Below are 114991 nucleotides of genomic sequence, written 5' to 3'. Positions count from 1 at the left end.
AACGGTATGGTCGTTGACCCGACGATCTGGCCCGTTTCATGGCCTTTTCCGGCGACGACGAGAACATCCCCAGGTCCGAGCTCGGCAACCGCCGTGCGGATCGCCTCGGCGCGGTCGCCGATCTCGCGCGCATTGGGGGCCGCAGCGAGGATGGCGGCACGGATCGCCGCGGGGTTCTCGGAGCGTGGATTGTCGTCGGTGACGATGACGACGTCCGCCTTCTCGCTGGCGATGGCACCCATCATCGGCCGCTTGCCCGGGTCGCGGTCGCCGCCCGCACCGACGACGACGAAGAGCCGCCCGGTGGCATAGGGCCGCAGCGCATCGAGCACATGGGCGAGCGCATCGGGCTTGTGCGCATAGTCGACGACGACGAGCGCGCCGTTGACCTCTGCCACCCGCTCAAGGCGCCCCTTGACGCCGGCAATGCCGGCAAGCCCGTGGATGATGTCCTCCATCGCGCAGCCGGCCGCGAGGGCGAGCCCGGCCGCGACGACGGCATTTGCCGCCTGGAAGTCGCCCGCGAGCGGCAGCAGCACCTCGTGGAAATGGCCTTCATGCGCCAGCTTGAGCCGCTGCGAGAAGCCCTCGCGCGCAACATCGGCGATAGCGATGTCGCGGCCGGCCCGGCCGACGCTGATGAGGTCGAGCCCCCGCGCCTCGGCAATCGTCTCGATCCGCGCGGCCTCCGGCGCGTCGGCATTGACCACGGCGATCGCCCCTTCGGGCAGGAGGCGCTCGAACAGCCGGAGCTTGGCCGTGAGATAGGCCTCGACGGTCGGGTGATAGTCGAGGTGGTCACGGCCGAGATTGGTGAAAGCGGCGGCCGCGAGGCGCACACCATCGAGCCGCCGCTGGTCGAGCCCGTGCGAGGACGCCTCCATGGCAAGGTGCGTCACCCCCTCGCCGGCGAGACGATCGAGCGTCCGGTGCAGGGCGATCGGATCCGGCGTGGTCAGGGAGCCGTAGTGGGCACCCGACGGCGCGACCACGCCGATGGTGCCGAGGCTCGCGGCCTCGTGGCCGCAGGCCGCGAAGAGCTGGCGCGTGAATTCGGCGACGGAGCTTTTGCCGCTCGTGCCCGTGACGGCGACGATCGTGGCTGGTTGGCGGGGAAAGACCCGTGCTGCGGCCAGCGCCAGCGCCCGGCGGGCGTCGATGACCGAGCCGAAAATCACCTCCCGCGGAAAGTCCTCTGGCCGACCTCCCTCCGCCACCACGGCGGCGGCGCCGCGCGCCAGCGCATCCGTTATATAGCGCCGGCCGTCCTCGCGCGCGCCCGCGAGCGCGACGAAGACGTCGCCCGGCTGCACCTTGCGGGAATCGAAGGCAAGGCCTCGCACGCGCACGGTTGCATGGAGCGTGCCGGCGAAGGCATCGGGCAGAATTTCGCCGAGTGCAAAGCCGTCCGTGCGGGCAGCGTCCGTCATTGGATACCCCAGGCACCAGCCTGCGCCATGGCCGGGAATGGCCGGTACGGCTTCTCGAACCGCGGCGGCAGGCCGAGCAGCGGCGCGACGCGCTCGATCACCTTGCCGGTCGTCACGCCTGCATTCCAGGCGGCGGTGGAATAGCCGTAGGTCTCCGGCAGGCCCTGCGGCTCGTCGTACAGCACCACGAAAAGATACTTCGGGTCGTCCGCCGGCGCGATGGCCATGAAGGTGGTGAAGTTCTTGTTGCGGTCGTAGCGGCCGTTGATGACCTTTTCGGCGGTGCCGGTCTTGCCGCCTACGTAGTAGCCGCGCACCGCCGCCTTGCGGGCGGAGCCGCGCTCGGCGTTGAGCCGCATGATATAGCGCATGGCCTCGCTGGTCTTGGGGCTCACCACCTGACGGGCGCCCGCGAGCGCCTCCTCTTCGTTACGCTTGAGGAAGGTCGGCGTGATGAAATAGCCGCCGTTGACCAGCGCCGCCGTGCCCGCCGCTGCCTGGATCGGCGCCACAGCAAGGCCGTGGCCGTAGGAAATGGTGATGGTGTTGAGCTCACCCCAGCGCGGGGGAAGGATCGGCTCCGCGCTCTCCGGCAGTTCCGTACGCAGGCGTTCGAGTTGGCCGAACTTCCTGAGCGTCGCCTTGTGGCCCTCGACGCCGACAGTCAGAGCCATCTTGGCCGTGCCGATGTTGGACGAGTGGATGAAGATCTCCGGCACGCTGAGGATTCGGTTCTGGCCGTGATAGTCGCGGATTGTGAAGCGGCCGTAGCGCATGACGCCGCGGGCGTCGAAGGTGGAGTTGATGTTGACCTTGCCGGAATCGAGCGCCATCGCCGTGGTGATGGCCTTAAAGGTCGAGCCCATCTCGTAGACGCCGACATTGATGCGGTTGATCCGGTCGGGATCGAGCGCCTCGACGGGATTGTTCGGGTCGAAATCCGGCAGGGAGGCGAGTGCGACGACCTCGCCCGTCTTGACATCGAGGATGAGCCCGGCAGTGGCCTTGGCCTTGAACTTCTCCATGCCCTTGACGAGTTCGTCTCGCAGCGCGTGCGTCGCCCGCAGGTCGATCGAGAGCTTGATGGGCTCGAGGTCGGTCGCCTGGGTCGCAAAGCCCGCTCCGGCCAGCGCCCGCAGGCCGAGGCCATCGATGTATTTCTCGATGCCGGCGATGCCCTCGTTGTCGACATTGGCGAAGCCGAGTACGTGCGCGGCGATCGGCCCGTTCGGATAGACGCGCTTGTTCTCGGTGAGGAAGCCGACACCGGGAATGCCGAGGCGGTGCACTTCGGCCTGCTGGCGCGGCGTGATCTCGCGCTTGACCCAGACGAAGCCGCGCCGTGTGCCGAGCTTCTCGCGCAGTTCCCGGGCGTTGAGGTCCGGCAGCACCGCCGTCAGCAGCTCTGTCGCCTCGTCCTTGTCAATGATGTTGCGCGGCTCGGCATAGACCGACACGGTTTTCACGTCGGTGGCGAGCAGGATGCCGTTGCGGTCGACGATGTCAGGCCGAACGATGGAAATTTCGGCCGAGGCGCGACGCAGGTCGCCCGGTGCATCCGGCGCCACCGCCAGCATGACGAGCCGGCCGGCGATGACGGCAAACAAGCCGGCGAAGGCGAGCGTCACGACGCCGACCCTCGCCTGCGACTTCTCCGCCCTGAGGCTGAAGACACCCGCGATAAAGCGGCGCAGGCGCGCCGCCCGTGTCTCGGTGGAGGAGCTCACGAGGGGCTTCTGATGCGGAGCGGTCGGATCCGTGTCGTGCATGGCATCCATCACCGGCTGGAGGTCGAAGGCGTGCGCGCGTCGGCATCGCCGGCGCCGGGGGTCGCGGTCGGCGCCGAGAGGCCGAGATCTTCGAGCTTGCGCCCGATGGCATCGACCTGCGCCTTGCGCTCCGGCACATCCTGCAGGCGCACGATTTGCTGCACCTGGAGTGGCTGCAGATCGAGATGACTGGCGGCAAGCGCCTGCACGCGGTCCGGCCGGCTAAGCAATTGCCATTCCGCGCGCATCACGGCAATCGCATCCTTTTCGCGCTGTACCTGAGCCTTGAGCTTGGCCACCTGCTCCGACAGGTAGATGGTGTCGTACTTGATCGAATAGGCGTAGCCCGCCGAGGCGACGAGCGCACCGATGGCGGCGATGTGCAGAAACCGGACAATCATCGCCCGCCCCTCCGTTTCGGTGCCGGCAGGCGCGCGAGCAGCGCAAGCGCCTCGTCCTCGCCCTGCGCCGGTGCTCCCGTCCGTTCCCCCGCGCGCAGCTTGGCCGAGCGGGCGCGCGGGTTCGCGGCCACCTCGGACGCCCCGGGCACGACGGCACCGCGCGCCACGAGCGTGAAGGACGGCTCCGGCCTGGCGAGCCCCGGCACGTGCCGCGAGCCGCCGCCGGCGCGGCCGCTGCGCCGCGCCAGGAACTGCTTGACGATGCGGTCTTCCAGCGAATGAAAGGTGACGACAACGAGCCGGCCGCCCGGTTTCAGGATGCGCTCGGCCGCGACGAGCGCGCGCACAAGTTCACCGAGTTCGTCGTTGACGGCGATCCTGAGCGCCTGGAAGGTCCGCATCGCCGGGTGCGGGCCATGGGGATCGGCCCTGACGACGCCGGCGACGAGTTCGGCGAGCCGGCGCGTTGTCTCGATGGGCGCGCCTGTGCGCGCCGCGACGATGGCCCGCGCCACGGCGCGGGAGCGCCGCTCCTCGCCGTAATGATAGATGATGTCGGCGAGCACCTGCTCGTCGGCCGTGTTGACGATGTCCGCCGCGCTCTCCCCGCTCTGCTCCATGCGCATGTCGAGAGGGCCGTCGAACCGGAAGGAGAAGCCCCGCCCGGCCTCGTCGAGCTGCATGGAGGAGACGCCGATGTCGAGGACAACGCCGTCGGCCGGCGCAAAGCCGGCGTTCTCGGCCAGCTTGTCGAGCTCGCCGAAACGGCCATGGGCGAGCACGAGCCGCCCGCCGCTGGCCGCCACGAGATCGGCCCCGCCGGCAATGGCGTCGGGATCACGGTCGATGCCGAGAACGCGAACGTCGGGTGCCGCCGCCAGAAGGGCGCGTGTATAGCCCCCCGCCCCGAAGGTGCCGTCGACATAGGCGCCGCCGCCGCGCGGCGAAAGATGCGCCAGCACCTCCCCCAGGAGCACGGGAACATGACGGGCCGGTCCGCCAGCGGCGTCGGCCGAGCCGTCGCCGCGGCCCGTCATCACTCCCGTGCTCCGGGAGGCATGCCGCCCGGCCTCGATGCGAGAGGCGTGGCCAACCCCCTCGCCGCGCCGAGCGACTTCTTGAGATCCCGGACCTTGGCGCGCGCCTCTTCGAGATGCGCACGGAAGCGCTCCGGCTCCCAAAGCTGAAACTTGTGCCCATGGCCCACGAAGGTGACCATATCGGCCAGACCCGCATGCTCCCGGAGCGTGTCGGTGAGGATCACGCGCCCCTCCGGATCGACCTTGAGCACCTCGCTGGTGCCCAAGAGTGCGGTCGAGAGATGGTCGCGCTCCTCCGAATAGGGCGAAAGCGTCGACAGAAGCCCGTCGATCTCCGCCAGCAATGCGTTGCCACCCGCATCGAGCGCCGGCGCATCGAGCGCCGGATGAACGTAGAGACCCTCGAAACCGTCCCGTGCCAGCACGGCCCGGAACGACGCGGGGATCGACACACGCCCCTTCGCGTCCACCCGGTTCGTGAAATTGGACACGAAGCGGTCCATGGCCCCCTGCCCTTGCGGCACCGTTCGCTTCCACCGGAGCTGCAGCCGCCCCGCCGCACTCCAACCCGCCGCCACCGCTGAATCCGATCGGCCGCGAGCCCCGCACCGCCCTGGCGCCGGCCCCGCGAAGCTCGAAACAGACGTCCAGCGACGGGATGATTTGGGATAGCATGGGAAATTATGGTCGTCAACGGAATCGGACGCCTCGACGGTAAGCGTCGAAGCAGCCACGATGACAGCGCGACATGGTTAACGAAGGGTTTCGGGCGCCCGGATGCCACCGCCTCAGCCCGCGAATTTTCGCAAACGGGGCAACGGCTTCCGCAAGATGAGGCACGCGACGGCAAAGCCGGCAGCCACGCCAGCGACAAGTGCAGATACGGCAAAGGGTCAGCAGCCGTTGCCCGGCGCCCATGCGCGCGGCGCGCCGTCGGACAGCCACGCGGCAACAGCCGGGATGTACTGCCGGCGCCATCCGATGCCGTTGATCGATTGAGAGGAAAGAAGTGCCAGTCGGCCTGTAAGCCGGGTTCTGTATGGCCCGGGTCGCCCCGGACGTGACGGCCATTCATCTGGGACGGTCGTTGCCGACCGCCTCGAGCAACCAACCCGGACGACCGGCCTGGAAACCGGCCCGGACGCTTGCGCGCCCCGTCGTCCCTATTCGGTTTTGCTCCCGGTGGGGTTTGCCGTGCCGCCGACGTTACCGCCGACGCGGTGCGCTCTTACCGCACCCTTTCACCCTTGCCCTTCTCCACCGGGGCTTCGAAGGGCGGTTTGCTTTCTGTGGCACTGTCCCTGGGGTCGCCCCCGCCGGACGTTATCCGGCACCGTGTTTCCTCGGAGCCCGGACTTTCCTCCGCACACGGGTCACCCCGCCTGCGGCGGCCGTCCGGCCGACTGGCGCACCCGGCATATGGGATGGCGCCCGCCGGGGTCAAGCGTCACGCGCAAGACACCCGGCGGAATACATCGCGAGAGCGCAGGACAGGCGAGCGATCAGGATTCCTGCGAGCCGAGGCTCGCGACGATCGTGCGCACCTTGGAGCAATAGGCGCGGTTCGCGCCATTCATGCGCTTGGCGTAATGGCCGCTCTGATAACGCATCACCGTGGCGCAGGTGTCGCCGCCCGACATCTGGTAGGCCTGGGCGAGATACTTCACCGCATAGCGCAGGTTGGTGTCCGGATCATAGAGCCCGGCCGCCGACCCGCCGTAGCCGAGGCCGCGGGCAGTCTGGTGCTTGATCTGCATCAGGCCGTAGGCGCCGCCGTTGTAGGCACGCGGATTGTAGCGGCTCTCGACCCGCACGACCGCATCGACGAGAGCGAAAGGCAGACCATGCGCCTTGGCGTGCTTGGCGATGAGGTCACGGTACCGCTCGCGGCTCGCATGGACATAGCCCAGCGCGCGCCCGTTCTTGACTACCTTGCCGCGCTCGGCCTCAACCGGCGCCTTGTCCCGCGCAGCTTCGGCCCGGGCGACCGCGGCCTCGTGCGAGCGCGCACGCGCCTTGACAGTCTTCCGGGCAGCTTCGCGCGAAGGCTCCGACGCAGTCTGCTCGATCTTCGTGATGTCCGTGCGCGGCTGGAACAGAACCTCGTACTGGTCGGACTGATCGGCCAGAGCCGGCGCGGCGGCAACGATGAGGATGGAAGAAACGCCGAAAACGGCGGAACGCAAACTCTTCAAAACGCGTACTCCTTGACCCTTACACACACAAAAGGACATCCCGTCCGGGGCAGGCACCCCGGCCACGCTTCACTCGGCACTGTTTCGGGATACGTCCGTTACCGGCTCGTCCTGCTGTTTCTCCTCAAGATCGAGCCGCCAACAGGGGTCGCACCCTGGCGCAATAGCGCCGCGCGGCAGTCGTCATCGACCGGGCGCGATGGCCGGCCTGATAACGCAGGATCGTGCCGCAGGTGTCCCCGCCCGCGAGGCGATAGGCCTCGGCGAGATAGCGAATTCCGAAGGTCAGATTGGTCTCGGGGTCGAACAGTCCCTCGCGGGCACCGCCGTAGCCATAGGCCCGCGCCGTAGCGAAACTGATCTGCGTGAGCCCCAGGTTGCTGCCGTTGCGCGCCTCGGGATTGTAGTTGCTCTCAAGCCGGACGACGGCATCGGCAAGATCGGCCGGGACACCTCGCTCGACCGCGTGGCGGGCGATCAGCGCGCGAATGCGGTCGCGGCCAGCCGGCGCTGGCAGGGCCCGCGCGACCTTGCGCCCGCCGACGCCCGTCGGACGCGGAACCGGCATGACAGACCCGGCAACGGCCTCACCCGCCGTCCCCGCTGCGTCACCTCCCGTTTGGGCACAGGCCGAGGCCGACATCGCCAGCGCGACGCAACAGACCGCCAGTCGTCCCACCATGATGGCCCCCATCCCTGAGGCAACAGCCATTGAATAGATGGACGACTTCACCCAAGAATGAGGCACATATCGGGCAATGTCAGGGAATTTGAATGTTAAAGTAAACCATATACACCATTCACGAGTCATGAATTGCTGAATACATGGATATGATATACTATTATTTGCTATAATAAGAAATTATCAACAGGAAATCATGCGCACACACGGCGAACAAAGAAACCGCCGCGTGGCGAGCAGAAATTGTCGTGGCAGCCTACCGCGCGTAAAATGGCATTCTTGGCTGCGCCGCCAGACGGCGAGCCCAGTGGAACAGGAGCAAAATCATGAAGCGTCATCTCAGGCAGGGTGCCGTACTTGGGCTGATGGCGCTCGGCCTCGCAGCCTGCAACACACCGGAGGAACGGGCGGTCGGCGGCGCGCTGATCGGCGGCGCGGCTGGTGCGGCCATTGGCGGCGTGGCGACCGGCGACGTCGGCGGAGCGCTCGTCGGCGGCGCTATCGGTGCCGCCGGAGGTGCCGTGGTCGGCGCAGCCACCGCTCCGCGCTGCGACTACTATTACTATCGCGGTCGCCGCTATCGCGAGTGCTACTGAAGGTCTGCGCGCGGCCCTGCCCGGCCGCGCGCACTTTCCCGTCGCTTCAGCGCCTTGCCAAGGCCCTCACGCCTCGCTAGCTCTCTCGTGCCTTTGCTGATGAGACCGGCGTCGAGCCATTGGGGCGCGAAACGGACGTGCGGGCGCGGCATCGGAGCGGCAAGAGCAGGGAAGCGGTCTCGACCCATGTGGGGCAAACTCGGCTGGGGCAAGCTCGGCGGCGCCAGCATCGGCCTGGCTATCGGCGGCCCCCTCGGCGCGCTGCTCGGCGCTCTTGCAGGCCATCTCCTCATCGACGACGCCAATGCGCTGTTCCGGCCGCCGCCGCGGCAGGTGGTGTTCACGACCGGACTCGTGGCGCTCGCCGCCAAGATGGCGAAGGCGGACGGCGTCGTCACGGGCGCCGAGATCCGCGCCTTTCACGCCATCATCGAAGCGCCGGCCGAGGAATTTGCCCAGATCGCCCGCCTCTTCAACCTCGCCAAGGCGACCACGGCCGGCTTCGAGGCCTATGCCCGCCAGTTGGCCACGCTGCTTGCCGACGAGCCGGCGCTGCTCGAAGACGTGCTCGACGGCCTCTTCCTCATCGCCGCCGCCGACGGCGCCCTGCACGATGACGAACTTGCCTATCTCGCGACCGTCGCCCGCATCTTCGGCCTGAGCGAAGCGGACTTCGCGCGCATCGAGGCCCGCCACGTGCACCGCACGGACGATCCCTATGTCATCCTCGGCGCGGACCGCGGCATGAGCGACGCGGAGCTGCGCCGTCTCTACCGCCGGCGCATCGCCGAGAGCCATCCCGACCGGGAGATCGCCCGCGGCCTGCCGCCCGAGGCCGTGCGCATCGCCACCGACCGCACCGCCGCCCTCAACGCCGCCTGGGACGAGATCGTGCGCCAGCGCCGGATAAACGAGAAAGAGTCCGCGAAGGTCACGTCATGAGCGAGCAGCCCAAACCCGACAGCCCCGTCGCCGCCAAGGTCTTCCCCTCCCCGAACCACGGCGAGCGCTTGGGCGCGGACGGCACGCCGCGCCGTCCCGACATGCTGGTACTACACTACACCGGCATGCCCGATGCGGGCGACGCGCTGCAGCGCCTGTGCAACCCCGCGGCCGAGGTCTCGGCGCATTATTTCGTCTTCGAGAACGGCCGCGTGCTGCAGCTCGTCCCGGAGGGACGCCGGGCCTGGCACGCGGGCAGGGCGTCATGGGCCGGCGAGCGCGACATCAACTCGGCCTCGATCGGTATCGAGATCGCCAATCCTGGCCACGAAGGCGGCCTGCCGCCCTACCCTGCGGCGCAAATCGCCGCCGTCATCGCACTGAGCCGCGACATCGTCTCCCGCTGGGCGATCCCGGCGGATCGCGTGCTCGGCCATTCCGACGTGGCGCCCGAGCGCAAGCTGGACCCCGGTGAACTTTTCCCCTGGGAGGAGCTCAATCGCGCTGGCATCGGCCATTTCGTGCGCCCGGCCCCGGTGCGCGGCGGGCGCTTCCTCAGCCCCGGCGAGAGCGGCCAGCCGGTCGAGGCGCTGCAGGCGATGCTCGCCATGTACGGCTACGACATTGCGCTCACCGGCCGCTACGACGAGGCGACCACCGCCGTCGTCGCCGCCTTCCAGCGCCATTTCCGCCCCGAGCGCATCGACGGCATCGCCGATGCGTCGACCATCACGACCCTGCGCGATCTCATCGCCAGCCGGCCGGCGGCAACCGTAATCGTGTGAGTGGGCATGCGAAATAGCTGCCGGTAGCACAAGACCCACACGGCGTTGGTGCTTCCAGGCTGCCCCTTTCCGTCGTCATGGCCGGGCTCGTCCCGGCCATCCACGCCTTTGAGGTTGCGCGACATGTCAAGGCGTGGATGCCCGCGACAAGCGCGGGCATGACGACGAGGAGCGATGCTTCTGGTCTGCTGATTACTCCGCCGCCTGGCGCGCGTAGGTCGCCGGGTCGTAGTTGAGGATAGGCGCGAGCCAGCGTTCCACCTCGGCGATCTCCATGCCCTTGCGCAGGGCATAATCCTCCACCTGGTCGCGCTCCACCTTGGCGACGCCGAAGTAGAAGGCATCCGGATGGGCGATGTAGAGTCCGGAAACGGATGAGCCCGGCCACATGGCGAAGCTCTCGGTCAGCTTCACGCCGATGCGTCGCTCCGCCTCGAGCAGGCGGAAAAGCGTGCCCTTTTCCGTGTGATCCGGCTGGGCCGGATAGCCCGGCGCCGGGCGGATACCTGCATATTCCTCCCGGATGAGGGCCTCGTTGTCGAGCGCCTCGTCCGGGGCATACGCCCAGAACTCCTTGCGCACACGCTGGTGCATGCGCTCGGCGAACGCCTCCGCGATGCGGTCGGCAAGCGCCTTGACCATGATGGAGGCATAATCATCGTTGGCCCGCTCGAAGCGCCGGGCGATGCGCTCTTCCTCGATTCCCGCCGTCACCACGAAGCCGCCGACATAGTCGGGCTTCACCCCTTCGGGTGCGACGAAATCGGCGAGCGCCACATTGGGCCGTCCGTCACGCCGCGCGAGCTGCTGGCGCAGCGTGAAGAAGGTGGCGAGCTTCTCCTGCCGGCTCTCGCCTGTATAGAGCGCGATGTCGTCGCCGATGGCATTCGCCGGCCAGAAGCCGATGACCGCCTTCGGGTTGAACCAGCGCTCCTCGACGATGCGCTTCAGCATTGCCTGCGCATCTTCGTAGAGCTGGCGCGCCGCCGCGCCCTGCTCCTCGTCCTCGAGGATCGCAGGGAAGCGGCCCTTCAGTTCCCAGGTCTGGAAGAAGGGCGTCCAGTCGATGCAGCGGACGAGTTCCCCGACGTCGTAGGAGCGGAACACGCGCGTGCCGAGGAAGGTCGGCTTCGGCGGCGCATAGCCCGCCCAGTCGATCTTGACCGCATTGGCGCGGGCCTTCTCCAGCGGCACCCGCTGCTTGTCGGCCTCGCTGCGCGCGTGGGCATTGGCGACCTTGGCATATTCGCCGCGCACCGTCTCGATATAGGGGCCGCGCTGCTCGGCGGACAGAAGGGCCGAGACGACGCCGACGGCGCGGCTCGCGTCGTTGACGTGCACCGCCTGCCCACGGGCATAGTTGGGGTGGATCTTCACCGCCGTGTGCACGCGGCTGGTCGTCGCGCCGCCGATGAGGAGCGGGATGTCGAAGCCCTCGCGCTCCATCTCCGAGGCGACGAAGCACATCTCGTCGAGCGACGGCGTGATGAGGCCGGAGAGGCCGATGATGTCGACCTTCTCCTTGCGCGCGGTGTCGAGGATCTTCTGGGCCGGCACCATGACGCCGAGGTCGATGACCTCGTAGTTGTTGCACTGCAGGACGACGCCGACGATGTTCTTGCCGATGTCGTGCACGTCGCCCTTCACCGTCGCCATCAGCACCTTGCCGGCGGCCGGCCGGTCGGTGATGCCCTCGGCCTCCTTCTCCTGTTCCATGTAGGGCATGAGATAGGCGACCGCCTGCTTCATGACGCGGGCGGACTTCACTACCTGCGGCAGGAACATCTTGCCCGCGCCGAAGAGGTCGCCGACGACGTTCATGCCGGCCATCAACGGGCCTTCGATGACGTGCAGCGGCCGCGCGGCGGCAAGGCGCGCCTCTTCGACATCCTCCTCGATATAGTCCGTGATACCGTTGACGAGCGCGTGCTCCAGCCGCTTGTCGACCGGCCAGGTACGCCAGGTGAGGTCCTGCTCCTTGGCCTGCTTGCCCTTGCCCTTGAAATTCTCGGCGAGCGCCAGCAGCCGTTCGGTCGCATCCTTGCGGCGATTGAGGACAACGTCCTCGCAGGCCTCGCGCAACTCCGGCTCGATCTCGTCATAGACGGCGAGCTGGCCGGCGTTGACGATGCCCATGTCCATCCCCGCCCCGATGGCGTGGTAGAGGAAGACGGCGTGCATCGCCTCGCGTACGGGCTCGTTGCCGCGAAAGGAGAAGGAGAGGTTCGAGACGCCGCCCGAGACATGCGCGTGCGGCAGGCTCTCACGGATGCGGCGCGTGGCGTTGATGAAATCGACGCCGTAATTGTCGTGCTCCTCAATGCCCGTCGCTACGGCGAAGATGTTGGGATCGAAGATGATATCCTCAGGCGGGAAGCCAACCGTCTCGGTCAGCAGCCGGTAGGCCCGTGTGCAGATCTCGACCTTGCGGTCTTCCGTGTCGGCCTGGCCCGTCTCGTCGAAGGCCATGACGACCACGGCTGCGCCGAAAGCCCGGCAGGTGCGCGCCTCGGCGAGAAACTTCTCCTCGCCCTCCTTGAGCGAGATGGAGTTGACGATAGCCTTGCCCTGCACGGATTTGAGGCCGGCCTCGATCACCTCGAACTTCGAGGAATCGATCATCACCGGCACCCGGGCGATGTCGGGCTCGGCGGCGATGAGGTTCAGGAACTCGACCATGGCCTTCCGGCTGTCGAGCAGGCCCTCGTCCATATTGACGTCGATGACCTGGGCGCCATTCGCCACCTGGTCGCGCGCGACGTCCAGCGCCGCGGCGTAGTCGCCGGCCGTGATCAGCTTGCGGAACCGAGCCGAGCCGGTGACGTTCGTGCGCTCGCCGACATTGACGAAGGGAATGTCGGGCGTGAGCACGAAGGGCTCGAGCCCGGCAAGACGCATGCGCGGCGCGATCTCGGGGATGGCACGCGGGGCCTTGCCGTCGACCGCCTCGGCGATCGCCCGGATATGCGCCGGCGTCGAGCCGCAGCAGCCGCCGACGAGGTTGACGAGGCCGGCCTCGGCGAATTCCGCGATCATCGCCGCCATCGCTTCCGGGCTCTCGTCGTAGAGGCCGAATTCGTTGGGCAGGCCGGCGTTCGGATAGGCGCAGACGAAGGTGTCCGCGACCTTGCCGATTTCCTGGATGTGGGCGCGCATCTCGCGCGCACCGAGGGCACAGTTGAGGCCGACCGAGAAGGGCTCGGCATGGCGCACCGAATGCCAGAAGGCCTCCGGCGTCTGGCCGGAGAGCGTGCGACCGGACAGGTCCGTGATCGTGCCCGAGACCATGACAGGCAGATCGACACCTTTCTCGGCGAAGACGCGTTTGGCTGCGACGATGGCCGCCTTGGCGTTGAGCGTGTCGAAGATGGTCTCGATGAGGATGATGTCCGAGCCGCCGTCGACGAGGCCCCGCATCTGTTCGGCATAGGCGTCGCACACCTCGTCGAAGGTGACGGCCCGGAAGCCGGGGTTGTTGACGTCGGGCGAAATGGAGAGCGTGCGGTTGGTCGGCCCGACAGCGCCGGCGACGAAGCGGCGCCGTCCGTCCTCCGCCTCGGCGATGCGGGCTGCCGAGCGGGCAAGGCGCGCGCCTTCGACGTTGAGTTCGTAGACGATCGCCTCCAGCGCGTAGTCCGCCTGGGCGATCGAGGTGCCCGAAAAGGTGTTCGTCTCGACGATATCGGCCCCGGCCCGAAAATAGGCGAGGTGCACGTCGCGTACCGCGTCCGGCTGGGTGAGGATGAGGAGGTCGTTGTTGCCCCGCAACTCCCGGTTGTGGCCGCGGAAACGGTCGCCGCGAAAGTCCTCCTCCGAGAACCTGTAGGCCTGCAGCTCGGTGCCCATGGCGCCGTCGAGCACGAGGATGCGCTGGCGCGCGGCTTCGGTGAGGGCCTTGCGCACCTCGGCGCCATCGGCGGGGCGAACGTCTGTCATGTCACAACGACCTTTGAATGGGTTACGCCACCGCCGCGGCTGCCACGGGCTCGGCCACCGCCGTCCCGGCCCTGAGGCCGAGCAGGTGGCAGATGGCATAAACGAGGTCGGCGCGGTTCATCGTGTAGAAGTGCAGGTCCGTCACGCCGCGGTCGACGAGGTCAATGACCTGCTCGGCCGCGACCGCCGCCGCGATGAGGCGCCGCGTCTCCACGTCCTGGTCGAGGCCGTCGAAGCGACCCGCGAGCCAGGCCGGGATGCTCGCCCCCGCGCGTGCGGCGAAATTGGCCGCCTGCTTGAAGTTCTGGACCGGCAGGATGCCGGGCACGATGGGGATGTCGATGCCGCGCGCCCGCACCTTCTCGAGGTAACGGAAATAGACGTCGTTATCGAAGAAGAACTGGGTGATGGCCCGCGTCGCGCCCGCATCCACCTTGCGCTTGAGAAGCTCGATATCGGCGTCGATGGAGACGCTCTCCGGGTGCTTTTCCGGATAGGCCGAGACCGACACCTCGAAATCGGCGACGGCGCGGATGCCCGCAACGAGCTCGGGCGAGCCGTCATAACCTCCGGGATGGGGTGTGTAGACGGCGCCGATGCCCTCGGCCGGGTCGCCGCGCAGGGCCACGATGTGGCGCACGCCCGCCGCCCAATAGGCGCGTACGACGTCGTCAACCTCCGCGCGCGTCGCCGAGACGCAGGTGAGATGCGCGGCCGGCGCGAGCGGCGTCTCCTCGACGATACGCTTCACCGTGGCATGCGTGCGCTCGCGTGTCGAGCCGCCTGCTCCGTAGGTGACGGAGACGAAATGGGGCCCGAGCGGCGCCAGTCGTTCGATGGAGGCCCACAGCGTCGCCTCCATCTCCGCCGTCTTCGGCGGGAAGAACTCGAAGGAGACGCGCACCGGGCACGCGCCGCGACGGCTGGGGCGGAAGGGAGCGTGCGACATCAGGCCACCTCTTTCTCGGGTGCTTGCAAGGGCCAGTCAGTGACGACGCGCCTGTCGCGCGCCAGCCACAGGCAGACGGTGAGCTTGTCGGTGTCGCTGCGCGGCGGCTTCAATTCGCGCGTTGCCACGAGATCGAGCCCCGCTTCCGCGAACCACTGGGCGATCTGCTCATGGGCAAAGCCGAGGCGGCGGTGGGCGTGCTCAGCGCGCAGAAACTCGAGCTCGTGTGGCGCGAAATCGACCACGAGCAGGCGCCCGCCCGGCGCCAGTACCGCGGCCGCCTCGCGGATGGCCCGCGCCGGATCGTCGAGGTAGTGCAACACCTGGTGCACGAGCACGAGGTCGAAGGCGTTGCGCTCCACCGGCAGGGCGTAGATGTCGCCCTGGCGCAGCTCGATGCCGGAGAGCCCGGCCCGCTCGATATTGGCCCGGGCCACCGACAGCATGGCATGGTTGGCATCGACGGCGACCGCCCGGCGGGCGAGCGGCGCGACGAGCTGCAGCATGCGCCCGGTGCCGGTGCCGAGATCGAGGAAGGCGTTGAGCGGCTTCTCCCCGATGGCCTCGCGCACCGCTTCCTCCACCGCCTCTTCCGAGACGTGCAGCGAGCGGATGCGGTCCCAGTCCGCGGCAAGACGCGCGAAGAAGGCCTGCGCGCTCTCAGCACGCGCCTTGCGCACGGCGGCGAGCCGCGCCCGATCGGCAGCGAGTTGCTGGTCGTCGTGGTCGAGGCTCTCCAGAACCGCCCGGATCGCCGCCGCGGCCCCGTTCCGGTGATCGAGGCGAAAGAACGCCCAGGCGCCCTCGCGATGGCGCTCGACGAGCCCCGCCTCGGTGAGCAGCTTCAGATGCCGCGAGATGCGCGGCTGCGACTGGCCGAGGATGTCGGTGAGATCGGACACGTTGAGCTCGCCGTCCGCCAGCAGCGCCAGGATGCGCAGCCGCGTCTCCTCCGCCGCGGCCTTGAGCCCGGCGAGCAATGTCGTGAATGGCAGTGACAGCGGCTGGCGCATCGCTCTCGTCCGGCAGATATAAACATATGTTTATATGAACCTGAGAGAGATGCAAGAATGAACGTCTTCGGTGCAGACAAAACGCATACGGGCGGCAAGCAAGGGCGGCCGCGATCCTCCCCCGCGCTGAGGGTGGCGGCGCCGCGAAGCGGTGACGGAGGGGGCCGTACGGCTGAGATTGCGAACACCGTTCCCGGCCCTCACCCCCACCCGTCTCGGTCCTGCGGACCGATCCACCCTCCCACGGACCTCGGGCTTGCCCGAGGTCCGCACTTATGCGCAAGTCGGGAACACCCGACTTGCGGAGGGGAGGGATCAATAGCGCTCTTTCACGTGCGATAGCCCTTCCCTCCCAGGATACGGTCATCAGCCCGGTTGCGCTTCAACGCCATCCCGGCCTCATCACACCGGCACCGGCGCCTTCATCCTCGCCGCCATCGCCCGCTCGTCCTGGGTTCGGCCGCCGTAGCCATAGGCGAAGCCGCAGGCCTCCATCACGTGAATGTAGCTCTCCTCGTGCAGCGGCCCGAGCAGGCGGCCCATGGCAGCGAAGGTCGCGGCAATGAATTCGGTCATCTCCGCGCGCGTGTTCGTGCCCTCCGTGATGCGGATGGACAGCCAGAAGCTCGCAAGCCCGCTCTCGGCGAGCGCATGGCCGCCGCAGAACCAGTCCTCCGCCGCGATTTCCTCCACTACCACCGCCGTGACGGTGGGAGACTTGCCCAGAACGTCGGCCGCAAGCGCGCTCGCCGTCCCTGCAATCTCGCGCCGCGCGACGTGGCGCCCCGGCGCAGCGGCAAACTTCACCTCGATGATCGGCATGGCCTTGTCTCCTGAAATTTCGGATGCAGCAGGCTACTGCGGCGGCATTGATTGAAGAATCGCATCATTAGCGATATCAATGATTTCGATCTGAAATGAATTGCGAGATCACCATGGCGTCTCTCGACATCGATGCCGTCGAAGCCTTCGTGCTCACGGCCGATCTGCGCAGCTTCACCCGCGCTGCCGAAGTGCTGGGCACCACGCAATCGGTCGTGAGCCTGAAGCTGCGCCGGCTGGAGGAACGTCTCGGCCGCCGCCTGCTGGAACGCACGCCCCGACTCGTCCGCCTCTCACCCGACGGCGCGGCCTTCCTGCAGCCGGCGCGCGACCTGCTCGCCGCCCACGAACGCGCCCTCGCCTGCGAGGCACCGCAGGAGCGGCGCCTCGTGCTCGGCATCAGCGACCATGTCGCCGGGCCGGACCTACCCCGCCTCCTCGCCCGCCTCGGCGCGAGCGACCCGGCTCTGCGCATCGAGATCCGCTCAGGCTTCTCGCGGCCGCTGCTTGAGGCCTTCGATAAGGGAGAGCTCGATGCCGCGATCGTGCGGCGCGAGGCGGACCGGCGCGATGGCGAGGCGCTTTTCACCGACGATTTCGGCTGGTTCGCCGCCGGAAGCCTTGCGAGCAACGCGCCGGTGGAGCCCCTGCCGCTCGCCTCGCTGGCGCCGCCCTGCGGCGTGCGGGGGCATGCGCTGCGCCTGCTGGACGCGGGCGGGATCGCCTGGACCGAGGCCTTCGTCGGCAGCGGCATCGCCGCCGTCACCGCGGCCGTCGAGGCCGGCCTTGCCGTCGCGCCGCTCGCCCGCCGCATCGCGCCGCCGGGCGCCGTCGATATCGGGCCGAACTGGGGCCTGCCGGCCTTTCCCTCCTCGCCCGTCATCCTGCACAGCCGGTCTAGCGATTCCCGCACGCGCACGGCCCTGCGCACCCTCGCCGCGGCCTTTCGCGCGCGCCGTTGACGGGATCAGAGCATCACCACCGGCGTCGCATGGTCGGCGATGGCGACGCGGCAATGGCCGCCGCAATGGGCGGCGACGAGGGCGCCGAAATCCGCGACCGCCGCCTCGAGGTCACCGACGCCGTTCGCCTGGATGGTGGCGACGGCGCGCGTGGTGGTTGGACCGATGCCGGTGCGCGCATCCTGCCGCCAGTTCCAGCGCCGGCACAGCACGTGGCGGGCATCGGCATAGACCACCTCGCCTGGCTTCGGCGGATCTTCCGGATTCTCATCGGGGGCGGCTGCCGATCCTCCGCCGGCCATGTCGCGAAAGCTGTCGCCCTCCCGAGCGTAGCGGAAGGCGAGCGGCGGGGCGAGCTTGTCGCGGTCGTCCGCCCCGCAACAGAAGACATGGGTCAGCGATACCGCGTTGTAGAGGTCGACGAAGCTGTTGACGGCGGGCAGTCGTTCGCCGGCGATGACGCGCTTGACGAGCCGCTCGACCGACGAGCGGTAGCTCGTCTTCTTGATGCCGAAGCCCTTGTAGGCCTCGCGCCAGGCGGCAATGCCCGGCACCTGCGACAGTTCTAGATGACCCCAGCGCTCCCGGCACGCCGCCTCGCGCTCGGCGATGAGCGCATCGAGCGCCTGCGGGCGCGCATCGGTGATCGCAAGATCGTCGACCGCCGCCACCGCCACGCGGAATCTCGGAAAATCCGCTGTGATGTCGGCGATCGACAGTTGCACGGTAGGCCTCGCTGCTCGTCGGGGGCCGCGAGCTTGCACCAATGGCCACAGCCGAAGCCATGCCGGTGGCGCATCGCGGGTCTGCGTGGAATCAGCGGAAGGGGGGCTCGTCGAAGCTGCGCAGCTTGCGTGAATGCAGCTGCGCCCGCTGGCTGCGCAGGAGGTCAAGCGCCTTAAGGCCGATCTCGAGATGCTCCCCTACCGCCCGCTCGTAGAAGGCGTTGGCGGCGCCGGGCAGCTTGATCTCGCCGTGCAGCGGCTTGTCGGAGACGCAGAGCAGGGTGCCGTAGGGGACGCGCAGGCGATAGCCCTGGGCGGCGATGGTGCCGCTCTCCATGTCCACCGCGATGGCGCGCGAGAGATTGATGACGCGCCGCTCCTGCGACCAGCGCAGTTCCCAGTTGCGGTCGTCGTTGGTGAGGACGGTGCCGGTGCGCAGGCGCCGCTTCAGCGCCTCGCCCTTGTCGCCGGTCACGATGGCCGCCGCCTCCTGCAGGGCGACCTGCACCTCGGCGAGCGCCGGGATCGGCACATGCGTCGGCACCGCTTCGTCGAGGATGCGGTCCTGCCTGAGATAGGCGTGGGCGAGCACGTAGTCGCCGATCATCTGCGACTGGCGCAGGCCGCCGCAATGGCCAATCATCAGCCAGCAGTGCGGGCGCAGCACGGCCAGATGATCGGTGATGTTCTTGGCATTGGCCGGTCCGACGCCGATGTTGACGAGGGTCACGCCATGGCCGTCGCGCGCCACGAGATGATAGGCCGGCATCTGGAAGCGGTGCCAGGCGACGCCGGTGACGCGCGCGATGGCCTCGTCCTCCGCGAGCCCGCGCGGGATGACGACATTGCCCGGCAGCACCAGCCGTTCGTAGCGGTCGTCGTCGTTGAGCCGCGCCAGCGCCCAGCGGACGAACTGGTCGACGTAGCGATGGTAGTTGGTGAGCAGCACCCAGGGCTGGATGAGGCGCCAGTCGGTCCCCGTGTAGTGCACGAGCCGCCTGAGCGAGAAATCGACGCGCACGGCATCGAAGAGGGCGAGCGGGCGCGCCCTGCCCTCCTCGACATCCCACAGCCCGTCGGCGATCTCGTCGCCGACCGCTGCCAGCATGGGCGTCGGGAAGAAGCGCGCGAGTTCGGCCGCGCTCACGCCGTGTCCTGCGAGTTCGTCCCCCCGGTCGACGATGTAGGGATAGGGAATGTCGAGCCCGCTGACACCCACCTCCACCCGAGCGTCGAAATCCTGCATGAGAAGGCCGAGTTGCTCGACGAGATAGGGCCGGAAGGCCTCGGGCTGGGTCACCGTCGTCGAATAGACCCCCGGGCCCTGGAACTTGGCATAGGCGCGGGCCGAGACCGGCATGACGCCGTCCGGGCGATAGGTCACGCGCACTTCCGGGTAGCGGAAGGTAGCGCGCTCGGCCGGTGTCGGCGGCTTGTGCTCCTTCAGATAGCGTTCGAGCGCGCCGCGCAGGGACTGGCAGGCCGCCCCGTGCAGTGCTGCGAGCCGATCGACCGCTTCGCTAGCGCTCGCAACCTGCTCGAACCCGCCTGCCTTCATCACGTTCACGCGCCGTCTCCCTTGGCCCCGGTCCGCACCAGTACCGTGGCGCCTCCTCATCAAGGTGGCGCTTGCGCACCCGCTCGTCCAGCCGGGCGACCGGATTTGCCCGAACCGGGCATCTTTTGCCGAGCTCGCTGCCGTGCTATTTGAGAGCATATCTGTAGCGGCGCGTCGCGCCGAGGGGGGCGTATCATCTTGCACAATGTGTTGCGACTGACGTCGGCAGCAGTGCGTCGTGCGCCTGCCCGTCTGGGGTGTATCCTTCTGGCCGCAGCCGGGTTTCTCCTGTCGCCGGCCGCGCCGCGGGCGCAGGACGATGTCCGGATCCCGGCCCATGCAACGGCAGCGGATGCAGGCACGGCCTGCGCTGCCCATCAGCCGATGCTGAAGATCAACGACACGCTGGAGCGCACGGCCGAGCGCATCGCGACCGGAGCGCCACTCACCATCCTCGCCATCGGCTCCTCGACCACGGCCGGGGTCGGCGCCTCGGCTCCGGGCGCCGGCTACCCGCTGCAACTCGAACGGCTCGTCGAAGCCGCCCTGCCAGGCATCGAGGTGCGCATGCACGTCTCCGGCGTGGGCGGCGAGACAGCGGCGCAGACGCTCGTTCGCCTCGAGCAGCAGCTCGCCATCGTGCAGCCCGACCTCGTGCTCTGGCAGGTCGGAACCAATGACGCCCTGGCCGACGTGCCCGAAGATGCCTTCCGTCAGCTTGTCGAGCATGGCGTCGCAAGCGTTCTCGCCACCGGTGCCGACCTCGTCCTGATCGACCAGCAGTTCTATCCCACCATCTCGCGACCCGCGCGCTACGAACGCTTCGTGTCCATCGTCGACGACGTGGGCACCCGCATGAAGGCCTGCGTCTTCTCCCGTTACGGCCTCATGAAGACCTGGGCTCTGCAAGCGCCCGGCGGCCTTCGTCCGATGCTGGCGGCAGACGGCTTCCATATGAGCGACCGCGGCTACGCCTGCCTTGCCAGCAGCCTCGCCCGTGAGATCATGGACGCGGCCCGCAGGCCGCACGTCGCGGCGGATGTCCGCATCCGGCCGGCCCTTGCCCCCCAGATCCTCCTGACCGCCGGTGGTGCGAGCGGTCTCTGAAGCATCCCGGAGCACCTTCGGAAACAAGTCGGCGCTCGAATTGTTAGCCGGTTATGATATATTCGATTCGTTCGGTTTCCGTTTCGCTTCCGCAGCAAACTTGCGGCAGGCGCGAGCATAGCAGCCGTAGCCGACATGACAGTCCGCACAAAGGGGCGTATGACTGTCATGGCGCCGCTATAAGCGCTGCTTGCTCCCGCCGCTTCGATCGAGCAGCGCCCCTTCGCGAAGGGGCGGAGTTTTCGTTTTGCGGAGTGGCACAAGCCGGGCAGGCCCGGTAAGACCAGCGAGGTTCACGACAAGAAGCGATGTATCAGGAGCCCATGGGCAAGTCCCGCCGCAAGCAGTTCGGAGCCATCCCGGTGCGTTTCACGCCGGAGGGCCAGCTCGAGATCATGCTGATCACTTCGCGCCAGACGCGCCGCTGGATCGTGCCCAAGGGCTGGCCGATGAAGGGGCTCGACGGCCACGACACGGCGGCGCGCGAGGCGTTCGAGGAAGCGGGTGTGGCCGGCTCCATCGCAGCCCAACCGATCGGCTCCTATGTCTATGCCAAGCGCTTGAAGCGCAACGCCACCGTCGATTGCGAGGTCGAACTCTTCCCGCTGACGGTCGAGAAGGAGCGCCGCCGCTGGCCCGAGATGGATGAGCGCGAGCGGCGCTGGTTCTCCCCCGACGAGGCGGCCCGGCTCGTCGACGAGGAAGATCTCGCCATCATCATCGAGAGATTGCCCGATACCCTGGCTCCCGGCCGGTCCGGCTGACGCTGACCTCGCTCAGCCGTAGCGGCTCATGGCGAGGTCCGCCGTCTCGATATCGGCCTTGCGGCCACTGATGATGTCGGCGATGACGCGGCCGGAGCCGCATGCCATCGTCCAGCCGAGCGTGCCGTGGCCGGTGTTGAGGTAGAGATTGGACAGACGCGTTGGCCCGATCACCGGCGTGCCGTCCGGCGTCATCGGCCTCAGTCCGCACCAGAAGCTCGCCTTCGTCAGATCGCCGCCGTCCGGAAAAAGGTCGCCGACGGAGTGATCGAGCGTTGCGCGCCGGGCCGGCCGCAACGTCATGTCGTAGCCGCAGACCTCCGCTGTGCCGCCGACACGGATGCGATCGCCGAGCCGGGTGATCGCCACCTTGTAGGTCTCGTCCATCACCGTCGACACCGGCGCGGCTGCCTCGTCGATGATGGGCGCGGTGATGGAATAGCCCTTCACCGGATAGACCGGTATGGACAGGCCGAGCGGCCGCAGCAGCAGCGGCGAAAAGCTGCCCAGCGCCAGGACATAGGCATCGGCGGTGAGAAAACCCGCATCGGTCGATGCGCCGGCGAGCCGCCCGCCCTCCACCGACAGGGCCTTGATGTTGACGCCCTGGCGGAAGACCACGCCCATATCCGCGCACAGGGCCGCCAGCTTCTGCGTGAACAGGTGGCAATCGCCCGTCTCGTCGTCGGGCAGACGGAAGCCGCCGACGAACTTCTCGCGCACCCGCGCAAGGGCCGGCTCGGCCCGGATGCAGCCTTCGACGTCCAACACCTCATGCGGGACGCCTGACTCGGCAAGGATGGCCGCATCCTTGGCCGTCGCCTCCAACTGCGCCGCCTCGCGGAAGAGCTGCAAGGTACCGCGGCTGCGCTCGTCATAGGAGATGCCCGTCTCGGCGCGCAGAGCCCGCAATAGGTCGCGGCTGTATTCGGCGAGTCGCACCATGCGGGCTTTATTGACGGCATAGCGTGCGCTCGTGCAGTTGGCGAGCATCTGCGCCATCCAGATCCACATCGCGGGATCGAGCCGCGGCCGCACAACGAGTGGTCCGTGCTTCATCAGGAGCCACTTCACCGCCTTGACCGGCACGCCGGGCCCGGCCCACGGCGCGGAATAGCCGGGCGAGACCTCGCCGGCATTGGCATAGCTCGTCTCGAGCGCAGGCGCCGGCTGCCGGTCGACGACCGTGACCTCATGCCCAGCCTTGGCGAGGTAATACGCGCTGGCGACGCCGATCACGCCGCTGCCGAGAACGAGCACCTTCACGACATTCCTCCGCTCACGAGCCCAGCGCCGCCGCGTCATCCGCCGGGCGTTGCCTCAGGCGCAGGATACACGCAATGATCACCTCATTTCCTTGCATGATGTCGAATTATATGCGAATAATGGCCTGATTATTGCAAATTATATTGAGGTTTTCGGAGAAAATTGCATGCGCGAACTTGATGCGACAGACCTGCGCATCGTGCGTCTCCTGCGCCAGGACGGCCGGATGAGCAACGCCAAGCTCGCCGCAGAGGTGGGCCTCTCGCAGTCAGCCTGCCTGCGGCGGCTGCATCACCTCGAGGAATCCGGCATCATCCGCGGCTACACGGCGATCGTCGACGAGGGGCCACGCAGCGACGCGACCGTGGTCATCGTGCAGATATCGCTGGAGCGCCAGACCGAGGAATTCCTGCGCCGTTTCGAGGCCGCAGTGCGCCGCTGCCCCGAGGTGCAGGAATGCTACCTGATGACGGGCCTCGCCGACTATCATCTGCGCGTCTCGGCAAAGGACGCCACCGATTACGAGCGCATTCACACGGACGTTCTGTCCCGCCTTCCCGGTGTCGCGCGCATCCAGTCGGCCTTCGCCATCCGCAGCGTCGTCCGCGCCGCCCGCCTTTAAGAGACGACCGCCTACAGCACGCGGGCGAGCTTCCAGGCCAGTTCGACCTGGCTGGAGGTGCCGGTCTTCTTGAACAGGTTGTGCAGATGCACCCGCGCCGTATTGGCCGTGATGCCCATCATCGCGGCGATCTCGTTCAGCCGCAGGCCCGAGCAGAAGAGCTCGGCAAAGCGCGATTCCTTGTCCGATAGGGAGAACAGGCAGGCGAGTTCCTCGTGGTTGGCGCGCAGCCGGCTCTTCAGGTCGATGATGAAGACATAGGCCGTGCCCATGCCGGTGCCCTCGCCACGCCCGCATGGCGCGATCTTGAGTGCGAAGCGGCACTCTCCGTCGGCATTGGGAACGGCGATGACGCGCGAAGGAGGCGTGGCGCCCGCAAGTGCGGCCTTCGCCATCTCGCCGACAGCGGCGGTGAGCGTGCGATCCACCACTGAGCGCAGGGCCCTGAGGCGGCCGCCGCGACCTTCGATGCCGCAACCGGCGACGATCGCCGCCCGCGCCCGCTGGTTGGCGAACAGGATGAATCCCTCCTCGTCGACCACCACATAACCCCAGGGCACGCACCGGTCCACGACCGAGGCGCTCATGAACGCTCCTGGCGGGCGTGGCGGTGTCACCTCCTGCCGGAGGGTATCCGCGATTCCCTGAAGAAGCGTCCCGAAGGCGCGACGCTCCTGCTCGAGGACGATGAAATCTTGCTGCGCCGGCAACAGGACCGAGGCCAGCGCGAACGCGGTCGGATCGGGAGCGATGCGCATGGTTCCCGTCAGCAGGCGTCCGTCGAGGAAACGCTCGAGGACGACCAGCGGCCCGTCTGAAGGCGCGGCCAGGAGGGAGGATTCACGAACGCCGACATCGCTCGTCACCGGCTGCAGGAGGGTCTGGCAATGGCTTGCGATGGCGCTCGCCTCGCGTCCTGCCACATGCAGCGGTGCTGCTGTCCGGCTCACCGCGTTGAGCTGCGCGGCGATGCTGCTCCGCGCGCCGGCGAGGCGGCAAAAGACGCCAACCATGCTGGTGATGATCTCGCGCCCGCGCTTCATGCCGCTCGCGGCGGATGGCTGTGGCAGTGCAGCGATACCTTCTGGCGCCCGCGCCGATCTTCGCTGCACTGTTTCCCGCCCTCCTCTGGAAGTTTGGCTTGAATGCATCGACGCCCTCGTTCTTGGTGTTTACTGACGATCACCTTCAACAGGACAAAAGCATCCCCCCACCGGCCGGAGAAGGACGACCAGTATCATTAAAAATACATTAAACAGAAAATTTTCGCAATATTTTTGATGAAAATTTTGCCTAATGCGAAACATTCATGCACTCGCCGATACCTGCGCGTGCAGGCCGCGGACGCCTCTTCACCTAGCGCTCCCTGAAGGCTCTCGCGAAACTGTCGGTCAGCGGCCGCAGCAGGTAGGCGAAGAAAGTCCGTTCGCCGGTCTTGATGAAGACTTCTGCAGGCATGCCTGGTGTCGGCCGGAACTTCGGCAGCTCGGACGCGGCCGCCTTGTCAAGGGAGATCCGGGCGATATAGGCGCTGCTGTGGGTCGTGCTGCGCTGCTCGTCTGGCAGCGCATCGGCGGAGACATAAATGACCTCGCCGGGGATCATCGGGGTGACACGCTGGTTGAGTGCCGTGAGGCGTACCAGCGCCTCCTGGCCGCTGTGCAGGCTGTCGATGTCCTGCGGGCGCACGCGCGCCTCGATGATCAGTTCGTCATTGACGGGCAGAAGCTCGAGGATGTCCTTGCCGGGGGCCACGACGCCACCGGCGGTGTGGAACATGAGCTTGACGACGATGCCCTTGACCGGCGCCTCGATTGTCACACGCTCGCTGACCCCTTCGGCCATCCGCATCCGCTCGCGCACATCGTCGAGCTCGCTCTGTGTGTTCCGCAGTTGCTCGGTCGCCGACTGGATGAGCTGGGAGCGCACATGCGCAATCTTCTGCTCCTCGCGGCTGATGCGCTCGCGCGCATCGCTGATGCCGGCGGTCAGCTGACCGATCTGCCCCTCGAGGCCCGCTTGGGCACGTTCGAGCGCCAGCACGTCCGGCTTGCGGACATAGCCTTTCTTCAGGAGCTCGCGCTTGCCCTCGAGCTCCTGCGCCACGAGGCCGAGTTGCACCTGGACGGCGCGGAGCTGTGCGCGCCCGCCGTTGATGCTTTCGCGCAGGGCGGCGATGCCCTGCTCGAGGATGGCCACCTCGCTCGTCACCCGCTCCCGCCGTGCCTTGAACTCGATCTTCTGCCCGTCGATGATCGCAGCGACTTCCGGGTCCGTGGCCCGGGCCAGCAGTTGGGGCTCGAACCGGACGTCCCCGGCCCCCGCCACCTCCGCCTCGAGGCGTGCCTGGATCGCGAGCAGGCGGTCGTGCCGCAGGGTGAGGCGCCGCAGGTTGGCCTTGGCATCGGTATCATCGAGCAGCACCAGCGGTTGCCCGGCTTCGACGATATCGCCCTCGCGCACCATGATCTTCGAGATGATGCCGCCCTCGAGATGCTGGATGATCTTGTTCTGTCCGGTGGCGACAAAAGTGCCGGAGGCGACCACTGCCCCGTCGATGGGGGCAACGCTCGCCCAGACGCCGAAGCCGAAGACTCCGAACACCAGGATCATTGAACCGAGCAGGAGCGGCCAGCGGGTGGCACGCGGCACCTCCTCGCACCATTCCTCGCCGGTGATGACCGCATGCGGCATCGCTCCCTCCCGAATGTCCCGGCCTATGCCTGCGTCTGGGCAGCAACGCCCGGCGCTGTTGCCGGTGCCGCAGCGAGCGCCTCGTCCTGCGTCTGCGCCATCAGGCGCGGCAGGATCTGGTCACGCTCGCCGAAGGCCGCCACCTGGCCCTCGCGCAGGATCAGGATCTTGTTGACGCTCTGCAGAACGGCCGGCCGCTGCGTGACGAGCACGATCGTGATGCCCTGGTGCCGGGCGCGCGCCAGAGCTGCGGCGAGGGCGCGTTCACCCATCGTGTCAAGGTTGGCGTTGGGCTCGTCGAGGACAATGAGCCGCGGATCGCCAAAGAAGGCGCGCGCGAGCGCGATCTGCTGCTTCTGTCCGCCGGAGAGCGGGCTGCCGTCCACGGCGATCTCCGTCTCGTAGCCGTCCTGAAATCCGGAAATCATCTCGTGCACGCCGGCAAGTGCAGCCGCCTTGGCGATCTCTTCGTCGGTCGCATCCTCCCGCATGCGGGCGATGTTGGCCTTGATCGTGCCCGGAAAGAGCTCGATGTCCTGCGGCAGGTAGCCGATACTCTCGCCAAGCTGACGACGGTCCCAGTTGCGCAGGTCCATGAAGTCGAGGCGCACGCTGCCGGCCGTCGGCGCGATGCAACCGACGAGCATGCGCGCCAGGGTCGACTTGCCGCCGCCCGAGGGCCCGATGATGGCGAGCGAATCCCCCGCCTCGAGCGTGAAGGAGACGCCGTTGAGCACCGTGCGCCTCGTGCCGGGCGGGATGTAGAGCAGCTTGTCCGCCTGCACCCGCCCTTCCGGCTTCGGCAGCAGCATGCGCTCGGTGTCGTTCGCCGGTGCGTCGAGCAGCGAGCGGACGCGGCGGTAGGCGGACTTGGCTTGCACGAAGCCGCGCCAGCCGTCGATGGCGCCCTCGATCGGCGCCAGCGCGCGGCTGGCAATGAGCGAGGCGGCGATCATCATGCCACCGGTCACGCTGCCCCGCACGGCGAGATAGGCGCCCCAGCCGAGAATGCCGATCTGCGTCACGAGGCGCACGTAGCGCGACACGCTGGCCAGATAGATGTTGCGATCATTGGCGTGGATCTGAGCCTTCATGGAAGCGGCGTTCTCCCGCCCCCACAGCAGGATGGCCTCCTCAAGCATGCCCATCGCGCCGATGACCTGCGCGTTGCGCGCCTGGGCCGAGGCCTGGATGTTGGCGCGCATGGCGAAATTGCCGGCAACGCCATAGTCCTTCGCCGTCATGCGTTCGTTCAGCACGGCGATGCCGAACAGCACGACGCCCGCTCCCGTCGCGATGACGCCGAGCGCCGGATGGATCAGGAAAACCGCCAGGAAATAGAGCGGCGCCATGGGCGCGTCGAACAGCACGAGCATCACCGGCCCGTTGATGAAGGAGCGAACCTGCTGCAGGTCACGCAGGGCCTGGATGTCTCGTGTCGCCCCGACATCCGCGGAACGAAGGGCGGCGGACATCACGGGGGCGCCGAGCAGACTCTCGAGCTGCACGGCGATGCGTGTCAGGACGAAGCGTCGCAGGGCATCGAGCACGACGAGCAGGGTCAGCGCGCCGATGGCGATGATCGACAGCATGACAAGCGTATCGATGCTGCGACTCGTCAGGACACGGTCCGAGAGCTGGAAGAGATAGAGCGGCACCGTCAGCATCAGAAGGTTGATGACGACGGAAAAGGCACCGACCTGCAGGATGCCGCGGCGGCAGGCGTGCAGGCCATTGCGGATGACGTCGGCCCGCGGCTGATAGGCGCGCCGGCTCGTTGCCTTGCCCGTGCCTGCTCCGCCTCCGCTGGCGCCGCTACGGCGCAGCGGTGCGATGACCTCGTCCTGTGTCTGCTGCCGCCCGGCAAGATCGACCGGCGATGGAGCCTCCTGGGAAGTGGCGCCGGTCCCGCCGGGCCGCCGCTCGCCGCAGCGGGCTTCAGCACTGCCCTTGCCGGACGTTGCGGCGGATGGTGGGCGCTCCGCGGTGAAGGCCGGCGGCCAGGTGGCGCGCGGCAGCCGCGGCGGCTCCCTGCCGTTCGTCTGACGGCTATCGCCCGGCTCCCGCACACGGCCGGCCGCGGCTCCGGAGGCAGTCATTTCGTCACGCGTCGGATCTCGCATCTGCCGCCTCCCGGCCTTCGTCCTGATGCCGTGGCCATTGCTGGTCAGCCCGTCAGCGTGTGCAGGGCATCGCCGCTCGATGCCGCTGGCGCCTGAGCCAGGACTTCCGCCAGTTCGTCGTGGGCTATCTGTTCGACGGCGCCGGCGACCTGGGTCACAACGTTGGTGTCCCCGTCGAAGAGGACGTTCTGCTGCACGATGACGTTGAACTCTGTGTAGTTACCGGCCACGACCTGGGCGCCAAAACCGCCGTTGTCGTCGATGATGACGGCGTGGTTGACGGTTGTGTTGCCGCCGGATCCCGCGAACTGGTCGAAATCGAAGGCGCCGAAGCCATCGCCCGAGAGGTTGTGCGCGCCGGTTGCCGTGGCATCGACGACATTGCTGTCGCTGTCGTCTATAATATTCACCTGCACGATCAGATTGATGTCGTGGTAGTCGCCGTCGACGAAGAGCACGTTGATCGGTTTGCCGTCGGCATCGACGAGTTGCATGACATAGGCGCCACCGGCGAACGGATTGGCCAGGAAGTCGAGCCAAGCCGCCGCGTCCCCGCACGCACCCTCTGCCTCCTGAAAGCCGAACATCGCCATGTTGATCTGGACGTTGCCGCCGCTCTGGGCGAACTGGCCGGAGATGGCGGCCGCGATTCCTTCGGGGCCAAGCAGGGCGATGAGGGCGTTGATATCGCCGTCGAACAGGATCGACGACTGGACGGCGATGAAATGCTCGCTGTAGAGCCCGCCGATCAGTTGCACGCCGCCGCCGCTGTTGGTGTCGATGATGGCGGCATCGTTGACCTGCAGGTTGCCACCGCTTGCCAGCACCTGCTGAGAGGACTGGCCCTCGCCAACGACCCCCTGCACGAAGGCCTGGTTGAGGTCGCGGTCGATGATCAGGTTGAACTGCAGGATGATGTTGTATTCGTAGTAATGGCCGCTGACGACGATGAGGTCATAGCCGTCGCTGCCGGAGACCAGCACGGCCTCGTTGCTCAGACTGTTGCCCCCGCTTGTCGTCTGCTGGGTCACCGAGCCCACACTGTCGGGCCCTGCCTCGGTCATGGACAGACGCGCCGCCTGCACGTTGAGGTCGCGGTCGGTCAGGCCGTTGATCTGCATGACAGCCGTCTGCGACAGCGCACCGCCCAGATGGCTGTCTACGGAGAAGCCGTGCAGCAGCTGCTGACTGCCCAGGCTATCGAACAAATGCTCTATCGGACCGGCGGTGTAAGGCGTCGACACGTTGCCGTTCGCTGCATTGTCGGCCGTGCCGGGCACGTCGATGACGACTTCGTTGATCTGGACGTTCTGGCCGCTTGCCACCGCCTGCCCCGCCTCCGCATCGGCAAGGTCGGGCAGGTCGGGCCGGGTGGCCAGGGGGGCGGGGTCGGCGTCGTCCACGGCCTCCATCGGGTCGGCGGGGCCGACAGTCCCGGACACCTTGTGTGGCGCGCCCGACGCCGTCGACAGCGCCAGCGACCCGGCGCCGTGCATCGGAGCGGCCGTTCCGCCGAAACCGGCATCATCGAGGTTGCCGGCCTGCGCTCCGGGATGCGTCGCGAGGCTGCCAGCCCCGACATGCGCATCGAGCCAGGAGCGGGGCAGGTCGACCGCGCCGGCGAGCAGATGAAGTCCACCCAGGAACGCAGGCTCGACCGGAAGGCTGCTCACCCTCGCGCCATCGATCTCGCCGATGCGGGCGGCGAAGACGGGGTCGGGGCCGAGTTGCACCACCTCCGGCTCCTCGCCGTCGGTGCGTACATAGGCGAGGGAGACGCTCGGCCGTTCCCCCTCATGCACGACAGGCACCCGAAGATAGTTCCACAGCAACTCGGTAATGCGATCGACCGGCATGGTCCCGTCCCCTCCGCTGGCGCCGGCAGTGCGGGCCCGGCTGGCCTGCCGGGTCCGCACCCCGTCCGCATCCGTCGGTTCGTCGGGCTATGCGTCGTCGATGGCGCTCGTGTTGCTCTGGCCGTTGCCGCCGCTGACGATATCCTGGTCAAAGCCGGCGAAGTTGAAGGCGAACGCCTGGGAGACGCTGGCAGCGTTGGTATTGCTGTCGTTGTCCATGAGGTAATTGGCCTGGCTGACGCTGTAACTGTCGTTGCTGTTGCCAAAGCCGCCAAAACCGCTGTCACCGATCCACGACGTATTGCTCTGGCCGTTGCCGCCGCTCGTGATGCTCTGGTCGATCGCGGCGACATTGCCGAAGCCGAGTTGTGCCACCACCCCGACATTCGTGTTGATGTCGTTGTCGAACATGATGTTCTGCTGGCCGACATCGAACTCGTCATTGTTGCTGCCGGCGCCGAAGCCGAGGCCAAAGTCGCTGATGTTGGAGGTGTTCGACTGTCCGTTGCCGCCGCTTACGATGCTCTGCCCCACGCCTGCGACATTCCCGAACCCGGCCTGCTGGATGGTGGTCAGGTTCATGTTCTGGTCGTTGTCGTAGAGACCGTTGAACTGGCTCACCTCATAGTGGTCATTGTCGCTGAAGGCCCCGAGACCGAGGCTGAAGTCGGAGATGTTGGAGGTGTTGGACTGGCCGTTGCCGCCACTGTCGATGCTTTGCCCCACTCCGGCGATGTTGAGGCCGCCGAACTGCGCGATACCGGCGCCGTTGGCGTTGGCGTCGTTGTCGTACATGTTGTTGGTCTGGCCGGTCCAGTAGCTGTCGTTGCCGTTGCCGAGGCCAAACGAGAAGCCCGTGTCGCCGATCCAGGTGCTGTTGCTCTGTCCGTTGCCGCCGCTCGTGATGCTCTGATCGACGCCTGCGAAATTCAGCCCGCCGATCTGCGTAATGTTGCCGACCTGCATGTTCTGGTCGTTATCGGCCATGCCATTGTACTGGTCCACCCGGTATTCGTCGTTGTTGTTGAACCAGCCGCCGGCGAAGCCGCTGTCCTGAATGGCGGACGTGTTGGACTGTCCGTTGCCGCCACTCGTCGTCTGTTGCGCCAGGCCGCCGAAGTTGAACAGCCCGGCTTGGTTGAGCGTGCCGACATTGGCGTTGGCGTCACTGTCGAGCATCTCGTTGTCCTGGTCGACGGAATAATAGTCATTTCCGTTGAACCAGCCGCCAGCGCCGCCGGCATCCGTGATCCAGGACGTGTTGCTCTGGCCGTTGCCGCCGCTGCTGATGCCCTGCACGGCACCGCCGAAATTGAAGAGGCCGACTTGGTTCGCCGTGCCGACATTCATGTTGAAGTCGGAATCGTTCAAGCCATTATTCTGGTCGACTTCGTAGGTGTCATTGTCGTTCAGGGGCATATCGTCTCTCCCTCGCAGAATAGAAACGCAGCACTTTTCTCTATGAATACGAGACAGGTTCGATTACACAGCGTCGACGAATGGCACCGAGGTTGTCGAAGCCCGAAGGTTTCAACCAAGCCATTGTGTCGCTTCTTCTTGACCCCGCGAGTATGTCATTCCGGGAGAGGAGGAGAAGCCTATCAACTAATGCGTTTCGATTAGCGCAGATGAAAGAAGCCCAATCGAGAGTTCACCGGCGCGGGTGCGAGAATGCGTTCCTCGAACGTCCGAGGCGGCACGACGTCCGCCCCTCCCGCAGGGAACGGCAGGCCGAGCGACAGAGCGGAAGTTGCTGATGGATCGCCGCTATCAGGCGCCGAAGGCCACCGCGCCCGCGGCCACGAAGCGTTCGCCCGCGCGGGCGATCTGCTCAAGCGTCATGCCCGGCTTGTAAAGGGCCGAGCCGATGCCGAAGCCGTCGGCGCCGGCCCGCGCGAATTCGGCCATGTTCTCCGGCGAGATGCCCCCGACGGGCAAGATCTTCAGATCCCGCGGCAGGACCGAGCGCAGCGCCTTGACCCCCGCCATGCCGACGACTTCCGCCGGGAATATCTTCACCGCCTCGGCGCCGGCCCGGCGTGCCGCAAAGATCTCCGACGGGGTCATGCAGCCCGGGAGCACGTCGAGCCCGCGCCCGAGCGCCATCGTCACCACCGCCTCGTCGAAATGGGGGCTGACGACGATGCGCCCGCCCGCGTCGGCCACCGCCTTCACCTCCGCAGTCGTCGTCACCGTACCGGCGCCGATCAGTACGCGCTCGCCGAAGGCCTGCGCGAGGCGCGCAATGCTGTCGAGGGGCTGAGGCGAGTTGAGAGGAACCTCGACGATGGAAAAGCCCGCATCGACCAGCACCTGGCCGACGGCAACGGCCTCGTCCGGCGCCACCCCGCGCAGGATGGCGATAAGCGGGCGGTTTGCCAGAGCTTCGACGAGACGCATCGCTTCCTCCCAGGGCCGGCTGCGGGGTCCGCCGCCTCATGCCGCTCCGTTTAGCGCAGACCGGCGCCGCGAGCCATGCCGATCAAGCTGATCATGCCGGCTCGCCATGCGCTGACATTTGCGCTTTCACGGATCTCCGGCCGGATCGGGCGCGTCGACGAGCCCGGGCTGCTGCTCGGCCTCATCCATGGGCTGGCGGGTGAAGCCGCGCACCGTCGGGCTCGTCTCCTCGGCATCGCGACGGATTTCGACCGGGCTCAGCACATAGGCCGTCAGCAGCTCGGCGATGGAGCGCAGCGCGTGCATGTGGATGCGCTCGTAGCCGTGCGAGGCGTCGATGCCGAAGGTGATGAGGGCTGCGCGCACATCATGCCCCGCGACCACCGCCGAGGCGGAATCCGACCTGTAAAAGCGGAAGATGTCCTTCTGATAGCGGATGTCGTTGTCACGGCACAGACGCACCAGCTTCTGCGTCAGGTGGAAGTCGAACGGCCCCGTCTGGTCCGCCATGGCGATGGTAACGCCGAACTCGTCCGAGTTCTGCCCCGGCCCCGTCGTCCCGTTGTCGATGGCGACGATCGATGCAACGTCGTTGGCGAGCGCCGCCGAGGCACCGACCCCTGTCTCCTCCGCGATGGTGAAGACGAAGTGCGTATCCACTTCCGGCTGCGCGCCTTCGGCCTTGAGGGCCTTGAGCGCAGCCAGAAGGATGGCGACGCCTCCCTTGTCGTCGAGGTGGCGCGAGACGATGAAGCCGTTGTGCAGGAACTCCGGCTGTGGGTCGATGGCGACCGTGTCGCCGACGTCGATGCCGAGATGGACAAGGTCGCGCGGGCTGCGGGCCAGCGCGTCGACGCGCAGTTCCACGTAGGGCCAGCCGGTGGGCTGGCTGTCGACCTCGTCGTTGAAGATATGGCCCGAGGCCTTGAGCGGCAGGATGGTGCCGCGATAGGCGCCCTTCTCGGCGAAGATCGTCGCGCGCGCGCCCTCGGCGAAACGGGCCGACCAGGTGCCGATCGGCACGAGCTCGAGCCGGCCGTTCTCCTTCAGCCGTTTCACCTGTGCGCCGAGCGTGTCGACATGGGCGATGAGGGCCCGCGCCGGCTTGCTCTCCCGTCCCGGCAGGACGGCGCGGATGGCACCGCGGCGCGTCAGCTCGTAGGACAGGCCGAGCCGTTCGATCTCGAGGCAGACCTCGCGCACGATCGTATCGGTGTAGCCCGTCGGGCTCGGGATGTTCAGGAGCCGTGCCAGCACGGCGGCGAGATAGGCCGTGTCGATGGTCAGGCGCTGCATCGGTCCCGCCCCTCGAGAAGCGCCGCCTGCCGCACCGCCGTCGGCACCGAGAGCGGGAACAGCAGGTCGACGAAACGTTCGGCCGTGGGCTGCGGCTCGTGGTTGGCGAGGCCGGGCCGCTCGTTCGCCTCGATGAAGGCATAGTCGGGCTCGCGCGGCGAGCGCACCATGAGGTCGATGCCGACGACGGGGATCTCGATGGCCCGCGCCGCCGCCACCGCCGCCGCAACGAGGCGCGGATGCACCTCGCCGGTCACGTCGTGGATGGTGCCGCCGGTGTGCAGGTTCGCGGTGCGCCGCACGGCGATCTCCTCGCCCTGGTCAGCGACATCGTCGAGACCGTAGCCGGCCGCCGCCACGCAGCGCTCCGTCTCGGCATCGAGCGGGATGGTGGATTCCCCGCCCGTCGCCGCCGCCCGCCGGCGGCTCTGGCGCTCGATCAACTCGCGGATGGTGGCGCGCCCGTCTCCCACGATCCGCGCCGGCCGCCGCACGGCGGCGGCGACGAGACGATAGTCGATGACGACGAGACGCAGGTCCTCGCCCGCGACGCGCTGCTCCACGAGCACGCGGTCGCAGTAGAGCTTGGCCGTCGCGATGGCCTCTTCGAGATGCTCCATCGTCGCCACACCGACGGCGATGCCCCGGCCCTGCTCGCCGCGCGCCGGCTTGACGACCAGCGAGCCATGCTCGGCGAGGAAGGCCTCCAGCGCCTCCCGGCCGTCGGCCTCGATCTGCGCCGGAACGGTGAGCCCCGCCCGCTCGACGACCCGGCGGGTAACGGCCTTGTCGTCGCAGATGGACATGGCGACGCCGGTCGTCAGCTCGGACAGGCTCTCGCGGCAATGCACCGTGCGCCCGCCGTAGGAGAGGCGGAAGAAGCCGCCCGGCGCATCCGTCACCTGCACGTCGATGCCGCGGCGGCGCGCCTCGTCGACGATGATGCGGGCGTAGGGGTTGAGCTCCGCCTCGGGCCCGGGGCCGACGAACAGCCGCTCGTTGATCTGGTTCTTGCGCTTCAGGGTGAAGAGCGGCACGCGATAGAAGCCAAGCTTCTCGTAGAGCGCGATGGCCTGCTCGTTGTCGTGCAGCACGGACAAGTCGGTGAAGGCGGCGCCGCGCGCCTTGAAATATTCGACGATGTGGCGCACCAGCGCCTCGCCGATGCCGGGCCGAGTCGCCTGGGGATCGACCGCGAGGCACCAGAGCGAGGAGCCGCGGGCCGGATCGCCGAAGGCCCGGCCGTGGTCGACGCCCATCACCGTGCCGATGACGTTGCCCGTAAGTTCGTCCTCGACGACGAAGCAGGTCACAGCACGGCTGTCGCGCTGCGACCAGAAGAAGTCGGGCCGCACGGGCACCATGCCGCGCGTCGCGTAAATGCGGTTGACCGCATCGGCATCGCCGGCTGAGGCGAGGCGCCGGATGAAGAAGCCGGCCGGGCGCCGGCGGGCCGTCTTGTAGGTCGCGAGGTCGAGCCGGTAGGTGTGCGAGGGATCGAGGAACATCTCCTGCGGCGCGAGCGACAGCACCACGTGCGGGTCGCGCACGTAGACGGCGATGTCGCGCCGCTCCGGCGCCTCGGCGCGCATCGTCTCGACGAGCGCCTCGGCGCTCTCGAAGGTCTGGCCGAAGAGGAGGCGCCCCCAGCCGCAGTCGACCGCGGCCCCTGTCTTCGTCTGTTGCGTATCGCTCTCGCGCCCCTCGCCGAAGGGCGGCACCATGGCCTGGTTGCGCATGCGCTCGAGGCGGTGGGCATAGGCGCCGCGCCCGCGCCGCGATGTCGAACCCGTCATGCCTGTCTCCCCGGTCAAAGCCCGTGCGTCTGCAGCCACATCTCGAGCAGGGCGACCTGCCACAGCTCGGAGCCCCGAAGGGGCGTGATGGCGCTCTTGGGGTCGGCGAACAGCCGCTCGAGATAGCGCTGGTCGAACAGGCCGCGCTCGCGCGCCTTCTGCGAGGTCAGCGCCGACTCGACCATCTCGAGCGTCGACCCTTCGATGTATTTGAGGGCCGGCACCGGAAAATAGCCCTTCTTGCGGTCGATGACCTCGTGCGGGATGACCTGCCGCGCCGCCTCCTTGAGGACGCCCTTGCCGCCCTGGCTGAGCTTGTGCTCGGACGGGATGCGCGCGGCGAGTTCCGCCAGCTCGTAGTCGAGGAAGGGCACCCGCGCCTCGAGACCCCACGCCATCGTCATGTTGTCGACGCGCTTCACCGGATCGTCCACCAGCATCACGGTGGAATCGAGCCTCAGCGCCTTGTCGACGGGATCGTCCGCGCCGGGCATGGCGAAGTGCTCTTCGACGAAAGCGCGTGCCTCGTCCCGCGTCAGGTGCCACTCGGGATTGAGATGCGTGCCGAGCCGCCCGTTGTCCCGGTCGAAGAAATGGCGGGCATAGTCGTCGACCGGCGCGTTGGAGCTGGCGAGCGGTGGATACCAGTGATAGCCGCCGAAGATCTCGTCCGCCCCCTGCCCCGACTGCACCACCTTGATGTGCTTCGCCACTTCCTGCGACAGGAGGAAGAAGCCGACATTGTCGTAGGACACCATCGGCTCGGACATGGCCTCGATGGTCGCCGGCAGCGCCTCCAGCATGCGCGTTGAGGGGATGAAGATCTTGTGGTGGTCGGTGTCGTAGTGCCGGGCGATGAGATCCGAATAGACGAACTCGTCGCCCTTCTCCCCGTTCGCCTCCTCGAAGCCGATGGAGAAGGTCATCAGCCCCTTCTGCCCCTCCTCGGCCAGAAGGCCGACGATGACGCTGGAATCGACGCCGCCCGAGAGCAGCACGCCTACCGGCACGTCTGCCACCATGCGCCGCCTCACGGCCTGCCGCAGGGAGGCGAGCACCATGTCGCGCCACTCCTCGGCCGAGCGCGCGACGTCCGCGGGCGTCCGCGTGAAATCGAGGCGCCAGAACTGCGTATCCTTCTGCGTGCCGTCCGGCTCGATCACCCGCACGGTCGCGGGCGGCAGCTTGCGCACGCCGTTGAGCATCGTGCGCGGCGCCGGCACCACGGCGTGGAACGTCATGTAATGCTGCAGCGCCACTCGGTCGATCGTCACGTCCACCTTGCCCGTCGCCACCAGCGCCGGCAGCGAGGAGGCGAACATCAGCGCGCCGTCCGCCTCGGCGAGATAGAGCGGCTTGATGCCGAAGCGATCGCGGGCCAGGACGACACGGCCGCTGTCGCGCTCGTGGATGGCGAAGGCGAACATGCCGTTGAAGCGCTTGACGCAATCGATGCCCCAGGCGTGATAGGCCTTGAGGATCACCTCGGTGTCGCCGTGCGAGAAGAAGCGGTAGCCGAGGCCGGCGAGTTCCTCGCGCAGTTCGGGGTAGTTGTAGATGCAGCCGTTGAAGGCAATCGTCAGGCCGAGGTCGGCGTCGACCATCGGCTGTTCGGCCTTGTTGGTGAGATCGATGATCTTGAGGCGCCGGTGGCCGAAGCCGACCGGGCCGCGCGCCACGACGCCGCCGGAATCGGGTCCGCGCGGTGTCATCACCCCCGTCATCCGCTCCAGCATGGCGATGTCCGCAGAGCGTCCGTCGAACCTCAGCTCACCACAAATTCCGCACATCGATCCGTCGATCTCCCCGATGACCGGCGCTTCAGGCCGGCGCCTCACGATAGATAATTTGATATCTAATCTTTACAAGGCGAATGTTTTGATGTCAAATCAATGGCGGAGCAAGCCATGAAAGTTGATGAACGTCAGACAGTCCCGGTGGGTTCCGGGCTGGGGGAAGCCGGATCGAGCGCCGGTGGTTCCATGCGCATCCTGCCGGCGCAGGACGACCTGCAGGCCCTGTTGAAGGCCATCCGCCGCATCGTGCATGTAATGGAGACGCGCTCGAAGGCGATCTCGCGCTCGGTGGGCCTCACCACGTCGCAGATCGTCATCCTGCAAGGTGTCGCCGACCTCGGCGAGGTGACGACGAACGCCCTCTCCCGCTATGCCGACCTGACGCCGGCAACCGTCGTCGTGACCCTGGAGAAGCTCGAGGGGCGCGGCCTCGTCGAGCGCTACCGCAACGTCGTCGACCGGCGCATCGTCCACACCCGGCTGACCCCGGCGGGGCGGGACGTGCTCGCGGCAGCCCCGTCCCTCCTGCCCGACGAGGCGGCGGCCATGCTCGCGGCCCTGCCCGCCGGTGAACGCGCCGGTCTCGTCAGCGCCGTGCGCAACCTCGCCGACATGATGGAGAAGACAGGGAGCGTGGTGCCCGCGCCCACCGGCTCATGAGCCCTTGGGCGCCCCCGGCGCGCTCACGCCCGGCGCCGGCGCAAGCGCCCTGAGCGCGTTCATGATGGCGGCTACGTCGATCACCTCCTGCAACAGCGCGCCCTGCACCGGCGCGAGGAAGCCGGCGGCGGCCGCGAGCATGCCGAGCCCTGACAGGCCGATGCCGACATAGACGCTCTGAAGCGCGATGCGCCGCGAGCGCTGCGCGATGACGAGGGCATCCGCCACCGGCGCAAGGCCTTCCACCAGCAGCACGACATTCGCCGCCTCGGCCGAGGCGCTCGCCCCACGGGCGCCGACCGCGATGCCGACATCCGCCTCCGCGAGGGCCGGCGCATCGTTGATGCCGTCGCCGATCATCATGACCGCGCCCGTGGCCCTGCGGCGCTCCTGCCGCACGATGCCGAGCTTGTCCTGCGGGGACAGGTCGCCGCGGGCCTCCGCCAACGGCAGGCCGGCGGCGATCTCGGCGACGATGTCGCTGCGGTCGCCGGAGGCGAGGACGAGCCGGGAGACGCCCTCCTGCTCCAGGCGCGCGAGCAGGCCCGCCGCATCCGGCCGCAGGAGATCGGCGAGCAGCAGCACCGCCGCGAGGCGCCCGTCCACCGCGACCGCGACCGCCGCCGTGCTGCCGTCCATGCCCTCGATCGGCGGCACGGCCCCGTCGAGATATTCGCCGACATAGGACAGGCTGCCGACGGCGACCGGCCGCCCCTCCACCCGGCCAGCGAGCCCCCGCCCGGCCGTCTCGCTCACCTCATGCGGCGCCGACAAGGCGAGGCCGCGCTCTCCCGCCGCCTCGATCAGCGCCTCCGCGACGACATGCGCGGAGGCCTGGTCAAGCGAGGCGGCGAGCCGCAGTGCCTCGTCGGCATCGACGTCATCATCCCCGTTCGCCCCGGCGAAGACCCGCACATCGACGAGGCGGGCGCGACCGAAGGTCAGGGTCCCCGTCTTGTCGAGCACGGCGGTGCGCGCCTGCGACAGGGCTTCCAGCGCCCCGCCGCCCTTGATCAGCACGCCGTGCCGCGCCGCCTGCGACAGGCCGGCGACCAGCGCGACGGGCACGGCGAGGATGAGCGGGCACGGCGTCGCCACGACGAGCACGGCGAGCGCCCGCACCGGGTCGCCGCTGACGAGCCAGGCGGCGCCGGCGAGCAGCACGGTCACGGCGAGGAAGGCGATGGCATAGCGGTCGGCGAGGCGCGCCATCGGCGCCTTGGCCTTCTGCGCCTCCTCGACGAGGCGGACGATGCCGGCATAGGTGCTCTCGGCCGCCGGCCTCAGCACGAGGAGATCGAAGGCAGCGCCGATGTTCGTCGTGCCGCTCAGCGCCTCCCGCCCCGGCAACAGCCGCACCGGAACGGATTCCCCCGTGATGGCGGACTGGTCGACCATCGCCGGCTCGTCGACGACGCGCCCGTCCACCGGCAGCACGTCGCCCTGGCGGATCAGGAGGCGCTCGCCGGGGTGGATGTCGGCGAGCGGCACCTCGGCGATGCGTCCCTCCCCGTCGTAGCGCAGGGCGCTGCGCGGCACGCGCGAGAGCAGCGCCCGCATCTCCCGCCGGGCCCGCCCCTCCGCGTAGAATTCGAGATACTGCCCGCCGGCATACATCAGCGCCACGACGGCGCCGGCGAGCGTCTCGCCGAGAACGAGCGCCCCCGACATGGACAAGGCGGCGACGATATCGAGCCCGACGTCGCCGCGGCGCAGGCTGGTGATGATCTCGACGACGAGCACCGCGAGCACCGGCGCCGTCGCCGCCGCCCAGACATAGGGCGCAGCCGCACCATGGCCGGCCATGCGCAGCGCGAACCCGCCGGCGAGCCCGAGCATGGCGAGGAGCACGAGGAACGGACGCAGTCTGGCAACGCTCTCGGACAAGGCGAAGGCCCGGCACTGCCGCACGGCGCGGCAGCACCACTATGCAGCGCGATGCATCAAGGACAAGCGCGGCAAACCGTCCGAACCGCAAGCTTTCTATCGGGAGACGAGCGGCGAAGAGCTGCCACGTATCACAGGCCTCCCTTCCGAACCCCTCTATCAACCGCTTGCTCACCTGGAAAGCAGATCGATGAGTTTACGGCCCAGATCACACCTTGTAGATTGCACATATGGCGCTCAAACGGATGGACAACGTAGGAATCGTCGTCGAAGACCTCGGCGGAGCGATCGATTTCTTTCGCGAGCTCGGTCTCGCGCTCGAAGGGCGGGCCACGATCGAAGGAGAATGGGCCGGACGTGTCACTGGGCTCGCCGGCCAGCGCGTCGAGATTGCCATGATGCGCACGCCGGACGGCCACAGCCGGCTCGAGCTATCCCGCTTCCTCTCGCCGCCTGTGGCCGCGGATCACCGGACCGCTCCGGTCAACGCTCTAGGCTATCTCCGCGTCATGTTCGCCGTGGACGATATCGACGAGACGCTTGAAAAGCTTCGCAACCGCGGCGCGCAGCTCGTCGGCGAAGTCGTCCAGTACAAGGACGCGTATCGGCTCTGCTACATCCGCGGGCCTGAAGGGCTTCTCATCGGACTCGCCCAGGAACTCAGTTGAGCGCGCCTGCAGTTCGCCGACCTGCGCTCCGTCTACCCCTCCAGCTCCTCGCGCAGCATCTCCAGCTCGAGCCAGCGCTCCTCCGCCGCCGACAGCTCGCCCTGCACCTCGGCGAGTTTCGCGCTCACCCGCGCGAAGCCGTCAGGATCGCGGGCATAGAGCGCCTCGTCGGAGAGCCTTGCGGCCAGTTCGGCGACCGTCTTTTCCAGTTCGGTGATGCGGGCGGGCAGCGTCTCGAGCGCGTGCTTGTCCTTGAAGCTCAGTTTTTTGCGGGGCGCCGGCCCGGCCGGCTTCTCGGCCGCCGGCTTCGGCGGCTTCTGGGCCTTCGCCTTCTCCACCGCGCGCGCGTCGACGCCGCTGCCGCGCTGGGCGACCATGTCGCTGTAGCCGCCGGCATATTCGACGAAGCGCCCCTGCCCCTCCGCCATCAGGACGGATGTCGCCGCCCGGTCGAGGAAATCGCGATCGTGGCTGACGAGGAGGACGGTGCCGGCATAGTCGGCCAGCATCTCCTGCAGCAGGTCGAGGGTTTCGAGGTCGAGGTCGTTGGTCGGCTCGTCGAGCACGAGGAGGTTCGAGGGGCTGGCAAGGGCCTTGGCAAGCAGCAGCCGCGCCCGCTCGCCGCCGGAGAGCACCTTGACCGGCGTGCGCGCCTGCTCCGGCGAGAAGAGGAAGTCCTTCATGTAGCTGACGACGTGCCGCGACTGCCCGTTGACGACGACGCTGTCGCCCGCTCCGTCGGTCAGCACCTCCGTCAGGCTCGCCTCCGGATCGAGGGCCGAGCGCGTCTGGTCGAGCCGCGCCATGGCGACGTTCGCCCCGAGCCGCACCGTGCCGGCATCGGGCGCGAGCCGGCCGGTCAGCATCTCGACGAGCGTCGTCTTGCCGGCGCCGTTCGCGCCGACGATGGCGACGCGCTCGCCGCGGAAGATGCGGATGGAAAAATCCTCCACGATGCGGCGCTCGCCATAGGCCTTGGCGATGTGCTTCGCCTCGATGACGAGGGTGCCCGACAGCTCCGCCTCGCTCACCGTCATGTCGACATTGCCGAGCACGCGGCGCTGCTCGCGCCGCTCCCTGCGCATCGCACCGAGTTCGCCGAGGCGCCGCTGGTTGCGCTTGCGCCGGGCGGTGACGCCGTAGCGCAGCCAGTCCAGCTCCATGGCGATCTTGCGGTCGAGCTTGTGGCGCTCGCGCTCCTCCTGCTCCAGCACCTCGTCACGCCAGGCTTCGAAGGCGGCGAAGCCCTTGTCGAGCCGACGGGTGATGCCGCGGTCGAGCCAGACGGTGGCGCGCGAGAGGCTTTCGAGGAAGCGCCGGTCGTGGCTGATGAGGACGAGCGCCGAGCGCATGTTCTTGAGCTCGCTCTCCAGCCATTCGATGGCCGGCAGGTCGAGGTGGTTGGTCGGCTCGTCGAGGAGGAGGATGTCCGGTTCCGGCGCGAGCACGCGCGCCAGCGCCGCCCGGCGCGCCTCCCCGCCCGAGAGGTTCGCGGGTGCCTCCTCACCGGTGAGGCCTAGCTGCTCGAGGAGATAGCGCGCGCGGTAGGGCTCGTCGCCCGGCGCGAGCCCCGCCTCCACATAGGCGAGCGTCGTCGCGAAGGCCGACAGGTCCGGCTCCTGCGGCAGGTAGCGGATCGTCGCCGTCGGCTGCGCGAAGCGCTCGCCCCGGTCCTCTTCGACCAGACCGGCGGCGATCTTGAGCAGGGTCGATTTGCCCGAGCCGTTGCGGCCGACGAGGCAGAGCCGCTCGCCCTCGCCGACGCTGAGCTCGGCGCCCGTCAGGAGCGGCGTGCCGCCGAAGGTCAGGTGGATGTCGGTCAGTTGCAGGAGCGGCGGGGCCATGGTGCTCAAATGCTTTCGGCGCGGGATGGTTCGGCCCGCCATCTAGCGCAGCCGGGCGCCGCTGCCAAATGCGGCCCTCAGCCGGCCCGCTCGCGGAAGAAGGCGTCGATCGTCACCGCCGCCGTGTCGAGATGGCCGAGGAGGACGGCCACGGCCCGCTCGGCATCGCGCTCGCGCGCCGCCGCCAGCATCGCCAGATGGTCCTCCTGGGCCGAGCTGCTGCCCGGTGAGCGCGAGCAGCCGCGTCCGCTGACCGTGCGGGTCGGCTCCGGCGAAGAATCGGTTAGACTCCGCCGAAGAGGCAGGACACGCACAGGAGGAAGACGCATGCGATCGACGCTGCTCGGGGCCGCACTCGCCGTGACGCTGGCCAGCCCCGCGGCCGCCTCGTTCCAGTCCTGCGTCGCCGGCCTCAAACAGGAGGCGGCACAGCAGGGCGTCAGCCGCGCCATCCTCGACCGCGCGCTCGACATCTCCGCCCCGGACGAGAAGGTGCTGCGCCTGTCAACCGTCCAGCCCGAGTTCAAGACGCCGATCTGGGACTATCTCGCCTTTCTCGTCGACGAGGAGCGTGTGACCCAGGGGCGCGCCATGATGCGCCGCTACGATAGCATCCTGCGCGCCGCCGAGCGCCAGTTCGGCGTTGACCGCTTCGTCATCGCGGCCGTCTGGGGGGTCGAGACAGACTTCGGCCAGGAAGCGGGCAGCTCTTTCCTGCCGCATGCGCTCGCGACGCTGACCTGTGCCAGCAACCGGCGCACGAGCTTCTGGAAGGGCGAGCTGATGGCGGCGCTCAAGCTCGTCCAGCGCGGCGACCTCTCGCTCGACAAGCTCTACGGATCGTGGGCCGGCGCCTTTGGCCAGACGCAGTTCATCCCCTCCACCTACCAGCGCCTCGCGGTCGATTTCGACGGCGACGGCCGCCGCGATCTCGTCAGCTCGGTCGCGGACGCGCTCGGCTCCACGGCCAACTATCTCAAGCGGGCGGGTTGGCGCCAGGGCGAGTCGTGGATGTTCGAGGTACGCGTGCCGGCCGGCTACAACGGTCCCACGGGCCGGCGCAACAAGGCGCCGCTGTCCACCTGGGCGCAGCGTGGCATCACCCGCGCCGACGGCTCGCCGCTCTCCGGCGGGGCGCAGGCCGGCCTGCTGCTGCCGGCGGGGCCGAACGGTCCCGGCTTCCTCGTCTTCCGCAACTTCGACGCCATCTATTCCTACAATCAGGCGGAATCCTACGCCCTCGCCATCTCCCACCTCGCCGATCGCATGGCCGGCTACCCGCCGCTGCGCACGCCCTGGCCGACGGACGATCCGGGCCTGTCACGGGCCCAGCGCCTGCAGCTGCAGAAGCTTCTCATCGCGCAAGGCTACGATATCGGCGAGGCGGACGGGAAGATCGGCCCGGCGACGCGCGAGGCGATCGCTGCCGCCGAACAGCGCCTCGGCATGCCGCCGACGGGCCGCGCCGGAAATAGGATCTACCGGGCTCTCGGCGGGCGCTAGAGACCGCCGTCCGCGCCGGCCTCTGGCGAGCGGCCGCATCGATGCCCACATCGGGAGAATGGAGAGCCTCGCCCCTTCGGACGATCGCGAGCCCCGCTTCCATGCCCCGCCCGTTCCGCTGACGGCCGATGGCCGCCCGCGCAGGGTCGGGGTGGAAGTGGAATTCATCGGGCTGCCGGTCCGCGCCGCCGTCGATGCGCTCGCCGCCGCATTCGGCGGCTTGGTGCGGGAGGAGGATGCCCACGCCTGGCATCTCGAGGCGAGCGCCATCGGCGACCTCACGGTCGAGCTCGATGTCCAGCATGTCCATCCGCATCGCGCGCAGCAGCACTCGCTGCCACGCCTTTCGCCGCCCGTTTCGGCGCGGCTCGGCGCAGCCCTCTCGCCCTTCGTGCCGCGCGAGCTCATCACCGCTCCCCTGCGACTCGACGCGCTGCACCTTGCCGATCGTGCCGTCGACGTCCTGCGGCGAGCCGGCGCTCGCGGACGCGGCATCACGCCCTTCGGCGCGCTCGGCCTGCACTTCAATATCGCCCTGCCGGCGCTTGGCCCGCACAGTCTGGTGCGGCTCCTCAAGGCCTTCCTCGTTCTCGAGCCGCAGCTGCGCGAAGAGATCTATTCCGACGTCGTCGCCCGCCTCTTCGCGCCGCCAGCCTATCCGCCGGCCTATGTGGAGAAGGTACTGGCGCCGGACTACTGGCCGGACGCGGAAACGCTGGCCGAGGACTACCTCGCCGACAATCCCACGCGCCGGCGCTCGCTTGACCTCCTGCCCCTCCTCCTGCACCGCGATCCGGAGGGCATCGCCCCTCGCCTGACGGACAAGGTGAGCAAGCGCGAGGTGCTGCACTACCGCCTGCCGCTCGCGTGGGTCGGCGAGCCAGGCTGGAGCATCGCAGCGGATTGGAAGCGCTGGGTCGGCGTGGAGAGGCTGGCCGCCGACCTCGCAAAGCTCGATGCCGCGTGCCGCAGAGCGCTGGCCGGCAGCCCCCTCCTTGCGACAGGCCCGTGAGCCTTAGGGCAGGTCGCCGCCGTCGATACCGATGACATGGCCGCTCACATAGGAGCTCTCATCGCTCGCCAGGAACAGCACCAGGGCGGCCACCTCCTCCGCCGTGCCGACGCGCCGCATGGGGTAGGGAGCGACCAGTTGCTCGGTCGTTACCTTCCAGTCGCGCCGCACCCGCTCCAGCATCGGGCTCTCGATCGGTCCCGGCGCAATGGCGTTGATGCGCATGTCGCGTCCATATTCCTGGGCAGCGGCGCGCGTCATGTGGATGACGGCGGCCTTGGATGCGCCGTAGGCAAGGATGTTGGGAAAGGCATGCCGCCCGCCGATGGAGGCCATGTTGATCATGGCCCCTTTCGCGCGCACGAGATGAGGCAGTTCGTATTTCATCGACAGGAAGACGCCGCGCAGGTTGGTGGCGATCTGGTCGTCGAAGCCGGCGATGTCGGTGTCGGCGATCGGGGCGGGCGGCAGGTCGATGCCCGCGTTATTGAAGGCAATGTCTAGACGACCGAAGCGCGCCACCGTGTCGGCGACGAACCGCTCCATCTGGCCGGCGTCGCGCACATCCGACCTCAGATAGACGACATCGCCGCCACTCGCGCGCACGCGCTGCTCGACCGCGCGGCCGAGGTCCTCCCGCCGGCCGTTGAAGGCGACCCTGGCGCCGGCTGCTGCCAGAGCACCCACGGTCACCGCCCCGATGCCGGAGGTGCCGCCGGTGACGATCGCCACCTTGCCCGCGAGCCGCCCGGCCACCTGCGCCGCCGCCGGTCCCGCGACAAATCCGCTGCCGCCGACGGCTCCGGCCGCCAGCATGCCGCCGAGCAGGCTCCGCCGTGGCAGCCCGCCTTCCTGTGATTGAATGTCCATGGGATGTTCCTCGCTTGAACACGGAGGAATCTACCGATGCGGATTAGCGCGAAAAATCCGGTTCAACTTTGTGAACCTTTAAGCAACGCTTTATAATTGGTCATGACCTCGTCGGATCCCTTCTCGGGCCTTGCCGCCTTCCTCGCCGTCGCCGAGGCTGGCGGCTTCACGGCTGCCGCCGCGAAGCTCGGCGTGTCGCCCGCAGCCGTGAGCCAGGCGGTGAAGGCCTTCGAGGCGCGGCTCGGCACACCACTCTTCCTGCGGACCACCCGGCGGGTGGGCCTGACCGAGACGGGCGCCGCCCTACTTGCCCGCGCCGGGCCGGCGGCGGCCGAGATCGCCCGGGCGATCGAAGCTGTTGGGGAGATGGGCGAGGAGCCGGCCGGCCTGCTGCGTCTCACCGTCCCCCGCATGGCCGTGCCGCTCGTCGTCGAGCCCGTCATCCCGGCCTTGCGGCGGGCCCATCCCAAGGTGTCCGTCGAGATCTCCGTCGAGGACGCGACGGTCGACCTGCCGGCCCACGGCTATGACGCCGGCATCCGCATCGGCGAATTCGTGGAACGCGACATGGTGGCGGTGCGCCTCACGCGCGACATCGCCTGGTCGGTGGTCGCAAGCCCGACCTATATCGCCGCCCGCGGCACACCAGAGTTGCCCGACGACCTGGCCGGGCACGAGGCCATCCGCTACCGGTTTCCGACATCGGGCGCCGTCTACCGCTGGGAATTCGAGCGCGAGGGCCGCTCAGTGACGATCGACCCGCCGGGCGGCCTCCTCGTCAACGATGGTGCCCTGCTCGTCGCCTTCGCCGCGGCCGGCCTCGGCCTCGCCTATGTCGCCGATATCGCCGCCGAGGCGGAGATCCGGACCGGCCGGCTGGTACCGGTGCTGCAGCCGTTCCTGCCCCGCAGCCCGGGCCTCTTCCTCTATTTCCCGCGCCGGGCCGGGACGCAACCGAAGCTGCGCGCCTTCATCGACGTCGCCCGCCGTGTGCTGCGGCCGGCCCAGCGGGCGGAAGGCGCGGCTGCGGCCCAACCTTGGTGTTGTCCCTCATCGCCGGCCTGCTATCGGTGACGGCCGCGGCGACGATCTTGATGTAGCTCACCACGGTGCCCGGGCTATCCCAGTGCTGGGCATCCTTCCGGCGCAACCATCCGGACGCGCGAACGGAAGGATCATCCGGGCTGTCCAGCTTGCCACGCCGGAGAGAAAAGGAATCACCTGTCGGTCCCGGTTCGGGACAGCCGCCACGGGGCGCGAGCGAATATCCTCGCCACCGTGCGTGGTGAAAGGGCCGAAGCCGGTCTTGTCCACCAAGTCCCATAGGCGCGCAACGTCGTCATCGGCCATCGTTCAACGCCTTCGTTCGAAGACCGCCGGACGAAGACGGCAGGCGCGAGTTCCCTCCGGCCAGATCAGGATCGTCGCGGAATCTCGAGGCCCCTTTGCACGGCCGGACGCGCCAGACCCCGCTCGAGCCAGGCCGGCACATGTTTCAGCCCGTCGAAGCCGACGAGGTCCCCCGCACCATAGAAGCCGATGAGGTTGCGCACCCAGCCGAGCATCGAGATATCGGCGATGGTGTAGTCCTCGCCCATGATCCAGGCGCGGCCCTCCAGCCTCGTCTCGAGCACGCCGAGCAAGCGCCGCGATTCATGGACATAGCGCTCCAGCGGCCGCTTGTCGGCGATCTCGCGGCCGGCGAACTTGTGGAAATAGCCGACCTGACCGAACGTCGGCCCGATGGCGGCCATCTGGAAGAAGACCCACTGGATTGTTTCCCAGCGTCGTGCGGGGTGCTGCGGCAGGAGCCGCCCGGTCTTCTCGGCGAGGTAGAGCAGGATAGCGCCGGATTCGAACAGGCCGAGCGGGGCGCCTCCGGGGCCGTCGGGATCGATGATCGCCGGGATCTTGCCGTTGGGATTGAGTGACAGGAATTCCGGCGTCCACGTCTCGTTGGCGCCGAGATCGATGGCGTGCGCCTCGTAGGGCAACCCGGTCTCCTCCAGCATGATCGATACCTTCACCCCGTTCGGCGTCGGCGCCGAATAGAGCTGCAGGCGCTCGGGATGGGCGGCGGGCCAGCGCTTCGTAATCGGGAAGGCGCGCAGATCCGGCATCGTGGGCTCCCTCAGGAACGGACATCACCCCGCAACCGTAGCCGATGGAGGAAGGCGCTCAAGCCCGGCTGCAGCCATGAACCGACGGCCTCCGCCGCATGCGTGCCGAGGAATTGCCGGCCGACACCGCAGGCGCTATCCGCAGATTCAGGACCCGCCACTGCATGAGTTGAGGACGAATCACGATGCCGCCGACGGCCTTTCCGCTGAGGCAGCCGCGCCCGTCGAACGGTGAAGGACGGCCCGGGGGGCAGCGCGCGTGACCGGCCCAGTCGCACTCGCCCTCGTGCCCGTCGCCCTCATGATCGCGCTCGGCTACGGGCTGCGCCGTTCCGGCTTCATCGCCGAGGCGTTCTGGCCACAGGCCGAGCGGCTGTGTTATTTCGTGCTGCTGCCGGCCCTGTTCCTCAACAGCCTCGCGACGGCGGACATTGACGCCCTGCCCGTGCAGGAGTTGGCGCTCGTGCTCGTCGGTGCCACCGTCACGGTGGCCCTCATCGTCGTCCTCGCCCGCCCGCTGTTCCGCACCGACGGCGCCGCCTTCACCTCGATCTTCCAAGGCAGCATCCGCTTCAACAACTACATCGGGGTGAGCCTCGCCGCCGGGGTCTTCGGTGCGCCGGGCATCGCACTGGCCGCCGTGTGCAACGCGGCCATCGTGCCCACGGTCAATCTGCTGTGCATCCTCGTCTTCGCGCGCTTCGGCACGGCGCGGGTCGCAGCCCTCGGTGTCCTGCGGCTGATTGTCACGAACCCGCTGGTCGTCGCCTGCCTCGGCGGCATTCTGCTGCAATGGCTCGGCATGCGTCCGCCGGCCGGGATTGAGCCTGCGCTGCGAGCCCTCGGCGCCGCCTCCATGCCGCTCGGCCTGCTGTGCGTCGGCGCGGCACTCGACTTCGGCGCCGCCCGCTCTTGGATCGGCCCGGTCATCGCCTCTTCCGTGGCGAAATTCCTTGTCATGCCAATGGTGACACTGCTGGCCGTGCGACTCACCGGCCTCGGCGCACCGGCTGCGACCATCGCGCTGATGTTCCAGGCGCTGCCGACCGCCTCCTCCTCCTACATCCTCGCCCGGCAGCTCGGCGGCGACGCGCCGCTGATGGCGGGGATCACGGCCACGCAGACCGTGCTCGCGGCCTGCACCATCCCCGCTGTACTCGCCCTGTCCGCACTTGTTCCCTGACCGGCGACAGCGCTTCCGATCACATTATGGAAGAGAACAATTTCAGAAGGGCGGCGGAGCCCTATATTATTCTCGGGTGAGTCGGCAATCGATCGCTCCGGAGGTGTGATGTGACAGCCCGAAGGTGACTGCTGGGGCGCCCGCCGGTGCCCATTCCCGAAGAGGGAACAGTGGGTGTGCAAAATCGTTCACCCCGGGAGCAGGAGCCGATGGCCATCCCGTCGCAACAGACCGGGCCTGCCGCGGGAGAGCACGATGCAAAGGAGAGAATCCGACGTCTTCGATCTCTTTTCGGAGATTTATAGAAGTACGGCGCAGGAGGAGATGAGTCTGCAGGACTATCTTCTTGCATGCCGCGACGACAAGAGCATGTATGCCACCGCTCAGGAGCGGATGGTCGATGCAATCGGAGAACCGACGCTCGTCGATACGAGTGCAGACGAACGCCTCGGTCGCATATTCTCCAACAGAACGATCAAGATTTATCCGACCTTCGCCGACTTCTACGGCATGGAAGACACGATCGAGCGGATCGTGGGCTACTTTCGCTATGCGGCCCAGGGTCTCGAGGAGCGCAAGCAGATCCTCTACCTGCTCGGCCCCGTCGGCGGCGGCAAGTCGTCGCTCGCCGAGCAGCTCAAGAAGCTGATGGAGCTGCGCCCCATCTACACCCTCGCTATCAACGGTACCGTGAGCCCGATCTTCGAGTCGCCGCTCGGCCTGTTTCACCCCGAGCGCATGGCCGACCTCCTCGAGGACAAGTATGGCATCGCCCGACGGCGCCTGACCGGCCTCATCTCGCCCTGGGCGGCGAAGCGCCTCGATGAGGTCGGGGGCGACATCTCCAAGTTCAGCGTCGTCAGGCTGATGCCCTCGCGCCTGCGACAGATCGCCATCGCCAAGACCGAGCCGGGGGACGAGAACAACCAGGACGTATCCTCGCTCGTCGGCAAGGTCGATATCCGCCAGCTCGAGAACTACAGCCAGTCGGATCCTGACGCCTATTCGTACAGCGGCGGCCTCAACCGCACGACGCAGGGGCTGCTCGAGTTCGTCGAGATGTTCAAGGCCCCCATCAAGGTGCTGCATCCGCTGCTGACGGCGACCCAGGAGGGCAACTACAACGGCACCGAGAACTTCGGCGCCTTCCCCTATCAGGGCATCGTGCTCGCCCATTCCAACGAATCCGAATGGCTGCAGTTCAAGAACAACAAGAACAACGAGGCCTTCCTCGACCGCATCCTCGTGGTCAAGGTGCCCTATTGCCTGCGCGTGACCGAGGAACGGCAGATCTATGAGAAGCTGCTGCGCGAAAGCGCTCTCGCCAAGGCTCCGTGCGCGCCGGAGGTGCTGGAGATCCTGAGCCGCTTCACCGTCTCGACCCGGCTCGCCGAGCACGAGAACTCGCCGCTCTATACCAAGATGCGGGTCTATGACGGCGAGAACCTGAAGGATATCGACCCCAAGGCGAAGCCCGTGCAGGAATACCGCGATGCGGCCGGCGTCGACGAGGGCATGACCGGGGTGAGCACGCGCTTCGCCTTCAAGGTCCTGTCGGAGACATTCAACTACGACACCAAGGAGGTCGCGGCCGACCCCGTCCATCTCATGTACATCCTGGAGCAGGCCATCAGGCGCGAGCAGTTCCCGAAGGAGACGGAGACCGCCTATCTCGACTTCATCAAGTCCGAGCTCGCCACGCGCTATGCCGAGTTCATCGGCCACGAGATCCAGAAGGCCTATCTCGAATCCTACAGCGAATATGGCCAGAACCTGTTCGACCGCTATATCGCCTATGCCGATGCCTGGCTGGAGAACCAGGACTTCAAGGATCCCGACACGGGCCAGATTCTCAACCGCGAGATCCTCGACAGCGAACTGTCGCAGATCGAGAAACCGGCGGGCATCGCCAATCCGAAGGACTTCCGCAACGAAGTGGTCAAGTTCACGCTGCGCGCCCGGGCGAGGAACCACGGCCGCAACCCCGCCTGGACCAGCTACGAGAAGCTGCGCGAGGTCATCGAAAAGCGCATGTTCGCCCAGGTTGAGGACCTGCTGCCTGTGATCAGCTTCGGCTCCAAGAAGGACAGCGCCACCGAGAAGCAGCACGACGAGTTCGTGCACCGCATGGTCGAGCGTGGCTATACCAGGCGGCAGGTCCGGCGCCTCGTCGACTGGTACATGCGTGTCAACAAGGCAGGGTGAGGCGCCAATGGGCGAGGTCAGCGGATGCCGAATTTCATCGATCGCCGCCTCAACCCGAAGGACAAGAGCCTCGGGAACCGGCGGCGCTTCCTGCGGCGTGCCCACGAAGAGCTGAAGCGGGTCGTCAAGGAACGGATCAGGGCGGGCAAGATCGCCGATGTCGATGCCGAGCAGGGCGTGCCGATGCCCGCGCGCGGCACGGATGAACCGACCTTCCAGCCCGCTCGTACCAGCGGGCAGCGACAATATATCCTGCCGGGAAACAAGGAGTTCACGCCAGGCGACCGGATTCCGAAGCCCGGCGGAGGGACAGGCGGTGCCGGCTCCCGGGCCGGCCGCGGCCAGGCGGAAGACGACTTCCAGTTCGTGCTCTCGCGCGAGGAGGTGCTCGACCTGTTCTTCGAGGACCTCGAGCTACCCGACATGATCAAGCTCTCCCTCAAGGAGACCGTGTCGTACAAGCCGCGCCGGGCGGGCTTCGCGACGAGCGGTGCGCCGACGAACATCAACGTCGGCCGCACCATGCGCAACAGCTACGGACGGCGCATTGCCCTGCACCGGCCGCGGCGCGCGGATGTCGAGGCACTTGCCAGGGAGATCGCGATGCTCGAGACCGCCGCTCCCGCCGCCGGCCGCGGCCAGCGGCTCGAGGAACTGCGCGCAGAGCTGGAGCGGCTGGAGCGTCGGCGCCGGCGCATTCCTTATGTCGATCCCGTCGACATTCGCTACAACCGCTTCGAGCCGCAGCCGCTGCCCAACGCCAATGCGGTGATGTTCTGTCTCATGGACGTGTCGAGTTCCATGGGCGAGCGGGAGAAGGACCTCGCCAAGCGCTTCTTCGTGCTCTTGCACCTCTTTCTCAAGCGCCGCTATGACCGCATCGACATCGTCTTCATCCGCCACACCGACGAGGCGCGGGAGGTGGACGAGGACACCTTCTTCTATTCCACCCAGAGCGGCGGCACGGTGGTCTCCACCGCCCTCGAGGAGATGCTACGCATCATCGAGGAGCGCTATCCGGCACGGGACTGGAACATCTATGCCGCGCAGGCATCGGATGGGGACAATATCGCCGGCGATTCCGAGCGCTGCGCGTCCCTGCTCAACGGGCCATTGATGCGCCTTTGCCAGTATTACGCCTATGTGGAGATCATCGACGAACGCGAGACCGAGATCTTTGGCGCGACCGACAACGGCACTTCGCTCTGGCGGGCCTACCGCACTGTAAACGAGGCATGGCCCAACTTCCAGATGACGCGGATCGCGCGGCCGGCCGACATCTACCCGGTCTTCCGCAAGCTCTTTGCCCGCCAGCCCACGACGCCGCAGCGCAAGTGAACGGGGATCGGGATGACGAAACGGCCAACCTCACCGCTCCTCTTTTCCGGCTCCGACTGGAACTTCGCCACCCTCTCGCGCACCTATGACGCCATCGAGGCGATCGCGCTCGAGGAACTCGGGCTCGACGTCTATCCCAATCAGATCGAGATCATCTCATCCGAGCAGATGCTCGACGCCTATTCCTCGGTCGGCATGCCGCTGATGTACCAGCACTGGTCCTTCGGCAAGCGCTTCGTCTTCGAGGACCATCTCTACCGCAAGGGCCTGCGCGGCCTCGCCTATGAACTCGTCATCAACTCCAATCCCTGCATCAGCTACCTGATGGAGGAGAACACCATGGCCATCCAGGCCCTGGTGACGGCGCATGCGGCCTTCGGGCACAACCACTTCTTCAAGAACAACTATCTCTTCCGGCAGTGGACCGACGCCAACGCCATCCTCGGCTACATGGAATTCGCCAAGAAATACGTCACGAAGTGCGAGGAGCGCCACGGCACCGCCGCCGTCGAGGAGATCCTCGATTCCGCCCACGCCATCATGGACCAGGGCGTCTTCCGCTATCGCCGCCCGCCGCGTCTTTCCTCGGAGAAGGAGCGCGAGCGCGCCCGCGAGCGGCTGGAATACGAGGAACAGACCTACAACGACCTGTGGCGGACATTGCCGTCGTCTGCCGACAGCATCGACGGAGAGAACCTCTCCAAGGCCGAGCGGGAGGCAGCCGAGCGCAAGAAAGCCCTCAATCTGCCGGAAGAGAACCTTCTCTATTTTCTCGAGAAGAACAGCCTCATACTGGAACCGTGGCAGCGGGAAATCCTCCGCATCGTGCGCGTCATTGCCCAGTATTTCTACCCCCAACGCCAGACCAAGGTGATGAATGAAGGCTGCGCCACCTTCGTTCATTACTTCATCATGAATCGCCTTTACGATCAGGGAAAGATCAACGAAGGCACCATGCTGGAGATACTGCAGAGCCATTCGAATGTCGTCTTCCAGCCTGACTTCGACGATCCGCGTTTTTCCGGCATCAATCCCTATGCCTTGGGCTTTGCCCTGATGCAGGACATCGAGCGCATCGCGACGGAGCCGACGGCGGAGGACCGCGACTGGTTTCCCGACCTTGCCGGCAGCGGCGACTGGCGCGCCACGCTGATCGACGCCTGGGCCAACCACCGGGATGAGTCCTTTGTCCTGCAATATCTGAGCCCGGCGCTGATCCGGAAGTTCCGGCTCTTCCTCCTGTCCGACAGGGCGGGCGACAATTTCTGCGAGGTGGCTTCCATCCACAACGAGCGCGGCTACGAAGCGATTCGCGCCGCACTTGCCCGCAACTACGAGACCGGTGCCAACCTGCCCGACATCCAGGTGGTCGACGTCGACCTGCTCGGCAACCGGCACCTGCGACTCGCCCATTACATCAAGAACGGCATCCTCCTGGAGGAGGAGAATCGCGACGCCACGCTGCGCCATGTGCGCCGCCTCTGGGGCTACGACGTCAGCCTTTGCGGCATCGATGCGTCGACCGGCGAGACCCGCTACGAGCGTTCGACGGCGCAATTGTCCCAGTAGGCAACCTCATTGTGCGAAGAGGTGTCGCGCCATGAAGTCGACGAAGACGCGCAATTTGGGCGACATGTAACGGCTTGACGGCCACAGCAGCCGGAAGGTTCCTTCATGTTCCGTGTGCTCCGCGAGCACCGCGCAGAGTCGCCCATCGGCGAGTTGTCGGCGAATGGCGAAATCCGGCAGGCAGGCAATGCCAAGCCCCGCCTCTGCCATTGCGATCAGCGGCTCGATGGTGTTGGCGACGGCCGCCACCGGGATATCCGGCTCGCCCGGTCCACGCCGGAGCGGCCAGGGTTCGAGCTTGCCGCTCGTCGCATAGCGATGGTGCAGACAGGCATGGCCGGCGAGATCCGCGGGCGTGCGCGGCGTGCTCCTTTGCGCCAGATAGCGGGGCGAGGCAACGAGCCCGAGCCGGAAGCTGCCCAGGACGCGCATCATCAGGCGGGAATCGCTCACCGCACCGGCCCGCACCACCACGTCGAAGCCCTCCTCCACCACATCGACCAGCCGGTCGGTGAAGTCGAGGTCGAGCGCGATGGCCGGATGGGCCTGCATGAAGGCCGTGAGCGTCGGCATCATCAGCATGCCGGCGAGGGGCAGGCTCACGCGCAGCTTCCCGCGCGGCGTGCCCTGCGTCTGCGCCAGCTCCAGCTCCGCCGCCTCGATCTCGCTGAAGATGCGGCGGCAGCGCTCGAGAAAGCGCGCCCCTTCCGCCGTCAGCGTGATCGCGCGCGTCGAGCGATGCATCAGACGCACGCCAACCCTCTCCTCAAGCCGCGCGATCGCCTTGCCGATGGCGGACGAAGACACGCCGAGTTGCCGGCCGGCGACCGTGAAGCTGCGCGCCTCGGCGGCACGCATGAAGGCGTTGAAGGCGTGCAGGCTGTCCACGGGCGATTCCCCTATTTCGGACATTTTAGTCCGAAATCTTCGTCACTGAAGCCTGATTATTCTATCCTGCGAGCGGCTCTATAGCGCTTGCGACCGGCCGAGTGCGACCTCGGTCGAGGCGAGCAAGGAGTCCATTCATGTCACAGACTGCAGCAGTACCGCAGAAACACGGCCGCTTCCCCTATTCGGCCATCGTCGACCGCCCGCCCCTGCGCTGGCCGCACGGCGCGCGGGTCGCTGTCTGGGTCATCCCGAACATCGAGCACTTCCTGTTTGATCGGCCGGGCGCGGCGATCGTGCCGGCCACGACCGCCTTCGTGCCGGACGTGCTCAACTATTCCTGGCGCGACTATGGCGTGCGCGTCGGCATCTGGCGACTGATGGAGGTCATGGAGCGGCACGGCATTCGCGGCACGGCCGCCCTCAACGCCGACGTCGTTCGGCACTACCCGCGCATACTGGAAGCCGGCAAGGCGCTCGGCTGGGAGTGGATGGGGCACGGCACCAACAACTCCACCATGATCAACGCCCAGTCCGAGGAGGAGGAGCGGCACCTCGTCACGACGGTGCTCGACACCATCACCGAGGCCACGGGCACGCGGCCACGCGGCTGGCTGAGCCCGGGCCTGAGCGAAACCCACCGCACGCTCGACCTCCTCGCCGAGGCGGGGGTCGGCTACGTCGCCAATTGGGTCAATGACGAGCAGCCCTATCCCATGCATGTCAGGAACGGCAGCATGCTGTCGCTTCCTTATTCCGCCGAGATCAATGACTACGCAGCCTTCATCGAGCGCGGTCAGACGGGCGAGGATTTCGCGCGGACCATTCGCGACCAGTTCGACGGGCTCTATGAGGATGGCGCGGTGACCGGGCGGGTGATGGCCATCGCGCTGCACCCGTTCCTGATCGGCCATCCGCACCGCATGCGGGCCTTCGACAGCGCCCTCGCCCACATCACCGCGCGACAGGAGGTGTGGCTCGCCACCGGCAGCGAGATCGCCGACTGGTACGTGCAGCACCGTCAGGCGCGTTAAGTCCCGCTGCCCCGCACGCGCCACAACGTGAGCGAAGACGCCGCCCGCAGCCGATACACGCAACAGTGGAAATTGCGCCCGATCCGGCCGATGATCGGGGGGCGGCGCCTGTGCAGTTGCGTCGTCCCGATAGGCGGTGTCGCGATCGGACCGGGCCGGCGGCCATGGGCCCCGCGCCCGCGACGGTCGTGTTCTGGTAGTCCCGGCGAGCACATAGGCTTTCATGATGGACGACTTTCCCCCTCTCAGCCTGCACGTCCCCGAACCGGCAGTGCGGCCGGGCGGCACGCCAGATTTTTCCAACGTGCCGATCCCCAAGGCCGGCTCGGTGCCGCGGCCGCCGGTGGACGTCGATCCGCGCGACATTCGCGATCTTGCCTTCTCGATCATCCGCGTCCTGAACCGGGAGGGCGAGGCGGTCGGCCCGTGGAGCGGCCTGCTCTCCGACGAGGCCCTGCTCGAAGGCCTGCGCCACATGATGACGCTGCGTGCCTTCGACGCCCGGATGCTGATGGCGCAGCGCCAGGGCAAGACCTCCTTCTACATGCAGCACATGGGCGAGGAGGCCGTGAGCTGCGCCTTTCGCAAGGCGCTCGAGCCCGGCGACATGAATTTCCCCACCTATCGGCAGGCCGGCCTCCTGATTGCGGGCGGCTATCCGATGGTCGACATGATGAACCAGATCTTTTCCAACGAGGCCGATCCGCTGAAGGGGCGGCAGCTTCCCATCATGTACTCATCGAAGGAGCACGGCTTCTTCTCGATTTCCGGCAATCTGGGGACGCAGTTCGTGCAGGCCGTCGGCTGGGCAATGGCGTCTGCGATCAGCAACGACACCCGGATCGCGGCGGGCTGGATCGGCGACGGGTCGACGGCCGAGAGCGATTTCCACGCCGCCCTCGTCTTCGCCTCGACCTACCGGGCGCCGGTCGTGCTCAACATCGTCAACAACCAGTGGGCGATCTCGACCTTCCAGGGCATCGCGCGCGGCGGGGCCGGCACATTCGCCGCTCGCGGACTCGGCTTCGGCATCCCGGCGCTACGGGTCGACGGCAACGACTATCTCGCCGTCTACGCCGTCGCCCGATGGGCGGCCGAACGGGCCCGGCGCAATCTCGGTCCTACGCTCGTCGAATACGTCACCTACCGCGTCGGCGCGCACTCGACTTCGGACGATCCTTCGGCCTACCGGCCCAAGGACGAATCGGAGGCATGGCCGCTCGGAGACCCCGTCATCCGGCTCAAGAACCATCTCGTCCGGCGCGGCGTCTGGAGCGAGGAGCGGCACAGGCAGGCGGAGGCCGAGGTCATGGACAGTGTCATCATGGCGCAGAAGGAGGCCGAGAAGCACGGCACGCTGCATTCGGGCGGCAAGCCGTCCGTACGCGACATGTTCGAGGGCGTCTATGCCGAGATGCCGCCCCATCTCAGGCGCCAGCGCCATCAGGCCGGAGTCTGAGCCATGCCGCGCATGACCATGATCGAGGCCATCCGCTCGGCCATCGACATATCCATGGAGCGGGACGGCAAGGTCGTCGTCTTCGGCGAGGATGTCGGCTATTTCGGCGGCGTCTTCCGCTGCACGGCCGGACTTCAGCAGAAATATGGCAAGACGCGCTGCTTCGATACACCGATCAGCGAGCTCGGTATCGTCGGCACCGCCATCGGCATGGCGGCCTACGGCCTCAGGCCCTGCGTGGAGGTGCAGTTTGCAGACTATGTCTATCCGGCCTACGACCAGATCGTCTCGGAAGCGGCCCGTATCCGCTACCGCTCGAACGGCCAGTTCACCTGTCCCATCGTCGTGCGCATGCCGTCGGGCGGCGGCATCTTCGGCGGCCAGACCCACAGCCAGAGCCCTGAAGCGCTCTTCACGCACGTCTGCGGCCTGAAGGTGGTGGTGCCCTCGAACCCGCGCGACGCCAAGGGGCTACTGATCTCCGCGATAGAGGACCCCGACCCGGTCATCTTCCTGGAGCCGAAGCGGCTCTACAATGGACCGTTCGACGGCCATCACGAACGGCCGGTGACGCCGTGGTCCGGGCATCCGCTCGGCGAAGTGGATGCTGGCCATTTCACCGTCCCGCTCGGCAAGGCCGAGGTGCGCCGGCAAGGCAGCAGCGTCACGGTCCTCGCCTATGGCACGATGGTCTATGTGGCGGAGGCCGCCGCGCAGGAGACCGGCATCGATGCCGAGATCATCGACTTGCGGACGCTGCTGCCGCTCGATCTCGACGCAATCATCGAGTCTGTCCGCAAGACCGGGCGTTGCGTGATCGTGCATGAGGCAACGCTGACCTCCGGCTTCGGTGCGGAGCTCGCTGCCCTCGTCCAGGAGCATTGCTTCTACCAACTCGAAGCGCCCGTCGGTCGGGTCACCGGCTGGGACACGCCCTACCCCCACGCCCAGGAGTGGGACTATTTCCCCGGCCCGGCCCGCGTTGGCGAGGCACTGGTGCGAGCGATGGAGGCCTGAATGGGCGAGCGCATCGTCAAGCTGCCCGACGTCGGCGAGGGGATCGCTGAGGCGGAACTCGTCGAATGGCATGTGAAGGTCGGCGACCTGGTGCGCGAGGACGCCGTTCTCGCCGCTGTGATGACCGACAAGGCGACGGTCGAGATTCCCTCCCCCGTCGAGGGTGAAGTCGCCTGGATCGGCGCGGAGATCGGCGAGAAGGTGGCCGTCGGCGCACCGCTCGTGCGGCTCCGGACCCCGGGTGAGGACGACACCGACGCACCGGCGACGGCGGCAACCGGCCAGAGTGCGCAACCGGCTGAGCCGGAACCGTCCCGGTCGCCCGTGCCCGGGACGGTGGCGGAAGAGGCGGAGCCGAAGGCTGCCCGGGCCCCCGCAGCGCGCGCCACGCCCGCGTTAGGAGTGGCCCCGAGGCCATCGGGCGCGAAGCCGATCGCCTCGCCTGCCGTCCGCGGCCGTGCGCGGGAGGCGGGTATCGACCTGCGCCAGGTGCCGGGAACGGGCCCCGCCGGCCGCATCACGCACGAGGACCTCGACGCCTTCCTGAGGGAGGGGCCTGTCGGAACCCCGCGTTCAAGGCTCGCGCCGGACAATTCGGTCGAGGAGATCAAGGTCATCGGCCTGCGCCGGCGCATCGCGGAGCGGATGGAGCTCGCGCATGCCCGCATCGTGCCGATCACCTATGTGGAAGAGGTAGACGTCACCGCGCTCGAGGAGTTGCGGACCAAGCTCAACGCCGAGAAACGCGGCGACCGCCCGCGTCTGACGCTCCTGCCCTTCCTCATGCGCGCCATGGTCACGGCCATCCGCGAGCAGCCGATGATCAACGCTCACTACGAGGACGAGGCCGGGCTTCTCCGCCGCTTCGGCGGAATCCATATCGGCATCGCGACGCAGACCGATGCCGGCCTCCTCGTCCCCGTCGTCAGGCACGTGGAAGCCCGCGACATCTGGGACTGCGCAGCCGCGCTGAACCGCCTCGCGGAGGCCGCGCGCACGGGCACGGCGACGCGCGAGGAGCTCACCGGCTCGACGATCACCATTACCTCCCTCGGCGCCCTCGGCGGCATCGCCACGACGCCGGTGATCAACCGGCCGGAAGTCGCCATCATCGGGGTCAACAGGATGGCGGTCCGGCCGCTCTGGGACGGCAAGGAATTTGTTCCGCGCAAGGTCATGAACCTGTCGTCATCGTTCGACCATCGCATCATCGACGGCTGGAATGCCGCCGTCTTCGTGCAGCGCATCAAGGCGCTCCTTGAGACGCCTGCCCTGATCTTCGTGGAAGGCTGAGGAAGACGATGAACGAGATCGTTTGCTCGCTGCTCGTGATCGGCGCCGGCCCCGGCGGCTATGTCTGTGCGATCCGCGCCGGCCAGCTCGGCATCGATACGGTGATCGTCGAGAGCGGCAAGCTCGGCGGCACCTGCCTCAATGTCGGCTGCATTCCCTCCAAGGCGCTGATCCACGCGGCGGAAGAATTCGAGAAGGCCGTCCATTGGTCGGGCGCCTCGGCCCCGCTCGGCATATCCGTCTCTGCGCCAACCCTCGACCTGAAGAAGACGATCGCCTGGAAGGACCACGTCGTCGGCCGCCTCAACAACGGTGTCGCGAATCTCCTCAAGAAGGCTGGCGTGAAGTCCGTCCACGGCCGGGCCCGCTTCCGCGACGGCAAGACGGTCGCCGTTGAGACCGAGACGGGGGTGCAGGTCATCCGCGCGCAGGCGATCGTCATCGCCACGGGCTCCGAACCGGTTGCGCTGCCGAACCTGCCCTTCGGCGGAACGGTGGTCTCGTCCACCGAAGCGCTGGCCCTGACGAAGCTGCCAGAGACACTCGTCGTTGTCGGCGGCGGCTATATCGGCCTCGAACTGGGCATGGCCTTCGCCAAGCTCGGCACCGCCGTCACCGTGGTGGAAGCCGAATCCCGGATCCTGCCGCTTTATGACGCGGAGCTGACGCGGCCGGTCGTCAAGCGGCTGAAGGAGATCGGCGTCTCGGTGCTGACCGGCACCAAAGCGCGCGGCCTGTCGGGCAAGGGCGATGCGCTCATCGTCGAGACCGCAAGCGGCGAGAAGCGCGTCCCGGCCGAAAAGGTGCTGGTAGCGGTCGGCCGCCGCCCGGTCACCGACGGCTGGGGCCTCGAGGAGATCGATCTCGACATGGCCGGCCGCTTCCTGCGCATCGACGATCAATGCCGCACCTCGATGCGCGGCATCTATGCGATCGGCGACGTGACCGGCGAGCCCATGCTCGCGCATCGCGCCATGGCGCAGGGCGAGATGGTCGCCGAGATCGTCGCCGGCAGGCGCCGCAGCTGGGATGTCCGCGCCATCCCCGCCATCTGCTTCACCGATCCCGAGATCGTCGCGGTCGGGCTGTCACCGGAAGAGGCGCGCGCCGGAGGCCGCGAGATCAAGATCGGCCAGTTTCCCTTCAGCGCCAACGGGCGCGCCATGACGCGCCTCGGCGAGGACGGCTTCGTGCGCATCGTCGCGCGCGCCGACAACCACCTGGTGCTCGGCATCCAGGCGGTCGGCCAAGGGGTATCCGAACTCTCGACGGCCTTCGGCCTCGCCATCGAGATGGGCGCGCGGCTCGAGGACGTGGCCGCCACGATCCACGCCCACCCGACGCAGGGCGAGGCCTTCCAGGAAGCGGCCCTCAAGGCGCTCGGCCATGCGTTGCACATCTAGCCGGCCACCTTGCCGCCGCTGGCGTCTCAATGAGCAGGATCAGCCAGTATCTTGGGCACTCGAACACAACCGTCACTGAGCGCGTCTACACGAGGTTTGCCCCGGATCACTTGCGCGAGGAAGCCGGCATCCTCGACTTCACGCGCGTCCGCAGCGCAGGCCGATAGGTTCGATGAACCTTAGAGCAATCCGTTTTTGGGAAAGAAAATTCCGTTATTCCAAGACGTTAATTGGTGGGCCAGGCAGGACTCGAACCTGCAACCAGACCGTTATGAGCGGCCGGCTCTAACCATTGAGCTACTGGCCCGTCAAGGACGTGGCGCCGCCGGCACGGTGTGCGGCACAAAGACATTCCGCAGCGCCGAGCTTCCATGGCACAGGCGGCGGACGCTGACAATACCGTCCGCCGCTGCATGCATGCCATGGCCCGCCAGCTTCATTCGGCGATGCGCAACGCACCGATGTTGCGTGCGATCTCTTCGAAGACGGCGATGATCTCGTCGGGCGTGGCCGCGATATAGGCGAGCCGGTGGCTCGAATCCGTCGGGTCGACGGATGCGCAACTGGTCAAGAGCGAAAGGCCCGCCTTGCTGATGGGCGCATCGGGCGTGGAGAAGGCCACCGTATAGACGATGATGCCCTTCTCCTTGGCATTGGAGCAGGCCTCCAGCGTCTTGCCGTCCATCACCGTGGTGGCCTTGGCAGCAGTGGTCACCCCGCTCGCCAACCGGTTGTTCGTGTAATAGCCGAAGGGCGAGTAGATCGACCTGTTCAGCGTATTGCTCGCCGAGTTCCAAACATTGTCGCCGTCCGTCATCAGGATGATGATCTTGCGGTTGTTCTCCGTGCCATAGGCGCGGCCGTCGGCGAAGGGCGTGTTCGGCGAGATGGTGCGCCAGCCCCACATGAAGCCCTCGAACAGATTGGTATTGCCCGAGGCATTCATGCCATCGATGGCGCTGCGGATCGTCTGCGCGGTGCCGGTGAGGCGCGTCAGCTCGCGCGCGTCACAGCTCGCGTTGGGGCCGCGCGAGTTGCTGCGCTTCGACGAATTTCCACCGATCCTGTATTTGCACACGCGCTGCTGTGCATCGACCTCGGAGCTGGGCGACGACGGCTGACAGGCACTGTTGCTGTCATCGATGTAGCTGTTGGTAAAGCGCCCGCTGTAGATGGTGCTGGTTTGGTCCTTGGTCCCAGGTTCGTCCGGTGCGAACTGCGGCACGAAATAGCTGTTGCCGTCGCTCTGGCTGACCGGCGTGTCCTTGACCCCATGTTCACCGGGTCGTGTTTCGACACATCCAGCCCAATCGACGCCGAGTTCCTTGAAGAGCGCAAAGCGTGTCGCGGGGTTCCAGGCGCCCGACCTCGTGTCGAGCTTGATGTTCTCCCAATGGATCGACGACTTCGCCCCCAGATCCAGCCAGGAGGCCGAGGCCGACGGATTGGTCTTGTTGTAATACTGTGCCCCAACCTTGACCGATAGCGTGAAGGGCACCACCGACATCTTCGTGCGTTCGGCAATGGCCGGGCTGGCGTACATCGTATCGACCAGCTTCTTCGCCGCGTCCTTCGTCGCCGCCATCTTGGTGCGCCCTCCGACATAGGCCCCCATGGAGCCCGAGTTGTCCATGACGAGAGCGATCTCGAAGGTATCGTTGGAAATGACGGTACGGGTATAGGCGCTGATCGGGATGGGGTCCTTGCTGAGCCGCCCGATGTTCATGATGATCGGCGGGTAGGCTGCCGAGGTGTAGAGCTTCATCTCCGTCTGGGCGTTGCTGATCCATATGTCGTCGATACGCGCGGCCGAGCCGCCCATCTTGGCGAGATCCGGTCCCATCATCGCGGCGAAATAGGTTTGCGCAATCGCGAGCAGTTCCGCCTTCGATTTCTGTGAGGCGAGCGGGGCAATGGCCACGATCGTCGCGTCAGTGGCGCGCTGCAGCTTGGTGCGCAAGGTGGCGGCGCGCGAGTAGTCGACCGCGACGCCTATGGAAAAGACAAGCGGCAACAGGGCGAGCGCGAACCAGATGGCGATGTTGCCGCCCTGATCGGCCGAGAACCGGAACAGCAGGTTGGACTTGGACGTCATCCGCGAACCTCGATGGCAACAGGATGACAATGCCACAGAGCCGTAAAGTGCTGGTTTCGCCCGATCCGCGCGTTTCACCGAGCGGCTTAACCGGACGGTAGCGATATTGGCGCCTTTCGGCTCTGCAGGGGATGCGCGGCAGCCGAGCGTCCAGGCCGGTTGACAGGGCGCGAGCCATGCCGGCTTCTCGCGATCTGCATGAGGAAGGACCCACCATGAACGCGCACGGCGCGCCCGCACGGACAACCCGAACGGCGACACTGACCCTGCGCGGGGTCGTCGATGGCGCGCGCGAGATCGCGCCAGTCGCCATCTTCGTCATTCCCTTCGGCATCGCCTTCGGCGCCGCAGCCATCGAGAAGGGGCTATCAGCGCCCCTGTCCGTCCTCATGAGCACTTTCGTCTTCGCCGGCGCCTCACAGTTCGCAGCGCTCGACCTGTGGGCCTCGCCGATGCCCTATCTGATGCTGGCGCTGACGGTCTTCGCGGTGAATGCCCGCCACATCCTGCTCGGCGCGGCACTCGCCCCCTGGCTGCTGCACCTGCCGATGGCCAAGCGCTATGCGGTCCTCAGCGTGCTGAGCGATCCCAACTGGGCGCAGGCCACCCGTGCCCTGCAGCGGGGCGAAACCGACGCGGGGCTCGTTCTCGGCAGCGGGCTGCTCATGTGGATCGCCTGGATCATCGCCACCGCGATCGGCGCCGTGCTCGGCTCGAATCTAGGCGATCTCACCCGTTTCGGCTTCGATGTCCTGATGATCGCGTTCTTCGCCGCGGCCGTCGTCGGCCAGTGGCGCGGCCTGCCGGACCTGGTGCCGTGGCTGGTTGCGGCAACCGTTGCCCTCGCCGGCGCTTGGATACTTCCCTTCGGCTGGCACGTCGTCGCAGGGGCGCTCGCCGGTGGCATCACGGGAGCGCTCAGGCATGGTTGACGAGACGACCGCCCTTCTCGCCATCGCGCTCATGGCCACGGTCACGTTCCTGACCCGGATCGGCGGCGTCGTCATCATGAGCTTCGTGCCGATCACGCCGCGCATCGAGGCCTTCCTACGGCATCTGGCCGTGTCGGTCATCGTGGCGCTGGTGGTGCCTGCCGCCGTCAAGGGCGGACCGACGGCAATGCTGGCGGTGGCGACGGCGGGGCTCGTGATGGTGCTGACGCGCAGCGCCGTCGGCGCCATGCTGGCAGGGGTCGCCTGCGCCGCCCTGCTGAGGGCGCTGCCGATCTGACCTCTCAGGGCCGGTAGACCTCGACCGCGTCACTCAGGCCGTCGAGTTCATATTGGCCAAGCCGGCGTGGATCGGCCCAAAGGCGTTCGACGAAGGCGCGTGTCATCAGCAGGGGCTCGCCGAGCTGGCGGTTGAGCTTGGCGACCCGGCTCGTCACGTTGACGTCCCGCCCCACAACCGTGAAATCGAGCCGGTCGCCTGAGCCGACATTGCCATAGGCTGCCTCGCCATGGTGAAGGGCGATGCCGGCGGCGAGCTGGATGCGCAGTTCGCCCGCCTCATTGGCCGCGGCAAGACGGGCGAGCCCCGACTGGGCGGCATCGAGCGCCGACTGGGCAGCCGCGCCCGTATCGTCCCCCCGGTCGCGGAAGATGGCGAGAAGCCCGTCGCCCATGTATTTCAACACCTCCCCACCCTCGCTCTCGATGGGCGGCACGAGGCAGTCGAAGTAGCCGTTGAGCAGGTCGACCGTCTCCTCCGGCGCGAGATTCGAGGTCAGGCGCGTATAACCGCGCATGTCGGCGAACAGGATCGCCGAGCGGATGCGCGTCACCTCGCCACGCCGCACATCGCCGGACAGCACACGCTTATGCGGCTCATCGCCGATATAGGTGCGCAGCACGTGGCCAAGTGTGATGTAGCCGGCGGTGATCTCCATCACCGCGCCGATGGCCGGCATGACGGCCTCGATCAGCGCCCGGTGCTCAGGCGAGAAGCCTTCGGGGGACTTGGTGGCGAAGGCGATGCCGTTCGCATCGCCGTTGGCGAAGAACACCGGGAAGCACAGATAGTGCGTGTAGCCGGCCTCCTTCAGCTCCGGCACGATGCCGTAGCAGTCGTCCGCGGTCTTCGGCAGCCACAACTGCAACGGCCGGCGAGTCTGGTGCACGGCATGGAAGGGGCTGCGCCGATAGCCGTCGTGCGATTCAACCCGGTATGGGAACGCCTGCAGGGTGACGCCCGCCCCCTTGATCCAGGTGCGCGAAATGGCGGCGTGCAGCGAGTGCAGGGTCTTGATGGTGAGCGACACGCGGTCGATGGGCAGACCCGCGGCCAGCATGCGCTCGCACATGCCGGCGACGATGGCGACGGAATCGCGCATCTGCCGGGCCTCGCTCAAGAGCCAGTCACGCAGCGCGATGCTCGCCCTCAGACCGTCGGGCGACAATTGGCCGGCGAGCATGTAGGTACTGTCGCACTGCGGGCAGTCGAAGAGAGATTGCCCCTTCGGTCGGACGGCGATCTCCGCCTTCTCCATGGCGATCGGCACGCCCGCGCCGACCGGTGCCGCCACCTTTCCCGGCACGGCATCGACCATGGGGGAATCGGGCGCATCGACATGGGACGCCGCGAGAGGTGGGCGGGAGGTGATCTCTTCCGTGGTCATGGCTTCGTATATTGGGATCGGCGGGCGCTCGCGCCAAGGGGGCACGGCATCGAATTCCTCCCTTGCCGCAGTTTGTGCTTGGCAAGCGACGGCTCTGCGGCTAGCAACACGCCGCACCGCACAATAACGCGGCGCCGTAAGCGTCCGACGTCAGGCAACGCATCACATGAGCCGCCGCAGGCGGGGTGATGCGTTCGCAGACCCCTGATCGCCTCCGGTGGCAACCGGATTTCAGACCATGACCGAAACCACGCAACCGCGGCGCGTCAGGCTGCCCGCCCGTTACGCCGGAATCGTGATGCCTTTCGTGCTCTCGATCATCATGACCTTTATCGTCTCGGGCATCTCGACCCTGATGAACGTCGGGCTGCGACCGGAATTCCTTTCACTCTGGCCCGCCGCCTGGGGCCTGTCCTGGCTCGTCGCGTTCCCGACGCTGCTCCTCGTGACGCCGGTCGCACGCCGCATCGTGGGGCTTCTCGTCCATCCGCCGTCAGCCCCCTGACGCGGAAATGCCCGGCCCGCCTCCTCCGCGGAAGAAGCGCCGGACATTCCGCCGTCGCAGGTCAAAAGAAAAGGGCGGCCTTTCGGCCGCCCTTCTTCCCCGTCCGGGACGATCAGTTGTCGAGGAAGCTGCGCAGCTTGCGCGAGCGGCTCGGGTGCTTGAGCTTGCGCAGCGCCTTGGCCTCGATCTGGCGGATACGCTCGCGCGTCACCGAGAACTGCTGGCCGACCTCCTCGAGGGTGTGATCGGTGTTCATGCCGATGCCGAAGCGCATCCGGAGCACGCGCTCCTCGCGCGGCGTGAGCGAAGCGAGCACGCGCGTCGTGGTCTCGCGCAGGTTGGACTGGATCGCCGCATCGATGGGCAGGACGGCGTTCTTGTCCTCGATGAAGTCGCCGAGGTGGCTGTCCTCCTCGTCGCCGATGGGCGTCTCGAGCGACACCGGCTCCTTGGCGATCTTCAGCACCTTGCGCACCTTCTCGAGCGGCATGGCGAGCTTCTCGGCCAGTTCCTCCGGCGTCGGCTCGCGGCCGATCTCGTGCAGCATCTGCCGGCTGGTGCGGACGATCTTGTTGATGGTCTCGATCATGTGCACCGGGATCCGGATGGTGCGCGCCTGGTCCGCGATGGAGCGCGTGATGGCCTGGCGGATCCACCAGGTGGCGTAGGTCGAGAACTTGTAGCCGCGCCGGTACTCGAACTTGTCGACCGCCTTCATGAGGCCGATGTTGCCCTCCTGGATGAGGTCCAGGAACTGCAGGCCGCGGTTCGTGTACTTCTTGGCGATGGAGATGACGAGCCTGAGGTTCGCCTCGATCATCTCCTTCTTCGCCTGGCGCGCCTCGCGCTCGCCCTTCTGCACCATGGCGACAATCTTGCGGAACTCGAGGATCTCGAGCCCCGTCTCGGAGGCGAGCGTCTGGATCTCCTGGCGCAGGTCCTTGATACGGTCCTTCTCGTTGGCGACGAAGTCGCGCCAGCCGCGCGTGCCGAGCTTGGAGACGCGCAGCACCCATTTGGGGTCGAGCTCGGCGCCCTGGTGCTGGCGCAGGAAGTCCTCGCGCGCCACGCCATAGCTTTCGGCAAGGCGCATCAGCCGGCCCTCGAGGCCGATCAGCCGCTTGTTGATGTCGTAGAGCTGCTCGACCAGCGCATCGATGCGGTTCTGGTTGAGCGACAGCGACTTCACGTCGACGATGATGTCGTCCTTGAGCTTCTTGTACTTGCGCTCCTGGGAAGGCGACAGCTTCAGGTTCTGCAGACGATTCTCGATGTCCTGGTCCTGCAGGCGGCGCAGCTTCTTGTAGTTCTCGGCGATGTTGTCGAAGATCTCGAGGACGCGGGGCTTCAGTTCCGCCTCCATGGCCGACAGGGAGACGTTGTTCTCCATGTCGTCCTCGTCCATCTCGCCTTCCGCCTCGGCGATGGCGCTCTCGTCCTCGCCGGCCGCTTCGTCGCTGTCCTCGCCGTCCTCGGCGACGCGCGGGGCGCCCTTGCCTTCGGGATCGGCATAGGTCGCCTCGAGGTCGATGATGTCGCGCAGGAGGACGCGGCCTTCGACGAGTTCGTCGCGCCAGATGATGATGGCCTGGAAGGTGAGCGGGCTCTCGCACAGGCCGGCGATCATGGCCTCGCGGCCGGCCTCGATGCGCTTGGCGATGGCGATCTCGCCTTCGCGCGAGAGAAGCTCGACGGAGCCCATCTCGCGCAGATACATGCGCACGGGATCGTCGGTTCGCTCGGCGGGCTCGCTCTTCGTCTCGACCTTGGCCGGCAGGGCCGAGCGCGTCGCGTCGACGAGGTCGCCACCGTCGACCTCCTCTTCCTCGTTCTCGCCGCCCTCGGCGTTGGCGTCGTCCGCCTCTTCCGACTCGATGACGTTGATACCCATCTCGTTGAGCTGGGCGAGCACGTCCTCGATCTGCTCGGAGGAGAACTCCTCCGAGGGCAGGACCTCGTTCAACTCGTCATAGGTGACGTAGCCGCGCTTCTTGGCGAGCTTGATCATCCGCTTGACAGCGGCGTCGGTCAGGTCGAGCAGCGGGCTGTCGGTTTGCGTTTCCGCCGTTTCCTGCGTCTCGTCCCGTTCCGTCGTTTTCGTCGCCATATCTGACTGCTCCACTCGCCCCGGTCCATCGCGCCCGGCAGGCTCTCCAGCTGCAACAGACGAAAAGGCAGCGCCGGCACGGGCCGGGCCACCCGATCACTCATCTGCCGATCAAGCCAAAGATCGTTTGCCTAACCGTTAACCATCTCCCGGCTTCACCTGTCGACCACAACTTTCGTGGCCGGTGCATCTTGCCTGCGGCCCGCATCATGAGGTACGTCCCGGTACGAGGTTTCCCGCCTGCGTCCGGACCGCCTCCACCTCCGCCTCGGCACCGTCGAGCGATGTTATCTGCGCCTGCAGGTCGCACAACAGCACGAGGTTGGCCTCGCTGTCGTCCTGCGCCAATGCGCGCTCGGCCGCCTTCAACTCGCTATGTAGCGAGCGGCGGCGCCTTTGCAAGATGATGGCCTGACGCAGGGCATTCTCCACATCCGACAAATCGGCGCCAGATTCAAGTACCCACGCGTCACCGGGCCGCACCGCACGGCGGAACTGCTCGACAACGGGACCGAGCCCTGCCCGCTCCAACCGTCCGACGATGGCCGCGCCGTCGCTCGTTCCCTCGGCCGCCGCATCGACGAGCGCCGCCCTGAAGCGCGCCGCCTGGGCATCCGAAAAGTCGAGCGTCGCAATGGCCTCGCAGTGCTCCTCGAGCAGGCGCGGATGCACGAGGAGCGTCATGAGGATCAAGGCCTCACGCGGCGAAACCGCGGGTGCGCTGGCGGCGAACAGCGGATGCCGGGCGAGCAATGGGCTCGCCTTCGGCACGGACGCAACGGCGCCGCGCTGGCCCGCACCGCCGCGCCAGTGGCCGGGCGCGCGGCCGTAGCCGCGCTGCCCCCCGCCGTCACGGCCGCGCCAGGAACCGCCGCGACCGCCTGCTGCTGCCGGCATCGCGCCGGCGGGCGCCATCTCGCCGAGCCGCGCCATCAAATCTGCGCGATAATGCCGGCGCAACACTTCGTCCCGAACCCGGCCAAGCACCTCGCCGATGCGCCGCTCCAGCGCCGCCCGCCGCTCGGGCGTATCGAGCGGCCCGGCCTCCAGTTCGCGCGCCCACAGCATGTCGGACAAGGGCCGCGCCTGCGCCAGCACCGCCTCCATCGCCGCCGGCCCGCGGCTGCGCACGAGGTCGTCCGGATCCTGTCCCTCCGGCAAGAGGGCGAAGCGCAGCGACTTGCCCGGTTGCAGGGCCGGCAGCGCCACGTCGATGGCGCGGAAGGCGGCGCGCTGGCCGGCCTTGTCGCCGTCGAAGCACAGGATCGGCTCATCGGCCATGCGCCACAGGAGGGTGAGTTGCTCCTCCGTCAGCGCCGTGCCGAGCGGTGCGACGGCGTGGTGAATGCCTGCGGCGCTCAACGCGATGACGTCGACATAGCCCTCGACGGCGATGACCCCGCCCCTGTCGTGCGCCGCCTTGCGGGCCTGATGGTGGTTGTAGAGGAGCCGCCCCTTGTGGAAGAGCGGGGTTTCGGGCGAATTGAGGTATTTCGCCGGCACGTCGGCGCTCATCGCCCGCCCGCCGAAGGCGATCACCCGCCCGCGCACGTCCGCGATGGGAAACATCACCCGGTCGCGGAAGCGGTCGTAGGGGACGGCGACGTCCTCGCCCGTCACCAGCAGCCCCGCTTCGACCATCATCTCCGACGGCACGCCCTTGGCCGCGAGATGGTCGCGCAGCGCGAAGCGGTCGGCCGGCGCATAGCCGATGCGGAAGCGCCGCTGGATGTCGGGCCCGAGGCCGCGGCCGGCGAGATAGTCCCGCGCCTTCGCCCCCTCGCGCGCGGCGAGCGCCGCCTCGAAGAAAGACGCGGCGAGCTCGAGCACGTCGTGCAGGCTCTTGCGCTTCTCCTCCTCGGCGGCCGCCTCGCGCGAGACCTTCGGCAGCGTCACGCCCGCCTCGGCCGCGAGCCGCTCCACCGCCTCGGGGAAGGAGAGCCCGTCGACCTCCATGAGAAAGGTGAAGATGTCGCCGTGCTTGCCGGAGGAGAAGCAGTGATAGAAGCCCTTCTGGTCGTTGACGTAGAAGGAAGGCGTCTTCTCGGCGTTGAAGGGCGACAGGCCCTTCCACTCGCGCCCCGCCTTGATCAGGCGCACGCGCTTGCCCACCACCGCCGTCACCGGCAGCCGCGCCCTGATCTCCTCGAGGATGGAAGGCGGAAAACGCATCGTCCTGCCTTTGCTCTAACGCATCCTAGCCGAAAGCGCACCGCGTGCGTGTCACCCCGGCGCAAAGCAGTTGGCGGACGAGCTTATCAACGCAATCCACAGGCTTCTCCGAATCCGGGCCCGGGTTCAACCGGCTCGCCAGAGTATCACGCAGCGGCGCCCGCCCGGGCGGGGATCGTTTGACATGCCCCGTCAACCACTCGACAATTGGTCATGGCCGAGGGATCGGACAACATCATCCTGCGCTACCTGAAGCGCATCGACGAGAAGGTCGATGCGCTACGCGAGGACAATCGCGAGATCAAGCAGCGCCCCGGCCTTCTCGAGCAACGATACGGGCTGCTCGAGCAGCAATACGCCTCGTTGTCATCCCGCATCGACCGTATCGAGGCCCGCCTCGACCGTATCGAGAAGAGGCTCGATCTCGTCGAGGTCTGACGGCTCACCCCGCGAGCTTGGCCTTCACCATCGCGCTCGCCTTGGCGAAATCCATGCGCCCGGCATATTTCGCCTTCAGGGCGCCGATGACCTTGCCCATGTCCTTGATGCCGGCGGCCCCGGTCTCGGCGATGGCGGCGTCGATCGCCGCGCCGACCTCGGCCTCGTCCATCAGCTGGGGCAGGAAGGAGGCGATGACGGCGATCTCGCCCCGCTCCTGCTCGGCGAGTTCCGGCCGGCCGCCCTTCTCGTAGATCTCGGCCGATTCCTGGCGCTGCTTGATCATCTTCTGCAGCATGGCGAGGATCTCCTCCTCGCTCGCCTCGCCGCGGCCGGCGCCGCGGGCCTCGATGTCCTTGTCCTTGAGGGCGGCCTGGATGAGCCGCACGGTCGCGAGCCGCGGCTTGTCGCCCGCCCGCATGGCTTCCTTCATGGCTTCGGTGAAGCGTGCGCGCATGACGATCCTCTCGTTGTTATGGCTTCCATCACGACAAGTACATTGACGCCGGCGCCCGCGCTTCTTAGGTTCCGCCGCCAGTGGCGCGGACGGCCGCAAGCGGCCGGCCCGGTTTTTCATGGCCGGACGTGATGGCGTCGGCCGAGGGCTTAAACTGATCATGGCGATGCTGCAAGACGACGCAATGGCGGGCGGTTGGCAAGAGCCGCGCGCAACCGCTGTCCTCGTCCTGGCGGACGGCACCGTGCTCGAGGGCTTCGGCCTCGGCGCAACAGGCGAATCGACCGGCGAGGTCTGCTTCAACACGGCGATGACGGGCTACGAGGAAATCCTCACGGACCCCTCCTACGCCGGGCAGATCATCACCTTCACCTTTCCCCACATCGGCAATGTCGGCGTCAACGACGAGGACATCGAGACGGTCAACATGGCCGCCTCGGCCGAGGTGCGCGGCATCATCGTCCACGCCAACGTGACGGAGCCCTCGAACTGGCGCGCAACGCGCCACCTCGACGCCTGGCTCAAGGCCCGCGGCATCGTCGGCCTGTCCGGCATCGACACCCGCGCGCTCACCGCTCTCATCCGCGAGAAGGGCATGCCCAATGCCGTCATCGCGCATGATCCTGCCGGAGATTTCGACATCGAGCGCCTGAAGAAGCGTGCAGCCGAGGTACCATCGATGGACGGGCTTGACCTCGTGCCCCTCGTCGGCACCACGCAGCGCTACGAATGGGACGAAACGACGTGGGTGCTCGGCCAAGGCTATGGCCGACGCGAAGGCGAGGCCAGGCGCCATGTCGTTGCGGTGGATTACGGTGTCAAGCGCAACATCCTGCGCCTGCTCGCGGCCCGCGGCTGCAAGGTCACCGTCGTGCCGGCGACTGCGACCGCCGAGGACGTTCTCGCCCTCTCACCTGATGGCGTCTTCCTCTCCAACGGCCCGGGCGACCCCGCCGCGACCGGCGAGTACGCCGTGCCGCTAATCCGCACGCTGCTTGACAGGAAGGTGCCGACCTTCGGCATCTGCCTCGGCCACCAGATGCTCGGCCTCGCCGTGGGGGCGAAGACGGCCAAGATGCACCAGGGCCACCACGGCGCAAACCATCCGGTCAAGGACCACATGACCGGCAAGGTCGAGATCGTGTCCATGAACCACGGCTTCGCCATCGACCGCGACAGCCTGCCGGAGAATGTCGAGGAGACGCATGTCTCGCTCTTCGACGGCTCCAATTGCGGCATCGCGCTGAAGGACCGCCCCGCCTTCTCCGTCCAGCACCACCCGGAAGCCTCGCCCGGCCCGCAGGACAGCCATTATCTCTTCGACCGCTTCGTGGAGATGATGGACAGGCACAAGCCCGCCACCGAGCGGGCCTGAGGGAACCGGCGCCGGCGGTGCCGAACGGGCTCTTGCCGGACCGGCTGCGATCCGCGAGCCTTGTCGGCGCCACCGCTGCGCCGGCCATATGAGCGCGCGGCTCGGGCGCGTTCGCGCGCAGGGCGCACAACCCTTTCCACGTCGACGATTCTCGTCTAAGAGGGCCGGAACGTGGACGGAGCAAGCTCCCCGCCACGCACTCACGGGGACGCGCTCCGGCTCTCAGAAGGCCGATGGCGCGGCCTTTTTTTATGTGCCCGGCCGATCCCGTGCCGGGCGCCCCAGGTCACGACGAAGACGCGAGCGACACGCATGCCCAAACGCACCGACATCGCCTCGATCCTCATCATCGGCGCCGGGCCGATCGTCATCGGACAGGCGTGCGAGTTCGACTATTCGGGCACCCAGGCCTGCAAGGCGCTGAAGGCGGAAGGCTACCGCATCATCCTCGTCAATTCGAACCCGGCGACGATCATGACCGATCCCGATCTCGCCGACGCGACCTATGTCGAGCCGATCACGCCCGAGATCGTGGCGAAGATCATCGAGAAGGAGCGCCCCGACGCCCTGCTGCCGACCATGGGCGGCCAGACGGCGCTCAACTGCGCCCTGTCGCTCAAGAAGATGGGCGTGCTCGAGAAATTCGGCGTCGAGATGATCGGCGCCACCGCCGAGGCGATCGACAAGGCTGAGGACCGCGAGCTCTTCCGCGAGGCGATGACCAAGATCGGCCTCGACACGCCGAAGTCGCACCACATCGACAATCTCGCCGACGCCTTGAAGGCCCTCGACGACATCGGCCTGCCGGCCATCATCCGCCCCTCCTTCACGCTCGGCGGCACTGGCGGCGGCATCGCCTACAACAAGGAAGAGTTCATCGACATCGTCGAGCGCGGCATCGACGCCTCCCCGACCAACGAGGTGCTGATCGAGGAGAGCGTGCTCGGCTGGAAGGAGTACGAGATGGAGGTCGTCCGCGACAAGGCGGACAACTGCATCATCGTCTGCTCCATCGAGAACATCGACCCGATGGGCGTGCATACGGGCGATTCCATCACCGTGGCACCGGCGCTGACGCTGACGGACAAGGAATACCAGATCATGCGCGACGCCTCGCTCGCCGTGCTGCGCGAGATCGGCGTCGAGACCGGCGGCTCCAACGTCCAGTTCGCCGTCAATCCGGCGAACGGGCGCATGATCGTGATCGAGATGAACCCGCGCGTCTCGCGCTCGTCGGCCCTGGCGTCAAAGGCGACCGGCTTCCCCATCGCCAAGGTCGCGGCCAGGCTCGCGGTCGGCTACACGCTCGACGAGATCGCCAACGACATCACCGGCGGGGCGACGCCCGCCTCCTTCGAGCCGACGATCGACTACGTCGTCACCAAAATCCCGCGCTTCGCCTTCGAGAAGTTCCCCGGCGCCGCGCCGGTGCTGACGACGGCCATGAAGTCGGTCGGCGAGGCGATGGCCATCGGCCGCACTTTCCAGGAGAGCCTGCAGAAGGCCCTGCGCTCGCTGGAGACGGGCCTCACCGGCCTCGACGAGATCGAGATCCCCGGCCTCGGCCAGGGCGACGACAAGAATGCCATCAAGGCCGCCCTCGGCACGCCGACGCCGGAGCGCCTCCTCAACGTCGCCCAGGCCTTGCGGCTCGGCGTCGATGCTGACCAGATCCACGAGACCTGCAAGATCGACCCCTGGTTCATCGCGCAGATGCAAGGCATCGTCGAGACGGAGGCCAAGGTCCGCAAATACGGCCTGCCGGCGACGCCCGGCGCCTTCAGGCAGCTGAAGGCCATGGGCTTCTCGGATGCGCGCCTCGCCGTCCTCGCCGGCAAGAGCGAGGAGGAAGTCAAGGCCCTGCGCCGCTCGCTCGGCGTGCGCCCGGTCTTCAAGCGCATCGACACCTGCGCAGCCGAATTCGCATCCCCAACCGCCTACATGTACTCGACCTATGCGGCCCCCTTCGCCGGCACCCTTGCAGACGAGGCGCGGCCTTCGGACGCGAAGAAGGTCGTCATCCTCGGCGGCGGGCCAAACCGCATCGGCCAGGGCATCGAGTTCGACTACTGCTGCTGCCATGCCTGCTTCGCTCTCGACGAGGCGGGCTACGAGACCATCATGGTCAACTGCAACCCGGAGACGGTCTCGACCGACTACGACACCTCAGACCGGCTCTATTTCGAGCCGCTGACGGCGGAGGACGTCATCGAGATCATCGACACCGAGCGGCAGAATGGCACACTGCACGGCGTCATCGTGCAGTTCGGCGGGCAGACGCCCCTGAAGCTGGCCCGCGCGCTGGAGGAGCACAAGGTGCCGATCCTCGGCACCTCGCCCGATGCCATCGACCTTGCCGAGGACCGTGACCGCTTCAAGCGCCTGCTCGACCGGCTCGGCCTCAAGCAGCCGAAGAATGGCATCGCCTATTCCGTCGAGCAGGCCCGGCTCGTCGCCGCCGAGGTCGGCCTGCCGCTCGTCGTGCGCCCGTCCTACGTCCTCGGCGGCCGTGCGATGGCCATCATCCGCGACGAGGACACCTTCGGCGACTACCTGCTCGGCACGCTGCCGGCCTTGGTGCCGCACGACATCAAGGCGCGCTATCCCAACGACAAGACCGGCCAGATCAACACCCTGCTGGGCAAGAACCCTCTGCTCTTCGACCGCTACCTGTCGGACGCCATCGAGGTGGACGTCGACTGCCTCTGCGACGGCAAGGACGTCTTCATCGCCGGCATCATGGAGCACATCGAGGAAGCCGGCATCCACTCCGGCGACTCGGCCTGCTCGCTGCCGCCCCGCTCGCTCTCGCCCGAGACGCTGGAGGAACTGGAGCGCCAGACGAAGGCCCTCGCCCTCGCCTTGGACGTCGGCGGCCTCATGAACGTGCAGTACGCCATCAAGAACGGCGACATCTACGTGCTCGAAGTCAATCCGCGCGCCTCGCGCACGGTGCCCTTCGTCGCCAAGGTCATCGGCGAGCCCATCGCCAAGATCGCTGCCCGCATCATGGCCGGCGAGAAGCTGGCCGCTTTCGGCCTGAAACCCAAGGAGCTGGCACATATCGGCGTGAAGGAGGCCGTATTCCCATTCGCCCGCTTCCCCGGCGTCGATGTGCTGCTCGGCCCGGAGATGCGCTCGACCGGCGAGGTCATGGGCCTCGACACCTCCTTCGGGGTTGCCTTCGCCAAGAGCCAGCTCGGCGGCGGCACCAAGGTGCCGAAGAACGGCACAGTCTTCGTCTCCGTCCGCGACGCCGACAAGGACCGGATCCTGCCGGTGGTCAAGACGCTCGCCGAGCTCGGCTTTGCCGTGGTGGCGACGAGCGGCACCCAGCGCTTCCTCGCCGAGAAGGGCGTTGCAGCCGAGCGGATCAACAAGGTCCTGGAAGGCCGGCCGAATGTCGTCGATGCCATCAAGAACGGCTCGATCCACCTCGTCTTCAACACGACGGAAGGCGCTCAGGCCCTGCACGACTCGCGCGAGCTGCGCCGCGCGGCCCTCTTGCATAAGGTGCCCTATTACACCACTCTTGCCGGTGCGGCCGCCGCCGCCGAAGGTATCAGGGCCTATCTCGCCGGCGACCTCGAGGTGCGAGCGTTGCAGGAGTACTGGCCGGCCGGCTCGAAGAGCGCCTAGGCGAGACGCAGGCCGCAACACGTCGAGTTTCATCACGCGTCACGGGGTACGATTGCGGCCCCGGACGGCGTCTTTGTTGTGAGAGAACGTACGCGATGGAAAAGATCCCGATGACCGCCTCAGGCTATGCGGCCCTCGAAGCGGAGCTCAAGCGCCGCCAGCAGGAGGAGCGTCCGCGCATCATCCAGGCGATCGCCGAGGCGCGTGCGCTCGGCGACCTCTCGGAGAACGCGGAATATCACGCCGCCAAGGAAGCGCAGAGCCTCAACGAGGGCCGCATCCAGGAGCTCGAGAGCCTCCTGTCGCGCGCCGACGTCATCGACCTCAGCAAGCTCAACGGCAAGACAGTGAAGTTCGGCGCCACCGTGACCCTCGTCGACGAGGACACGGAGGAGGAGAAGGTCTACCAGATCGTCGGCGAGCCCGAGGCAGACGTCCATTCCGGCCGCGTCTCGATCACCTCCCCCGTGGCCCGCGCCCTCATCGGCAAATCCATCGGCGACAGCGTCGAGGTGGTGACCCCAGGCGGCGGCAAGTCGTACGAGATCATCAACGTCCGCTTCGGCTGATCCGCATTCGGAGGCCTTCCATGGCAACGGTGTCGCGTCGTCACCTGCTCGGCATGGCCGCGCTCGCCGGAACGCTGGCGCTCGGCGCCTGCGTTGCGCCGGCAACGACGCCGCTGCCGGCGGGCGAGGCCGGAGCGCTGCGCCTCTCGGCCATCTCGGTCGACATCTCGGCGCTGGTCGCCCAGGGCCAGGGCCCCTTCGCGACGCTCGTCGGCGACAGCCTGTCGGATGCGCTCACGAACGCCTTCGCCGACCGGCTCGCGCCGCGCGACCGCACGGCACCGCGCCTCGTCGTGCGCCTGAAGAGCCTCACCTTGTCGGCCTGGTCAGGAGGCTCCTCGATCCGCATCGACGGCAGGGATTTCGCCGAGGGCGGCTCCGACAGCGACTATCTCGACGGCGAGGCGCTCATCGTCGGCCGCCGCGGCGAGATCGAGGCGCGCTACCCGATCCTCTTCGCCCTGCCGTCGAGCTATTCCGGCCCGTGGTATCTCGCCGACAACGAACAGCGCCGCGCCGCCACCATAGCCCAGCTCTACGCCGACTGGGTCAAGCGCAAGATCGTCGGACGGTAGGCCCGGGCGCCTCTCTGGCACACCGCGACATCGCGCCGGTCGAGCCGATCCAAATAGCGCCCGCAGCGCTCGTTCGATCCTCACCGTCGTCATGCCCGCGCTTGTCGCGGGCATCCACGCCTTAGAAAATTCCTGCAAAGTCAGAAGGCGTGGATGGCCGGGACAAGCCCGGCCAAGACGGCGGGGGATGCCGGGCCAGCGATCCCGATGCCGACTGATCGATAACCCGACCCTCCAGCCCGCCGATCCGCCCCTACCCCACCCTCGATCCGTCCGCCATGGGTACAATCGGCTCGTCCTTGACGAGGTCGAGCGTCAGCGCCGTGCGCACGTTGCGCACGTTCGGCATTGCTGTCAGTTCCAGCACGAAGGACTGGAAGGAGCGCAGGTCTGGCGCCACGCATTTGAGGAGGAAGTCCGTCTCGCCCGACAGGGTCCAGCATTCGCGCACCAGCGGCATCTGGCGGATGCGCGCGGCGAAGGCCTCGAGGTCCGCCTCGGCCTGGCTCGCGAGATTGACCATGGCAAAGCAGGTGACATCATAGCCCAGGCGCCGCTGGTCGAGGATCGCCCGGTAGCCCCGGATGATGCCTGCTTCCTCGAGCGCCCGCACGCGGCGCAGGCAGGGAGGCGCGGAAAGTCCGGCGCGGCGCGCCAGTTCCACATTGGTGATACGGCCGTCTGCCTGGAGCTCCTTCAGGATCTTCCAGTCCGTCGCGTCGAGTTCCACGCGCAAGCGCGATTATCCTTCTCGCAGGTGCCGGACGATTGCGTCATGCGACGTGGCACGGGCACGGTGATCGCCTGATTTAGTATGATTCGGGCGCCAAATTCGCAAGAGAGTCTCACGATGTTGCACGCCGATAGCGCCTGGATTCTCACCGACGGCAAGGCGGGCGACGAAACCCAGTGCCTCGGCCTCGCGGCCGCGCTCGGCATCGAGCCGCAGTTGCGTCGCATCGCCCCCCGGCCGCCCTGGTCGTGGCTGATGCCTTGGGGGCCCATCGATCCGCGCGAGGCGTCCGGGCAGCCCGCGAGCCCCATCGCACCGCCCTTTCCCGACCTTGTCATCGCCTCCGGCCGCCGCGCCGTGCCTTATCTGCGCCACGTCAAGCACGCTTCCGGCGGACGCACCTTCACCGTCTTCCTGAAGGATCCCCGCACCGGAACCTCCGCCGCCGATTTCATCTGGGTCGGCGAGCACGACCGCCTGCGCGGCGAGAACGTCATGGCAACGCTGACGCCGCCGCATCGCATCTCGGCTGCGCGGATCGCCGCCGCCAGGGCTGCGCCGCCGGCCATCCTCGCTGCCCTTCCCCTGCCCCGCGCAGCCGTCCTCGTTGGGGGCGACAGCCGGCACCACACCTTCACGCCTGCCGACATCGCCGGCTTCGTCACAAATCTCAAGTCACTGCGGGCGAGTGGCGTCTCGCTGATGATCACGGCCTCGCGGCGCACGCCGCCGGCGCTGCGCACCGCGCTCGCTGATCTCGCCGAGGAGGAGAATGTCTATCTGTGGGACGGCCGTGGCGACAATCCCTATGTCGCCATGCTCGCCCTCGCGGACGCCGTGGTCGTCACGGCCGATTCGACCAACATGGCCGGCGAAGCGGCGGTCACGGGCCGGCCGGTGCTCGTCTTCGAGCCGAGCGGCGGCCATCCGCGCCTCAAAGCGTTGCTGGAAGGTCTCAGGGGCGCAGGAATTGTGCACGCCTTTCGGGGGAGACTTGAAGGAAGCGCATACCAGCCCTTAGATTCAACGCCGAGCATTGCAGAGGCTGTCGCCCGGGCCTACGAGGCCCATCGTAGGCGCTTCCTCTCTTCACCCCGCGACGCTCCTGTCGCAGACGCCTGAAAGGGCGAACAGTCGATCGGTCCGCCATGACGCACACGCATGCTAAGGTCCTCATCCTGGGCTCCGGCCCGGCCGGCTATACCGCTGCCATCTATGCCGCCCGCGCCATGCTGGAGCCGGTGCTCGTCACCGGGCTGCAGCAGGGCGGCCAGCTCACCATCACGACCGACGTCGAGAACTATCCCGGCTTTGCCGATGTCATTCAGGGGCCCTGGCTGATGGAGCAGATGCGCCTGCAGGCCGAACATGTCGGCACGCGCATCGTGAGCGACTATATTTGCGCCGTAGACCTGTCGCAGCGGCCTTTCCGTCTCACCGGCGACGGCGGGGACACCTACAGCTGCGATGCGCTGATCATCGCCACCGGTGCGCAGGCCAAGTGGCTCGGCCTGCCGTCGGAGGAGGCCTTCCAGGGTTTCGGCGTGTCGGCCTGTGCCACCTGCGACGGCTTCTTCTTCCGTGGCAAGGAGGTCGTCGTCGTCGGCGGCGGCAACACGGCCGTGGAGGAGGCGCTTTACCTTGCCAACATCGCCGCCAAGGTCACGCTGGTACACCGCCGCGACGAGTTGCGCGCCGAGCGCATCCTGCAGGATCGCCTGTTCCAGCATCCGAAGATCGAAGTGGTTTGGGACACAGCGCTCGAGGAGATCTGCGGCGAGGGTACGCCTCCCTCGGTAACGCACGTGCGCCTCAGGAATCTCAAGACCGGCGCTGTCAGCCAGCGCCGCACGGACGGCGTCTTCATCGCCATCGGCCACAAGCCGGCGAGCGAGCTCTTCATCGGGCAACTCGACATGAGCCCGAGCGGCTACATCCGGACCGAGCCGGGCACGACGCGTACGAACGTCGAGGGTGTCTTCGCCGCTGGCGATGTCACCGACGATGTCTATCGGCAGGCGGTCACGGCCGCCGGCCTTGGCTGCATGGCCGCACTCGATGCCGAGCGCTGGCTCGCTGCCCGCGAGGCCACCCTCGAGGCGGCCGAATAACCAACGAGGAAACGCGACGGCGGCCCCCCGGGTGCTGCCGGCACAACAGGCGGAAGGCCAGCGGGGGCGGCCGTGGATTGGGACAAGATCAGGATTTTCTACACTGTCGCGGAGGCAGGCAGCTTCACGCGTGCCGGCGATGATCTCGGGCTCAGCCAGTCGGCCGTCAGCCGGCAGGTGAGCGCGCTCGAGCGCGAGTTGAAGGCCCCGCTCTTCCACCGCCATGCCAGAGGCCTCATCCTGACCGAGCAGGGAGAACTGCTCTTCCGCGCCGCGCGCGACATGACCATGCGGCTCGATGCGACACGGGCTCGCCTTGCCGAGTCGCGCGAGCGCCCGTCGGGCACCCTGCGCGTGACGACGACGCTCGGCCTCGGCACCAACTGGCTGACGCCTCGCATCGGCGAGTTCTTGGATCACTACCCGGACGTGCGGGTGGAGCTCATCCTGTCGGACGAGGAACTCGATCTTTCGATGCGCCAGGCCGACGTCGCCATCCGCCTGCGCCAGCCCGTGCAAGGCGACCTCATCCAGCGCCGCCTGTTCACGGTGCACTTCCACGTCTATGCATCCACCGAATATCTCAAGCGCTTCGGCCAGCCTGAGAAGCTGGTGGACCTCGACAACCACCGCATCCTGTCCTTCGGCGGCTCGATGCCGCATTACCTTCTGGCCGTGCACTGGCTGGCGACAGCGGGCCGTGATCCGAAGGATCCGCGCCCCTACCATCTCGTTGTCAACAATATCACGGCGCTGAAGAAGGCTGTCGAGCGGGGCGCCGGCATCGCAGTACTGCCCGATTACATCGTCGAACCTGGCCTCGGGCTCGTGCAGATTCTGACCGATGTCGAAATGCCTTCGCTGGAGAGCTATCTCGTCTATCCGGAAGAGATGAAGAACGTTGCGCGGGTGCAGGTCTTCCGCGATTTCCTGATCGGCAAGGCGCAGCGCTGGACCTACTGAACCGCTGAATCGGTGCGGGATATATTCAGGCTTTTGAAGCGGAATTATGACATATGACCTGCATAAACATGCGGCATCTGCATAGCTGACATGCCCCATGTTGCATTGCAAAAAGGCAGGAAAAGGCCGATATCAATCGTGGCTGAAGGCGATGGGCTCCGCACCTCCTCCCGGCGTAGAGCCCATTTCGGCCGTTCCCCTCTGGAAGTGTTCCGACCTTGGTCGGACATGACTTAGGCCGGGTTCCCTCAGGAACCCGGCCTTTTTTCTTGGCATTTGCCGCGAGCGACTCGTGCGCCGTGCCCCTGGACGATGCCGACGCTGGATGCATGGCTGACATGTCCCCGCCTGCGTTGCGGAAGCGCTGCCGAAGGACCATATCACTCATGGCTGAAGGCGATGGGCTCCGCACCTCCTCCCGGCGTAGAGCCCATTTCGGCCGTTCCCCTCTGGAAGTGTTCCGGCTTCGGTCGGACATGACTTCAGGCCGGGTTCCCTCAGGAACCCGGCCTTTTTCTTGTGCACCTCAAATCTTGCACAATCTTTGACGGCAAAGGGCGCAAGCGCATTGCATCTCCTGCGCGGGGACGCTCGCAATGCTGCAGGAGCGGATCCCGGTCCACCTAGAGGAAGAGTTTTTCGCCCACGAGGCCGCTATAGAGCCCGGCCACGAACGCGCCATAGCCGTTGTAGATCTGCGTGGGGAACATCTCGCCCGTACCGATCATCTCCTCTGCGGCCTGGCTCCAGCGCGGATGCGGCACCGCGGGATTCACATTCGCCCAGAAGCCGTATTCGGAGGGCTGCAGCGCCTCCCAGAAGCTCGTCGGCCGCGTCTCGGAGAAGGAAATGCGGTTGATCGATTTGATGGACTTGAAGCCGTATTTCCACGGCACGGCGAGGCGCAGCGGCGCGCCCATCACTTTCGGCAGTGGCTTGCCGTAGGCGCCAGTGACGAGGAAGGCGAGTTCGTTCGTCGCCTCGGCGATGGTCAGGCCCTCGGTATAGGGCCACGGATACCACGTTTGGCGCTGCCCGGGGGCGATCTTCGGGTCGTGGAAGGTCTGCATGACGACGTATTTCGCCGAACCGAGCGGGCGCGCGCGCTTCACGAAGGCGCTGAAGGCAAAACCCGTCCACGGCACAGCCATGGCCCAGGCCTCCACGCAGCGGTGCCGATAGAGCCGCTCCTCCAGCGGCATGGTCTTGAGGAGTTCGTCCAGGCCGATCTCGAAAGGCCGCTCGACGAGCCCGTCGACCTTGATGGTCCATGGATCGCTCACGAGCGCCTCGGCCCCGGCGGCGACGCGCTTGTGGGAGCCGAACTCGTAGAAATTGTTGTAAGCGGTGTTGATCTCCTCCGGAGTCACGCTTCGGTCGAGCACGAAACGCTCGTTGCGCGGCGCGGGATAGAGCCCGGCGGCCGCCTCTTGGGCCCGAGCCGTGCGACCGGCGCCCAGCATGACAAGGCCCGCAGCGCCGGCCAGGAAGGATCGGCGGTCGAAGAAGATGGCTTCCGATGTGGCCACCGATTCCGGCAGGCGCCAGCCGGGTTGTGTCCTGATCAGCATGGATGCGCTCCCGAGGCGGATCCGCCCGTCGTGAAAAGGGGTAGAGCCGTGCGCGGCCGGCGACAATTCACGCCTTCGGGAGCGCGCGCCGGATCAGGGGTGTCCGCCGGCCTGCGCCTCGTCCCTGAGGGCCCGGCGCAACACCTTGCCAACATTTGTCTTCGGCAGGCTGTCGCGGAAAACGATGCGGCGCGGCACCTTGTAGGAGGTGAGGTTCTCGCGCGCGAAGGCACGCAATTCCTCCTCCGTCAGGCTCTCGTCCCGCTTGACGATATAGGCGAGCACCGCCTCGCCCGAGTGCTCGTCCGGCTGCCCGACAACTGCCGCCTCCAGTACCTTCGGATGGCGGACGAGGACATCCTCGACCTCGTTGGGATAGACGTTGAAGCCGGAGACCAGCACCATGTCCTTCATGCGGTCGACAATGCGGAAGGACCCCTCCTCCGCCTCGACGGCGAGGTCTCCGGTGCGGAAATAGCCGTCGGCGGTCATCACCTTCGCCGTCTCGTCGGGGCGCTGCCAGTATCCTGCCATCACCTGCGGGCCGCGCACGCACAATTCCCCGACTTCGCCGAAGGGAACATCAGTATTGTCGAGGCTGCGGATGGCGACATCCGTCGACGGCAGCGGAAAGCCGATGGTACCGGTGAACTCCTCGATATCGAGCCGGTTCGCTGAGACGACCGGCGACGTCTCGGACAGGCCGTAGCCCTCGATGATTGGCTTGCCGCTGATGTCCTTCCAGCGCTTGGCCACCGCTGCCTGGGTCGCCATGCCGCCCGCGATGCACAATTGCACGGGCGAGAAGTCGACCTCCCCGATACCGGAATGATGGGCAAGCGCGTTGTAGAGCGTGTTGACGCCGCTGATCATGGTGAAGGGCCGCGATTTCAGCGTCTTCACGAAGCCGGCGATGTCGCGCGGATTGGCGATGAGCAAGCCGCAGGCCCCGATGCGCATCATCATCATGCAGCACACGGTGAGGGAGAAGATGTGATAGAGCGGCAGCGCCGTCACCATGATGTGGCGGCTTCCGTCGGTCTTCACCCAGCCCTCGAGCCAGGCCTTCATCTGCGCGACATTGGCCGTGATGTTGCCGTGGGTGAGCACGGCGCCCTTGGCGACTCCGGTCGTCCCGCCCGTGTATTGCAGGAAGGCCACGTCCTGCGGCGTCAGGGCAACCGGATCGGGCGCCCGCCGCCGCCCCTCGGCAAGGACCGCCGCGAAACGGACGGCGCCCGGAATGCTGAAGGGCTTCACTGCCTTCTTCACGTGCCGGGAGACGAGATTGACGATGGCGCCCTTGAGGCCCATCAGGTCTCCCGGCGTGGCGATGACGACCTGATCGAGCTTCATCTGCGGCAGCGCCTCGGCCACCGTGTGGGCGAAGTTCTCGAGCACCACGAGCACGCGGGCCCCCGCGTCGTTCACCTGGTGCGCCAGTTCGCGCGGCGTATAGAGCGGGTTGACGTTGACGACCGTGCAGCCGGCGATGAGCACGCCGAACATCGCCGCCGGAAAGGCGAGGACGTTCGGCATCATCAGGGCCACGCGATCGCTCTTGTTGATGCCGCGGGCCTGCAGCCACGATGCCATTGCCTCGGCGGCGGCGCGCAGTCCGGCGTAGGTGAGTTCCTTGCCGAAGCTCTCGAACGCCGGCCGGCCGGCGAAGTCGCGCGTCGCGTCGTAGAAGAGGTCGGCGAGCGTGCCGAGATGGCTGATGTCGATTTCCGCGGCGACTGTCGGCGGATAGGACCGCAGCCATGGCCGCCTCGCCATCAGTTGCTCGTTGGTCCCGTGTCGCGTCTCGATCGCCTCCACCATGACGTTCTCCCGCTCATGTTCCCGGCCGGTTGCACCGGCTCTTCGCGCATTGTCTTTCAGGCGGGAAAAACTGTCGATAGAGGCGGGATTCGGCGTCGAAATGCCCCCATGAAAGCGCCTGCAGCCGCCCACCGGCCGCATCGACGCGACCACGCAGCGCAGGAAACTGCGCAAAAGCGGGGAGAATCATCCCTCGCCCTTTTCGCGCGGGCGAAGAGGGCGAGGGATGATCGAACCTGCGCCTCCTCAGCCGCCGGTTGCCGCTGCGCGGGCCATGACGACCTGATCGGCCGCTTTGCCGCTGAGTTCCGCCAGATGGTCGAACCGCGCCGAGAAGCTGCCGACACCAGCAGTGGCCGAACGCAACTCGACGATGAGGTCATCCATCTCGGCCTCCGGGATCATGGCGTTCACCAGGTCCCAGCCGAGCCAGCCCGGTCGCCCGTCATAGCCGAGGATCTGCCCCCGCCGTGCCGAGATGATCGCCGTCGCCTTGGACATTGCCTCCGTCGGCACGGCGATCTCCACGGCCAGCATCGGCTCGAGCAGCACCGGCTTGGCATTCGGCAGCATCTCGGCCATGGCGAGTCTTGCCGCAGCGCGGAAGGCCATGTCGGAGGAATCGACCGTATGGTACGAACCGTCGGTGAGCGTCACCTTCATGTCGACGACGGGAAAGCCGAGCGGTCCCTTCTCCGCCGCCTCGCGCACGCCGATCTCCACTGAGGGAATGTACTGCTTGGGCACGACGCCACCGGTGATCGTGTCGGTGAAGACGATGCCTTCGCCGCGCGGCAGCGGCTCGACATGGAGCACGACGTCCCCGAACTGGCCGTGACCACCCGACTGTTTCTTGTGGCGCCCACGGGCTTGGGCCGCGTGGCGGATGGTCTCGCGATAGGCGATCTGCGGCTTGCGCACGTCGACCGTAACGCCGAAGCGCGACGCGAGCCGCGCGATGGCGACGCGCAGGTGCATCTCGCCCTGGCCGCACAGACGCATCTCGCCGAGGTCGGGCCGCTGCTCGAGCACGAGCGAGGGATCCTCCTCGACGATCTTTCCGAGCGCCGTCGTCAGCCGCACGTCGTCCTTGCGGTCGCGCACGAGGAGCGCCAGCGAGAAGACGGGATCGGGCGGAGCGACGGAGACGATTGCCGTCGGGCGTTCCTTGCCGACTGCGAAGGCATCGGAGGTCGCGACATTGTCAACCCGGGCGAAGGCGACCGTCTCGCCTTCCTCCGCCGTGGTCCGGCGGCTCTGCCCCTGGCCCTTCAGGTCGACAATGCCGGCAACGCGCGCCTCCCCCCCGCGCGACGATACGACCGTGTCGCCCTCGGAGATAGGGCCGCGCAGCACGCGCGCCAGCGTCAGCTTGCCGCCCTGGCCGTTGTGGCTCGTCTTCATCGCGAAGGCGAGCGGCGGCCCTTCCTCGGGCACGCCGAGGCGAGCCCGCGTCGCGGCGAGGCGCGGCGCTTCGTGGCGCAGCGCCTTGAGTAGGCGCGTGACCCCGTTGCCGCGCTCGGCCGAACCGAAGAGCACCGGCACGACATGCATGTCGCGCAGTTCGCGCGAGAGATCGTCGAACACCCTGTCGCGCGGCGGCTCGATCTCCTCGACGAGATCCTCCATGAGTTCGTCGTCGTAGTCGGCGAGCCGCTCGAGCATCGAGAAGCGCGCCTCCTTCTCGCGACCGACCTCGGTGACGGGAAGGTCGATCACCTCGCTCGCGGCATATTCGCGATAGACGAAGGCTCGCTCCAGGGCGAGGTCGATAAAGCCGATGGCTATGCCATCCTTCCATATGGGAATCTGGCGCAGCAGGAGCGGCGTGCGCGAGGCTCTCTGCAGGCTGGCGAGCGTCTCGCGCACGCGCCGGCTCGCCGCATCGATCTTGTTGAGAAAGAGGAAGCGCGGCACATCCGCCTCCTCGAGCTCGCGCATGACGAGTTCGAGTGCCGGCACCTTGCGGTCGTCCGCCTCGCAGACGACGACGGCTGCATCACAGGCCGGCAGGACAGTGCGCATGTCGTGCAGGAACTCGATCGAACCGGGGCAATCGACGAAGGTGAAGCGCTCGCCGAGGAAATCGCCGCTCGCGACGTTCGGCTCGATGCTCATGCCCTGCGCCCGCGCTTCGGGCGAGGCATCGCCGATCGTGTTCCGGTCCGCCACCTTCCCCTGCCGGTCGATCGCCCCCATGCGGGCGAGACAGGCCTCCATCAGGCTGGTCTTGCCACTCTGGTAGGGGCCGACGATGGCGATGCACCGGGGCCCCGCTCGTTCTCTACCGCTGGCATCCATGGCCGCCTCTCCCTCGCATGACGGCCACGAGGGCCGTCATGTGATCGTCACGCCGTCGGGCGTGCGAATCAAGGGTGGCGGTGAGGTGGCACCCGCAGCCGCTCGGGCGGCGACGCTCAACGCCAGGCGAGCAGGCGCTTTTCGACGGCCCCGATGACGCCGGCAACCGTCAGGCCGAGCAGCGAGAGCACGACGACCCCGGCGAGCAGGCGGTCAGACTGCATGAGATTGCCGGCGGCCAGCACTAGGGCGCCGACCCCCTCGTTGGCGCCGATCATCTCGGCGGCGATGAGCAGGACGATACCGATGGAGGAGGCGATGCGCATGCCCGACAGGATGCCGGGCAGAGCCCCCGGCAGGATGATCTTCGAGATGATGGCGAAGGAGGACAGGCCGAAGCTGCGACCCATGCGCACGAGCGAGCGGTCGACATTGTCCACGGCCCCATAGGTCGCGATCACCATGGGGAAGAAGGTGCCGAAAGCGATGGTCGCCACCTTGGAACTTTCGCCGATGCCGAACCACAGGATGAAGAGCGGCAGGAGCGCGATCTTCGGGATGGGGAAGAGCGCAGCGACCAGCGTCGCGCCAGGCGAGCGCACCAGGCTCGACAGGCCGATGGCCATGCCGAAGGCGATGCCCGCGGTGCCGCCGATGGCGAAGCCGCCCGCAAGCCGCACGAGCGAGGCCGAGAGATGGGTGGCGAGCTCGCCGCTGAGGGCCATGCGCCTGAGGGCGTCGATCACCTCGCCCGGGCTCGGGGCAAGGACCGGGCTCATCCAGCCGAAGCTGGAGGCGGCCTGCCACGTTAGGATGAGGGCGACGAGGGCGGCGAAACCGACGAGCCGATGGGTGCGCGGCAGGAAAAGCCCGCCGCGGAACGTGACGGGACGCTTGTCAGCCGTGGCCGCCGGGCACACGTCATGAGCCACATCAACCATTGATCGCCTCCCCATCGGCGAGTTCCCGATCCGCCTCGGCGGCATCAGCCCGGATCAGATCCCACAGCTCGCGGGCGCGGCGCACCAGTTCCGGATCGTCCGAGCGACGCGCCCGCCGGTCGCCGGCGATCGTGACCGTCTCGCGCACGCGCCCGGGGCGACGCGACAGGACGAGGATGCGGTCGGCGAGCCGCACTGCCTCGTCGAGATTGTGCGTGACATAGACCATGCCCAGCGCCTCGGCGCTGCCTTCAGCCGAGACGAGTTGCACGAGGTCATCCATCAGCAGTTCGCGCGTCTGCGCATCGAGAGCCGACAACGGTTCGTCCATCAGCAGTACCGCCGGCCGCGCCGCGAGAGCGCGGGCGATGCCGACCCGCTGGCGCATGCCGCCGGACAGCTGCTTCGGATAGGCCTTGGCGAAATCGGTGAGGCCGGTACGGGCGAGAACGTCGCGGACCGTATCTGCCACGACCGCCTGCAAAAGGCCATGCCCCTCCAGCACCAGGCGCACATTGCCCTCCACGGTGCGCCAGGGCAGCAGGGCGAAGTCCTGGAAGACGAAGGTCAGCGGGTTGAGCGAGGCGGCAGGCGGTGCGCCGGCGACGAGCGCCGCCCCCGCCTGCGGCTTCTCCAGTCCGCCGAGAATGCGCAGCAGCGTCGACTTTCCGCAGCCTGACGGGCCGACGATTGCGACGACCTCGCCCGGCCCGACAGTGAAGGAGATGTCGTCCAGCACCGGCAGGGGGCCGTAGGCATGGGCGATATGGTCGGCAATGAGCTGCATATCCGGTCTTTCAAACAATAGCTGCGGCGGGAGCACCGCCGCAGCTGGAACGCCGCACCTCGTCAGGCGCTTCAGTTGGCGTTGATGTGCCCGTCGATGAAGCTGAGGTCGAGGATCGACTTAGCGTCCACCGACGCATCGACGAGGCCTTCGTCCTTCAGCCATTGCACCTGGGTCAGGATGTCGGCGACGTCGAGCCGGGCCTTCTCGTCCACGAAGAAGGCCGCACCCTTGACCTTGGCGGCTGCCTGGGCCGACTCTTCCGACGGATAGACGTGTTTGGCGACGAGCGCGGCCGTCGCGTCGCTGTCGGGCGCATAGGCGATGTTGCCCGAGGCATCCTTGGCGAGGAACGCCTTGGCGTAGTCTGCGGCGCCTTTCTGGTACGCGCGCACGAACTTCTCGACCGTCGCCCGCTTCTCCGTAATCATCTTGGTGCTCGTGAACAGGCCGCCGAACTGGTATTCGGTGACGTCGGAGACGCGCCCGATCAGCTTCGCCTCGCCCGAGGCGACAAGCGGCTTGGCCAGATGCGGCGCGATGATGATGGCGTCGACCTGCCCGCTCTTGATGCTCGCCACCATGTTGGGCAGCGATTGCAGCGGCTTGAGTTCGACGCTCTTGAGCGCAAAGCCGTTGGCGGCGGCGATCTGCCCCATCTGGTAGTGGAAGGACGAGCCCACCTGCGTGATGCCGACCGACTTGCCGGAGAGCTTGTCGAGGCTCGTCAGCCCCTTCTCGTAAGCGGCGTTGGAGGCGAGCACGAGGTTGCCCTCGTAGCCCTTCTTCTCACGCGCCTGGGCGGCGATGACCTTGAGCGCGCCCTTGCCGGCGAGGTTGTAGAAGCCGGCCGTGAAAGCGGTGACGCCAAATTCGGTGTCGCCGGAGACGACGGCAAGCGCGATGGGCTGCGCGGCCTCGAAGAACTTCAGCTCGACATCGAGCCCCTCGTCCTTGAAATAGCCCTTCTCCACGGCGAGGAAGAGCCCGCCCGAAGAGACGAAGCGCAGCACGCCGACCGTCACCTTCTCCTGCGCCGCGGCGGACAACACGGATCCTGCGAGGCCCACGACGACGAAAGCCGCCACCGCGGCCTTGCGCCCGATCGATGCCAGGCACCAACGCGCCGACGGTCGAGAAGCAACCCCTGTCATTGAGCATACCCCGTTTGATGCGCCTTCGGCGCTGATGCGTTGGGCAAACCAATACGGGGCCGGCCGGCTGCCGTAAACAAGGAAAACCCCGGCTTGTGCCGGGGTTTGCTCCGGTTGTAGACGCGGCTTCTCAGCGAGCGAGTTCGAGCCGCATGTCGGCGACGCCGAGCGCGAGGTTGAGGCCGGTCTGGCCCTGCACCGAAAGGGGCTGGAGGCTGACGGCACGGTTGGAGCCGCCGACGAGGACGTTGGCGCCGACACCCGCGCCAACCGTCGCCTCGCCGCTCGCGCCGGCATATTCGCCCTGCAGGGCGCCACGGCCGAGCCGGCTCGTCGAGGCTGCGACGGCCCAGACAAGCACGCCGCCCGTCGTCGCACCGATGTCGAGCCCGAACTTGCGGATCGTGCCGACATACTGCTCCGTGCGGCCGCGGTTGTCCGTGAAGCGGCAGTTCAGAGCGCGCTGGGAGGTGATGATGAAGCCGACCCCGCCGGAGACGTTGCAGGCGAGGCGGCCCACCTCCGTCTTGGGTGACGCCCGCACCGGGCTCGATTGTGCGAAGGCATGATGCGCGCCGAAGACCCCTATGCCGACGATCGCGATGGCGGCCAGGGTTGTGGCCGCTGTGGGTCGCTTGCTCACGGCTTGGCTCCCATTGTCTGAGGACAGGATGGGACAACAACGCGCGGCCCGAGCGACTGTTCCCTCACCTGCCGCATGTGCTGAGCCGATCATCGGCCGAAATGACAACGGGGCCCGAAGGCCCCGTCGAATTCCTGCTCGACGAGCCGCGTTCAGCGCAGGCTGGCGCAGAAGCGCTGGACGCGATGGCAGGCCTCCTCGAGCTTCTCGTTCGAGGTGGCGTAGCTGATCCTGAGGTTGGGACCGAGGCCGAAGGACGAGCCGTGCACGGCAGCGACCCCCTCGGTCGCCAGCAGCTCGAGCACGAAGTCCTCGTCCGTCTCGATCTTCTTGCCCGAGGGCGCCGTCTTGCCGATGAGCTCGGCGCAGGAAGGATAGACGTAGAACGCGCCCTCCGGCGTCGGGCAGGAGAGGCCCCTGGCCTGGTTGAGCATGGACACGACGAGGTCGCGGCGCTCCTCGAAGGCCTTGCGGAAGCGTGGCAGGTGGTCCTGCGGGCCGGCAAGCGCCTCGACCGCCGCCCATTGCGCGATCGAGCAAGCGCCCGAGGTCTGCTGGCCCTGGACGAGGTCCATGGCCTTGATGAGCTGCTCCGGACCGGCGGCATAGCCAATGCGCCAGCCGGTCATGGCATAGGCCTTGGAGACGCCGTTCATGGTCAGCGTGCGCTCGTAGAGCGCCGGCTCCACCTGCGCCGGAGTAACGAAGGTGAAGTCGCCGTAGACAAGATGCTCGTACATGTCGTCGGTCAGCACCCACACATGCGGATGGCGCACGAGCACGTCCGTCAGCGCCTTCATTTCCGCGAAGCTGTAAGCCGCGCCGGAGGGGTTCGACGGCGAGTTGAGGATGACCCACTTCGTCTTCTTCGTGATGGCGCGGTCCAGCGCCTCCGGGCGGAGCTTGAAATTGTCCTCGAGCCTGGCTTCGGCAAAGACGGGCGTGCCGCCGTTGAGCGCCACCATCTCGGGATAGCTCACCCAGTAGGGTGCCGGGATGACCACCTCGTCGCCGGGATTCAGCGTGGCGAGCAGGGCGTTGTAGATGACCTGCTTGCCGCCGGTGCCGACGATGGTCTGCGAGGGCTTGTAGTCGAGCCCGTTCTCGCGCTTGAACTTGGCGACGATGGCCTCGCGCAGCTGCGGGATACCCGAGACGGGCGTGTACTTCGTCTCGCCCCGCTCGATGGCGGCGATGGCAGCCCGCTTGATGTTCTCGGGCGTGTCGAAATCCGGCTCGCCCACGGACAGCGAGATCACGTCCCGCCCTTCGGCTTTGAGATCCCTCGCCTTCTGCGTGAGCGTGATGGTCGCGGACGGCTTGATGCGGGACAAAGCGTCGGCGAGGAAGGCCATGGAGCGTCTCCGGATTGGATGTGTCGGGCCCGCGCGCGCGGGCGCCGTTCGTGTAGTGCCGCGAGCCGTCGAGAGCAAGCCAAACGTGCTCATGGCATCGATGAATTGGCCGAATGTGTCGGCACCGGAGAAACCTGGCGGCGGGAACAAATGCGCCCCGCGCGGCATTTGACAAGCACGGAACAATCGAGCCCGGCGGGAAGATTGAATTGCTGAAGCCCTGTGCGCCAACGCACTGCAGCCCCGTGTATACGGCAGCAAAATCTTACCCGTCCACAGGTCGTGGACATGGAGTAACGCGCCATGAACGTCAACGATCCGATCCGCCTCTCGGACATCCGCCGGCCACGCGCCGTGGCGGCCTCCGTCACGCGCGTCGAAGCGGAACGCCAGTTCAAGTTCTCCCTGGTGCTTCTTGTCATCCTGACGCTCGGCACCGCGGTGGTTGCCATCGGCACCGGGATCGGCACCAGCCAGACCATCGCCCGCGAGCCCGCCATCATCGTGCACTCGGTCTCCTGACGGAGCCACCCTGGTCGATCCGTTGCTGAAGGCCTCGCCTCGCAGCAACGTGACCTTGCAGCCATTGACCGCCCGTGACCGCTTCTTAGCCTGACAGGCAACCTTCCCGGCCCTTTGGCCTTGCGCGATCACGGAGGCGACCATGTCAATCGGCTTTTGCGGCCGGCTTTCAACGGCAGCGGCGCTGATCTTCCTGCCTGCGCTCGATGCAAGGTCCCAGAATGCCGAGCCCTTGCGCGAGAAGACCCGGCACGGCGAGATTGTCCTCGAAACCGTCGCATCGGGCCTGGAGCATCCCTGGGGCCTCGCCTTCCTACCGGACGGCGCGATGCTCGTCACCGAGCGGCCGGGCGACATACGCCTGGTATCGCCGGAAGGAGCGGTGTCGCCCCCTCTCGCCGGCACGCCTGACGTCGCGGACCGGGGCCAGGGCGGTTTGCTCGATATCGCGCTCGATCCTGACTTCACCACCAACCGCACGCTCTACATAACGTACGGCGAACCGCGCGCGGCGGGCGGCGCAGGCACCGCGGTCGCGCGCGCCCGGTTGAGCGACGATGCTGCGGCGCTCGCCGACGTCACTGTCATCTTCCGCCAGGAGCCGGCCCACACGGGCGCCAACCATTACGGTTCCCGCCTTGCCTTTGCCCCGGACGCCACGCTTTTCGTGACACTCGGTGACCGCTACGACCTGCGCGACAGCGCGCAGGACCTTTCCACCCACCTCGGCAAGGTGGTGCGGATCAGGACCGATGGCTCCGTACCCGACGACAATCCCTTCATCGGCCGGCAGGATGCGCGACCGGAAATCTGGTCCTACGGCCACCGCAACCCGCAGAGCGCCGCCATCAATCCCGACACGGGTGAATTGTGGACCATCGAGCACGGCGCCCGCGGCGGCGACGAGATCAACATCACCCGCAAGGGCCTCAACTACGGCTGGCCGGTCATCACTTACGGCGTCGACTATTCCGGCGCCAAGATCGGAGAGGGCACTGCGAAAGAGGGCATGGAGCAGCCGCTCTACTATTGGGATCCCTCCATAGCCCCCTCCGGCATGGCCTTCTACACTGGGGAGGCATTTCCACAATGGCGCGGCAGCCTGTTCATCGGCGCGCTCGCCGGCCGGATGCTCGTGCGCATCGAGCGCAAAGGCGACCGCATCGTTGGCGAGGAGCGGATGCTGCGCGATCTCGGCGAACGTATCCGCGACGTGCGGCAGGGGCCGGACGGCTTCCTTTATCTCCTGACGGATGCCCCCGACGGCCGGGTGCTGCGCGTGCGCCCGGCGGGCTGATCAGCCGAGGGGTCCGCGGAAGATGAAGAAGGCGCCGGCGGCGATGAGCGCGAAACCGACGAGGTGGTTAAGCGTCAGCGCCTCCTTGAGGTAGATCACGGAGAAGAGCGCGAAGACGACGAGGGTGATCACCTCCTGCATCGTCTTGAGCTCGGCCGCCGAATAGACCTCGTGGCCGATGCGGTTGGCCGGCACGGCGAACCAGTATTCGATGAAGGCGATGGCCCAGCTCGCACAGACCGCGATCCACAGGGGCGAGGTCTTGAATTTCAGATGCCCGTACCAGGCAAAGGTCATGAAGACATTGGAGAGGACGAGGAGCGCGACCGGCGCGACGTGCGGAGCTGAGACGGCTGGCAGCATGAGTGGGGCCGAACGTGATTGGAGCGCGTCCTCATGCGCCATCCGGGCGCCCGGCGCAAGGATATTCGCCGGGCCTCATCCGCCCGGCCGGAAGATGAGGTTGAGCCGCGTCCTCGCCGACAGGCCGGACGCATTTGCACCGACGGGCAGCGCATAGCCGACAGACGATTCCAGATAGAGCTTGAGCCGGTCGTCGGCCGATGTGAGCACATCCACCTTGGTCTTGACCTGCGGCGTCAGAGTGGTTCTCCAACGCTCGCCTCCATAGCTCGTGTAGACAGTGTTGACGGCGAGTTCCGGCATCACGGACCAGTTCCCCTCCCCACCGCGGAAGCGCCGCCCGAGCACGACGTCGAGCGTCTGCGAATATGGCGCGTGACCGACGGGAAGTCCGCCGCCGAACCCGGCTGCCCACACCCAGCCTTCGTCTGCCGGCATCGGCCGCGCGACACGCCAGGCAAGGCGGGTGTCGACGGGTTGCCAGGTGCCTTCCCCGCTGGCGAATTCAGTGGAGATCGACATGCCCTGCTCGGTCCTGAGTCGCAGGCCGAATGCTTTTTCCTGTGGCATGGCGAGCGGCCCTGTCAGCCGCGCCCCGGCATCCGCATATCCCCTTGCCACCGGCGCGAGCGTCAGTATGGGCGCGATGGCACGCCGGCCGCCACGCCGGAGCAGTTGCGCAGCGACTGCGGACATTTCGGCCCAGATCGGCTCCTGCGGACTGTCGGTCCACATGTCGGCGTTGAAGGAGAACGACTGATCGAAGGCCTGCCATTCCCCAAGTGGCATGGTCTCCTCGTCGGGCGCGAGCCGCTCCGGTGGCAGCGGTGCCGCGGGAGCCAAGGCTTCGAACGCGAAAACGGGCCCGCAGGCGGCGACTAGGGCGAGCGCAGCGGCCGCAAGCGGGCACAGCCGGTGCGACGCGCCCGGCGGGCGCATATGCGCAATGCGGCCTTGTCCGCAGCTTCGGATTCGCCGTGTCATATCCGTCATCTCGTTGGCAGCACGACACCGGCCATCGCTTCGCAGCCGGCGGTCTCCCTTTCGGGCAGAGCGGAACGGTCTCGAACCGTTACGCGTCGTGATGAACGAAACCTTAACGCCTGGACGGCGCGCCGTCATCCGTAACGCAGCTTCATCATCAGGATGACACCGAGCAGGATGAGAGTGACGGCATTGGAGCCGATCAGCGGCCAACTGCCGATGAACAGGCCATAGACGAGCCACAGGACGACGCCGCAGGTCAACGCCACCTGCGTCGTCAGCGAGATCGCCCGCGTCTCGCGCGTGCGAATGACCCGGGCCGCCTGCGGAATCCAGCACAGCGTGGTGAGCACGGCGGCAACGGCGCCGATGGCTTCGATCGAAAGAAGGGAAAGCAGACCGTCGGCCATCGCTGCGGCACTTTCGAAGAGACTATTCTGATGCTGCCAGCCTCGTCTTGGGCATGCCCGTGCAGCTTCGTCCAGTCAACGGCGCGCCGCGCATGACGGTGCGCCGATATCGCATGGCCGTACGCCGCCGGCGCGAAGCCATGGCGCCGCCGCCAGGGCTAAAGTCCCTCAAACGGATCGAGGCCGTGATGATGACGACACCACCTATCTCTCGACGTTCGTTCACGCGCGGATGGATGTTGCCGGCAATCGGCGCTGCCGTGACCCATGCGGCGCCCGCTATGGCATCGGGCGGCGGGCCGCGGGTGCGGCACGTCGTCCTCGTCAGGTTCGCCGCCGGAACGGAGCCGGTTGAGATCGAGGCGGTGTTCGACGCGCTCGCCAATCTCCGGGCGGTCGTCCCGGGCATGCTCGGCTTCGATGCCGGGCGCAATACCAGCCCGGAAGGGCTGGCGCGCGGCTACACGCACGGCTTCGTGGTCGATTTTACCGACGCCGCGGCGCGCGACGCCTATCTCGCCCATCCCGATCACAAGGTCGCGGGTGCCGCCCTGGTCGGCCTGTGCGAGGGCGGCATCGACGGCATCCTCGTGCTCGACTTCGAGCTGTCGGACGGTTGAGCGTCACACGCGCAGGTCGCGCCGCCGCACGACGAAGATGCTGGTGCCGGTGAAGTCGTGCCAGTGATGCTCGGGGATATTGGCCTCGCGCAGCACCTCGGGCGGAAAATCCCTTGTCAGGTCATAGTCCGGGGCCATGTCGAAGATCATGCCGAGGGTCTCGGCGATGAACCTGCGGCCGAAATGGCGGTAGTGGCGGAAGGCCCCGAAGCGCGCGGCCTTCTCCTCGTCGCTCGCATCGACGATGGCATCGGTGAAATCGCCCCCGACGATCGGCACGCTGAACAGCATGGCTCCGTTCTCGCTCAACGACTGGGCGAGACGGATGAGCACGACCGAATAATTGCACTCGATATGCTCGAGCACATGATTGTGCACGATGAGATCATAACGGCCGCGCGGCAGGGTGAACACGTCGTGGCACAGGTCGAACAACTCGACGTCGATGCCGAGATGGGCATAGCGCGGGGGGTCGATGTCGACGGCGCGGTAGTTGTCGCCGGCAATGTCGCGCAAGAGTTGCGACAGGCCTTGCTCCGGCGCGAAATGCAGTACGTGCGCGCCCGGCTGCGGCCGCACCTGTTCCTTGATCTTCAGGGCTGCGACCCGCGTGCGCTCCAGCGAGCGGCAGGTGGTGCAGCGCGCCAGCGGGCGCTTCGGCATGTCCTCGAAGGCGGTGCCACCGCAGATGTTGCAACGCATCGATCATCATCTCCTGCCCCACGGCCGCGCCTTTGTGCACCGGTCCTGTCGCAGGGGCAACGGGAAGGCCGGCAGCGGACGGATCGCACAGCGCCATTGTCCAGGAGCAGCTTCGTTTCCCGGGCGGATGCAGCGAAGCGGAACGCAGCCCGGAAACGAGCGGCGGCAACAAGCCGAAGGCTCCATACGAGGCGCCTGCCTCCGCTCGCCGCACGATCCCTCTTCCGCCAGGCGCAGACTCGTACCATATTCGTTCTCATGGCCCGCAAACCGTCCTCTCCCCGCTCCAAGGCCGCAAAGCCGGAGCTGAAACCGCTCGACCCGTTCCTCGCGGATCTGCTCAACCCGGCCCTCAACAAGGGGACCGCCGGGCCGGGCGGCGCTGCCGGCTTCGGCGAGGCGCCGCAGGCGCGCTTCCTCCCCGAGGCTGACGAGGCGCCGCCGCGGCGCGCCGGCAAGCGGCTGGATATGCCCGCCGAGGCCGGGGCCGCACCGAGCGGCGTCTCGGCAACGGTCGCGGCGCTCTCGGCCCTGCTCGAAAGTGGCAATCCGCTGTTCAAGGACGGCAAGCTGTGGACGCCGCACCGCCCGCCCCGACCCGAGAAATCCGAAGGCGGCATCAGCTTCCGCATGAAGTCGGACTTCGCGCCGGCCGGCGACCAGCCGCAGGCGATCAAGGAGCTGGTGGCCGGCGTCGAGGCCGCCGAACGCGACCAGGTGCTGCTCGGCGTCACCGGCTCGGGCAAGACCTTCACCATGGCCAAGGTCATCGAGGAGACGCAGCGCCCGGCGCTCATTCTCGCCCATAACAAGACCCTGGCGGCGCAGCTCTACGGCGAGTTCAAGTCCTTCTTCCCGGACAATGCCGTCGAGTACTTCGTCTCCTACTATGACTATTACCAGCCGGAGGCCTACGTCCCGCGCTCGGACACCTATATCGAGAAGGAATCCTCGATCAACGAGCAGATCGACCGCATGCGCCACTCGGCAACACGCGCATTGCTGGAGCGCGACGACGTCATCATCGTCGCCTCGGTCTCGTGCATCTACGGTATCGGCTCGGTCGAGACCTACACCGCCATGACCTTCTCCGTGAAGGTGGGCGAGACGATCGAGCAGCGCCAGCTCATCGCCGATCTCGTGGCGCTGCACTACAAGCGCACGCAGCTCGACTTCGCGCGCGGCACCTTTCGCGTACGCGGCGACGTCATCGAGCTATTCCCGGCGCACTACGAGGACCGGGCCTGGCGCATCAGCCTCTTCGGCAACGAGGTGGAATCGATCGTCGAGTTCGATCCGCTCACCGGCGAGAAGACGGCCGAACTCTCGTTCGTCAAGGTCTACGCCAATTCGCATTACGTGACGCCGCGCCCGACGCTCATCCAGTCCATCAAGGGCATCAAGGAAGAGCTGAAATGGCGCCTTGCGGAACTCAATCGCATGGGCCGCCTCCTGGAGGCCCAGCGGCTCGAGCAGCGCACCACCTTCGATCTCGAGATGATGGAGGCGACCGGCTCCTGCGCCGGCATCGAGAACTATTCACGCTATCTTACCGGCCGCAAGCCGGGCGAGCCGCCGCCGACCTTGTTCGAATACCTGCCCGACAACGCCCTCATCTTCGTCGACGAGAGCCACGTCACCGTGCCGCAGATCGGCGCCATGTACCGCGGCGACTTCCGCCGCAAGGCGACGCTCGCCGAATACGGCTTCCGCCTGCCCTCGTGCATGGACAACCGCCCGCTGCGCTTCGAGGAATGGGACGCCATGCGGCCGCAGTCGATCTATGTCTCGGCAACGCCAGGCACCTGGGAGATGGAACGCACCGGCGGTATCTTCGTCGAACAGGTCATCCGCCCGACCGGCCTCGTCGATCCGCCGGTCGAGATCCGCCCGGCGCGCAGCCAGGTGGACGATCTACTCGGCGAGGTGAAGGCGGTCGCCGCCCAAGGCTACCGTGCCCTCGTCACGGTGCTGACCAAGCGCATGGCCGAGGACCTTACGGAATATCTGCACGAGCACGGCGTGCGCGTGCGCTACATGCACTCGGACATCGACACGCTTGAGCGCATCGAGATCATCCGCGACCTGCGCCTCGGTACCTTCGACGTGCTCGTCGGCATCAACCTCTTGCGTGAGGGCCTCGACATTCCCGAATGCGCCCTCGTCGCCATCCTCGATGCCGACAAGGAGGGTTTCCTGCGCTCGGAGACCTCGCTCATCCAGACCATCGGCCGCGCCGCGCGCAACGTCGACGGCCGCGTCATCTGCTATGCCGACGCCATGACCGGCAGTCTGGAACGGGCCATAGCCGAGACCAGCCGGCGCCGCGAAAAGCAGCTCGCCTACAACGCCGAGCACGGCATCACGCCACAGTCGGTGAAGAAGAACATCGCCGACATCCTCGACTCGGTCTACGAGCGCGACCACGTGCGCGTCGATACCGGCCTCGCCGAGAAGGGAGCCGTCGGTCACAACCTCAAGGCCGTGATGGCCGACCTCGAGAAGCGCATGCGCGAGGCTGCCGCCAACCTCGAGTTCGAGGAGGCGGCCCGCCTGCGCGACGAGTTGAAGCGCCTGCAGGCGACCGAGCTCGCCATCGCCAACGATCCGCTGGCGCGGCAGGAGGAGGTGGCCGACAAGGCCGGCAGCTATGCCGGCCAGCGCAAGTATGGCGCCAGGGCCAACCTGCCGCCGCCGGGGGGCGGGTCCCGCGCCCGCAAGCCAACGCTCGACGAGATGGGCCCTGGCCGGGAAACCCTGCCCCGCGTGGTGGGCCCCGCGCCGCATCTCGACGAACACTGGGCCGGCTCGACCAAGGTCAGGAAGGGCGGACGCCGCCGCAAGGACTGACCGACCTGCAGCGGCATAGGAACAGGTGACGCCGGCCAGCCAGCCGCCGGGCCTTCCCCGCCCTGCCTTGCCCGAGTCGCGGGTCGGACTTAATCCTGTCCGCAGCCGTGCTCACGGCCGAGCCTCCACCCATCCTCACCATGGGAGACCTCATGCTGCGTCTCAACGTCATCATTGCCAGCACCCGGCCGGGCCGCATCGGCCCGTCGGTCGCGAAGTGGTTTCATGGGTTCGCCGTCAAGCAAGGCGCGTTCGACACCCATCTCGTCGATCTCGCCGATTTTCATCTGCCCGTCTACGACGAGCCACACCATCCGCGGCTGGGCCAGTACGAGCACGAACATACGAAGCGCTGGAGCGAGAGCGTCACAGCCGCCGATGCCTTCGTTTTCGTCACCCCAGAGTACAACTACGGCCCGACGCCCGCGCTTCTCAACGCACTCGACTACGTCTACAACGAATGGGGCTACAAGCCCTGCGCCTTCGTGAGCTACGGCGGCGTCTCCGGCGGCCTGCGCGCGGTGCAGATGACGAAGCTGACCATGTCCGCCATGCGCCTCGTGCCAATTGTCGAGGCCGTCACGGTCCCGATGGTCGCCCAGCACGTCAAGGACGGCGTTTTCCAGCCCAACGACCTGCACATCAAGAGCGCCGAGGCGCTCCTCGTCGAGTTGAAGCGCTGGGCGGAGGCGCTGAAGCCGCTGCGCGGCTGAGCTTAAACCCCGAGGCCGGCGAGTTGCAGGACGACGCCGGCGACGGCGCTGAGGCCGAGCACCGTCATCATGCCCCATCGCAGGCGGAAGACGGCGAGGACGGCAAGGACCGACAGGGCCGCCGCCACAGGCCGGGCGCTCTCGAGCTCCGGCACCGCGAGCTTCATGCCGAAGCGCTCGAACGTGCCGACCTCGCCGAAGACGACATGCAAGGCGAACCACATGGCGAGATTGAGGATGACACCCACCACGGCGGCCGTGATGGCGGACAGCGCTGCAGCCAGCCCGCGGTTGTCACGCAACCGTTCCACATAGGGCGCGCCGAGGAAGATCCACAGGAAGCACGGTGAGAAGGTGACCCAGGTCGTCAACAGCCCGCCGAGGATGCCCGCCGTGAGCGGCGAGAGGGTGCCGGGATCGCGGAAGGCTCCCATGAAACCGACGAACTGGGTGACCATGATCAGCGGCCCTGGCGTCGTCTCGGCCATGCCGAGCCCGTCCAGCATCTCGCCGGGCGCCAGCCAGCCGTAGGTGCCGACCGCCTCCTGCGCCACATAGGCGAGCACCGCATAGGCCCCGCCGAAGGTCACCACGGCCATCTGGCTGAAGAAGACCGCGATGTCGGCAAAGACGTTGCCCGTTCCGAAGGCGGCGAGGAGCGCTGCGGTGGGGGCGAGCCAAAGCACGAGCAGCACGCCCGCGACCGTCAGCGCCCGCGTGCCGCCGGGCCGGGCATGGGCGGGAATGGTCTCGCCGAGCACCGTCCGCGCATCGTCCACGCCCGCCTTGGCGGCCGGGCCGTGCCCGCCGCCGGAGAAGGCCGCCACCCGCCTCAGGCCGCCGATGTAGCCGATGAGGCCGGCCGCGGCGATGATGAGCGGGAACGGCACGGCGAAGACGAAGATGGCGATGAAGGACGCCGCGGCCAGCGACACCATCGTGGCGTTGCGCAGGGCCCGCCGGCCGATGCGCAGCACCGCCTCGAAGACGATGGCAAGCACCGCCGCCTTGAGGCCGAAGAACAACCCCTGCACGAAGCCCACATTGCCGTAGAGCGCGTAGATCACGCTCAGCGCCATGATGGCGACGAGCCCCGGCAGCACGAAGAGCACGCCGGCGACGATGCCGCCGGCGGTGCGGTGCATCAGCCAGCCGATGTAGACGGCGAGCTGCTGCGCCTCCGGCCCCGGCAGCAGCATGCAGAAGTTGAGTGCATGCAGGAAACGCTTCTCGCCGAGCCAGCGCTTCTCCTCGACGAGAATGCGGTGCATGACGGCGATCTGCCCCGCCGGGCCGCCGAAGCTGAGCGCCGCGATTCGCGCCCAGGTGCGCACGCCTTCCGAGAAGCTTGGAAAGCGGCCGGCGGGCGCCGCGTCCTCGTCCCGCGCGGTCCGCAATGTCTCGGTCATGACGTGCCCTTCATCTTGTTCGTCGGCCAGTTGTGCGTCTCGTCCGTCGCGTCGCGGCACCAGCGGTAGAGCGCGTCATAGAGAACGAGGCCCGCCTCGAGCTGTTCGTTGTCGTCCGCATACATGCGCGACAGGCCGAGGGAAACCGCCAACAGCCCCGCCGCCTCCGGTGCAAGGTCGAGGCGGGCCGTGTCGGCGCCGCGCACGATGGCGGCCAGATGTGACAGCGGCCCGACGGTGAGACCAAATTCCTCGACCATGACGTCGAAGCTGCACAGGGGCCCGCGGTGGCTCCAGAACACCTCCTCCACGTCGAAGGGTGTGGCGCCGAAGCGGTCGGCGACGGCCAGCACCTCGGATGGTGGAACGAACAGGAAGACGGCGGCGGGATCGACAAAGCGACGGATGAGCCAGGGACAGGCTATGCGGTCGATCTTCGGCCGCGAGCGCGTCACCCATAGCGTGCGGCCCTGCGCGTCCGCCGTCGGCAGCTTTGCAAACGGCACCATCGGCAGGCCCGCGGCGCTCCAAGCCTGCGTGCCCCCCTCCAGCACCTCGGCGGCGATGCCGGCCTGGCGCAGCCAGGCTGCCGCGCCGTGGCTGAGCTTCAGCCCCTTCTGGCAGATGACGACGACCTGGCAGCCGATGAACTCCTGCGCCCATCGGGCCACCTCCGTTCCGGGCCGGCGCGTCGCCCCCGGCACGAGGCGTGGCTCGGCGGCGAAATCCTCGTCGGTGCGCACGTCGACGAGGACCGGGCACTTCGGCGTGCCGACGAGACGGAAGAGCTTGTCCGGAGAAATAGCATTGAACGACGGCATGACAGCGTCCCTTCTCGATCAGGAGGAGCGGAACGCGATGCTTCGGCCTGTCGCCTCGTGAGGGGATCGCAGAACCCCCATGCCCAGATGAGGCGACATGATCCGCGACTTGTCAATGTCGCCGGCGCATGCCGTCACATCTGCGTGATGAGACGGCCGGACTGTCGCGGCGAGGGCACGCACGGCATCGTTGCTGGATGACGCCGTTCAGAATGCGCCCATCTTCACGCGGGGGACGGAACAGCGCCCCCTGGGAGATCCCGATGCCGCAGCGAAACCTGTTCGCCGCGTCCGTCCTCGTTCTGTCGCGGCAGTTCCCGCCTTCGCCCGGCAGAGCCCTGTTCCTGCCCGCAGCCTCACCTGCGCCGAGCTGCACGCGCTGGTGCAGCGTCAAGGGCCGCGTCGGGATTTCGACCGCACCCTCCGTGTTCGGCACCTACGCCAACAATTGCGCGCCCCGCGATATCCCGAGCCCCGCCTACGTGCCGGCGCGCGACAATCCCCAATGCCTGATCGGCTACAGCGGCCGCAGCAAGTAGCGTCGCGGGCTCCCCCACATTCACCTGCAGCTTCAGAAGCATTCGACCGGCGCAGCCCGCCATGCGGGGCGGGCATGGCTTGCGGTCGTGACGTCGCAGCCGCGACACCCCATGTGAGGCGGGGCACCGAGGCACCTGAGAAACGCCAAGGAGACGGCGCAATGAACTTGCGTAACGTATTGATTGCTTCGGTCCTTCTCGCCGGCGCCGCGACGCCCGCCCTTGCCCAGCAGACCCCGATCCCCGCCCAGGCGCACAGCTGCGCCGAGCTGCAGGAGATGGTGCAGCGGCAGGGACGCGTCATGATCTCGCGCGGCCCCCACCTGTTCAGCACCTACGTCAACAACTGCTCTGCGCGCGACTTCCCGGTACCGGAGTACCTCCCGACCAGGGACAACGCCCAGTGCTTCGTGGGCTACAGCTGCCGCTGATGGTCAGCCGCCCCCGAGGCGAGCGATGAGTTCGGCGGTGGGGAAGGAATCGGCCGGCAGGCCGAGCTCCATCTGGGCCTTCTTCACCGCCGCGCGTGTCGCCGCGCCGAGCTTGCCGTCGATCGGTCCCGGATCGTAGCCGCGCTGCGCCAGCAGGCGCTGCAGCCGCGCGATCTCTTTGGCACCGAGCATGGCCACCTCGCCGTTGCCGCGCGCTACCGCCGGCGCGCCGGCGAGCCGCGCGGCGAAATAGGCAGCCGTCGTCGCATAGACGAAGGACTGATTCCATCGCAGGAATACGCCGAAATTGTCGTAGGCGAGAAAGGCCGGGCCGTTGCGGCCCATGGGCAGCAGCAGCGAGGCGTTGCCCGGCGGCAGCGCGCCCGCCCGCGGCGTCACGCCCCAGTTCGCCCATTGCGAGGTCGAATGGCGGATCTCGAGATCTGCCTCATGCCAGGGCAGGCTCGCCGGCACCCGCACCTCGACGAGCCACGGTTCGCCGCGCCGCCAGCCGAGGCTGCTCATGAAATTGGCGGCCGAGGCGAGCGCGTCCGGCGTCGAGCGCAGCAGGTCCACGCGCCCGTCGCCATCCGCATCGACGCCGTACTTGTAGTAGAAGGACGGCATGAACTGCATCTGGCCGAGCTCGCCGGCCCAGGCTCCGCGCATCTCCGACGGCCGCAGGTCGCCCCGTGCCACGATGCGCAGCGCATCCATCAATTCGCCACGGAAGAGTTCGGGCCGCCGGCAATCGTAGGCAAGCGTCGCCAGCGCCTTCAGCGTCGGATCCTTGCCCATGTTGGCGCCGAAATCGGTCTCCAGCCCCCAGAAGGCGACGATCGGCTCCGCCGGTACGCCATACTGACGCTCGATGGCGGAGAACAGGCCGGCTTGCTGGCGGATGCGGCTGGCGCCCGTCTTCAGGCGGTAATCGGCCACCATGCGCCCGGCGAACTGCAGGAAGCTCTGCTGGAAGACGCCCTGCCCCCGATCGCGCGAGATGATCGCCCGGTCGTAGGAGACGTCGTCAAGGCTGGCCGCCACCACCTCCGCCGGAATGCCCTGGGCCACCGCCTGCTGGCGGAATGCCGCGAGCCAGGTGGCAAAGCCGCTGCCGTCCCGTCCGCAACTCTGCGCCTGCGCGGGTATGGCGCCCAGCGCAAGGCCAAGCACCGAAACGACGGCGATGGCGGCCGCCTGCATCTGTCGCGGGACACACCGGAATGCCTGTGGCATCGCTCCCCTCCTTCTCGGCGAAGGCGATGCTACGGCCACAGGCGACCGGCGCCAAGGCGCCGGTCGGTTCGCGGCGGTGCGCTCAGGCCTGCTGGATGGCGGACAGCAGCCACGGACCGCCGCGGCTGCGCCGGAAGGTCCACAGTTCCGTCGCCTCCACGGGCTCGCTCGTGCTGCCCTCGACGACGGCACCGGTCGTGCGATCCGCCTTGTAGTCGATCAGCGAGAAGCGCATGGCGACGGTTGCGTAGTCGTCCGACCCCTCGCGCCAGGCCTCCGCCAGATCACCCTGCAGGAGCTTGGTGTCAGCAAGGCGGTTGACGATACCGGCTCTGGCATTGTCAGCAAGGTCCTCGGCAAGGAAGGAGACCATTTCCGGCGTGGTCAGGCGCCGGAGCGCCGCGAGGTCCTCATCCGAAAAAGCCTTCTGGACATCGTGCAGGGCTTGCTCGAAGGCGTCGAAGTCCTCCGCGCCAAGGGCGAGAGAGCCGTCCCCTCCACCGGCGGCCATGCTGGCGCCGGTCATGCCCCCGGCCTGCCCACCGCCAAGGCCGGAAAGGCCTGGCAACGACGAGCGGGCGGCACCGTTCGCGGGACCGGCGCCTGCGCCTGCGAAGGCCGGCTGCTGGCGGCGGCGGAAGAACGACAGCGCGAGCCAGACGAGGCCGCCGATGAGCGCGATCTGCAGCAGCATGCCGAGGATCGAGCCGAGACCGCCGAGGCCGCCGAAGAAGCCCGCACCGAAGAGCGCACCGAGAAGGCCCGCGCCCAAGAGGCCGGCGAAGAACCCCGTGCCGAAGCGCCGTTGCGGCGCGGCCTGGGCGGCGGCGCCGGGGCGCTGCGCGGCGACGCCGGGCGTCGTCTGGCCGGGCTGGGTCATCGACCGCTCGATGGGCTGGGTCGGACGCGGCGCCGTGTTGGTCGGCGGCGGGGCGCTGAAGGTGCGTACGCCACGGCTGCCGAAGCTGCCTCCCCGCCCCGCCCTGGCCTCGACCAGTTCGGCCGTCGTAAAGACGGCCGCCACTGCAATGGCGGCAACGCGGGCAAAACGCGCGAAAGAAGAAAGCATCGTCAGGATGGCCTCCCGTTCATCATGGTGCCCGCAATATAGGCACGGCCTGCCGGGGCCAACAGGTCCGGCGGTATTATTTCGGCGCGTGGGAGCGGTGGACATCTTGACCCGGGGGCGGGTCGGCGCGACGCTCGATGCCGGGCTGCAAGGCGAGAGAGCGCCATGGCTCTGTGCTCCGTCGGCCATCTGGGACAGGCACCCGGCACGGGGGGCCCGCCAAGGGCGGGCCTGTGCCGCCTCGGCCGCCACTTTGCCTGCAGCCTGATCCTCGGTTGTATCGTGCTTCCGGTGCCTCTCGCCGGGGCGCAGGACATGTCGAGACCGCCCGCGCACGGGGCCGCCGGCCATTCGGCCGCCCCTGGAGCGGCGGCTCCTCTGCCGCTTCCTTGCACCTGCCGGGCCAAGGGACGCGACTACGAACTCGGCGAGGTCGTCTGCCTGCCCACCAGCGCCGGCCCGCGCCTTGCCACCTGCGGCATGGAACTGAACAACACCTCCTGGCACGTGACGAGCGAGCCTTGTCCCGACAGCTGAAACGGCCGAACCTCCGAAATGGCGCGCTACGTCTCCCTGGCGGCGACCGGATTATGAACCGGAAAGAGGTCGCCGTCCGGGAGGCGGCGGCCGGATCCCCCAAGTGAAAGGGTCGCCGTCGGGAGACGGCGACCCTTGGGCTTGGCTGGGGCTTGATTGCACGCACCGCCCGAAAGGGAACGGTCACGAGGCTTTTGGAAGAAGGAAGATCCCTCGCACCTGGATCTCCGTTCTCGATGGCTTGTCTTGAACGCTAGGCAACGGGAACACTATCGACAAAGGCGGCGAAGCCGCCGGTCAGAAAGCCCCGATGATGATGGCGCCGACAAACAGGAAGGCGGCGCTCATCGCCACGATGTTCAAACGTGACAGCAGCGTCAGGCCCATAGGTGACCTCCATGGGTTTGACCTAGGGGACGGAATCTAGCAGCAACAGGCGGCCTTGCGAAGCGCCAAATGTTGTGCAACGCGGCATGGCCTCGGTACAACATCCTTTATCGTTCGTTAAATGGTTCATTCCCTTTCGCTTTTCGCCAGCCACAGGCTGGGGATTACGATACCCCGGGGAACGCACTCCATCAGCTCGATTCCAGTAATTCTGAAAATCACTTCGAGCAAAGGCAGCAATATTGCTCCGCAAGGCCATCATACGAAACGTCGCACGTGCCGGCCAAGGTTTTGTCAACGTTGAAGAAACGTTAGGACTATCCCTGCATCCTCCGGCGCAGAAGGGGGCGCGCGGAGAGTTGCGTTGATGGCGCGCAGGTTTGCGACATTCGCCGCGGCGATACTGGCCTGTGCCGGCGTCGCCGGTTGCGGGCTGATGACATTCGAGAAGCGCGAGGCATGGCGCAGCGAGGCGGAATCGGCCTGCCTCGCGCAGAAGCTCGTGCAGCCGTCGGCCTATATCGAGCCGATGAAGCCGATCTCCGGCCCCGGCGCCTGCGGCATGGATTATCCCTTCCGCGTCAAGGCCTTCGCCAGCGGCGAGATCGGCCTGACGTCCAAGGCGGTGCTCGCCTGCCCCGCGATCTCCACCTTCGACACCTGGCTGATCGAGGTCGTCCAGCCCGCCGCCTCGCTCTATTTCGGCGCGCCGGTGATCGAGTTGCGGGCCGGGTCCTATTCGTGCCGCTCGATGAACAACCAGGCGGGCGCGCGCAAGTCGGAGCACTCCTACGGCAACGCCGTCGACGTCATGGCCTTCCACCTGTCGGACGGACGCAAGATCACGGTCGCCAAGGGGTGGAAGGGTGATCCGGTGGAGCAGGACTTCCTGCGCGAGGTCTTCGTCGGCTCCTGCCGCTATTTCTCGACGGTGCTCGGCCCGGGCTCGGACGCATTCCACTACGACCATTTCCATCTCGATCTCGCCCGGCATGCCAAGGGCCGGACGATCTGCAAGCCGGTCATCAAGTTCACGCCGCGCCTCGTGCCCGGGCAGTATGACGCGCGCCCCCGGCAGGCCGCTCCCTATGGCGGCGAGCCGGCCTACACGCCCCGGCCGGCCGGGCCGGTCTACAAGGGCTACGACCGCCCCGGCGGCAGCCCCATGACCATCCACGACCAGCCGCTCGGCGAGGGAGAGGACGAGGGCGGCGCCGTTATCGACGAGGAATATCTCGGCATGTCGTCCACCAGGACGCCGCCGGGATGGCAGGTCGGGCCGGCGCCGGCCAGCGCGCCGCCGATGGCGACGAGCCACGCCGCGCCGGTCTACGGACAGCAGGACCGGCCGGCCACCTATCAGGCTCCGCCCGCCTATCCGACGCAGAGCTATGCCGCCCCGCCTCCGCGCCCGCGGACCGACGGCACGCTCGGCGTGCTGCGGCCGCCGGGCCTCGTCGGCGGCTCCTGATCAGTCCATGATGCTGTCGAGGCCGCGCCTGAGCCCCGGCTTCTCCGCCACCTTCCGCACGGCGAGCAGCGTGCCGCCGACGTAAGGGGCGGCCGAGGACCCGGCGTCGTGCCGCAGCGCCAGGCGCTCGTCATCGAGTCCGAACAGGACCTCGCAGGACAGGCGGTAGCCGGGCATGCGCACCGAATGCACCTGCACCGGCGTCGACAGGCCGATGGCGCCGCCGCGCGTCTCGCGGATGCCGGTCAGATCGTCGATCGGCCGAGAAGTCGGATGCTGGCGCTCGAAGGACAGCGTCTCTGCGAGTTCCCGTGCCGTGCCCGACGGCACGTCCGGCTTCTGCGCCGCCGCATAATCGATGATCTCGACATCCGGCACATACTTGGCCGCTTCGAGCGCGAAGCGCTTCATCAGCGTGGCGGTGATGGAGAAGTTGCCGGCGGCGATGACGCCGATGCCCCGCTCCTCCGCCGCATCGTCGATCTCGGCATAATCCTCAGCCCCGAGCCCCGACGTTCCGACGACGACGTGGCAGCCGGCGGCGATCGCCTTCAGGGCATGCTCCTTTACCGCGCCCGGCTTGGTGTAGTCCACGAGCACGTCCGCCTGCACCGCGAGCGCCGCGTCGACATCGGGTACGATCTCGACTCCGATCGGGCCGATGCCGGCCACCTCGCCCGCATCGCGCCCGGCGGCCGAGCGCGCCACCGCCGCGACCAGCGCAAGGTCGGGCGCCTCGTGCACGGCCGCGACGAGCGCCCTGCCGACCCAGCCGGTCGCGCCTGCAATGATGACCCTGATCATGCTCCGGCTCCTCCTTCTCGGATGGGCGCCCGCTGCGCCCGCCCCAGCCTTCCTCCTTGCCGATTCGCGCCGGCCCGGCATCGTTGCCCGGACGGATCACGCCTTGCCATAGCCGCCGCCGGTCGGCGTGACGATGGTGATGGCCTCGCCTGCCTCGATCAGCGTCTGGTCGCAACCGCCGAGTTCCTCGATGCGCCCGTCCCTGCGGCGCACGAGGTTGCGGCCCGCCTCGCCCGGCTCTCCCCCCAAGAGCCCGAAGGGCCGCACACGGCGGTGGCCGGAGAGGATGGCGCAATCCATCGCCTCGCGGAAGCGGATGGTGCGGCTGGTGCCGTTGCCGGCATGCCAACGTCCCTTGCCGCCCGAGTTCGGCCGGATATGGAAGTCTTCCAGCACGACGGGAAAGCGCGTCTCAAGGATTTCCGGATCCGTGAGGCGCGAGTTGGTCATGTGCGTATGCACGCCGTCGGCTCCGTTGAAGCCCTCGCCCGCGGGGGCGCCGGAGCAGATGGTCTCGTAGTACTGGTACTGGTCGTTGCCGAAGGTGAGATTGTTCATGGTGCCCTGGGCGGCCGCCAGCGCACCGAGCGCACCGAACAGGCAGTTCGTCACGGCCTGGCTCACCTCGACATTGCCCGCGACTACCGCCGCCGGATAGCGCGGCGACAGCATCGAGCCTTCCGGCACGACGATATTGATGGGCCTGAGGCAGCCCGCGTTCATGGGGATCTCGTCATCAACCATGACGCGGAAGACATAGAGCACGGCCGCGCGCGTCACCGGCGCGGGCGCGTTGAAATTGTCGTCCCGCTGCGGCGACGTGCCGGTGAAGTCAACGGTCGCCTCGCGCTTCTCCTTGTCAACCGTGATCTTCACGCGGATGAAGCAGCCTTGGTCCATCTCATATTCGAAGGAAGAATCGTGCAGCCGATCGAGCACACGGCGCACGCTCTCGGCCGCGTTGTCCTGCACATGGCCCATGTAGGCCTCGACCACGTCGAGCCCGAAATGAGCGATCATCTTCTTGAGTTCGGCCACGCCCTTCTCGTTGGCGGCGATCTGTGCCTTGAGGTCGTTGACGTTCTGGACCACGTTGCGCGCGGGATATTTCGCGCCGAGGAAGAGGTCGATCAGTTCCTTCTCGCGGAAACGGCCCTGATCGACGAGCTTGAAATTGTCGATATACACGCCCTCCTCCTCGATGGTGCGGGCGCGCGGCGACATGGACCCCGGCGCCGTGCCGCCGACATCGGCATGATGCCCACGGCTCGCCACCCAGAAGAGGATGTTCTCGCCCTTGTCGTCGAAGACGGGCGTGCACACCGTGATGTCCGGCAGATGCGTGCCGCCGTTGTAGGGCGCGTTGAGCACATAGACGTCGCCGGGGCGAATGACGGGGTTCTGGCGGATGACCGTCTCCACCGAGCGGTCCATGGAGCCGAGGTGCACCGGCATGTGCGGCGCATTGGCGACAAGCCGTCCCTCGCGGTCGAAGACAGCGCAGGAGAAGTCGAGCCGCTCCTTGATGTTCACCGAATAGGCGGTGTTCTGCAGAGTCACGCCCATCTGCTCGGCGATGGACATGAAGAGATTGTTGAAGATCTCCAGCATCACCGGGTCGGCCTCGGTGCCGATGGCGGCGCGCTTGGGCAGCGCCTTCACCCGCTCGAGCACGAGGTGGTCCTTGCCGGTCAGCTGCGCTTCCCAGCCGTCCTCGACGACCACCGTCTGGTTGGGCTCGATGATGATCGCCGGCCCCGGCATACGAGCACCCGCCCTTAGATCCTGCCGCAGGAAGACACCGGCATCGTGCCAGCGGCCCTGGCTGAAGAAGCGCGTCGTGCGGTGCGGCCTCGCCGGTGCGGCCTGCACATCACCTGCCGCGTCCTCCGCGAAACGCGCGCCGCCGCCGACGGTCTCCACCTCGACGGCCTCGATGACGAGCCCCTTGGTATCGTCGATGAAGCCGAAGCGGCGGCGATGCGCATCCTCGAAGGCGGCCTGCATGGCGGCCACATCCCCCGCCGCTACGGCGAGCGCGGTGTCGGTGCCGGCATAGCGCACATGGGCGCGCACGAAGGTCTCGATGTCGGAGCGCGCGATGCCCTGCCCCTCGAGCTCGGCGAGGCATTCGGCGGCGAGCGCGTCGCCCAGCGCGGCGACCGCAGCCGGGGCGGCGGCATCGAGCGGCACATCGAGCGCCTTCTGTCGCGTGGCGCGCACGTCGGCAAGACCCATGCCATAGGCGGAGAGAAGGCCCGAGAAGGGATGCATCAGCACCTTCGTCATGCCGAGCGCATCGGCCACGAGGCAGGCGTGCTGGCCGCCAGCCCCGCCGAAGGAGTTGAGCGCATAAGTCGTGATGTCATAGCCGCGCTGCACCGAGATCTTCTTGATGGCCTCCGCCATGTTGGCGACCGCGATCTGGATGAAGCCGTCGGCCACCTCCTCGGGGCTGCGCCCGTCGCCGACCTCGCCGGCCATGGCCGCGAAGGCGGCGCGCACAGCCTCGGCATCAAGCGCCTCGTCCTGCGCGGGGCCGAAGATCTTCGGGAAGAATTCCGGCATCAGCTTGCCGAGCATGACATTGGCGTCGGTCACGGCGAGCGGCCCGCCGCGACGATAACACTTGGGGCCCGGATTGGCGCCGGCCGAATCGGGCCCGACGCGGAAGCGCGAGCCGTCGAAATGCAGGATCGAGCCGCCGCCCGCAGCGACCGTGTGGATGAGCATCATCGGCGCACGCATGCGCACACCGGCGACTTCGGTCTCGAAGGCGCGTTCGTATTCGCCGTCGAAATGGGCGACGTCCGTCGAGGTGCCGCCCATGTCGAAGCCGATGACGCGGTCAAACCCGGCGGACTTGCCTGTCTCGGCCATGCCGACGACGCCGCCGGCCGGCCCCGAGAGGATGGCGTCCTTGCCCTGGAACAGATCGGCGGCCGTGAGACCGCCCGAGGACATCATGAACATGAGGCGCGCCCCGGTGCGGGCAATGTCGAGTTCCTCCGACACCTGCGCCACGTAGCGTCGCAGGATCGGCGAGAGATAGGCGTCGACCACCGTGGTGTCGCCGCGCCCGACGAGCTTGACGAGGGGCGAGACCTCGTGGCTGACCGAGACCTGAGTGAAACCCATGCGGCGGGCGAGTTCCGCCACCGCCTGCTCGTGGGCCGGATAGCGGTAGGCGTGCATGAAGGCGATGGCGAGCGCATCGATCCCCTCGGCCCGGATGCCGGCGAGCTGCACCTCGACCTGCGTCAGGTCCGGCGCCATCTCGACCGTACCGTCGGCGAGCACCCGCTCCTCGATCTCGACGACGCTCTCGTAGAGCTCTTCGGGCTTGATGATGTTGCGGGCGAAGATCTTCGGCCGCGCCTGGTAGCCGATGCGCAGGGCATCACGAAAACCCTTCGTGGTGATGAGCGCGACGCGGTCACCCTTGCGCTCGAGCAGCGCGTTGGTGGCCACGGTCGTGCCCATGCGCACGTCGCCGATGAGGCCGGCGGGGATCGCCTCGCCCCTGGCAAGGCCGAGATGGTCGCGGATGCCCTGGACGGCGGCATCGCGGTAGGCTTCCGGATTCTCGGAGAGGAGCTTGCGCGCGTGCAGCCTGCCCTGCGGGTCACGCGCGATGACGTCCGTGAACGTGCCGCCGCGATCGATCCAGAAATCCCACCGACCTGCCATCATGCTCTCCCGATGTCCGAAATTGCGCTGGGCTTCGTGCCGGCCTCGCGGCGCGTCGGCCGCTGCCGAGACGCTCCCGCCGACGCCGTCGAGCCCCTCCCGGGCCGCAGCGCATGAGATGAGAGAAGCAGGACGATGACAAAACGTCAACAATTTGTTGACATGAAATTCGACGCCGCTAGCATGCGAAGATCGGCGCGCGAAGGGGCGCGCGCCGCACGGGAGAGATTGTCATGAACGTTTTGACGCGCGCTGCCGCGGGCCTCGGCCTTGCGGCGCTTCTTGCCTCACCGGCCGTGGCTCAGACGAAGTGGGACCTGCCGACGCCCTATCCGGACGGCAACTTCCACACCAAGAACATCGTCCAGTTCGCCGAGGACGTGAAGGCGGCGACCGGCGGCTCGCTGCAGATCACGGTCCACGCCAACCAGTCGCTGATCAAGCACCCCGACATCAAGAACGCCGTGCGCAGCGGCACGGTGCCCGCCGGTGAGCTGCTCGTCTCGCGCCTCGCCAACGAGAGCCCGATCTACGAGGTCGATTCGGTTCCTTTCCTCGCCTCGAGCTATGATGCCGCGAAGAAGCTCTATGCCGCTCAGAAGCCCATCCTCGAGAAGAAACTCGGCGAGCAGGGCCTGATGCTGCTGTTCTCCGTCGCCTGGCCGCCGCAGGGCATCTTCGCCAAACAGGAGCTCAACACCCTCGCTGACCTCAAGGGCGTCAAGTTCCGCGCCTATTCGAAATCGACAGAGCGCGTCGCCCAGCTCGCCGGCATGGTTCCGGTGCAAATCGAGGCCTCCGACATCGCCACGGCCTTCGCCACCGGCCGCGTCGGCGCGATGATCACCTCGCCTTCCACCGGCACCGATTCCAAGGTGTGGGATTTCCTCAGCCACTACTACGACACCCAGGCCTGGCTGCCGCGCAACATGGTCATCGTCAACAAGGCAGCCTTCGACAAGCTGAGCGACGCCGAGAAGCAGGCGGTACGCGAGGCGGCCAGGAAGGCCGAGGAGCGCGGCTGGGAGATGAGCGCCATCGAGACCGAGGAGAAGACGGACCTGCTCGCCAAGAACGGCATCAAGGTCACCGCCCCCTCCGACGACATGAAGAAGGGCTTCGCCGAGATCGGCGCCACCATGACCGCCGAATGGGAGAAGGCTGCGGGCGAGGACGGCAAGGCCATCCTCGACGCCTATCGCAACTGAGGACAGGGCCTTCCCGCGTCGGAGCCCATCGCGGATCGATCGCTCCAAGGGCTCCGGGAGCCACCCCTCCCCCCGCTTGCGGTGGGAGGGGACAGCACCGCCGGTTTGCATCTCACCGCCGCATGACCCGGCGCCCTCGATGCAATGATCCGCACCGCCCCGGCGGCGTTGACGCCTGTCTTTCATCATCCTGCCGGCAGGAGGAGGCCTCATGCGCGCGGCCCTCGACCGTCTCTATTCATTGTCGCTCTGGCTCGCTGGCCTCTGCCTCGTCGCCATCGCTGTCCTCGTCGGCCTGCAGGTCGGCGCCCGCCTGCTCGACAGCGCTCTGCGCACGCTTGGGCTCGAGCAGACCGGCTTCATCGTGCCCTCGCTCGCCGAGATCGGCGGCTTCCTGCTCGCGGCGGCGAGCTTCCTTGCGCTCGGTGCCAGCCTCAAGGCCGGCAGCCATATCCGCGTGACCATGCTGCTCGCCCTCGTCGGCGAAGCGCGCCGCAGACCGATGGAGCTGTTCGCAC

General features: G+C 67.3%; 95 protein-coding genes, 1 tRNA gene and 1 other RNA gene (2 of these 97 cut by a window edge). 43 read left to right on the top strand and 54 right to left on the bottom strand.

Features of this window, described 5'->3' with window-relative positions; translation table 11 throughout:
• From P2T65_RS02175 to P2T65_RS02140, 8 genes are all read right to left on the bottom strand, one after another.
• A protein-coding gene (locus P2T65_RS02175) for a UDP-N-acetylmuramoyl-L-alanyl-D-glutamate--2,6-diaminopimelate ligase (RefSeq protein WP_055457468.1) crosses the window boundary here: on the bottom strand, positions 1-1430 show its 5' portion. 49 nt of this gene lie to the left of the window's left edge; the window shows 1430 of its 1479 coding nt (coding positions 1-1430); it begins with the start codon at positions 1428-1430; its stop codon lies off the left edge, out of view.
• Positions 1427-3208: a penicillin-binding protein 2 gene (locus P2T65_RS02170; RefSeq protein WP_055457469.1), complete on the bottom strand. Its 1782-nt coding sequence runs from the start codon at positions 3206-3208 to the stop codon at positions 1427-1429. The genes P2T65_RS02175 and P2T65_RS02170 overlap by 4 nt, the downstream gene beginning before the upstream one ends.
• Positions 3208-3600, bottom strand: a complete 393-nt coding sequence (locus tag P2T65_RS02165) for a hypothetical protein (RefSeq protein ID WP_019403413.1) — start codon at positions 3598-3600, stop codon at positions 3208-3210. Before P2T65_RS02165 ends, P2T65_RS02170 begins: the two co-directional genes overlap by 1 nt.
• Positions 3597-4637, bottom strand: a complete 1041-nt coding sequence (gene rsmH / locus P2T65_RS02160) for a 16S rRNA (cytosine(1402)-N(4))-methyltransferase RsmH (RefSeq protein WP_276199109.1) — start codon at positions 4635-4637, stop codon at positions 3597-3599. The genes P2T65_RS02165 and rsmH overlap by 4 nt, the downstream gene beginning before the upstream one ends.
• Positions 4637-5143 (bottom strand): division/cell wall cluster transcriptional repressor MraZ, encoded by a 507-nt coding sequence (mraZ, locus tag P2T65_RS02155; RefSeq protein WP_055457471.1) that lies wholly within the window; start codon positions 5141-5143, stop codon positions 4637-4639. The genes rsmH and mraZ overlap by 1 nt, the downstream gene beginning before the upstream one ends.
• A 505-nt stretch (positions 5144-5648) precedes the next feature.
• Positions 5649-6047, bottom strand: an RNA gene (gene rnpB, locus P2T65_RS02150) — RNase P RNA component class A.
• 95 nt (positions 6048-6142) lie between these two features.
• Entirely contained in the window at positions 6143-6835 is a 693-nt protein-coding gene (locus P2T65_RS02145) for a transglycosylase SLT domain-containing protein (RefSeq protein WP_071924026.1), read from the bottom strand.
• A gap of 124 nt (positions 6836-6959) precedes the next feature.
• Positions 6960-7403: a transglycosylase SLT domain-containing protein gene (locus tag P2T65_RS02140; protein WP_055457473.1), complete on the bottom strand. Its 444-nt coding sequence runs from the start codon at positions 7401-7403 to the stop codon at positions 6960-6962.
• Positions 7404-7843: 440 nt separating this feature from the next.
• Between P2T65_RS02140 and P2T65_RS02135 the strand changes: the two genes are divergently transcribed.
• The 3 genes from P2T65_RS02135 to P2T65_RS02125 all read left to right on the top strand — a co-directional run bounded on the left by P2T65_RS02135 (position 7844) and on the right by P2T65_RS02125 (position 9840).
• Positions 7844-8113: a hypothetical protein gene (locus P2T65_RS02135; RefSeq protein ID WP_055457474.1), complete on the top strand. Its 270-nt coding sequence runs from the start codon at positions 7844-7846 to the stop codon at positions 8111-8113.
• Positions 8114-8299: 186 nt separating this feature from the next.
• The gene (locus tag P2T65_RS02130; RefSeq protein WP_055457475.1) at positions 8300-9055 is read left to right on the top strand and encodes a DnaJ family molecular chaperone; all 756 of its coding nucleotides are present in this window, start codon (positions 8300-8302) and stop codon (positions 9053-9055) included.
• A complete protein-coding gene (locus tag P2T65_RS02125) occupies positions 9052-9840 on the top strand; it encodes an N-acetylmuramoyl-L-alanine amidase (RefSeq protein WP_055457476.1) in 789 nt (262 codons plus the stop codon). Before P2T65_RS02130 ends, P2T65_RS02125 begins: the two co-directional genes overlap by 4 nt.
• 192 nt (positions 9841-10032) lie before the next feature.
• Here the strand turns inward: P2T65_RS02125 and metH are convergent, their stop codons facing one another.
• The 4 genes from metH to P2T65_RS02105 all read right to left on the bottom strand — a co-directional run bounded on the left by metH (position 10033) and on the right by P2T65_RS02105 (position 16560).
• Complete coding sequence (gene metH, locus P2T65_RS02120; RefSeq protein ID WP_276199108.1) at positions 10033-13776, bottom strand: methionine synthase; 3744 nt, start codon at positions 13774-13776, stop codon at positions 10033-10035.
• Between the two features lie 22 nt (positions 13777-13798).
• Positions 13799-14725, bottom strand: a complete 927-nt coding sequence (gene metF, locus P2T65_RS02115) for a methylenetetrahydrofolate reductase [NAD(P)H] (protein WP_055457478.1) — start codon at positions 14723-14725, stop codon at positions 13799-13801.
• On the bottom strand, positions 14725-15738 hold the full coding sequence (locus P2T65_RS02110) for a metalloregulator ArsR/SmtB family transcription factor (RefSeq protein ID WP_055457479.1): 1014 nt from the start codon (positions 15736-15738) through the stop codon (positions 14725-14727). The genes metF and P2T65_RS02110 overlap by 1 nt, the downstream gene beginning before the upstream one ends.
• Before the next feature lie 402 nt (positions 15739-16140).
• Positions 16141-16560, bottom strand: a complete 420-nt coding sequence (locus P2T65_RS02105) for a 4-oxalocrotonate tautomerase family protein (RefSeq protein WP_055457480.1) — start codon at positions 16558-16560, stop codon at positions 16141-16143.
• 113 nt (positions 16561-16673) lie between these two features.
• On the opposite strand from P2T65_RS02105, the gene P2T65_RS02100 reads away from it, so the two are divergent.
• Complete coding sequence (locus P2T65_RS02100; protein WP_055457886.1) at positions 16674-17522, top strand: LysR family transcriptional regulator; 849 nt, start codon at positions 16674-16676, stop codon at positions 17520-17522.
• A gap of 5 nt (positions 17523-17527) precedes the next feature.
• Here P2T65_RS02100 and P2T65_RS02095 read toward each other — a convergent pair whose 3' ends face one another.
• A complete protein-coding gene (locus P2T65_RS02095; RefSeq protein WP_276199107.1) occupies positions 17528-18247 on the bottom strand; it encodes a phenylalanine--tRNA ligase beta subunit-related protein in 720 nt (239 codons plus the stop codon).
• A 91-nt stretch (positions 18248-18338) separates the two neighbouring features.
• Positions 18339-19805, bottom strand: a complete 1467-nt coding sequence (locus P2T65_RS02090; RefSeq protein WP_055457887.1) for an AMP nucleosidase — start codon at positions 19803-19805, stop codon at positions 18339-18341.
• Between the two features lie 384 nt (positions 19806-20189).
• Here P2T65_RS02090 and P2T65_RS02085 point away from each other — a divergent pair, with 384 nt between their 5' ends.
• Both P2T65_RS02085 and P2T65_RS02080 read left to right on the top strand, forming a co-directional pair.
• The gene (locus P2T65_RS02085; protein WP_055457482.1) at positions 20190-20912 is read left to right on the top strand and encodes an SGNH/GDSL hydrolase family protein; all 723 of its coding nucleotides are present in this window, start codon (positions 20190-20192) and stop codon (positions 20910-20912) included.
• A gap of 308 nt (positions 20913-21220) precedes the next feature.
• Positions 21221-21676, top strand: a complete 456-nt coding sequence (locus P2T65_RS02080) for an NUDIX hydrolase (protein WP_055457483.1) — start codon at positions 21221-21223, stop codon at positions 21674-21676.
• 12 nt (positions 21677-21688) lie between these two features.
• Here the strand turns inward: P2T65_RS02080 and P2T65_RS02075 are convergent, their stop codons facing one another.
• Positions 21689-22942 carry a D-amino acid dehydrogenase gene (locus tag P2T65_RS02075; RefSeq protein ID WP_055457484.1) on the bottom strand — a complete coding sequence of 418 codons (1254 nt, stop codon included), beginning with the start codon at positions 22940-22942 and terminating at the stop codon, positions 21689-21691.
• Between the two features lie 166 nt (positions 22943-23108).
• On the opposite strand from P2T65_RS02075, the gene P2T65_RS02070 reads away from it, so the two are divergent.
• Complete coding sequence (locus P2T65_RS02070; RefSeq protein WP_055457485.1) at positions 23109-23564, top strand: Lrp/AsnC family transcriptional regulator; 456 nt, start codon at positions 23109-23111, stop codon at positions 23562-23564.
• Between the two features lie 11 nt (positions 23565-23575).
• Here P2T65_RS02070 and P2T65_RS02065 read toward each other — a convergent pair whose 3' ends face one another.
• The 9 genes from P2T65_RS02065 to P2T65_RS02025 all read right to left on the bottom strand — a co-directional run bounded on the left by P2T65_RS02065 (position 23576) and on the right by P2T65_RS02025 (position 37519).
• Positions 23576-24607, bottom strand: coding sequence for a LuxR C-terminal-related transcriptional regulator (locus P2T65_RS02065; protein ID WP_055457486.1), 1032 nt, complete (start codon positions 24605-24607; stop codon positions 23576-23578).
• A gap of 313 nt (positions 24608-24920) precedes the next feature.
• Positions 24921-26258, bottom strand: a complete 1338-nt coding sequence (locus P2T65_RS02060) for an HlyD family type I secretion periplasmic adaptor subunit (RefSeq protein WP_071924033.1) — start codon at positions 26256-26258, stop codon at positions 24921-24923.
• Positions 26259-26281: 23 nt separating this feature from the next.
• Positions 26282-28381, bottom strand: a complete 2100-nt coding sequence (locus P2T65_RS02055) for a type I secretion system permease/ATPase (RefSeq protein WP_245280433.1) — start codon at positions 28379-28381, stop codon at positions 26282-26284.
• A gap of 44 nt (positions 28382-28425) precedes the next feature.
• A complete protein-coding gene (locus P2T65_RS02050) occupies positions 28426-30237 on the bottom strand; it encodes a hypothetical protein (RefSeq protein ID WP_063189878.1) in 1812 nt (603 codons plus the stop codon).
• 87 nt (positions 30238-30324) lie between these two features.
• Positions 30325-31656, bottom strand: coding sequence for a hypothetical protein (locus P2T65_RS02045; protein WP_063189879.1), 1332 nt, complete (start codon positions 31654-31656; stop codon positions 30325-30327).
• Positions 31657-32007: 351 nt separating this feature from the next.
• A complete protein-coding gene (locus tag P2T65_RS02040) occupies positions 32008-32637 on the bottom strand; it encodes a 2-dehydro-3-deoxy-6-phosphogalactonate aldolase (protein WP_276199106.1) in 630 nt (209 codons plus the stop codon).
• Between the two features lie 126 nt (positions 32638-32763).
• Entirely contained in the window at positions 32764-33933 is a 1170-nt protein-coding gene (locus tag P2T65_RS02035) for an osmoprotectant NAGGN system M42 family peptidase (protein ID WP_276199105.1), read from the bottom strand.
• Complete coding sequence (ngg, locus tag P2T65_RS02030; protein WP_276199104.1) at positions 33921-35729, bottom strand: N-acetylglutaminylglutamine synthetase; 1809 nt, start codon at positions 35727-35729, stop codon at positions 33921-33923. The genes P2T65_RS02035 and ngg overlap by 13 nt, the downstream gene beginning before the upstream one ends.
• A gap of 14 nt (positions 35730-35743) precedes the next feature.
• A complete protein-coding gene (locus P2T65_RS02025) occupies positions 35744-37519 on the bottom strand; it encodes an N-acetylglutaminylglutamine amidotransferase (protein ID WP_276199103.1) in 1776 nt (591 codons plus the stop codon).
• 117 nt (positions 37520-37636) lie between these two features.
• Between P2T65_RS02025 and P2T65_RS02020 the strand changes: the two genes are divergently transcribed.
• Positions 37637-38185 (top strand): MarR family winged helix-turn-helix transcriptional regulator, encoded by a 549-nt coding sequence (locus P2T65_RS02020; RefSeq protein WP_245316208.1) that lies wholly within the window; start codon positions 37637-37639, stop codon positions 38183-38185.
• Here P2T65_RS02020 and P2T65_RS02015 read toward each other — a convergent pair.
• Positions 38180-40072, bottom strand: coding sequence for a heavy metal translocating P-type ATPase (locus tag P2T65_RS02015; RefSeq protein ID WP_346348313.1), 1893 nt, complete (start codon positions 40070-40072; stop codon positions 38180-38182). The genes P2T65_RS02020 and P2T65_RS02015 overlap by 6 nt on opposite strands.
• Before the next feature lie 230 nt (positions 40073-40302).
• On the opposite strand from P2T65_RS02015, the gene P2T65_RS02010 reads away from it, so the two are divergent.
• Complete coding sequence (locus tag P2T65_RS02010) at positions 40303-40740, top strand: VOC family protein (RefSeq protein ID WP_071924038.1); 438 nt, start codon at positions 40303-40305, stop codon at positions 40738-40740.
• 32 nt (positions 40741-40772) lie between these two features.
• Here the strand turns inward: P2T65_RS02010 and P2T65_RS02005 are convergent, their stop codons facing one another.
• Positions 40773-42584, bottom strand: coding sequence for an ATP-binding cassette domain-containing protein (locus P2T65_RS02005; RefSeq protein ID WP_055457494.1), 1812 nt, complete (start codon positions 42582-42584; stop codon positions 40773-40775).
• A gap of 327 nt (positions 42585-42911) precedes the next feature.
• Here P2T65_RS02005 and P2T65_RS02000 point away from each other — a divergent pair, with 327 nt between their 5' ends.
• Both P2T65_RS02000 and P2T65_RS01995 read left to right on the top strand, forming a co-directional pair.
• Complete coding sequence (locus tag P2T65_RS02000; RefSeq protein WP_055457495.1) at positions 42912-44087, top strand: lytic murein transglycosylase; 1176 nt, start codon at positions 42912-42914, stop codon at positions 44085-44087.
• A 58-nt stretch (positions 44088-44145) separates the two neighbouring features.
• Positions 44146-45099, top strand: a complete 954-nt coding sequence (locus P2T65_RS01995) for an amidoligase family protein (protein ID WP_071924041.1) — start codon at positions 44146-44148, stop codon at positions 45097-45099.
• A gap of 3 nt (positions 45100-45102) precedes the next feature.
• Here P2T65_RS01995 and P2T65_RS01990 read toward each other — a convergent pair whose 3' ends face one another.
• Positions 45103-45969 carry an SDR family NAD(P)-dependent oxidoreductase gene (locus P2T65_RS01990; RefSeq protein ID WP_276199102.1) on the bottom strand — a complete coding sequence of 289 codons (867 nt, stop codon included), beginning with the start codon at positions 45967-45969 and terminating at the stop codon, positions 45103-45105.
• 102 nt (positions 45970-46071) lie between these two features.
• On the opposite strand from P2T65_RS01990, the gene P2T65_RS01985 reads away from it, so the two are divergent.
• A complete protein-coding gene (locus tag P2T65_RS01985; protein ID WP_055457498.1) occupies positions 46072-47043 on the top strand; it encodes a LysR family transcriptional regulator in 972 nt (323 codons plus the stop codon).
• Between the two features lie 341 nt (positions 47044-47384).
• Here the strand turns inward: P2T65_RS01985 and P2T65_RS01980 are convergent, their stop codons facing one another.
• A complete protein-coding gene (locus P2T65_RS01980) occupies positions 47385-48089 on the bottom strand; it encodes a glutathione S-transferase N-terminal domain-containing protein (RefSeq protein ID WP_055457499.1) in 705 nt (234 codons plus the stop codon).
• A 259-nt stretch (positions 48090-48348) separates the two neighbouring features.
• On the opposite strand from P2T65_RS01980, the gene P2T65_RS01975 reads away from it, so the two are divergent.
• The 4 genes from P2T65_RS01975 (at position 48349) to P2T65_RS01960 (ending at position 54384) form a co-directional block, all read left to right on the top strand.
• Positions 48349-49272 carry an AEC family transporter gene (locus P2T65_RS01975; protein WP_055457500.1) on the top strand — a complete coding sequence of 308 codons (924 nt, stop codon included), beginning with the start codon at positions 48349-48351 and terminating at the stop codon, positions 49270-49272.
• A gap of 255 nt (positions 49273-49527) precedes the next feature.
• Positions 49528-51477 (top strand): PrkA family serine protein kinase, encoded by a 1950-nt coding sequence (locus P2T65_RS01970; RefSeq protein ID WP_055457501.1) that lies wholly within the window; start codon positions 49528-49530, stop codon positions 51475-51477.
• A 24-nt stretch (positions 51478-51501) separates the two neighbouring features.
• Positions 51502-52815 (top strand): YeaH/YhbH family protein, encoded by a 1314-nt coding sequence (locus P2T65_RS01965; RefSeq protein WP_055457502.1) that lies wholly within the window; start codon positions 51502-51504, stop codon positions 52813-52815.
• Between the two features lie 12 nt (positions 52816-52827).
• A complete protein-coding gene (locus P2T65_RS01960) occupies positions 52828-54384 on the top strand; it encodes a SpoVR family protein (protein WP_276199101.1) in 1557 nt (518 codons plus the stop codon).
• A 6-nt stretch (positions 54385-54390) separates the two neighbouring features.
• On the opposite strand, the gene P2T65_RS01955 is transcribed toward P2T65_RS01960, so the two are convergent.
• Positions 54391-55272: a LysR family transcriptional regulator gene (locus P2T65_RS01955; RefSeq protein ID WP_276199100.1), complete on the bottom strand. Its 882-nt coding sequence runs from the start codon at positions 55270-55272 to the stop codon at positions 54391-54393.
• 137 nt (positions 55273-55409) lie between these two features.
• Here P2T65_RS01955 and P2T65_RS01950 point away from each other — a divergent pair, with 137 nt between their 5' ends.
• From P2T65_RS01950 to lpdA, 5 genes are all read left to right on the top strand, one after another.
• Complete coding sequence (locus tag P2T65_RS01950) at positions 55410-56306, top strand: polysaccharide deacetylase family protein (protein WP_276199099.1); 897 nt, start codon at positions 55410-55412, stop codon at positions 56304-56306.
• A gap of 226 nt (positions 56307-56532) precedes the next feature.
• Positions 56533-57765 (top strand): 3-methyl-2-oxobutanoate dehydrogenase (2-methylpropanoyl-transferring) subunit alpha, encoded by a 1233-nt coding sequence (locus P2T65_RS01945; protein WP_055457893.1) that lies wholly within the window; start codon positions 56533-56535, stop codon positions 57763-57765.
• Between the two features lie 3 nt (positions 57766-57768).
• Entirely contained in the window at positions 57769-58782 is a 1014-nt protein-coding gene (locus P2T65_RS01940) for an alpha-ketoacid dehydrogenase subunit beta (protein ID WP_055457505.1), read from the top strand.
• Entirely contained in the window at positions 58783-60075 is a 1293-nt protein-coding gene (locus P2T65_RS01935) for a dihydrolipoamide acetyltransferase family protein (RefSeq protein ID WP_276199098.1), read from the top strand.
• 8 nt (positions 60076-60083) lie between these two features.
• Complete coding sequence (gene lpdA, locus P2T65_RS01930; RefSeq protein WP_276199097.1) at positions 60084-61478, top strand: dihydrolipoyl dehydrogenase; 1395 nt, start codon at positions 60084-60086, stop codon at positions 61476-61478.
• A gap of 231 nt (positions 61479-61709) precedes the next feature.
• Here lpdA and P2T65_RS01925 read toward each other — a convergent pair.
• Together P2T65_RS01925 and P2T65_RS01920 are read right to left on the bottom strand one after the other, a co-directional pair.
• Positions 61710-61785 (bottom strand) — tRNA-Ile (locus tag P2T65_RS01925).
• A 129-nt stretch (positions 61786-61914) separates the two neighbouring features.
• The gene (locus P2T65_RS01920; protein ID WP_141659640.1) at positions 61915-63813 is read right to left on the bottom strand and encodes a Tad domain-containing protein; all 1899 of its coding nucleotides are present in this window, start codon (positions 63811-63813) and stop codon (positions 61915-61917) included.
• Between P2T65_RS01920 and P2T65_RS01915 the strand changes: the two genes are divergently transcribed.
• Together P2T65_RS01915 and P2T65_RS01910 are read left to right on the top strand one after the other, a co-directional pair.
• Entirely contained in the window at positions 63789-64505 is a 717-nt protein-coding gene (locus P2T65_RS01915) for an AzlC family ABC transporter permease (protein ID WP_055457509.1), read from the top strand. The two genes, P2T65_RS01920 and P2T65_RS01915, sit on opposite strands and share 25 nt — an antisense overlap.
• On the top strand, positions 64498-64803 hold the full coding sequence (locus tag P2T65_RS01910) for an AzlD domain-containing protein (protein ID WP_055457510.1): 306 nt from the start codon (positions 64498-64500) through the stop codon (positions 64801-64803). The genes P2T65_RS01915 and P2T65_RS01910 overlap by 8 nt, the downstream gene beginning before the upstream one ends.
• Before the next feature lie 4 nt (positions 64804-64807).
• Here P2T65_RS01910 and P2T65_RS01905 read toward each other — a convergent pair whose 3' ends face one another.
• A complete protein-coding gene (locus tag P2T65_RS01905; protein ID WP_276199096.1) occupies positions 64808-66190 on the bottom strand; it encodes an adenylate/guanylate cyclase domain-containing protein in 1383 nt (460 codons plus the stop codon).
• 238 nt (positions 66191-66428) lie between these two features.
• On the opposite strand from P2T65_RS01905, the gene P2T65_RS01900 reads away from it, so the two are divergent.
• Positions 66429-66695, top strand: a complete 267-nt coding sequence (locus P2T65_RS01900; protein WP_055457512.1) for a DUF2798 domain-containing protein — start codon at positions 66429-66431, stop codon at positions 66693-66695.
• Positions 66696-66807: 112 nt separating this feature from the next.
• Here the strand turns inward: P2T65_RS01900 and rpoD are convergent, their stop codons facing one another.
• Positions 66808-68802 carry an RNA polymerase sigma factor RpoD gene (gene rpoD, locus P2T65_RS01895; protein ID WP_055457513.1) on the bottom strand — a complete coding sequence of 665 codons (1995 nt, stop codon included), beginning with the start codon at positions 68800-68802 and terminating at the stop codon, positions 66808-66810.
• A gap of 207 nt (positions 68803-69009) precedes the next feature.
• Positions 69010-70974 carry a DNA primase gene (gene dnaG / locus P2T65_RS01890; RefSeq protein ID WP_276199095.1) on the bottom strand — a complete coding sequence of 655 codons (1965 nt, stop codon included), beginning with the start codon at positions 70972-70974 and terminating at the stop codon, positions 69010-69012.
• Positions 70975-71187: 213 nt separating this feature from the next.
• Between dnaG and P2T65_RS01885 the strand changes: the two genes are divergently transcribed.
• Positions 71188-71412 carry a hypothetical protein gene (locus tag P2T65_RS01885; protein WP_063189911.1) on the top strand — a complete coding sequence of 75 codons (225 nt, stop codon included), beginning with the start codon at positions 71188-71190 and terminating at the stop codon, positions 71410-71412.
• A 4-nt stretch (positions 71413-71416) separates the two neighbouring features.
• Here the strand turns inward: P2T65_RS01885 and P2T65_RS01880 are convergent, their stop codons facing one another.
• A complete protein-coding gene (locus P2T65_RS01880) occupies positions 71417-71869 on the bottom strand; it encodes a GatB/YqeY domain-containing protein (protein WP_276199094.1) in 453 nt (150 codons plus the stop codon).
• 166 nt (positions 71870-72035) lie between these two features.
• On the opposite strand from P2T65_RS01880, the gene carA reads away from it, so the two are divergent.
• The 4 genes from carA (at position 72036) to P2T65_RS01860 (ending at position 78027) form a co-directional block, all read left to right on the top strand.
• Positions 72036-73244, top strand: a complete 1209-nt coding sequence (carA, locus tag P2T65_RS01875) for a glutamine-hydrolyzing carbamoyl-phosphate synthase small subunit (protein ID WP_276199183.1) — start codon at positions 72036-72038, stop codon at positions 73242-73244.
• A gap of 312 nt (positions 73245-73556) precedes the next feature.
• On the top strand, positions 73557-76883 hold the full coding sequence (carB, locus tag P2T65_RS01870) for a carbamoyl-phosphate synthase large subunit (RefSeq protein ID WP_276199093.1): 3327 nt from the start codon (positions 73557-73559) through the stop codon (positions 76881-76883).
• A 95-nt stretch (positions 76884-76978) separates the two neighbouring features.
• Positions 76979-77452, top strand: a complete 474-nt coding sequence (greA, locus tag P2T65_RS01865; RefSeq protein WP_055457518.1) for a transcription elongation factor GreA — start codon at positions 76979-76981, stop codon at positions 77450-77452.
• Positions 77453-77472: 20 nt separating this feature from the next.
• Complete coding sequence (locus tag P2T65_RS01860; RefSeq protein WP_055457519.1) at positions 77473-78027, top strand: hypothetical protein; 555 nt, start codon at positions 77473-77475, stop codon at positions 78025-78027.
• 253 nt (positions 78028-78280) lie between these two features.
• On the opposite strand, the gene P2T65_RS01855 is transcribed toward P2T65_RS01860, so the two are convergent.
• Positions 78281-78763 carry an Lrp/AsnC family transcriptional regulator gene (locus tag P2T65_RS01855; protein ID WP_055457520.1) on the bottom strand — a complete coding sequence of 161 codons (483 nt, stop codon included), beginning with the start codon at positions 78761-78763 and terminating at the stop codon, positions 78281-78283.
• 114 nt (positions 78764-78877) lie between these two features.
• Here P2T65_RS01855 and P2T65_RS01850 point away from each other — a divergent pair, with 114 nt between their 5' ends.
• The 3 genes from P2T65_RS01850 to P2T65_RS01840 all read left to right on the top strand — a co-directional run bounded on the left by P2T65_RS01850 (position 78878) and on the right by P2T65_RS01840 (position 81834).
• On the top strand, positions 78878-79882 hold the full coding sequence (locus P2T65_RS01850) for a mitochondrial fission ELM1 family protein (RefSeq protein ID WP_071924048.1): 1005 nt from the start codon (positions 78878-78880) through the stop codon (positions 79880-79882).
• Positions 79883-79908: 26 nt separating this feature from the next.
• Positions 79909-80871, top strand: a complete 963-nt coding sequence (gene trxB, locus P2T65_RS01845; protein ID WP_055457522.1) for a thioredoxin-disulfide reductase — start codon at positions 79909-79911, stop codon at positions 80869-80871.
• A 72-nt stretch (positions 80872-80943) separates the two neighbouring features.
• The gene (locus tag P2T65_RS01840; protein ID WP_055457523.1) at positions 80944-81834 is read left to right on the top strand and encodes a LysR family transcriptional regulator; all 891 of its coding nucleotides are present in this window, start codon (positions 80944-80946) and stop codon (positions 81832-81834) included.
• Positions 81835-82457: 623 nt separating this feature from the next.
• Here the strand turns inward: P2T65_RS01840 and msrP are convergent.
• The 8 genes from msrP to P2T65_RS01800 form a co-directional block, all read right to left on the bottom strand.
• Positions 82458-83405 (bottom strand): protein-methionine-sulfoxide reductase catalytic subunit MsrP, encoded by a 948-nt coding sequence (gene msrP, locus P2T65_RS01835; protein WP_055457524.1) that lies wholly within the window; start codon positions 83403-83405, stop codon positions 82458-82460.
• Between the two features lie 93 nt (positions 83406-83498).
• On the bottom strand, positions 83499-85229 hold the full coding sequence (locus P2T65_RS01830; protein ID WP_276199092.1) for an AMP-binding protein: 1731 nt from the start codon (positions 85227-85229) through the stop codon (positions 83499-83501).
• A 246-nt stretch (positions 85230-85475) separates the two neighbouring features.
• A complete protein-coding gene (locus P2T65_RS01825) occupies positions 85476-87530 on the bottom strand; it encodes an elongation factor G (RefSeq protein WP_276199091.1) in 2055 nt (684 codons plus the stop codon).
• 116 nt (positions 87531-87646) lie between these two features.
• The gene (locus P2T65_RS01820) at positions 87647-88471 is read right to left on the bottom strand and encodes an ABC transporter permease (RefSeq protein ID WP_276199090.1); all 825 of its coding nucleotides are present in this window, start codon (positions 88469-88471) and stop codon (positions 87647-87649) included.
• Complete coding sequence (locus P2T65_RS01815) at positions 88464-89258, bottom strand: ABC transporter ATP-binding protein (protein ID WP_055457527.1); 795 nt, start codon at positions 89256-89258, stop codon at positions 88464-88466. The genes P2T65_RS01820 and P2T65_RS01815 overlap by 8 nt, the downstream gene beginning before the upstream one ends.
• Before the next feature lie 71 nt (positions 89259-89329).
• A complete protein-coding gene (locus P2T65_RS01810) occupies positions 89330-90346 on the bottom strand; it encodes an ABC transporter substrate-binding protein (protein ID WP_055457528.1) in 1017 nt (338 codons plus the stop codon).
• A 196-nt stretch (positions 90347-90542) separates the two neighbouring features.
• Positions 90543-91055, bottom strand: coding sequence for a DUF992 domain-containing protein (locus P2T65_RS01805; protein ID WP_055457529.1), 513 nt, complete (start codon positions 91053-91055; stop codon positions 90543-90545).
• Between the two features lie 152 nt (positions 91056-91207).
• Positions 91208-92410: a pyridoxal phosphate-dependent aminotransferase gene (locus P2T65_RS01800; protein WP_055457530.1), complete on the bottom strand. Its 1203-nt coding sequence runs from the start codon at positions 92408-92410 to the stop codon at positions 91208-91210.
• Positions 92411-92713: 303 nt separating this feature from the next.
• Between P2T65_RS01800 and P2T65_RS01795 the strand changes: the two genes are divergently transcribed.
• On the top strand, positions 92714-92932 hold the full coding sequence (locus P2T65_RS01795) for a hypothetical protein (protein WP_055457531.1): 219 nt from the start codon (positions 92714-92716) through the stop codon (positions 92930-92932).
• Positions 92933-93074: 142 nt separating this feature from the next.
• Entirely contained in the window at positions 93075-94229 is a 1155-nt protein-coding gene (locus tag P2T65_RS01790; protein ID WP_055457532.1) for a PQQ-dependent sugar dehydrogenase, read from the top strand.
• Here the strand turns inward: P2T65_RS01790 and P2T65_RS01785 are convergent, their stop codons facing one another.
• From P2T65_RS01785 to P2T65_RS01775, 3 genes are all read right to left on the bottom strand, one after another.
• Positions 94230-94592: a DMT family protein gene (locus tag P2T65_RS01785; protein WP_055457896.1), complete on the bottom strand. Its 363-nt coding sequence runs from the start codon at positions 94590-94592 to the stop codon at positions 94230-94232. It abuts the gene before it with no gap.
• A 75-nt stretch (positions 94593-94667) separates the two neighbouring features.
• Positions 94668-95381, bottom strand: coding sequence for a hypothetical protein (locus tag P2T65_RS01780; protein WP_145979774.1), 714 nt, complete (start codon positions 95379-95381; stop codon positions 94668-94670).
• 329 nt (positions 95382-95710) lie between these two features.
• Complete coding sequence (locus P2T65_RS01775) at positions 95711-95986, bottom strand: SemiSWEET transporter (protein WP_055457534.1); 276 nt, start codon at positions 95984-95986, stop codon at positions 95711-95713.
• A gap of 236 nt (positions 95987-96222) precedes the next feature.
• Between P2T65_RS01775 and P2T65_RS01770 the strand changes: the two genes are divergently transcribed.
• On the top strand, positions 96223-96606 hold the full coding sequence (locus P2T65_RS01770) for a Dabb family protein (RefSeq protein ID WP_082464659.1): 384 nt from the start codon (positions 96223-96225) through the stop codon (positions 96604-96606).
• A 3-nt stretch (positions 96607-96609) separates the two neighbouring features.
• On the opposite strand, the gene P2T65_RS01765 is transcribed toward P2T65_RS01770, so the two are convergent.
• On the bottom strand, positions 96610-97308 hold the full coding sequence (locus P2T65_RS01765; protein ID WP_276199089.1) for a methyltransferase domain-containing protein: 699 nt from the start codon (positions 97306-97308) through the stop codon (positions 96610-96612).
• Positions 97309-97566: 258 nt separating this feature from the next.
• Here P2T65_RS01765 and uvrB point away from each other — a divergent pair, with 258 nt between their 5' ends.
• Positions 97567-100158, top strand: coding sequence for an excinuclease ABC subunit UvrB (gene uvrB, locus P2T65_RS01760; RefSeq protein ID WP_276199088.1), 2592 nt, complete (start codon positions 97567-97569; stop codon positions 100156-100158).
• A 152-nt stretch (positions 100159-100310) separates the two neighbouring features.
• Positions 100311-100871, top strand: coding sequence for an NAD(P)H-dependent oxidoreductase (locus P2T65_RS01755; RefSeq protein WP_055457537.1), 561 nt, complete (start codon positions 100311-100313; stop codon positions 100869-100871).
• Positions 100872-100873: 2 nt separating this feature from the next.
• Here the strand turns inward: P2T65_RS01755 and chrA are convergent, their stop codons facing one another.
• Positions 100874-102280, bottom strand: a complete 1407-nt coding sequence (chrA, locus tag P2T65_RS01750) for a chromate efflux transporter (RefSeq protein ID WP_071924056.1) — start codon at positions 102278-102280, stop codon at positions 100874-100876.
• Entirely contained in the window at positions 102277-103101 is an 825-nt protein-coding gene (locus P2T65_RS01745) for a sulfurtransferase/chromate resistance protein (protein ID WP_071924057.1), read from the bottom strand. The genes chrA and P2T65_RS01745 overlap by 4 nt, the downstream gene beginning before the upstream one ends.
• A 263-nt stretch (positions 103102-103364) precedes the next feature.
• Here P2T65_RS01745 and P2T65_RS01740 point away from each other — a divergent pair, with 263 nt between their 5' ends.
• Positions 103365-103640 carry a hypothetical protein gene (locus P2T65_RS01740; RefSeq protein ID WP_071924058.1) on the top strand — a complete coding sequence of 92 codons (276 nt, stop codon included), beginning with the start codon at positions 103365-103367 and terminating at the stop codon, positions 103638-103640.
• A gap of 161 nt (positions 103641-103801) precedes the next feature.
• Entirely contained in the window at positions 103802-104071 is a 270-nt protein-coding gene (locus P2T65_RS01735; protein ID WP_071924059.1) for a hypothetical protein, read from the top strand.
• A gap of 3 nt (positions 104072-104074) precedes the next feature.
• Here the strand turns inward: P2T65_RS01735 and P2T65_RS01730 are convergent, their stop codons facing one another.
• Entirely contained in the window at positions 104075-105307 is a 1233-nt protein-coding gene (locus P2T65_RS01730) for a lytic murein transglycosylase (RefSeq protein ID WP_083585978.1), read from the bottom strand.
• Positions 105308-105389: 82 nt separating this feature from the next.
• Positions 105390-106376 (bottom strand): TIM44-like domain-containing protein, encoded by a 987-nt coding sequence (locus tag P2T65_RS01725; protein WP_063189934.1) that lies wholly within the window; start codon positions 106374-106376, stop codon positions 105390-105392.
• A 315-nt stretch (positions 106377-106691) separates the two neighbouring features.
• Here P2T65_RS01725 and P2T65_RS01720 point away from each other — a divergent pair, with 315 nt between their 5' ends.
• Both P2T65_RS01720 and P2T65_RS01715 read left to right on the top strand, forming a co-directional pair.
• Positions 106692-106913: a hypothetical protein gene (locus P2T65_RS01720; RefSeq protein ID WP_141659642.1), complete on the top strand. Its 222-nt coding sequence runs from the start codon at positions 106692-106694 to the stop codon at positions 106911-106913.
• Positions 106914-107667: 754 nt separating this feature from the next.
• Complete coding sequence (locus P2T65_RS01715; RefSeq protein ID WP_276199087.1) at positions 107668-108771, top strand: extensin family protein; 1104 nt, start codon at positions 107668-107670, stop codon at positions 108769-108771.
• On the opposite strand, the gene dapB is transcribed toward P2T65_RS01715, so the two are convergent.
• A complete protein-coding gene (gene dapB, locus P2T65_RS01710; RefSeq protein ID WP_063189938.1) occupies positions 108772-109575 on the bottom strand; it encodes a 4-hydroxy-tetrahydrodipicolinate reductase in 804 nt (267 codons plus the stop codon).
• Positions 109576-109671: 96 nt separating this feature from the next.
• Positions 109672-113268, bottom strand: coding sequence for a hydantoinase B/oxoprolinase family protein (locus P2T65_RS01705; RefSeq protein ID WP_055457544.1), 3597 nt, complete (start codon positions 113266-113268; stop codon positions 109672-109674).
• A gap of 230 nt (positions 113269-113498) precedes the next feature.
• Here P2T65_RS01705 and P2T65_RS01700 point away from each other — a divergent pair, with 230 nt between their 5' ends.
• Both P2T65_RS01700 and P2T65_RS01695 read left to right on the top strand, forming a co-directional pair.
• On the top strand, positions 113499-114473 hold the full coding sequence (locus tag P2T65_RS01700) for a TRAP transporter substrate-binding protein (protein WP_276199086.1): 975 nt from the start codon (positions 113499-113501) through the stop codon (positions 114471-114473).
• A gap of 211 nt (positions 114474-114684) precedes the next feature.
• Positions 114685-114991, top strand: partial view of a TRAP transporter small permease subunit gene (locus tag P2T65_RS01695; protein WP_063189942.1) — the 5' portion only. Its footprint extends 251 nt past the window's final position; the window shows 307 of its 558 coding nt (coding positions 1-307); its start codon is at positions 114685-114687; the stop codon falls past the right edge of the window.

This window comes from Chelatococcus sp. XZ-Ab1, assembly GCF_029309855.1.
In the GTDB taxonomy this organism is placed as follows: domain Bacteria; phylum Pseudomonadota; class Alphaproteobacteria; order Rhizobiales; family Beijerinckiaceae; genus Chelatococcus_A; species Chelatococcus_A sambhunathii.
This window is presented reverse-complemented; position numbering and strand designations above follow the sequence as displayed.

Excerpts from the sequence above, each read along its gene's own strand:
- P2T65_RS02170 (WP_055457469.1), bottom strand. The coding sequence starts at position 3,208 with ATGGATGCCATGCACGACACGGATCCGACCGCTCCGCATCAGAAGCCC.
- P2T65_RS02165 (WP_019403413.1), bottom strand. The coding sequence starts at position 3,600 with ATGATTGTCCGGTTTCTGCACATCGCCGCCATCGGTGCGCTCGTCGCC.
- rsmH (WP_276199109.1), bottom strand. The coding sequence starts at position 4,637 with ATGACGGGCCGCGGCGACGGCTCGGCCGACGCCGCTGGCGGACCGGCC.
- mraZ (WP_055457471.1), bottom strand. The coding sequence starts at position 5,143 with ATGGACCGCTTCGTGTCCAATTTCACGAACCGGGTGGACGCGAAGGGG.
- P2T65_RS02140 (WP_055457473.1), bottom strand. The coding sequence starts at position 7,403 with ATGCCGGTTCCGCGTCCGACGGGCGTCGGCGGGCGCAAGGTCGCGCGG.
- P2T65_RS02135 (WP_055457474.1), top strand. The coding sequence starts at position 7,844 with ATGAAGCGTCATCTCAGGCAGGGTGCCGTACTTGGGCTGATGGCGCTC.
- P2T65_RS02130 (WP_055457475.1), top strand. The coding sequence starts at position 8,300 with ATGTGGGGCAAACTCGGCTGGGGCAAGCTCGGCGGCGCCAGCATCGGC.
- P2T65_RS02125 (WP_055457476.1), top strand. The coding sequence starts at position 9,052 with ATGAGCGAGCAGCCCAAACCCGACAGCCCCGTCGCCGCCAAGGTCTTC.
- metH (WP_276199108.1), bottom strand. The coding sequence starts at position 13,776 with ATGACAGACGTTCGCCCCGCCGATGGCGCCGAGGTGCGCAAGGCCCTC.
- metF (WP_055457478.1), bottom strand. The coding sequence starts at position 14,725 with ATGTCGCACGCTCCCTTCCGCCCCAGCCGTCGCGGCGCGTGCCCGGTG.
- P2T65_RS02110 (WP_055457479.1), bottom strand. The coding sequence starts at position 15,738 with ATGCGCCAGCCGCTGTCACTGCCATTCACGACATTGCTCGCCGGGCTC.
- P2T65_RS02105 (WP_055457480.1), bottom strand. The coding sequence starts at position 16,560 with ATGCCGATCATCGAGGTGAAGTTTGCCGCTGCGCCGGGGCGCCACGTC.
- P2T65_RS02100 (WP_055457886.1), top strand. The coding sequence starts at position 16,674 with ATGGCGTCTCTCGACATCGATGCCGTCGAAGCCTTCGTGCTCACGGCC.
- P2T65_RS02090 (WP_055457887.1), bottom strand. The coding sequence starts at position 19,805 with ATGAAGGCAGGCGGGTTCGAGCAGGTTGCGAGCGCTAGCGAAGCGGTC.
- P2T65_RS02085 (WP_055457482.1), top strand. The coding sequence starts at position 20,190 with ATGCTGAAGATCAACGACACGCTGGAGCGCACGGCCGAGCGCATCGCG.
- P2T65_RS02080 (WP_055457483.1), top strand. The coding sequence starts at position 21,221 with ATGTATCAGGAGCCCATGGGCAAGTCCCGCCGCAAGCAGTTCGGAGCC.
- P2T65_RS02070 (WP_055457485.1), top strand. The coding sequence starts at position 23,109 with ATGCGCGAACTTGATGCGACAGACCTGCGCATCGTGCGTCTCCTGCGC.
- P2T65_RS02065 (WP_055457486.1), bottom strand. The coding sequence starts at position 24,607 with ATGAAGCGCGGGCGCGAGATCATCACCAGCATGGTTGGCGTCTTTTGC.
- P2T65_RS02060 (WP_071924033.1), bottom strand. The coding sequence starts at position 26,258 with ATGCCGCATGCGGTCATCACCGGCGAGGAATGGTGCGAGGAGGTGCCG.
- P2T65_RS02055 (WP_245280433.1), bottom strand. The coding sequence starts at position 28,381 with ATGCGAGATCCGACGCGTGACGAAATGACTGCCTCCGGAGCCGCGGCC.
- P2T65_RS02050 (WP_063189878.1), bottom strand. The coding sequence starts at position 30,237 with ATGCCGGTCGATCGCATTACCGAGTTGCTGTGGAACTATCTTCGGGTG.
- P2T65_RS02045 (WP_063189879.1), bottom strand. The coding sequence starts at position 31,656 with ATGCCCCTGAACGACAATGACACCTACGAAGTCGACCAGAATAATGGC.
- P2T65_RS02040 (WP_276199106.1), bottom strand. The coding sequence starts at position 32,637 with ATGCGTCTCGTCGAAGCTCTGGCAAACCGCCCGCTTATCGCCATCCTG.
- P2T65_RS02035 (WP_276199105.1), bottom strand. The coding sequence starts at position 33,933 with ATGCAGCGCCTGACCATCGACACGGCCTATCTCGCCGCCGTGCTGGCA.
- ngg (WP_276199104.1), bottom strand. The coding sequence starts at position 35,729 with ATGACGGGTTCGACATCGCGGCGCGGGCGCGGCGCCTATGCCCACCGC.
- P2T65_RS02025 (WP_276199103.1), bottom strand. The coding sequence starts at position 37,519 with ATGTGCGGAATTTGTGGTGAGCTGAGGTTCGACGGACGCTCTGCGGAC.
- P2T65_RS02020 (WP_245316208.1), top strand. The coding sequence starts at position 37,637 with ATGAAAGTTGATGAACGTCAGACAGTCCCGGTGGGTTCCGGGCTGGGG.
- P2T65_RS02010 (WP_071924038.1), top strand. The coding sequence starts at position 40,303 with ATGGCGCTCAAACGGATGGACAACGTAGGAATCGTCGTCGAAGACCTC.
- P2T65_RS02005 (WP_055457494.1), bottom strand. The coding sequence starts at position 42,584 with ATGGCCCCGCCGCTCCTGCAACTGACCGACATCCACCTGACCTTCGGC.
- P2T65_RS02000 (WP_055457495.1), top strand. The coding sequence starts at position 42,912 with ATGCGATCGACGCTGCTCGGGGCCGCACTCGCCGTGACGCTGGCCAGC.
- P2T65_RS01995 (WP_071924041.1), top strand. The coding sequence starts at position 44,146 with ATGGAGAGCCTCGCCCCTTCGGACGATCGCGAGCCCCGCTTCCATGCC.
- P2T65_RS01990 (WP_276199102.1), bottom strand. The coding sequence starts at position 45,969 with ATGGACATTCAATCACAGGAAGGCGGGCTGCCACGGCGGAGCCTGCTC.
- P2T65_RS01985 (WP_055457498.1), top strand. The coding sequence starts at position 46,072 with ATGACCTCGTCGGATCCCTTCTCGGGCCTTGCCGCCTTCCTCGCCGTC.
- P2T65_RS01980 (WP_055457499.1), bottom strand. The coding sequence starts at position 48,089 with ATGCCGGATCTGCGCGCCTTCCCGATTACGAAGCGCTGGCCCGCCGCC.
- P2T65_RS01970 (WP_055457501.1), top strand. The coding sequence starts at position 49,528 with ATGCAAAGGAGAGAATCCGACGTCTTCGATCTCTTTTCGGAGATTTAT.
- P2T65_RS01965 (WP_055457502.1), top strand. The coding sequence starts at position 51,502 with ATGCCGAATTTCATCGATCGCCGCCTCAACCCGAAGGACAAGAGCCTC.
- P2T65_RS01960 (WP_276199101.1), top strand. The coding sequence starts at position 52,828 with ATGACGAAACGGCCAACCTCACCGCTCCTCTTTTCCGGCTCCGACTGG.
- P2T65_RS01950 (WP_276199099.1), top strand. The coding sequence starts at position 55,410 with ATGTCACAGACTGCAGCAGTACCGCAGAAACACGGCCGCTTCCCCTAT.
- P2T65_RS01945 (WP_055457893.1), top strand. The coding sequence starts at position 56,533 with ATGGACGACTTTCCCCCTCTCAGCCTGCACGTCCCCGAACCGGCAGTG.
- P2T65_RS01940 (WP_055457505.1), top strand. The coding sequence starts at position 57,769 with ATGCCGCGCATGACCATGATCGAGGCCATCCGCTCGGCCATCGACATA.
- P2T65_RS01935 (WP_276199098.1), top strand. The coding sequence starts at position 58,783 with ATGGGCGAGCGCATCGTCAAGCTGCCCGACGTCGGCGAGGGGATCGCT.
- lpdA (WP_276199097.1), top strand. The coding sequence starts at position 60,084 with ATGAACGAGATCGTTTGCTCGCTGCTCGTGATCGGCGCCGGCCCCGGC.
- P2T65_RS01915 (WP_055457509.1), top strand. The coding sequence starts at position 63,789 with ATGAACGCGCACGGCGCGCCCGCACGGACAACCCGAACGGCGACACTG.
- P2T65_RS01910 (WP_055457510.1), top strand. The coding sequence starts at position 64,498 with ATGGTTGACGAGACGACCGCCCTTCTCGCCATCGCGCTCATGGCCACG.
- P2T65_RS01905 (WP_276199096.1), bottom strand. The coding sequence starts at position 66,190 with ATGACCACGGAAGAGATCACCTCCCGCCCACCTCTCGCGGCGTCCCAT.
- P2T65_RS01900 (WP_055457512.1), top strand. The coding sequence starts at position 66,429 with ATGACCGAAACCACGCAACCGCGGCGCGTCAGGCTGCCCGCCCGTTAC.
- rpoD (WP_055457513.1), bottom strand. The coding sequence starts at position 68,802 with ATGGCGACGAAAACGACGGAACGGGACGAGACGCAGGAAACGGCGGAA.
- dnaG (WP_276199095.1), bottom strand. The coding sequence starts at position 70,974 with ATGCGTTTTCCGCCTTCCATCCTCGAGGAGATCAGGGCGCGGCTGCCG.
- P2T65_RS01885 (WP_063189911.1), top strand. The coding sequence starts at position 71,188 with ATGGCCGAGGGATCGGACAACATCATCCTGCGCTACCTGAAGCGCATC.
- P2T65_RS01880 (WP_276199094.1), bottom strand. The coding sequence starts at position 71,869 with ATGCGCGCACGCTTCACCGAAGCCATGAAGGAAGCCATGCGGGCGGGC.
- carA (WP_276199183.1), top strand. The coding sequence starts at position 72,036 with ATGCTGCAAGACGACGCAATGGCGGGCGGTTGGCAAGAGCCGCGCGCA.
- carB (WP_276199093.1), top strand. The coding sequence starts at position 73,557 with ATGCCCAAACGCACCGACATCGCCTCGATCCTCATCATCGGCGCCGGG.
- greA (WP_055457518.1), top strand. The coding sequence starts at position 76,979 with ATGGAAAAGATCCCGATGACCGCCTCAGGCTATGCGGCCCTCGAAGCG.
- P2T65_RS01860 (WP_055457519.1), top strand. The coding sequence starts at position 77,473 with ATGGCAACGGTGTCGCGTCGTCACCTGCTCGGCATGGCCGCGCTCGCC.
- P2T65_RS01850 (WP_071924048.1), top strand. The coding sequence starts at position 78,878 with ATGTTGCACGCCGATAGCGCCTGGATTCTCACCGACGGCAAGGCGGGC.
- trxB (WP_055457522.1), top strand. The coding sequence starts at position 79,909 with ATGACGCACACGCATGCTAAGGTCCTCATCCTGGGCTCCGGCCCGGCC.
- msrP (WP_055457524.1), bottom strand. The coding sequence starts at position 83,405 with ATGCTGATCAGGACACAACCCGGCTGGCGCCTGCCGGAATCGGTGGCC.
- P2T65_RS01830 (WP_276199092.1), bottom strand. The coding sequence starts at position 85,229 with ATGGTGGAGGCGATCGAGACGCGACACGGGACCAACGAGCAACTGATG.
- P2T65_RS01825 (WP_276199091.1), bottom strand. The coding sequence starts at position 87,530 with ATGGATGCCAGCGGTAGAGAACGAGCGGGGCCCCGGTGCATCGCCATC.
- P2T65_RS01820 (WP_276199090.1), bottom strand. The coding sequence starts at position 88,471 with ATGGTTGATGTGGCTCATGACGTGTGCCCGGCGGCCACGGCTGACAAG.
- P2T65_RS01815 (WP_055457527.1), bottom strand. The coding sequence starts at position 89,258 with ATGCAGCTCATTGCCGACCATATCGCCCATGCCTACGGCCCCCTGCCG.
- P2T65_RS01800 (WP_055457530.1), bottom strand. The coding sequence starts at position 92,410 with ATGGCCTTCCTCGCCGACGCTTTGTCCCGCATCAAGCCGTCCGCGACC.
- P2T65_RS01795 (WP_055457531.1), top strand. The coding sequence starts at position 92,714 with ATGAACGTCAACGATCCGATCCGCCTCTCGGACATCCGCCGGCCACGC.
- P2T65_RS01790 (WP_055457532.1), top strand. The coding sequence starts at position 93,075 with ATGTCAATCGGCTTTTGCGGCCGGCTTTCAACGGCAGCGGCGCTGATC.
- P2T65_RS01785 (WP_055457896.1), bottom strand. The coding sequence starts at position 94,592 with ATGCTGCCAGCCGTCTCAGCTCCGCACGTCGCGCCGGTCGCGCTCCTC.
- P2T65_RS01780 (WP_145979774.1), bottom strand. The coding sequence starts at position 95,381 with ATGCCACTTGGGGAATGGCAGGCCTTCGATCAGTCGTTCTCCTTCAAC.
- P2T65_RS01775 (WP_055457534.1), bottom strand. The coding sequence starts at position 95,986 with ATGGCCGACGGTCTGCTTTCCCTTCTTTCGATCGAAGCCATCGGCGCC.
- P2T65_RS01770 (WP_082464659.1), top strand. The coding sequence starts at position 96,223 with ATGTTGCCGGCAATCGGCGCTGCCGTGACCCATGCGGCGCCCGCTATG.
- P2T65_RS01765 (WP_276199089.1), bottom strand. The coding sequence starts at position 97,308 with ATGCGTTGCAACATCTGCGGTGGCACCGCCTTCGAGGACATGCCGAAG.
- uvrB (WP_276199088.1), top strand. The coding sequence starts at position 97,567 with ATGGCCCGCAAACCGTCCTCTCCCCGCTCCAAGGCCGCAAAGCCGGAG.
- P2T65_RS01755 (WP_055457537.1), top strand. The coding sequence starts at position 100,311 with ATGCTGCGTCTCAACGTCATCATTGCCAGCACCCGGCCGGGCCGCATC.
- chrA (WP_071924056.1), bottom strand. The coding sequence starts at position 102,280 with ATGACCGAGACATTGCGGACCGCGCGGGACGAGGACGCGGCGCCCGCC.
- P2T65_RS01745 (WP_071924057.1), bottom strand. The coding sequence starts at position 103,101 with ATGCCGTCGTTCAATGCTATTTCTCCGGACAAGCTCTTCCGTCTCGTC.
- P2T65_RS01740 (WP_071924058.1), top strand. The coding sequence starts at position 103,365 with ATGCCGCAGCGAAACCTGTTCGCCGCGTCCGTCCTCGTTCTGTCGCGG.
- P2T65_RS01735 (WP_071924059.1), top strand. The coding sequence starts at position 103,802 with ATGAACTTGCGTAACGTATTGATTGCTTCGGTCCTTCTCGCCGGCGCC.
- P2T65_RS01730 (WP_083585978.1), bottom strand. The coding sequence starts at position 105,307 with ATGCCACAGGCATTCCGGTGTGTCCCGCGACAGATGCAGGCGGCCGCC.
- P2T65_RS01725 (WP_063189934.1), bottom strand. The coding sequence starts at position 106,376 with ATGCTTTCTTCTTTCGCGCGTTTTGCCCGCGTTGCCGCCATTGCAGTG.
- P2T65_RS01720 (WP_141659642.1), top strand. The coding sequence starts at position 106,692 with ATGTCGAGACCGCCCGCGCACGGGGCCGCCGGCCATTCGGCCGCCCCT.
- P2T65_RS01715 (WP_276199087.1), top strand. The coding sequence starts at position 107,668 with ATGGCGCGCAGGTTTGCGACATTCGCCGCGGCGATACTGGCCTGTGCC.
- dapB (WP_063189938.1), bottom strand. The coding sequence starts at position 109,575 with ATGATCAGGGTCATCATTGCAGGCGCGACCGGCTGGGTCGGCAGGGCG.
- P2T65_RS01705 (WP_055457544.1), bottom strand. The coding sequence starts at position 113,268 with ATGATGGCAGGTCGGTGGGATTTCTGGATCGATCGCGGCGGCACGTTC.
- P2T65_RS01700 (WP_276199086.1), top strand. The coding sequence starts at position 113,499 with ATGAACGTTTTGACGCGCGCTGCCGCGGGCCTCGGCCTTGCGGCGCTT.